Raw genomic sequence first — 112,794 nt, forward strand, 5'->3', positions numbered from 1 at the left:
AACAAAAGTAATTTTAATAAGAAAATGATTATTTCTATTGCCAGTGCGACACTATTGTCAATTGGCTTTGCTGGGGTGAGTAGTCAAGAAAACGCTATGAGCGCAACAACAGTTAGCGCTAAGGCAGCCAAGAGTAAAGTGGTTGGCGTAAATTCTGCCATTTACAAAAAGGCTGGTAAGAAAGTTGTTAAGACTAGCGTAATTGTTAAAGCTGGTAGTAGAATTACTACTTACGGTAAAAAGACCATTAAAGGTGTAATTTACTATGAAATTGGCAGAGGGCAGTACATTAAGGCGGTTAACGTTGATGGTAAAGTACGCAAATTAACTAAGAGTACTTTTCTTTATACCAGAAATGGTAAAGCTATTAATAACAGCAAGTTGGTAAAGGGCAAGAAAGTTAGAACTTTTGGTAAAACCATTACCATTCATGGTAAGAAATTCTATGCCACTAATAGAGGATATGTTCCTTTAAAGGCACTTGCAATAAAGCAGATACCAATTGATAGCACCACTACAACTAACCCGGTAACCCCAACAACCCCACCAGCAAGTAGTAGTGCTAAAGTATCAAGTAACAATTCCACTAATACTATTAACGGTGGCAGTAGTAAGATTAATCCTCCAACAAAAGATAAACAAGCAGTAAAGGCTGAATCATATGAAGATATTGAAAAAGCAGTAATGGAAGCTCGGAATGGGTTTGCCAATGCCAAGGCTGCTATAGATGCAGATAAAGAAATCGATGCAGTACAGCAGGCAGCAAGTGAAGCTGAAAACGAGATTGATAATGCAAAAACAAGCTTGGAAATAATTTCAATCAAAGATAAGGCTCTTGAAAAAATAAAGAATGTTGAAAGTCGTTTTGCCAAAAAAGATACAACAGTAGTGAAAATTGATCAAACTGCTAATGATGCATTAAACCAACTTGTTAAGTCAAAAGAAGCAAAAGAAGAAGTATCTAAAGCAATCGATGCAGTAAATCATGAAAAAAGTGATGCCGAGAATGCGATTAATAAGGGAGATTTAAGTTCTGAAGAAATAGATCAGATTAAAACTCAGACAGTTGACAAAATAAATGGTATTGTAAGTGGCATAGCAGAGAAAACAAAATAAGCTATAACTTCAATCAAATAATTTGATTATTGCTGCAGAATAATATTAATTTAAATTAAACTAAAAGGACATAAGCAAATTTTATCAAGTTTATGTCTTTTTTTGTATCAAGATACCGTTGAATAACTATCATTCAACGGTATCTTGATATATTGACTTTCTGACAAGTGGGACAAATTCCCAAAATTTCTAAATGACTAGCCAAAGGTATAAAGCCGGTTTGCTTTTCGGCTTCTTGGCGCATTTTATTTTCAATTTTTTTCGAATTTGAATAAAAAACATCAGCGATTTTACCACATTTGGTACAAATAATGTGAAAGTGTGGTCTTATAAAATAGTCGTAGTGAATTGCTTCGTCACCGTTCTTGATTTCGATTACAATTCCGGCAGCAACCAGTTTATTTAATGTATTATAGACTGTTGCTCGGTGAGTAGGCTGCCCGTTACTGAGGGCGTCATAAATCATGGCGGCTGTTGGATGATCATGATGGGTCATCAGATAGTGTAAAATCTTTATTCTTGGTTTAGTTGCTTTTAAGTGATGACGATGTAATAAATCAGTTGCCTCTTTCAAAGAACTTTCCACCATTTTCATCTCCTGCCTTTTTAGTATTAGTTTAGCATTAATTGCAAGAAAAAAACCGCCTTTAGGCGGTTTAAATTATTGGTGTTTGATTTAACCATTAGCTTTAGCTTCTTGGTGATTCCGGATAGCCGGTAAAATTAAACCAAGTAGGAATAAAACAATTGGCGTGGCGATATTCAAACCAAGTGTTAAAGGGTCAGTAGAGTAGACACCAAGTAAACAACAAATTAGGTTGATTGCAAAAGCCCAACCTCCAGCTGCAAAGGCTAACCATTGGTGCTTAGTCATTTGATAGTTGCCCGGAGTATGGAACTTATCAACTTGTTTACGCAAAGCAATGTAAGCAACAAATACCCAAAGATAACGCATTGGCATCACGATTGAATTAAGTTTAATTAATTGGGCCATAACTGCTTGAGCATTAGGTAATAGTGCTTGGAAAACAATTAACCCGCCTGACAGGATGACAATCATCCAAATACCGTTGATATAAGCACCATTTTTATTAACTTTAAGTAGTTTCTTCGGGATATAGTCTTTAGCTTCCTTACTCCCTAATAACATTCTTAGTGGTGCATCAATACTAAGAACTAAGGTTGAGAATTGGCCAATCACATTACACCAAGAATAGATGTACATGAACAAGCCACCTACACCGTAGTATTGTCCCAATTTATCAAAAGCCATGTAAGGGCCGTTTGATATGTATTCGTTAAGGTTTTGGTTAACAACTTTTGGATCAAACATCATTGCCATTGCAAGTGTACCTAAAATTGCACATACCATAACCATAACAGCTAAAGCAATCATTGCCTTAGGAAAGTTTCTGGATGGATCTTTTAACTTATTAACATAAGGTGAGATTTTCTCACAACCACCAACAGCAAATACTAAAATAGACAGAGATGTAAAATATTTAACATTAAAGTCTGGAACAAAATTCTTCCAATTCCAGCCAATGCTCATATATCCAGCATGAGGATTAATTGCTGGTGCAGCAAACATCATAATAATAAATAGAATTGACATGATAAACATTGATGATCCGGCGATTGTTGATAAGGTTTTAATTACCGGAACACCGCGACTTGCAACCCAGCAGAAAAATAGAAAAACAACTAAAGTAGCCAGCTGCGTCCAAGCAGTTGGTAAACTATCATACCAATGCGTATTTCCAAAAATCCCCCAGGCCATGGCTCTCAAGCCACCAGTTCCCTTACTTGAAATGTATACAACGTGAACAGCCCAAAAAGTCCAACCAGTGTAATAAGCCCATTTTGGACCCATCGTGGCATTGATCCATGAGGAAACACCACCTTCGGAATCTTTAAAGACAGCTCCTAGTTCTCCAACCATTAATGAATATGGTACGAAGAACATTAGAAAGATAAGAATCCAACTGAAGATTACTTTTGTTCCATCAAAATAAATGAAACCATTAACCACATTACCAAAACCCCACACAGTGGAGAAGGCCATGATAGCAAGAGTAGTCCACATCATCTTTTTAGAATTATTTTCTGATTCAATCATAAACTAATACTCCTAATGAAATTTATAACAACTTTTTATTTTAAACTAAAAGCTGTTAAAAGGCTATCGTTTTATTATGATGCTAATTTTTTTGTAATAGTTTATATTGCTTGTGCTCAGAAATTGTGTAAAATTATATATTGAATTATGAAAGGTAGGAGAATAATGAAAAAAGTTTCTAAAGGGAAAATCTCCATTGCACTTATGACAGTAGCAATGGGCTTATTTGTTAGTGGTAACAATTCGTATATAAATGCTAAGAGTTATCATAAAGCTGTGACTAAAATTCCTGGTACGGGAAATTTTGCTATATATCATCATGCTTTTAAGAGTGGTCCGACCGGTAAATTTACTTCAACCAAATATTTTAAGCTTGCTCAAATTCAATCCAAGCAATCAGTAAATACCAAAAAGGGAACTTTTTGGAAGATTATTGTAGATGGGCGCACTGTCGGTTGGGTTAATCAGAATTTCTTTGCCCGTAATCAGATTTCTGTTGCTCAAAATGTTAGTTTGGTTCAAAACAGTAACTACACTTTTAATACTCGCGATGCCGTCAATTATGTAACTGATCGGACGGGAACCGCCGTTAATCCAGCTAAAATTAATATTTCGCAGCAAACGATTAATTCGGCAACACCAGGAAAAACAACGGTAAATTACAGTTATGGTCAAGCTAAAGCTAGTGTAGATGTTACTGTGCGCTCTGATAAAAATGAAGGAATAGCGCACGCCAATGTAACACCGGTTGCTGGTCCCAAGGAAGTTTCAACTTGGAAGGGTAGTTCAAAGTCCTCTTCGAGAAATTGGAATGCGGCGCATCACTATAGATCGGAAACCAAATCAAACGTTTTTAAAGCGGGGGGATTAACCTTACGAACAAAATTATTTGAACCACGCTTTGTGAGTCTTAATAATAGTGAAACTGGCGATAAAATGGGCGTTGTTGGTGTAATTCCAGAGGGAATTACTGTTCATGGTTCTGATTTCACTACTGCAATTTTTAATTCAAGTAATGATCAATTTGGCCATCTTGTTTCATATGATCTAGGACATATCAATAAATATCAGGCACAGAATTTGCAGAATTTAAGGTGGTCGACCTTTAAGAACTATGCTTCTAAGATTAAGGTTAGTCCTTACATTAAACTCGGTCATGGTCAAGCTATCGGTTCATCAGCTAACTATCTGTATGTTCTTGCTAATGACAATAAGTCTAAGAATTCAAGTGAATCAGAAGAAATTTTGCAAATTCGTAAATCCGATATGAAGATTAACCAAATTTGGAGTTTTAGAATCTGGAGCGGAATGTCACCTCGATATATTCACAATGCAACTTTTGTCGATGACAATACGATGTACTGCTTATTCCATAATGGTGGTAATCATTATTACGAATATTGGAAAGTTACGCGAAACGGTGATACGTGGACTCCAGTTGAAGTTGGTGCTACGAAAGGTAACTTTATTAATAATGGCTCTCCAGTTCAGGGCTTTACTTATGATCAAAGTCATGATCAATTCTACATTGGCTTTAATGATTATATTTTTAAGGTTGCAAGTAATGGCACTTATAAAGAAACACATCATTTGAATGTAGGACGTGAAATAGAAGGTTTGTCGGTTTCGGGCAACAAGCTATATGTCGAGTTTGCTCAACGCGGAGAATTAACCGTAGGTACAACTAAATAAGCTAAAATAATTTGTTTTATACAAAATAAAAAGCTAAGAGGTGCAGATGCACCTCTTAGCTTTTTCTCTATGGGTCCCCTGAGAGTCGAACTCAGATTTTAAGAACCGGAATCTTACGTGCGATCCATTACACTAAGGACCCCAAATGACTTTAACCATTATACCAGAAAAATTATTAAAGATAAATTCTTTTTTGTGGGAAAAGTAATTACCAACAAAATTCTGTTTTACTTGAATTATTTAAATGAGGTTGCTATACTAAAGTTGTCGATTGAGGGATGTAAGATTTAGAACTTATAAATCTATGTTTCTCTTATATTTTTAGACAAAGCGGGACAAATAATGACAAATACAGGGCCATAATTGTCCCAGAGAAGGAGAGGTTAATGAACGCAGAGATTCCTGTGCTTGAGGCCCTCGTTCCTGATATGTTGAAAGTTTTTCGGCAACGATATCTTGTTTTAGAACAGATAGAACTTCATGCACCCATTGGGCGAAGAAGTGTTGCTCAATCTTTAGGACTTTCTGAAAGAAATGTGCGAACAGAAACGGAGTATCTTCGTGATCTTGGTTTAATTGAAATCAAGAGTTTCGGCATGTTTATGACAGAAAAGGGTAAGAAGATGTTGCAAGATGCAGCACCGCTTGTTGATCGGTTGTTCAATGCTCGACAAACTGAAATTGATTTGGCGCGTAAGCTTGGTATTGAAAGAACAATTATTGTTCCCGGTGATAGCGATTTGCAGCAACTTGTTTACGAAAGAATGGGTGAAGAGCTTAGCTCAGCGCTAGACTTGCTTTTACCATTGGGACATTCAATTATTACTGTTCTTGGTGGTGAAGCACTTGCAAAATCAGCGGGCAATTTGTCTAAAAGCTTAGGTAGAAATCGACAATTATTGTTTGTGCCAGGTCGTGGCGCCTTGGGGGAGAATGTTGCTATTCAAAGCAATACTATCGTTCAGTTAATGGCAGCTAAGACAGGTGGTAAATACAAAACATTGTATTTACCAGAACAAGTTTCAAGAGAAGCTTATAAATCGTTAATTAGAGAATCAACATTTGCGGATGTTCTTGAAGATATTTCGAAAACAGATGTTGTGATTCACGGGATTGGTTTAGCTCACGATATGGCACGGCGTAGGGGATACGATTCAATTCGGTTATCTGAACTACGCGAGAAAAAAGTAGTTACCGAATGTTTTGGGTGTTTTTTCGATAACGAAGGAAAGATTGTCGACCGCGTGCAACAGGTTGGCTTGCAGTTTGAGAATCTAAATAAAATACCCCACATATTTGCTTTTGCTTGTGGTAGCCGAAAGGCCAAAGCAATCAAGGCTTATATGCCTAATGCTCCTCATCAAACCTGGTTAATTACTGATGAGGGTGCTTCAAAGAAGATTTTAAAGGAGAAATAATTCTCATTTAAAATAAATGTTGTTTACATTTCTTACATAGTTCTTAAGGAGGACTTTAGAATATGACAGTTAAAATTGGTATTAACGGCTTCGGTCGTATTGGTCGTTTAGCATTCCGTCGGATTATGGACTTGGGCGAAAAGACAAAGGATATTGAAGTTGTTGCAATTAACGACTTAACTACCCCTGCACTTTTAGCACACTTATTAAAATATGACTCAACTCATGGTACTTTTAACCATGAAGTTTCAGCTACTGAAGATTCAATCGTTGTAGATGGTAAGAAGTACCATGTATACGCTGAACCACAAGCTCAAAACATTCCATGGGTTAAAAACGATGGTGTTGACTTTGTTCTTGAATGTACTGGTTTCTACACAAGCAAGGCTAAGTCACAAGCTCACCTTGACGCTGGCGCCAAGAGAGTTTTGATTTCAGCACCTGCTGGTAATGACTTGAAGACTATCGTTTACGCCGTAAACGATGACACTTTAGATGCTAGTGACACAATTGTTTCAGCTGGTTCATGTACCACTAACTCATTGGCACCAATGGTTGATGCTTTGCAAAAAGAATTTGGTATTAAGGTTGCTACGATGACTACTATCCACGCTTACACTTCAACTCAAATGCTTTTGGATGGACCTGTTCGTGGTGGTAACAAGCGTGCTGCCCGTGCTGCTGCTGTTAACATTATTCCTCACTCAACTGGTGCTGCAAAGGCTATTGGTCTTGTTGTTCCAGAATTGAACGGAAAAGTTAACGGTCACGCTCAACGTGTTCCAGTTACTGATGGTTCATTAACTGAATTGGTTTCAATTCTTGACAAGAAAGTAACTGCTGATGAAGTTAACTCAGCAATGAAGAAGTATGAAAGTCCTTCATTTGCTTACAACGATGACGAAGTTGTTTCAAGTGATATTGTTGGTATGACTGCTGGTTCAATCTTTGACCCAACTCAAACTATGGTAACCACTGCTGGTGACAATCAATTAGTTAAGACTGTTGCTTGGTACGACAATGAATACTCATTCACATGCCAAATGGTTCGTACTTTGTTGAAATTTGCTACTCTTTAATCTGTAAATTAATTACTGTTAATTAAGTAGTAAAAGAGAAGGCGGAGGGAAATTCTTCCTTCCGTCTTTTTTCTTAAAATAAAATAATTAAGTTATCGGAGGATATAGATGGCTAAATTAATTGTTTCCGACCTTGATGTAAAAGATAAAAAGGTTTTAGTTCGTGTTGATTTCAATGTACCAATCAAAGATGGCGTGATTGGTGATGACAACAGAATTGTTGCTGCTCTTCCAACTATTAAATACATCATCGAAAATGGTGGTAAGGCTATTTTGCTTAGTCACTTAGGTCGTGTAAAGACTGATGATGATAAAAAAGAACTATCACTTAAGCCAATTGCTGAGCGCTTAAGTGAATTACTCGCAAAGCCTGTAACTTTTGTTTCTGAAAATGAAGGTCAAAAAGTTGAAGATGCAATTAACAACATGCAAGATGGTGATGTTGTTGTTCTTGAAAATACTCGTTTTCAAGATATTGATAACGATTTTGGCAAGCGTGAAAGTAAGAACGATCCAAAACTTGGCGAATACTGGGCATCATTGGGTGACATGTATGTAAACGATGCCTTTGGTACTGCCCACAGAAGTCATGCTTCCAATGTTGGTATTGCTGAAGCCATGAAGAAATCTGGTAAGCCTGCAGCGGCTGGTTACTTGATGGAAAAGGAAATCAAGTTCTTAGGTGATGCTGTTGCTAACCCAGTTCACCCATTTGTTACGATTTTAGGTGGTGCTAAAGTTTCTGACAAGATTGATGTCATTACCAACTTGATTCCAAAGTCAGACCACATTTTAATCGGTGGGGGAATGGCTTACACATTTTTGGCAGCACAAGGTCATGATATTGGTAAGTCATTGTTTGAACCTGACAAGGTTGACTTGGCTAAGCAATTGTTAAAAGATGCAGCTGGTAAAATTGTATTACCAGTTGATAATGTTGCTGCAACTGAGTTTTCAAATGATGCAGCGCGTGAAGTTGTTGGTGATGATATCCCTGACAACATGATGGGACTTGATATTGGTCCTAAGACTGTTGAAAAATTCAAGGAAATCTTGAAAGATGCTAAGACGGTTGTTTGGAATGGACCAATGGGCGCATTTGAAATGTCCAACTTTGCTGAGGGTACTCTTGAAGTTGGTAAGTCATTAGCTGAATTAACAGATGCAACAACTATTATTGGTGGTGGTGATTCAACAGCTGCTGCAAAGCAATTGGGGATCGCTCCTAAGATTACGCATATTTCAACTGGTGGTGGTGCTTCCTTACAATATCTTGAAGGTAAGGAATTACCAGGAATTGCCTGCATTTCAGACAAATAAACTAGAAGAGAGGTTGATATAAATGCGTACACCTATTATTGCTGGTAACTGGAAGTTAAATATGAATCCTAACCAAGCGGTAGAATTTGTTGCTGCAGTTAAGGATAAGTTGCCTCAAACAAGTAAAGTCGAATCTTTAATTTGTGCACCTGCTGTTGATCTTGATGCTTTACAAAAAGCAGCTCAAGGTTCTAACTTACAGGTTGGTGCAGAAAATGCCTACTTCGAAAATGAAGGTGCCTTTACTGGTGAAACATCACCTAAGGTTCTAAAGGAAATGGGCATTAACTACTGCATTATTGGTCACTCAGAGCGTCGTGACTACTTCCACGAAACTGATGAAGACATTAACAAAAAAGCCAAAGCGTTGTTTGCTAACAACATTACGCCAATTCTTTGTTGTGGTGAATCACTTGAAAAACGTGAAGCTAACAAGCAAGAAGAATGGGTTGTTGGTCAAATTAAAGCTGCTTTGAATGGTTTAACTGCAGCTCAAGTTTCAAGCTTAGTTATTGCTTATGAACCAATCTGGGCAATTGGTACAGGTAAGACTGCTACTTCCGAACAAGCTGAAGAAATGTGTAAAACAATTCGCGACACAGTCAAAGATTTATACGATGACGAAACGGCCGAAAACGTTCGCATTCAATACGGTGGTTCAGTTAATCCAGGAAATGTGAAAGAATTAATGGCTAAACCAGATATTGATGGTGGTTTAGTTGGTGGGGCTAGTTTGAAGCCAGACTCATACTTAGACTTAGTTAACTACCAAGACTAAATCAAAAAAACAGCTATTGTGCTAAGCAATAGCTGTTTTTGTTTATCCAAATACATTACAATAATGAAGTAATTAAATGATGAAAAATACTTCTTCTCTATTTCATTTTTTAATTTTTTATAACATTGTTGCTCTTAATATAGAGCTTAAGACTTTATAATGATAAATTATTATTTAATGAAAACGCCATATTGATGATTTACTTGAAGTAAAAACAAGGATTAAATATATGTTACGGAAAATAAAAATTCTCCTATATTCACTAATATCAATTATAGTAATTGTTCTATTTTTTGAATTGATTAGTTCCTCAGATAATAATTCAGTTCCAAACAATAAAACAGTCATTGATGTCTATGGGTCAAAAGTTACTAAAAATTGGGATAAAAAAAATACTATTAAATGGAACAAAAAGTACAATAAAAAGAACTTTTTTAAGACCTTAAAGCATTTTTCTAAAGATAATCATATATCACTGGTTAAATTACGAATCGATAATTTTAATGGGCATCAAACTAAAATTGTTTATGATTTGGGAACAAAGACTAATAATTTTTCTCTTTATCAAAATAAATCCGTTAAAAAACTGACGAATAAGGATTTTGAACTAGAAGAAATATATGGGTTATATTGTACTAATGCTAATCCAAAAGTGTTAAAGCAACTTTTATCACACCTGCATACATTGGGAATGAAAGTGCACATAATTGATAACTCCTTATCAATCAAGTCTTTTCTGCTATCAATTTTAGCTGATCTTTCTACTACCAATTTACTTATTACTGCAAATATCATTGGCATTCTATTTATTGTCATGATACTAGAAAAAGTTTATCGTTTTAAAGCTTATGCAGTTATGAAGATTAATGGTTTAAGTACTAATCAAATCATTATTACGGATTTAAAAGCTGAAGCTGTCAGTCTTGTTTTGGCCGTCGGCTTAATTATTGGTGGAGTACTTATTTGGAGTTCTTGCACTTTAACCCGTAGTAGCTTTAGTTTTTTCTTACCTCGTCTGTTTGGAATTTTAGTGATATTATTTCTTGCCTTTTTTATTTTAAATCTTTTGTCTTATGTGGTTTTGGCCTTAATCAACCCATCTGCAGCAATAAAAGGAGCTGAACATACGCGGCCTTTTTTGTTAATTGGTTATATCTTAAAAGTATTATTTCTAGTCTTAATCATGATTAATACGATTTCGTTATACAACAGCAATAAAACTTACACGAACGATGTTAAAATTATTAAAAAGTGGCGTATGAAAAAGAATACATATTCTCCAATGCTCGTATGGCATATTAATGATCATCAAGAAGATAGAAAAGTTTCTCGGATGGTTCATCAACTTGTCGTACAATCTCCAGGAGTAATTTTGGCACAAAATTCGCAACAATTTCAGCCGAAAGTTCGTTCAACTGAACCTGAAAATGGCAATGTTATTATTGCTAATAATAATTTTATTAAGAATAGTGGATTAAATAAACAACATGTCAAACTTAATACTAAGCAAATTTTATTGTTAGTCCCTCACAATCGATTAAATCAAGTTAACCAAGCAAAAAAGCAGTTAAAAAGCTTTATTAAATTTCAAAATACTTTACCGAATTACTATCGCAAAAACTATTCGCCTGTGATTCAGGTTATCCCAATAGCCAGTAATCAACAAATTTTCAATTACACCATTGGAGAGCAAATTTCTTCATCAATATCAACCAATCCTTTAATTGTTGTTGTTAACGACAAGTTATTATCAGATGATTTTTATTCTGCCTCAGTAAGTCAAGGGACGGTTCAATTTCCTAATCTTAGCCAACTTAAAAGGTTGACTCAACATCTAGGATTAACTCCATATGTTATTGGTTTTAGTAGTAAGCAAGGTCGATTATATGATTATAATCGTAAAGCAAATAATGAATTAATCATGTTAACCATCATGACAGTTTTATCACTGTTCCAACTATCCTTCATTATTTTATTCGTGAGTTCAACTTTCTTGCAAAGTCAACGGCGAAAAATGGCAATTTATCGAGTATTTGGTAAATCGAATACCAAACTTGTTACTTCGTTCCTATTTATCAACTTAGGATGTGATTTGTTAATTGTTATCTGTATTTTGCTAAAATTAAAGTATTTAATTTTGATGCCAATAGCTTTAATGTATCTTTTATTAGAAAGTTTAATTATCTTATTAATGTGGCACTGGGCGGAGAAAAATTTATTAATTACGCTTAATCATGGGAATTAGGAGTTATAAAATGCTTGAAATCAAACACCTTACTAAAAAATTTAAAGAAAAGATCATTTTTGCAGATCTTACTTTCCGTTTAAGAACTGGTAAAAGTTATGCAATTGTTGGTAAAAGTGGTGCCGGTAAAACGACTTTTTTAAATGTTTTAAGCGGATTAGAACCACCGACAGCAGGTACGGTTAGTTTTAATGACATAGTAATCAATTCCAAAAATCGAAGAAAATTATACCGTGAAGATTTTGGATTTATTTTTCAAAACTTTGCCTTAATTGATACGCAAACAGTTAAGAAAAATTTGCTACTTGGTCTGGCAAACCAAAAATTGGCTAAAGCTGAAATAGATATTAAGATGAGACAAGCTTTAGAACAGGTTGGCTTAGACAAGTTGCCACTTAAGCAAAAAGTATACACGTTAAGTGGTGGTGAACAGCAACGCGTAGCATTGGCACGAATCATTTTGAAAGAACCACAGGTGATTTTTGCTGATGAACCGACTGGGTCACTAGATTCAGAAAATAGTCAAATTGTTTTAAATACTTTGTTAACTGGCTTTGATCCCAAAACAACGATTATGATTGCGACACATGACCCACAGGTTTGGCGGCAATGCGATTATGTGATTAAATTAAATAATAAGAAAATTGAAATTGATAAATAAAAGTGAGGATTAAAAATGAAAAAAATAGTTTTTTCAATTATTGCTAGTTTAGTTGTTTTATTTACTTCTCCATTTTTTATTCATAACCAATACACTGACTATCTTAATCCAATGATTAAGATGAGAGTTGATTATGCCAAGGTTCCTAAGAATACGCAAAAATATTACAATGTACAGGCGATTGACAAGTCGGGCAAAAAATTACCTTATAAGATAATTTATGTTGGCGGTTATGATCCAACCATGCAGTACATTGCGATTCACCATAAAGGGCAATATGTCAAAGTAATTGATTATATTGCTAAGAAGAAAATGCCCAAATTAACTGCTGTTAATAAATAAATTAGAACTTAACAAGTTACTGATGTTGCTAAAATCTTACATTTTATTTTGAGGCTTATTAGCTTCTTTTATTTATTACCTATGATATAATCCAATGATAAAAATTTTATTAGGAGACAAAACATGAAAAGTAAAAAGATTTTAACTGTGTTGGCAGCTACCACAATCGGCGTATCGACCGCTTCTAGCTTAATTGCTACAAAAGCACAAACTTTGCAAGCAGCTAAAATAAAACAAGGCAGAAGAAGCAAAGTAAATAAACGTACCAAAGCAGTTAAAGTTGCTTTTGGAAAATCCTATACATTCCCAGACTCATTGCAAGGTAAATGGTATAGTAAAAATTTATTAAGAATGGAACCATTAGATTTTCATCAAACTGGCTTGGGCTTGCCTACTAGCGGAGAATATGTTAATGCAGTTGTCAGTGGTAAATTAAAGGGTACCAAAAAATCTCCTTGGCAAATGTCAATAAAATGGCAGGAAAAGAATAAAGAAAAACTTGCTAAGTTTGTTCGTATTAGTGAAAAGAAGATGAACGGTGATAACTGGATTATTGTTACCCCAGTAAGTAACAAAACAATTGATAATAGCTATGCCTTTACTTTTAAAGTTGAAGAAATTGATGGTAAGAAAGAAACTGTAGTTTTTGAAGGTAATCCACAAGCTGGTACAGTAATCAACCAATACTTTCGAACTAAAGAGCTTTCTGATAAATATGATCAGAAAAAGTTTGATGATATGACTTATAGCAAATGGATATTATTAAGAAGCGATAAGTAAATTTAATAGTTAAAGCCACAGATTGTAAAACAATCTGTGGCTTTATTTTGTAAGTGGAACTAATTGAAATAGCTTTTATTCAAAATCCAAATTTAAATCAACCAATATTTGAAGGTTAATGTTGAAAATAAAGTTTAATATTAGGTTTATTGGGACAGATAGCTGGATGCTTTTGTCATTAAGTAATTGAGCATTAAAATTTACAATTTTAGCTAATTGTCATATACTTATTATAGTTTACAAATGTAAACATAAAACAAAAATTAAGATAAAAAGGAGAAATTATCATGATAAAGATTATCATCTTACTTGCTGGAATAGCTATCATTTCTTTTATTGCATGGTGGTTTTTCGGAAAGCATACAGTGCAAACAAAAATGGCTGAAGTATCTAGGAATAAGCAAAGTGTTGATATTGCTGTCAAGGGCGGTTACTCTCCTGAAAAAGTGATTTTGAAGCGTGGGATTCCTGCAACATTAAACTTTAAGCGACTTGATTCTGCTAGTTGTCTTGATCATGTAATCTTCTCCGATTTGGGAATTAATCAAAAATTGCCTGAAGGAAAAGTTGAATCAGTTAAGATAGATACAACCAAAGCTGGTGAGTACAATTGGCAATGCAGTATGAATATGTTTCATGGCAAAGTTATTGTAAAGTAAATTTGCGGGAGATTTAATATGAAAATTACAACACGATTTTGGACGTCGTTAATCCTATCAATACCAATGTTGTTAGAAATGATCATTCATCCCTTCACGGGTTGGATGCTCCCGGGTGGTAATTGGACAATGTTTGTGCTTACAAGCATTATTATGTTTCTTGCTGCTGGTCAATTTATCACAAGTGCTTGGGCTGCTTTTTTAAAGCATCATGCCAACATGGATACATTGGTTGCGCTTGGGACATTAACGACTTACATTTATAGTGTTTATGCAATGTTGACGAAGCGACCGGTTTTCTTTGAAACGGCCGCTTTTGTTATTACATTCGTTTTACTAGGTCAAGTGTTAGAAGAAAAAATGCGTAGCAATGCTTCTAGTGCTATAAGTAAACTAATTAACTTAAATGCAAAAAATGCTCTTGTTAAACGTGGGCAAGATTTTATCCAAATTCCCGTTAGTCAAGTCGTTAAAAATGATTTAATCCAGGTAAAACCTGGTGAAAAAATTCCGGTTGATGGAAAGATAATTTCAGGTTCATCAAATATTGATGAGTCAATGATAACAGGTGAAAGCATGCCTGTGACAAAGACAGTTGGTGACAAGGTAATCGGAGCAACAATCAACCAAACAGGCTCGTTTGTTTTTACAGCTGAAAAAGTTGGTAATGATACAATGCTTGCTCAAATTATTGCAATTGTCAAAAAGGCACAAAGTAGTCATGCTCCAATACAAAAATTGACAGATAAAGTTGCCAATATTTTTGTACCAACTGTATTAATTATTGCTATTGCTACTTTTGTTGTTTGGAATGTCTTCTTAGGACAAGACATTCCAACTGCACTTAATTATGCCGTTAGTGTAATGGTAATTGCCTGTCCTTGTGCCCTAGGCCTGGCTACGCCAACTGCTTTAATGGTTGGAACTGGCCGGGGAGCCAAGATGGGAATTTTGATCAAAAATGGTGAAATTCTTGAAGCTGCTAATCATATTGGAACAATGGTTTTTGATAAAACTGGCACGTTGACCGAAGGTAAACCTGAAGTAACTGATCTAATTGGTAACAAGCAACAGGTAGTGCCAATTGCTGCTGGATTAGAAAAGTTATCGGAACATCCACTGGCGGCTGCAATTATTACCTATGCCAACAAAGAAAAGATAGTACCTGCAGTTGTTAGTGACTTTCAAGTTCTAGAGGGACGCGGCGTTTGTGGTAAAATTGGGACTGAATCTGTCTACATTGGCAAATTAATATCTGCTGCTAATTTGAAAATTTCTGTAAGTTTGGCCAATGAGGCAGAGAGATTAGAGACAGCAGCTAAAACGGTTGTTGCTGTTTCAGTTCAAAATGAAGTCATTGGCTTAATTGCAATTCAAGATGCGCCAAAAAAGAACGCAAAAGAAGCGATTAGTGAGCTTAAGCAAATGGGTTTGCAAACCGTAATGTTAACTGGTGATAATCAAAAAGTAGCACAGTCAATTGCCGAGCAAGTCGGCATAAATCGGGTAATCGCTGGTGTCTTACCCACCGATAAATCAGATGTTATTAAAAAATTGCAAGAAAAACACTATGTGGCTTTTGTGGGTGATGGAATTAATGATGCGCCCGCATTAACACAAGCAAATGTTGGAATTGCAATGGGGTCCGGTACAGATGTGGCAATAGATGCTGGTGGCATTGTTCTAATGAATAATGATTTACTAGCAGTTGTTCGTGCACTCAAGTTGAGTCGGAAAACTTTTCAACGAATAAAACTCAACTTATTCTGGGCATTTATTTATAATGTTTTAGGCATCCCGATTGCCGCTGGAGTTTTTGCCGGAGTTGGTTTGGTTTTAAGTCCAGAGATTGCGGGTTTGGCAATGGCCTTTAGTTCATTATCAGTTGTTATTAGCTCGGTTTTGTTAGGCAAAAGCAAAATATAAATATTTAAGTGATAATAAAAAGCGAATACTGTTAACAGTATCCGCTTTTTTATTAAGCCATTTTTTAGTTTAAGTTGAAAAAGTAATAATTTGCTTAATTGTATTTATGATGTCTGGTCTTTAAAACATGTTTGATTTGTACGATATAAGTTATAATTCCAATTATTAACCAAATTATCGTAACTAAAATACTACTGCGTAAATCAGCATATTTAAACTTAATTAAATTAATAGGACCATAAAAAGGGAAAAGTAGAGCAATTTTTTCGAGCCATTTGGGATAGGACGAAATAACCACCAAAATTCCGGCTACTAGACTCATCACCGAGCTGATAAGATTTGACAGAAAATATGGGTCATTCATTTCCCAACTAATGGCCCAGGCAGTAAAGCCTAAAATTATGCCAAATAAACATAATAATGGTAAAACCATGATAACGCGGTTAATAATTACAAGTGGTGCACCAAAAATTAGGGCAAGGGCTAAGTTAGATGTTGCTAGAATAAAGCCAACTATCAAAGCCACAAAAACTTTATTTGTCCAGTAACGTAAGCTAAAGGGCCGTTGAGCAATCATTTCATAGTCAATTCCTAAGTTGGCGTCGGTAATTAGTGATTGGGTCATGGTTGTCATTGAAAGATGAGTGGCATCAATGGCAATTGATGCCAAAACGATGGACCAGTCAAAGTGCCCAGTATATTGCGCATTAATTAAAACTAAAAGGATCATGTCAACAAAAGGCGTGATAAAAAAGTAGACTAGGATAGTGCGCCAATTTGCCAAAAATGATAATGATGAAAATTGTGTTTTAAGCATCAGATTAAATTTAATTCTCCCTTCTTACGTGCTAACTGGTTAATTTTTTTAACCATTAAGATTATTAAAAAAAACCAAATTATTAAACTAGAAAAATAAGCCGACCAATTAAGGGTTGAACTAGTACCAGTTAAAGCAGCAATTGGAGTTGTCATGGGAATAAACCACTGGGCAATTTTTATAAGTGGTCGCAAAAAAACAGGATTTCCAAAGAGTCCCGAAAGTAGAACAAGTGGTGTACCAATCAAACTTTCATAAGTAATTGCATTGGGAGTGAGGGTAAAGAAAGAGGCAATAAAAATTCCCATAGTTGCCATGGCTAGCCATAATAAAATAACAGTGAAGCCGAACTTGAAAGTAATTGCGCCAGTTGTAACCCCTAAAAGTTGGGCAAGAAACCAAGCTAGCGGAAAAGCTGCTAAGCCATAGGTTGAAGCTGGCAATAATAAGGCAATTAAAGATAAGCGTTCATCGTAAGCGTTATTAATTAAATAAGGCAAAGTTCCCTTGTATCTTTCAAAGCCGATACTGCCAGCAGCTGTGGTACAAGAAGACCACATGCCAAAGATTGCACTTTGTAACCATATACTAGTGTTGGTTAATTGATGATTGGCATAGGCGAGTGTGTATTGCACCAAAAAGATGGACAGGGTACTCGTCAAAGTCAAAGTGACAAAATATTGATCTGACAGATATTCTTTAAAGTGAAACCAAAACAGGCGGATAAATCTCATATTATTTCCTCCGCAATTCTGGTGCTAAGGCTAAGTATGATTCTTCTAAAGTGGCAGGGCGATCGATATGGGTGACCCGTGATTCTTTAACAATATCAGCAACTGTTCCAGTTGAAAAAATTCGTCCCGCGCCAATTAAGATAATTTGGTCAGCCAAAGCTTCCACTTCAGACATGGTATGGCTGGTTAGTAAAATACTGATTCCAAAATCAGAAAGATTTTTAATTGTATCGCGAATGCTTTTAGCAATTTCGACGTCGAGTCCGCTAGTTGGTTCATCCAGTAAAAGAAGATGTGGGTTACCTAAAAGCGCTCGCGCAATATGCAGACGTTGCGTCATACCTTTAGAAAATTGCCCGACCTTTTTCTTCGCCACGTTGCTTAAATTAACAATTTCTAGTACGCGAGTGATTTCAGCTTTTTGCTGGCGATACGGTATTCGAACCAAATCGGCAAAGAAAGCAAGATTTTGTGCGGCGGTTGCACGATGGTAAAAACCGAGATCACCCCCAAAAGAGACACCTATGTGCGGGTGATGGGGTGTGCCAATAATATTTTGCCCATTAAGCAACACTTGTCCCTCGGTTGGCAATAAATAGCCACCAATAATTGAAACAATCGTTGTTTTACCAGCACCATTAGGACCGAGTAATGAAACAATTTGTCCTTTTTTAATGTTAAAAGATATATCTTCAAGGGCGTGAAATTTTTCATTCTTGCTATGATAAATCTTTTTTATATGTTTTACTTCTAAAATATTTTCCAAAATAAATTCTCCAAAATTAGTGTAAATTTAAGTGTCACTATTAAGGAAGGGTGACATCATGATTTTACAGGTTAATTTTAAGATCTTTTATTGATTTACATTAAAGCTATGTTAAAATTATAACATATAAAAAATTTTTGGTTATTTAAATTAAATATTTTTTATTTTGAGGTTATAAAATGACTTCTCTGAAATATTTACAACAAATAACTGTTGGTCAAGTTGAACAAAATCAGTCGGTTAAGTTGGTTAAATATAACAATAAATGACCCTAATTTTTTCAAATTGAAAGGGAAAAAATTCAACAAGCTTTAGGTTCGACGGCTTTAAAAATTGAGCATATTGGTTCTACTGCCGTTACGGGACTTATGTCTAAGTCCATTATTGATATTTTATTGGTTGTTCCTAATCCTAGTGCTGAAGCAAGTTATGGTTTTCAATTACAACAAGCTGGTTATACTTTACGAATTCGGGAGCCAGAATTTCAAGAGCATCGAATGTTTCTTGGCATTGATCCTGATGTACACCTTCATGTATATGGTCCGGATAGTCAAGAAGCTAAAGACTTAATCCTCTTTCGTGATTAGTTAAGAAAAAATGATACCAATCGGTTAAAATATCAAGAATTAAAACAAAAACTAGCAACACGACGCTGGCCAACAGTTCAAGATTATGCTGATGCAAAGGGACCATTGATATATAAGATTAAGCAACGAGCAATTAATAATTGTATGAAAGATTGAATGATATAAATGATGATTAAAATAAAGAAATATTAAAAGCCAGATCCTAAATTATATTGGATCTGGCTTTTAAAAACAACTTCTTTTCTTTTAAGCTTAATCAACCGATTTTAATGCGTCTAGCATATCAAGATTTTTCAGTTTACTATTCACTATAAAGCCTAGAATAATAGTGATAATACCAATGACACCTAAAGGCCATAAAAAACTTGAAGCAGAAAGTGCCGGATTAAACATGACATTGGCAGGTGGAACAACGTAAAGAATATAACGATAAAGTAAATCGCCAGTTAGATAACCTACTAAAATCCCTATTCCCGTTAGTAAAATTGTTTCTCGATAAATATACATCGTGACTTCTTTATCATAGAAACCTAAAACCTTAATTGTTGATAATTCGCGAATGCGTTCAGCAATATTTATATTGGTTAAATTATACAAAATAACAATTGCCAAAAGTCCTGCTACTACAATTAAGACCAGCATAATCATGTTTAAAGACTGAACGACAACATCTAATTCTTGGCTAATAGCAGTATTTTGAACTACCCCGATAACACCAGTCAAATTCATAAATTTAGCTGCCATTTTCTTAGTATTCTGGCGACTACCGTCATTAAGCTTAACTAGGTGTGCATTTGCTTTGTACCTTGAGCTAAAAATTTTTTCGTACTGTGTTCGATCCATGAAAACAAAATGTCCCATGTACATTTCAGTGATATCTGCAACTTTCATAGTGCGCTGATGGTTATTTTTATCAGTTAAAGTAATGTGATCGCCTTTAGTGACATTTAATAAACTCGCCAAGCGCTCAGAAATAACAACACCATGATTTGTTAGTGAAATTGGACGTTTAGATTGACGATCGTCTAAATGAACATAATTTTTGAGTTGTTTACTTGAATTAGGAGCAATCAAAGTAATATCTTGCGTATCAGCATTTTTTCCCGCTACTTTAGACATGGATTTATAATAAACTGGTATTTCAGATTTAATATTAGAACCATGCAATCTAGAATTGAGATCTTGTTTCTCTTGAAGCGTAAGTGGTGTTTTTTGAGCGACGATCATGTTGTAATGAATTAACCCAGAAAACTGCCGATTATTCATATTACTGATTGAATTTTTGACAGCAAAACCTGCAAAAAGTAAAGTTGCAGATCCGCAGACACCAAAGATAGTCATTAGCATTCGTTTTTTATACCGAAAAATATTTCGTGCGGTCACTTTATGCGTAAAACTTAAATGATTCCAGATAAATGGAAAATGTTCAAGTATAATTTTAGCACCTATTGCTGGTGGTTTAGGTAGCAATAAAGCTGCTGGCTTTTCACGAAATTCATTTTTAGCTGTCAAATATGCCGGTAAAACTGAACTAATCCATGATAAGATTAATGCAACTAAACTAATTTGCCAGTGGAAATGCTCCTCAATTGGAGGGATTGTAATCGATTTATAGTAGGCATGATAAACGATTTGGGGTAATAAAGTATGCCCCAAATACACACCAATAATTGTTCCAATTGTGCCAGAAAGAAAGCCATAACAGATAAACTTATTGATAATGACATAATCGTCATAGCCAAGTGCTTTAAGTGTACCTGAATTAATCCTTTCTTCATCAATAAAACGATTCATAGTGGTGAAAGTGACCAAGGCAGCAACAAAATAAAGAAAAATAGGGAAGACCTTTGCTAAATCTTCAACTACTTGCGCTACAGTGGTATACACAACATTGCCTTCACCGCCTGGAACTTCGCGCCTATTATAAACATTGTAAGATGGCAAATTAAGATTATTTAATTGCCTGTTGGTGTTAGCTAATTTTCTTTTACCAGCTTTAATTCTAGGCTCAACTTCAGCAGCTTTTTGATCAAGAATTTGTTTCTTCTTTTGTAATAGCTTTTCTTTTGCTATTAGCTCTGCTTGCACTTGTTGCATTTCTAATGAGGGGTTTTGTTTTATTTGAGCAGTTAAAGTGGCTTTTTGTTGCTTTAATTGGTTTTGAGCTGCTTCAAGTTCCTGACGCCCTAATTGAAATTTTTGTTGTGTATTATCTAACTGACTTCTTTTTAGTTGAAGTTCTTTTTCAACAGAAGTAATGATTCGACTCTTTCGCTTAGAGGCTTCACTTCTCAGGATACTCTGTAATTCTTTTTTATGACTGCTGACTTTATTAGTATAATCCTTGCCATAAGAGTCCAATCCATTTAAATCTTGATAGGTCAAGTTGGCAATTGTATATACCATATGGTTAAATGCTGTAGGCATAACGACGCCAAAGCCTTTTAATTCTCCCGTACCACTACTACTTTGTCCCAAATTTACATTCGACAAGATTTGACTGGAGCGTACAAAACCAACAATTTTAAAACGTCTGCGTTTTAGTAAAGTAAAGCCAAGAATATTTTTCTTCTCAGAAAAAGAAACTATTTGACCTAATCTAAATTTATTTGAGTAATGATCAGCTAAAGCAATTTCATTTCTGTGTTTTGGTAAGCGTCCCTTAGTTATCTGGTATTTTCCGATTTTACTTGGCTTAGAAAAAATCCTAAAACTATCATCACTATTTTTCAAGACAGTGTCTGTCATATAGCCAAATTCGACATCTTTTAGTCCTTTAACTTGACGAATTTTCTTTGTGTCTCCTTGATCAAGACCATAGTTACTAATAACAGTTAAATCAGGAGTATTTAATTTTTGCGCGTAATGATTTCCAGTAGATCGCATATCTGGACCAGTAACAAATAAGCCAACTAATGCAAAAGCACCAATCATCATAAGACCAACGATTGATAGAAATTGCCCCTTCGTATGAGCAATTGACTGCCAAAAATTTTTCCAAATTATTTTTTTCATAATTGATCATTTCTACCATTTAATATTAGCAATATTTTCTGGATGAGCATTGTGTTCGATTTTAGTAACTTGTCCATCGTGAAAGTGTATTACGCGGTCAGCAATAGGTGCTAATGCACTATTATGTGTAACAATTACAACCGTAGCACCGTTGTTACGACTCATATTAGCAATTATTTGGAGAACACTTTTGCCGGTTTGATAATCAAGTGCACCAGTTGGTTCGTCACAAAGTAGTATCTTGGGATTTTTAGCTACAGCACGAGCAATTGCCACTCGCTGCTGTTCGCCACCCGATAGTCCAGCAGGAAAATTATTGATACGATTTTTAAGACCAACATCGATTAATGTTTGAACTGGGTCTAAGGAATCAGATACAATTTCGGATGCTAGTTCAACATTTTCCTTGGCAGTTAAATTTTGAATTAAATTGTAAAATTGAAATACAAACCCAATATCATTACGACGATATGCTGTTAATTGTCGTTTATTGTAGTTGGCAATATTTTTTCCATCAATTATCACGTCACCTGATGTATTAGTATCCATTCCGCCTAAAATATTCAGCATGGTTGATTTACCAGCTCCCGAAGCGCCTAAAATAATGGCTAATTCACCTTTTTCGATTGAAAAACTAACATTATTATTTGCCAATATTTCTGTCTCACCACTGTGATAGCGCTTGAAATTATGGTGTACTTCAATATAACTCATGAAATTTATCCTTTTTATCTTTATTAATTTATAGTTTAGTGTTTAGTCTGCTTGCTTTAAATAACTTTCTAACACTTGTAAGACACCCATTTCATTATTGCTTGGTGCTTCATATTTAGCAATCTTTTTAAGACGTTCGTCTGCATTCTCCATTGCGTAACTGTAACCAGCAAGTTCAATCATTTCCTGGTCGTTCATTCCGTCACCAAAGGCAATTAGTTCTTCAGGGTTAATAGCAAAGTAACGTAAGAAATATTTAATTCCTTGGCCTTTGTTAACATTGCTTGGCATTACATCGATATTATCAAATCCGCTAGTTGTACAATGAATTCTTTCGGGATTGTTTTGATTAAATTTTCGTTCAAGTTCATTAGCCAATTCTGAGGAGCATTTCAACGTGAGTTTAGTTAGACTATCACTGGTAGGAATATCCCTTAGATCCCCAATATCAATGGCATTGGGATAAAAGAAATGCATTAAATTTTTAAATTGAATTGGAGCTTTTTTGTTAACATATGCTCGTTCTAATCCGCTGGCTGCAATATTAATTTCTGGATAATTTGTCTCAATAAAATTAATCAACTTGATTCCAGTGCGGTAAGTAAAAACATGTCGTGAAATAATTTTATTGTCTTGAGTTAAAATTGAACCATTGTCAGCGACAATATCAATTCGATCTAAAAAATCATAAAAGTCTTGTCGTAAACGAGATAATGGTCTCCCGCTTGAAACAATAAAGTGAACATGATGCCTGCGCAAGTCAGTTAGAATTTTTTCAAATCTTTGATGATCAAATTCTTTTTCATCATTTTCAAAGGTTCCATCCATGTCAACTGCTACTGCTTTAAAAGGAATTTTTGTCATTATATGCTCCTTATTACTTTTAAATATATTATGGTGAATTTTTTGTGTAAATGCAAAAAAACAGAGTCATTATTATGATGAATCTGTTTTTATTTTATATACTTAATTTTTATTCCTTATTGGATTTTTTTTGCCTACTAGCCAGCATATCAGAATAGCAAATACAGTTTCTAAAATAATTAAAATAATATTAATTCCCACTTTGATTTCACCTATATTGATATTAGAAGAACCAAAAAGCTTGCTATTTCCGCCTAAATATAGGTCAAAGACAATAGATCCAATAACTAATACAAAAATTGTTATCCATTGCTTACGATTAAAAGCGATACCGTATTCTTCTTCACGTTGCCTGATGCTTGGTAGTATTACTCCAAGACCAATTAAAACAACTACAGCAATAATATTAATAATCAATTCATACCACCAATAGCCGCTGAACTGCTTTATGTCTTGTGGAGCAATCCCTAAAATTGTGGCAACGGCAGTAACAATAAACAAGAATAGTCCCGCTAAATAGCCGATCTTGTCATTTTTTAAAAAAACATAATCAGACGGGAATTTTTGAGAATTTTTCCTTATTTGCATAAAAGAAAAGAAAATCCAGCAGGTAACACCTGGAGAGATGATCCCATTGAGGTTGAGCAACCAGTTAAAGATATCATTCATATCTGGTAGGAAAATCCCTAAGAGCATTATAAAGGCCGATAATGTCACGGTTAAGATATAGCCATTGATTGGTAAACCATTTTTATCTTTTTTCTGTAGAAAGTGCGGCATATATTTGTCGCCAGTATCTGAGATCAACATTCTGGTCATTGCATCAAGTAAAACGGCAAGTAGCGCGGCGTTGTAAAAAACAGATGTCCAAGCCCAAATGTATAGCAAAGACTTACCCCAACCATATTGTTGACCAACCATGTCAAAAACATAGTAAGCTCCGTTCATTTTTAAGTCGTTGGGAATGTGATAACTATTAAAGTAAATTCCAAGAGCAAATGAACCAAAAACAGTTAAGAAAATTGTCATAAGTGCGAGAGCTACCATTGCCTTAGGAAAATCGTTTTTAGGCTTTTTCATTTGTGTTACATAGGGAGCAACTAATTCACAACCGTTGAGTGCATAAATTAGCATAGCTATTGTGGTCCAATAGTGCATATCAAATTTAGGAATCAAGGTATGCCAGGTGAATGGTTGTGTTGCCATGTGACCACCTGATTTAGCTAATCCTAAAAATGCCAAAAAGACAAACATTAATGTCATGATTAGCATTAATCCACCGCCAATCGTTGATAAAACTTCCATTGACCGTGAAAAATAATGTTCAACAAAAATAAAAATAATAAACATGGCAAAAGTCATTAATGCAAACTTGGTATTAGAAATTTGGTTTTGAAATTTCTCTGATCCAGTTAAAGCCCAACCAAGGTCAACAATAATTTCATTAGCCGAGTCTACTGCATAGGGGATTGAAGCTGCCCAATATGTCCAAGCAGTAAAATAGCCAAGAAATTCTCCGTTTGTTCCGCGAACCCAAGAAGACAAACCACCGCCTTCTTTATTAAAAACAGAACCTAACTGACCAACCATTAATGAGTACGGAATAACATAAAAAATACACATAATAATCCAAGAAGTAACGACTGGCATGCCCTGATTTTGGAAATTATACATGATATCATCAAGACCGATTACCGTACAAAAGGCCATTAAGGTTAAAATTGGCCAAGATATATATTTTTTATTTGAATTTATTTCCTCCACTAGTTTATCTCCTTCTAAAAACCATTATTTTTATTTTACTAATTAATCTTGTTATTGACTAGATAAAATCTGAAATTATTATTAATAGTAGCTCTAATCCGCAATTGTGAAAATAAGCAGAAATGATTGCTACTATTGAATTTTATCAGTGTATGCGTTAAGATTAATTCATTAAATATGATGAAAAAGAGAAAGAAGGATTCTTATGTCAGGACATTCAAAATGGCACAATATTCAAGGCCGCAAGAATGCGCAAGATGCAAAGAGAGGGAAGATTTTCCAAAAGTTATCTCGTGAAATTTATATGGCTGCAAAGAATGGTGGTCCTGACCCTTCCGGAAATCCTAATTTGCGAATGGTAATGGATAAGGCTCACGCAAATAATATGCCTAAATCGAATATTGACCGCGCACTTAAGAAAGCTGAAGGGAATTCGGATGAGCATTATGATGAAATTACCTATGAAGGCTACGCACCAGGAGGTGTAGCTATTTTTGTTGAAGCTTTAACTGATAATAAAAATAGGACTGCCTCGTCTGTTAGAGTTGCATTTACTCGTAATGGTGGTTCATTAGGTGCTACTGGGTCAGTTGCCTATATGTTTAATCGAAAAGGATACATTGTAATTGATCGTTCAACTACTGATGCTGATGAAGAGCAAATGCTGCTTGATGTTATGGATGCTGGTGGTGAAGATCTTCAGACTAGTGATGAAGCTTATGAAATTTATACAGATGCTAAACAGTTTGCTCAAGTTAGAGATGCATTGGAAAAAACGGGTTATAAGTTAGCGGATGCTGAATTAACAATGATCCCAGAAAACACAACTGAGGTTCCTGAAGAGAAAAAGGAGCAATTTAATAACTTGGTTGAAGCATTAGAAGATGATGATGACGTTCAGAATGTTTACACTGCTGCTGACGAAGATTAAACATTAAAATCAAAATTATTTTAACCCACATTTTCGTTAATAATTGATACTGAAAGCCTATGAAATTATTACAATTTCATAGGTTTTTTGTTTGTCTTAAATAATTTGTTGAATGATAACAAAGCTGAATATAAATTTTTTGAGGGAAAAAATTTGTCTTTTTTGCGTATTTAATATTGGCAACAAAAAAGGAGGTTTTTATGCGGATTAAAGAAGTGGTTAATTCTTTAATTGAGTCAGCGATTGATCTACATGCAAGCGATGTTTTTTTCGTAGTGGGTGTCGATGAAATGATTGTAAATTTTCGATTAGTCGATGAACTTAAAAAACAAGCTACTCTTTCAATTAACGAGGGTCGAGAACTTATTAATTTTTTAAAATTTGGTGCTCAAATGGATATTGCTGAACACCGTCGCCCTCAAGTTGGCGCACAGGTTTATGTTTATCACAATCAAAATTACTTTCTCAGATTATCTAGTCTAGGCGATTTTACCAATAATGAATCTCTAGTTATTAGAATCATATATCAAATTGCGGATAGTAATTATTTTTTTGAAGAACAAATTAACCAGTTGCAACAGTTAACCTATCAGCGAGGGCTAATTATTACTAGTGGACCAACAGGATCTGGCAAAACAACAACAATGTATAAATTAGCTAAAACAGTTGGGCATAATCAAATGGTAATGACAATTGAAGATCCTGTCGAGGTACATGAGGCAACATTTTTGCAGACACAAGTGAACTTAGAGGCTGATATCACTTATTTGAGTCTATTAGAAGCAGCATTAAGGCATCGACCTGATATTTTGATTATTGGTGAAATCAGAAATGCTGCAACTGCTCGTTTGGCAGTTGATGCTGCCCTAAGTGGACATTTGGTTTTTGCAACTGTTCATGCTAAAAGCACGCTTCAAACAATTTCACGTCTTGAAAGTTTGCACATAAATTTAAATGAATTAAGTAATTGTTTAACAGCCGTTTGTTATCAACGCTTACTTCCAACAATTAAAGGGCCGTCGTGCTTGATGGACATAGCTAGTGGAGAAATTTTACAATCACAAATTAATCTTAAAAAGCGGAGTAATTTTATTAATTGGTCTAAGCATCTCGCTACATTAAAGGAAAGAGGTGAAATTAGTGCGCAAGTATATCAACAATTTGAAAAAGGATAAGTTAACAGCTCAAGAACGATTAAATTTTCTTGATTATTTGCAGAATAGTTTAAATAATGGTTTTTCTTTGAATAATAGTTTGGAGATAATGCCTGTTTTGTGGCCAAGTCGGCAAAAGTTAATCCAAAAATTAAGTAGTGAAATAAAAGCGGGCGTAAGTTTGAGTAATGAAATGTTACAATTAGGGTTTTCCAAAACTGTTGCTACGCAAGTTGATCTAGCAATGGAGCAGGGAAGTTTAATTGAATGTCTTTCACAATTAGCAATATTAAATCGCTTAAAAATAGAACAAGAAAAAAAACTAAGAACTGAATTATCATATCCAGTTGTGTTAGCTATGATGATGATTGTATTGTTAATTTTTATGCAAACATTTGTATCTAACCAGTTCGCTAATTCTGGAGAACATACAGGAGACTTAATGTTAATGGGGATGCTTCTTTTGGCATTTTTACTACTTTACTATTTAGTTAGAGTATTGACATTACTAAAAAAACAAGATCACCAATCTCTTCTTCGGTTAGCGCATTATCCAATTATCGGTCCGTTAGTTAAGTTATATGTTAAATATATCTTGATTTATGATGTGGGCCTTTTGCTTTCGGGAGGATTTTCATTACAGAAAATGTGTGAATATGCTTCTAAACAAGAAAAAGGTTCATTACAAAGTTATATTGGACATAAAATTGGACAACAACTAGCAGACGGGAAAAATTTAAGCAAAATAATTAAAGCAGAATATTTTTTACCTGATGAATTACTACTACTTCTACAAGCAGGCTTAAAGAAAGAAGATATGGGTAAACGGTGTTTACTGCTAGGGCAAACATTATTTGCGAATTTAACACAAGAAATTGAAAAAGTAATTGTTGATATTCAACCATTCTGTTTTATTTTAATTGGATTATGTATTATCGGGTTGTATTTAAAATTGTTGCTGCCAATGTACGCCATGATGCAAAGTATTTGAGGAGTGTTAAAAATGAAGAATTTTTTTAAGAAATATTTATTAAATCTTATTGCTAAAACAAGAAAGGCTCAAGGATTTACGTTAATCGAAATGGTAGTAGTAGTTGCAATTATTGTTATGCTAATTATAATTATTGCTCCTAATTTAACTAGACAGAAACAAAAGGCAAGTGATCGAACAGAAGATGCTTTTAAAACCACATTACAAACTCAAGTTGAATTATATGAGGATGATAAGGATAGAGATGGAAAGGATGTAAATTTCAATAATATGTTTAATGATGGTTATTTAACTAAAAGGCAGTTAGATAAGTCTAAAAATTATCGGGTAACTAATGGTGTGGTTGAAAAAAATTAACAAAAAATCATCGGGATTCACCTTGGTTGAAACAATGGTGACATTAATAATCGCTATTAGTTTGGTACTATTAGAAACCGTTCAGCTTGCTACATATAATGAAAAATTACTTTTAGACAATACTACTAGGGAGGTTAAAAGCTCTATTGAACAGGCCGCTAGAATTTCAACTATTCGGCATCAACCTGCTGTTATTAGATATTATGCTTCGATTAACAAGCTTACGATTTGGGGAAATGGTTACTCACGAACTTTAAATATTGATAAGCATATAAAGATTTATAATCTTTCCACTATCAATCTTTCGGCCAATGGTTCGATGCCAGCTCACACAGTTAAAATTACCGATCGAAAAAACACTAAAATTATTAAATTACAAATGACCTGGGGGCGCGCAATTGATGGTAATGCGTAGATTAAAAGGCTTTTTATTAGCAGAAAGTATGGTTGCTTTAATCTTAGCAATCATGGGGGTTTCCTCAATGGCATTAATAGTTAGTGATACTAGGGCAACGGAACGAAAGATTGAATTGAAAACAGACCGAATCTATGCTTGGCGTGTACTAAAGAAAAATAATCTTAAAAGTATCATGGTTCATGATCAACTTTATGAGTTGCGGGGTGAAAAAAGTATATATGATATATCCACCAAAGAAACTTATTACATCAAAAAATAAGGGGTTTATGCTAGCAGAAGCAGTTTTTTCGGTCATTGTAACTTTGCTTGTAGTTTTAACTTTACAAGATTTAATCAAAACTGTAACGGTTTCTAATCGAATGTTTCACAAAACTGATGATGTTGTGTTTGCATACGTTCAATTGAATCGGTTTTTGCATGAGGATAAGGTCAAAGCAGCTTATACACTTCCAGAAATATCCAATTCAAGACAAGGGGCATTTGTTAAGGTTGATGAAGACGGTCAAAAAAAGACCTATTTAGTTTCTCAGTATAGAAATATGATTCGTGTAACAACATCTGAAGGTGGGCATATGCCACTTTTATTAAATATCAAACGAGCGAATTTTCATACAAAAGATTGTTTAATGGAAATTCATATCACTGAAAAAGATAATCGTAATTCTGATTTAATTTTTAAATTCGGTGCTCAGCCTAAGAAGAGAGAAAAAAATGAATTTAGCAAAAAGAAAAAAATTAAAATTGAAAGCTAGTGCCTTATTAAGTAGTGTACTAGTATTAAGTACATGTTTAATTTTTTTGCAATTTTATCAAGAAATCTATCGCAATGATATGAAAAACAATTATTTGATAATTGAATATCTGCTTAATGAATGATTTGCTTGCACTAGTTCCCTTTATTCTATTAAAATGATTAGAAGATAAGGGGAATAGTAATGGATAAAATCGAAAAATTATTTAATGAATTTTTGAGTTGTGTAGAATGTTTGCAAAATGCACTAAATGTAACTTTTGGGGAAGCATTGACTGAAACATTTGATAATCTTGAAAATGATCAAATTAAAGTTGAAGTTGGGGCACCAGATCCGGAAACAGTCAAGCTATTAAGTCAAAAATATTCACAACTATATTATAAAAAGCTTACCCAACAAGTAAAGGTACAAATTTATACTTACTTATTGCTTAAAGATGTAGAAGAAGATGGTCTTAATGCTAATCAATTGCCCACACCACTTACAATTTCAACTATAATTGCAATGTTTATGCAAAAGTTACTTCCGAACAAAAGTTTACTTTTGGCTGACCCTGCAATTGGAATGGGCAATCTAATGTTTTCGGTTGTTAATCAGTTAAAGAGTGCAAATCATTCTAAAGTAAACTTCAAATTAATTGGAATAGATAATGATGAAACAATGCTTAACTTTACTGATATTGGCGCACAGTTAAATAAACTTAAAATTGATTTATACTGTCAAGATGCGCTTACACCATGGTTATTTAGTAATCCTGATGTAGTTATCAGTGATTTGCCGATTGGTTATTATCCACTGGATGATAATGCGGTAAACTTTACAACTAAATCTGAAAAAGGACATTCTTTTGCTCATTTGTTATTTATTGAACAAATCATTAAAAATTTACAACCTGGTGGTTATGCTTTCTTGCTAGTACCGCAAGCAATTCTTTCCGGTAAAGGAGGAAGCGACTTCATGCCATGGTTATCAGAAAAAGTTGCCCTTCGAGCGATTGTTGAATTACCAGACAGCATGTTTAAAAATAAGTTAAATCAAAAGGCTGTTTTAGTATTTCAAAATCATGGAAATGATGTCCATACTAGTGAAGTTTTTCTCACAAAGTTGGACACTTTAAAAAAAGAGAACGACCTAATAAAGCTTAATGTTAAACTAAATGAGTGGTATACTAAAAATATTGATTAATTTGTGAAAAAGTCAAAATTGTCTGTATGGAAGGATTAAGTTTATGAAAAAAGTTTTAGCAATTAATTCAGGTAGCTCTTCTTTTAAGTATAAGTTGTTTGCTTTACCTGAAGAAAAAGTCTTGGCAGAAGGAATTGCAGATCGGGTAGGTATTGAAGGTTCATCTTTTGAAATTAAATTGTCTAATGGTGAAAAGCATTCTGAAGAAGTCACTATTCCGGATCAAGAAACTGCAGTTAATTTGTTGCTGAAAGCTTTAAAAGAATACAAAGTGGTTGAAGATTTAAGTGAGATTGTTGGTGTTGGGCATAGAATTGTTGCCGGAGGAGAAGAATTTACTGATTCTGCAATTATTGATGAAGAAAAGTTACAAAAAATTTACGGACTGAAAGAATATGCTCCCCTGCATAATCCTGCTGAGGGTAAAGGGATTGAAGCTTTTATGAAATTATTGCCAGGTGTCCCAGAGATTGGTGTTTTTGATACGTCATTCCACCAAACATTAGATCCAGAGCATTATATATATTCAATTCCTTATAAGTATTATGAAAAATATGGTGTTCGTAAATATGGGGCACATGGTACATCCGTTCGTTATATTGTGGGGCGAGCAGCAGAAATGTTGAGTAAAGAAGCAAAAGATTTGAAATTGATCGTTTGCCACTTAGGCTCAGGTGCTTCAGTTACAGCGGTTAAAAATGGCAAGTCCTATGATACCTCTATGGGCTTTACTCCACTTGCTGGTGTGACAATGGGGACTCGTTCCGGAGATGTTGATCCATCGGTTTTGCAATATATTATGAACAAGGAAAATATTGATATTAATGAGATGATCAAGATATTAAATGATCAATCTGGTTTGCTCGGAATTTCTGAAATCTCTTCAGATATGCGTGACTTAGAAAATAATTCTAGTTCAAGAGCAAGTTTGGCTCGTGATATTTTTGTTAATCGCGTTAGACAATATGTTGGTTCATATATTGTTGAAATGGAAGGCGTTGACGCAATTATCTTTACTGCTGGTGTAGGTGAACATGATGCAGGAGTTAGAGAAAAGATTATGCAATCATTTGAATTTATGGGCTTAGAACCAGATTATGAAGCTAATAAAGCTAATGGTGAGAAGTTCATTTCTAAAGCAAATTCTAAGATCAAAGCAATGATTATTCCGACTGATGAAGAATTAATGATTGAACGTGATGTTGTCCGTTTAGCCCATTTAAATTAATCACAATTTAATATATAATAAAGGTCGTTAACTTTTAACGATCTTTTATTATATAAATATGGAGTTTTTATATGGGCAATTGGCAAAAAGATCGAATTACTGCAGCAATAAATGGGACTAATCCAATGGTTATGGCCGAATTAGAGGGTGGTTATGCTGCTTTCGGTGATACCCAATTTTTACCTGGTTATTGTGTGTTGTTACCAAAAAGGAATGTTGCATCTCTGAATGAATTAAGCATTGTGGAAAGAACAATTTTTTTACGGGATATGAGTATATTGGGAGATGCCATCTTACACGTTTGTCATGCTGATCGAATTAATTATGATATTTTAGGTAATACTGATAAGTTTTTACATGCACATGTTTTTCCAAGATATAAATTTGAAAATCCAGTTAAACGTATTAAACCAGTTTGGCTATATAATACGAAGTATTGGACTGAGAAGAAGTATCAATATAATTCTCAAAAACATGGTGAGTTAAGAGCAGCGATAACCAAATACTTAATAGCAAAAGTAGGGGATAAAACTGATGATAAGACTAGTAGCAATTGATGTTGATGATACACTGTTAAATAGCCATGGTAGATTACTTGAATCCACTAAAAAAGTTGTTAAGCAGGCACTAGATCGAGAAATTAAAGTAGTTCTTTGTTCTGGTAGGCCGTTAGCTGGGGTTCAACACTTTTTAAGTGATCTTAAAATAACTGGAGATGATCAGTATGTGATCACCTTTAATGGTGCAGTGATTGAATCACTTGGTGGGGGTAAGCTTAAGGATGATAGATTATCTCAGACAACTTATAAACAAATAGATCAATATTCCCAAAAGCATAAAGTTGCATACAACATTGTTGATGCCGATAGTCAGATTATTACTAGTAATCATAATGTTAATCGAATTACAGTAATTCAAGCTTGGGAGAATGATGCTGGAATTTTAATTAGAAAACCAGAAGAATTATCAGAAAATCATCATATCATCAAAGCAGTTTTTGCTGATGAAGCAGAAAAGCTGGATCAAATTGAACAAGATGTAGTTGCTAAATTTGGACAAAAAAATTATGTTGTAAGGGCGGCGGCAAATTTTCTTGAAGTAATGCATAAAGATGTTAATAAAGGTGTTGCCCTCGAATTCTTAGCTAGACAACTGAGAATTGATGCGAATGAAATTATGGCAATTGGAGATGAGAGAAATGATATTCCAATGCTTGATTTTGCTGGTATATCTGTTGTAATGGGAAATGGTTCTAATCAGGCAAAAAAGCATGCAGATTATGTTACCTTAACAAATGATGAAAATGGAATTATGAAAGCCTTCAATAAATATGTATTATTGTGATTATACTTTTAAAAAATGCTAAAGAAAAAAACTTAGACATTATTTAGAATATGTTGAACAAAGAAAAAATGATTGATTAGATACAATTCAGATACTTCAGCCAAGTAAAAAGCCCTTAACTATAATAGTTAAGGGCTTTTTAAAATGGAGATGAGGGGCATAATATATATTTATTATTGACGTTATTTACGTCAAAATGCTTATTTTTCAGGGTTTTGCAGATTAGTAAAGTTATCCAATGTTTAAGTTGGATACCTTTTTGGATACCTATATTTCATCAAGGATGCTGACAATTTGCTTGTCTGACTTTTGCTTAAGCTCGTCTAACATGTAGGCATAAGTGTTGGCCGTGATGCTCATATTTGAGTGCCCCAATCGCTTAGAAATAGAGTAGAGGTCAACTCCCTTAAAAAGTAGTAAAGCCACGTGGGTATGCCGCAGACTGTGGAAGTGGAAACTCTTATCTTCAATACCCAGTTTATCTAATTGTTTCCTTAATGTTTTGTTGACCGCATTAGAAGTGGGAATTGTATTAAATTGATCAATGAATAGCCTTTCGTGGTTATTGATTTTAAGCTGACTCAGGATATCAAGTAGCTTTTGATCAACTTTAATTACACGTGTTGATGACTTATTCTTGGTTTCCTTGTTAATTTCATTTGAATCATAGTTGACAACTTTTCGGTTGTCATAGTCCCAGGACTTCGTGATATGTATTTCCTGATGCTTGAAATCAATATCATGCCACGTTAGCACTCTAATTTCTCCAGGGCGCATACCAGTGTAAATAATAGTTAGCAACATATACCGGCTAATGTAAGTTGGTTTAATGTTTTCCAATAGTAACTTTTTTAATTGTTGCACTTGCTTAAAGCTAAGATATTCAATTTTACGTGTTTTGTCATCGTTCCAAGTTAGGTTTATGCGCTCAGTAAAGTTTAGTCTTAACAATCCTTCGCTCATTGCATCTTTGATACAGCTACGAATGCTGCCATTAGTCTTCTGAACAGTATCTTTGGCATGAGTCTTACCATAGATATTTAAAAAGTCCTGATATTTAGCACGAGTCATTTTAGATAATTTTACATTTCCAAAGTTATCTCTGATAATGTCATAAATATGAACATATCTGCGAACTGTACCTTGAGTTTTGCCAGGAACTTTATATCTTTCATACCAATCTTTAAAGTAATCAGCAAAGACAGGGTCTTGGTTTGAGATTAAGTTCTGGTCCTTGGCTACTTCAATTTCATTGGCCCACTTACGAGCCTGCAATTTAGTAGCAAAGCCACTCTTAACTTTAAATTTCCGTTTGCCCAGATTGTCATACCATGATACTTGTGCCCGCCACTTATCTCCGCGTTTTTCTAAATGCGCCATATTTATTTCCCCTTTAAAATTTGCTAAAATAGGGTAGACAAAAAGCTTTGGCTAATTGTCTACATGTGAAGCCTTTAAGAATAGTTTTCCAGACGAGTTCTTAAAGGCTTTTTGATTTTTCATTTAAACCAGTTTGCAGTTTTATGTGGATATACCCAATTAGAATATTTACCGAACAAGGCCCAATAATAGCTTCCTTGTTTATTAGCTAATATTTTTATATTAGTTCCTTTTTTGAGCAATTTCTTCTCAGCAAGATATTGATGGCCAACACCTTCTTTATGCCATCTAATCTTCCTGATTTCAATATTTTTAGTTAAAACAACTTTATGTTCCTTAGAATTATATAAATCCTTTTTGATCCAATAAGAATATGGCTTATAGTTTGCAGCATTAACAGTAGTTGGCTTCGCAAAGACAAACAAATTAATTAATAAAATTAAAACCACAAAACTAATTGATATTTTATGTTTCATTGTAATCACTGCTTTTCTAAAAACTATTTGACCAATTTATACCAACCTGTTGGTGTAGGGCATTGCCAAAAATATTTACCACCATGCTTGAAATATCCATTGGCCCAGCCTTTGTGAGTTACAATCCATTCATAACTTGCACAATCTTCAATATGTACTATTGCGCCTTTTTTTAAAGTTTTAGATCCAACTGAGTGATTGTACATCATGGGATGTTCAATCTTCATTTTGTAAATTTTTATAGGCTTAATTACTTTAACTTTTCTAGGTTGATAGTAATATTCTTTCCAGTATTTTGCTGAAGTATTTTGTTGAGTTAATCCTAGTGAGCAAATTAAGCCTAAGATTGCTAATACACTAATAATTAATGATTTTTTCTTCATTTTATGTCTCCTAAAATTGCCGTAGGTTTAACGTCACTGGCATTGTGGACAAAATTACTCTTTTCTTTATATTTTCAATCAAATATAATAATTATATATATGAAATAATCATTTTATGAAGGAGTATACTATGAAGAAAATTATTACAATTATTTCTGCTGTGATTGCAAGTTTGTCATTAGCGGGATGCTCTAGTTCCTCTACTAACAAGAGTAATAATCAATCTAAAACATCCACAGTTAAACCTAAGCCAAAGTATTATTTTGATGGCAAAAAGGCAAGTATCCGTGATTTAGATATAACTATTACAAAAGTTAAGTTTTTTAAGGGATTAACTCCTAAAAGTAAAAAGCAAATCGTTTTTGAATATATTGTAAAAAATAAGAGTAATAAAAAGATTGATATTACTAATGCATGGTTAGCCGTATTCAATGCGTATCAAGATAATAAAAATACAGATGGCAAACTAGTAGTTGGTTCAACACCTTTGAATTATGCTGGTAAAATCTTGAATAATCAAAATAAGTCCATAAAAAAGGGTGGAAAACTCGAAGGTGCTATTGCATATAACCTTGATAGTAATAAGATTCCCGTTACTTTGAAAGCTACTAAAGGTGTTGATGGACCAAAAATTGGCCAAAAGACATTCAAGCTTGGCAAGTTTACATCTCAAAGTAACAAACTCGGAGTAAATTAGATTTTATTAAGATAACTGCTGTGCTGAAAAGTACGGCGGTTTTTTGTTAAAACAATAAATCGTTGTGTTTTCTAAATAAGTCAACCACAGCATCATACATTCGCACCGGAATACCGTAGGCACGCATGAATTCGCATGGCTCGTTAAAACAATCATATTGTCGAGTAGCATAGTCAAAAATTAAATTCAGTGAATATAAATCTGCTTGATGTTCAACTGGAGTATTGAAGTTCCGATAATAAAACTTACCCGAGTCACCATTTGCGAAGTGTCCAATTTCATGACCAATTATGAAAGGGAGTTCTTTTTTGTTTTTCCAGTTTAAATTGATAACCATTCTATTTAAATCAGTAAATGAAACTGATGGATCTGTGTCTTTGGCGTTATCCACTAGGGCATAGCTTACTCCTCGATCAAAAGCGTAATTCAAAAGATAGCTAATCAAATTTTCCATTCTTTCGCCCCTTTCTAAAATCAGAATCCATTAAATTTCTGATTACATCAAGATACTCTTCGGGTATTTGTTGACCATTGTAAGAATAGATATTATCTGTATTAGCAATATCTATATTTTTGTGTCCGTCATGGGTTACAGGTGAGGGATCGTCTGTGTTGCCTAAAAGGTAATCGGTGGATGTGTGAAGAACTTTAGCTACCTTTTGTAGATTTTCTAGACCCGGTTTACTAGTTTTCCAGCTATAAATAGAATTTGTTCCTAAACCCGCAGCATTATTTACTTGAGCTAAGGTCATATGCTTCTCTTTTGCGAGCTGTTTAACTATTTCAAATGTACTCATATCAAGGGTTCTCCAATCCTTGACAAAAATAATTAGGAAAATTCCTATTTTTGGTTGACTTTATTAGGAAATTTTCGTAATATGTAATTGTCAACAAAGTTATAAACGTTTTTGTGTAAATGAAAAAGTATCAAGAATTGCATGGGGATGCGACTTGAATGCTTATTTATTACGACTTTATATTAGGATATTTCCTAATAACTGTCAATGCGTTTAAGTAAATTTGTTAACAAAATTATTAACACTTTTTATGAAAGAGGTGAAAAAATGCCAGCTGACCAATTTTTAGCCGAAGCAAAAGACAAAATTGAACGTGAGATCAAAGAGGGAATGGATAAAAAAGGCTATACCGCCTCCAGCTTAGCTGAAGTGATGAATGAAAATCGTTCAAAAGTTAGTCAAGCAATCCACGGCAATACTAATCCACGGGATTTTGAAGTAAGAAAAAAGATTTATCGGATTTTAGGAATGGAGGATTAAATAATGGCTGAATTAATTAAAGTACAGGTCAAAGATGATCAGCAATTAGTAAGCGCTAGAGATTTGTACAAAGGATTGGAGCTGAAAAAGAAGTTTAGTGCTTGGGCTGAGCAAAACTTTAAAGACTTTGAAGAAAATATTGATTATACGAGGGAACCTGAAAGTTACCTCGTTATGAGTGGTAATGGAGTCAAACGTAAATATGATGATTTTGCTTTAAGTTTAGACATGGCCAAACAACTTTGCTTATTAAGCCGAACCGAAAAAGGCAAGCAATATCGTAAATATCTAATCAGTGTGGAAAAGAAGTATCGAGAAAACCAATTGGATATGCAAGAACTTAGTCCAGAACTACAGATGTTTAGCCAGATGCTAAAAGTAAATGCTGAACACGAAAGAAAAATTAAGCGGTTAGACCAAAAGGTAGACAACATTACTGAAATCGTTAGTTTAAATACGACTGAATGGCGTAAAACAGCACAAGGTTTAATTCATAAGATGGCTAAGACTGAAGGTGGTTTTGGAGCTTACCAACAAATTCAAGGTGACATTTATAAAGAGGTAGATGCACGAGCAGGTTCAAGCTTAAAAACTAGACTGACTAATTTAAGGCAAAGAATGGCACTTAACGGTTCATGCAAGTCAGCAATTGATCGTTTGAACAGGTTAGACGTAATTGATGCTGACAAGCGACTTAAGCAAATATACATGGCAGTAGTTAAGGACTTTGCGATTAAGTACAAAGTTTGGGAAAAGGAATACTAAGGAGGAATTCAAACATGAAGTATACAAAAGAAGAATTTGATAAGCACGATAAAGAAATGACTAGGTCGGTACAGGAACTTAAATTTCTTGTTGATTCAGCTGAAAATCAAGCCAGCGAAGTAGTTGATGGCAAATGGTATCCGACACCACATGTTTGGCGCACTATAGCCGAAAAAGCTTTAGATTTAGCAAATCAGCAAGAATGGTTTGATCGTTATGAAGCTAAAGAGGTGTAGTTATGGAAAAAGATAGCAATAAAAAAGAGCAATCAATAAATGATTACCCCTTAAAACGAAGCCACTCTAATAAATTGGAAAAAGAATTAACTAAGTACTTTATAAAATTTATTGAGCAAGCTGATTATACTTCTGAATCTATGAGACAAGTTATAGCTATATACAAAATTACTCATCAAAAGTAAATTCTACACTGTAAATATTTTCTGGTTTTGTAGTGAAAATAGATTTTCCAACAAAAGTTACATAAGTCTGAGCGTTACCAAGATTAAACTCAGAAATATTATCCTTGGTAACTATTATATCAGAATCGATGGCACATCCTTCGTCATCTTCATCTGGAGTATCAAATCTAATTTCTTTTATGCCAGCAATACTTTTGGGCTCGTTATCGTCGTCAAAAACTATATTTGCAGTCATATTTAATCACCTTCTTAAAAGATGAACTAAACATTCTAATATTGGAATCAAATTTAGTGTATCGCTATATATAGTGAATGTAAATAGTAAGGAATACCATATGTGGAATAGAGTTCAAAAAATATTGAACAAGAAAAAAATTAGTATTTACAAGTTATCCAAGTTAACAGGACTGCCTTGGAGCACCATTAACAACTATAAAAATGGTTCAGAAATGTCATTTACCAATGCATGTAAGATTGCTGATGCTTTAGAAATCAGCTTAGACGATTTAAGAGAGGAAGAAAACTAATGGAAACGAAAAAAGATGTCATTGAATTACCAATTCCGACTAATACGCTAATTACTGTCGTGGATTCAATTATGCAAGAACGTGGCTATGTTCCAGCTGAGTCACTGGAAGGCAAAACAATCAAGATGAAAGAATTCTCGAAAAAGTATTGCGGAAGCAAGTCGGATAAATGGATAAGACTATTTATTTTTGACGAATTTCCAGAAACCAATATTAAAAATGGTGGCTGGGTGGTTAACCCACGTAAGACTGAAGAAGGAAGTCGGACGTTTATTTTTGAAAAGCCAGCACAAGAATGGCTAGACAAACACAGATGTGAAATAGATTGGAACGCGAAATTACCATGATTGAAAGGATATTGAAAAAATGGGCGTACTTTTTAAGCACTTATACAGACCTAGAGATACACACCAAGATGTCACTGACAATCTCGTTATTGCTAGTCATTGTTGGGTTGGTATTAACGATTTGTCTGCTATCACAACCGGAATTAATTCCCGGAACATAAAAAGAGCCCGACGCCAATCGGACTCAATAAAAAATAACTATTTCTAAGGAGATTATACCACTATGGATAAAGAATTAATAATTTTAGATAACCAAGAATATGGCATTGCTTATAGCACTGCTAAAATTGATTTTCCTGAATATCAATCACTTAAAGATAAAGTTGATCAAATTAATGATGAGTTTAGTCAATACGAAGTAACTCCTGACAACATGAAATCAGCCAAAGCTACTAGGGCACAGCTAAATAAACTTAAAAAGGCTTTAAATGACCGAAAAATAAGTATAGTCAACACAATTGATCAACCAGTTAATCAATTTAAGGGACAAATTAAAGAGTTGACAGATAGCATTAATCAAACATCAACACGCATTGGTGATCAGATTAAAGCATACGAAGACCATGCAAAACAACAAAAAGCAATGTCACTCAGACGTGATATTGAAAAGCGATGCCAAGCAGTAGGTGTTGACCCTAACAAAATTGAGGAAAATCCAAAATGGTTTAATCAAACGGCATCATATGTTGTTTTTGAAAACGAAGTACAAGCTCAAATTGAAAATCTAGTCAAAGAAAAAGAACAACTTGCTGAAAGTATAACGATAGTTAAAGAACGTGCTAAAGAGCTCGGTTTAGCATATCAACATTGGGCTGAATTACTAGAACACACAAATTTAAGCAGTGTATTAAGCCAAATGAGCAGTTATGCAGATGACATTAAAGCTGAAACAGAGCGTAATGAGAAAGCAAAAAAAGAAAAGCAAGCTCACATCGTCAATATGAATGGCAAGGCAGTTGATAAGACAACTGGCGAAATTGTGGACGATTATATCTCAGCATTACTGATTTTCGATAATTACAAAATCAAATTGAGTGCAAGTCGCTATCAATTCAAACAATTGTGGCAGTACATGAAAGATATGGGTATCAAGCGAGAACGAGTAATTGACAGTCGGAGGGATGCACAATGACGGAAGATAAAAAGAGTGTCTTTGCTACCTTATCGGAAATTGACGTTAGTCCTTATTTGGATAAAAAGGGCAGGTTAGATTATCTTAGCTGGGCGAATGCATGGAAACTTGTTAAGCGAGCATATCCAGATGCAAATTACAAAATTACAGAATTTCCTGAGTATGTCTTAACTAAAGATGGTTGGGTAGCAACAGGTAGGGATGTTGATTATCGGCAAACTGCTGCTGGATATGAAGTTGAAGCAGTAGTGACAATTGAGGGACAAGACTACAGCTCAAAGTTGTTTGTCATGGATTACCGCAACAAAGCTTTATCCAAAGCAACTTATTTCGACATTAATAAAACTCAACAACGAGCTTTAGTAAAGGCTTTAGCAATTGCAGGCTTAGGCTTAAGTGTCTATGCTGGCGAAGATTTACCAGAAGAGAAGAGCAATGGTCAAGTGTCTAAGCCACGACCAGTAAGGCAATCATCAGCAAAACCAAGCCAGCAAAGTACAAATAACTGGAGCAATTACACAGTTAACTACAACGGTCAAAACGTATTGATGAGCTTAGTAGTAAAGCATGCGATGGAAGGCAATCAGAATGCCAAAAATTTTGCTAACACCTTAAAAGGGCAGGATTTGGAAGCATTCCAGAAGCTCTCTGGAGGGAAGTAATCAAATGAAAGCAAAATGGCTATATAGCAAACATCCAATTGTCATTGATACTGACCTCGCAGTTGCATTAGGTTCAAATGGTGATAGAGAAGCAATGGTTTTGCAACAATTAAATTACTGGTTGCATTCAAACATAGCTAAAAAAATTGATGGCAGAATGTGGATTTACAACTCATTTGAAAATTGGCAAAAAGATAACTTTCCATGGTTATCGGTTCGAACTGTTAGAAGAATTTTTAACAATCTAGAGGAAAAAGGGATTGTTTTAACTGGAAATTTTAATAAAGCAGGATTTGATAAGACCAAATGGTACTCGATTGATGAAGATGCACTGAATGACTTAATGAGCAATGCATGTGGACAAAATGGCCGCTCGATAGTGACAAAATGTCCACATGGAGATGGACAAAATGACCAAACCAATACCAGAGACTACACAGAGACTACTACAGATAAAGATATAAATAGTTCCGCCAAGGCAGAACCAGCTATCTACAAGGAAGTAATTGACTATCTTAATGAGAAAGCAGGTACTAAGTACAAGTCATCATCTGCTGTCAACAGACGATTGATAGATGCACGAATTAAAGATGGGTATTCCCTAGATGATTTCAAAGTAGTCATCCAAAACAAGTGCGCAACTTGGTTCCATGATTCCAAGATGAGCAAGTACCTAAGACCTCAAACATTGTTTGGTACTAAGTTTGAAAGCTATCTTAACGAGAAAGTTACAGGTAGCAAGCCACATGTGGAAATCGCTCAGGAAGCTTTTGCTACTGGCGGTATAGAAGGTGTTAACGAAGAGGATTTGCCATTTTAGAAAGGAAGGTAACTATGTCAGGAATAACAAAGCAGACAGTTAATTTAATTCAACTGAGACGCAGAGAGACTGCTGAAACTTGTCCTAAACATCCAGACTGCCATCTTGTTTTTATCAAGGGATTAGATAGAGTTAAGCCATTCTGTGAGCAATGCCAACATGAACAAATTCAAGCTCAAGATCAACAGATGCAAAAAAATGTGATTATCAGAAGGTATCGAGGCTTCCTTAGGGATGCATCCCTAGTAGACCGCGCTGATGCTTTCAACTACACCTTTGACAACTTTTGGGGTGAAGCTGATGAAAAGGGCAATGCTACGCCGGAACAAACTGTTAAGCATAACGCAGGCACTATTGCAGCATTTTACTACAAATTTCCAGATAAAAATGGTAATAGCCTACTGTACGGTAATGCTGGTGCTGGCAAGACACATTTAGCGATGGCGATTCTTAATGCAATTAACGATCGGTCTGATCCAATGCAAAAATGCCTTTTTCTAAGCGTTAATAAATTAATGCGAGAAATGAAATATTGGTTCAGTGATAATACTGGTATCTGGTCACCTAGGCACGTGACCGATATTGTACACGAAGCTGATGTGGTGGTTCTGGACGATTTAGGCGCAGAGAGTGCTAATAATATGGCAAGTAGCTTTGTTCAGGATGCTATTTTCGACATCTACGAGAGCAATCAGCGTGTAATTACGACGACTAATTTAAGTATGGATGAATTATACCAGACCTACCATGAACGGGTCGTCAGCAGGATGCAGGAGGGGTACATGAGCCGTGTCATTGATTTTACGAAAATCGCCGACAAGCGATCACGAATATAAGTGGACTTCTGACTGGGACAGCATCTACTCAAAGATATGGCATGAACGAGCAGACCAGCAGTATGAATACGACTGTGAGCATGGTATTGGCGCATTCCAGCGCAAAGAAAAAGAGGAACTGCAAAAGGCACACACGTTCTTCGCTGATTTTGAAAATAAATATATGGAGGAGTAGCAATGACGAAAGTTAAAAAGTTATATCGCAAAAACAAAGCTGGCGAGTACGTGTTCCTTGGGCACGTGCCAGATAACTATCCGCTTGATGAAAACGAAAAATTCGAAGATGCAGAGGTAACCCAAAATGAAAGAAATAACTAAAAAAGCAGTTAGATTTACTGACCTTGATGGAAACATTGAACGTGAAGAAATGCTGGAAGATCTCTATCTAGCAGACACCGCTTTAGTTAATTTGGGGTCTAGCGAAGAGCCCAAGTATAAGCTAAAACATCGCATACGTTTTAGTTCGATGAACATATATGAGGTCAGCAAAGAAGACTATGACTGGTGCGTGGATTACTTAAACAGAAAGGTAACAAGAAATGGAAAAAATAACTAAAGATGCAATTCGTTTTACTGATGTAAATAGGAAACGCGATTATGAAGAACTAATTGAAAATCTAAATAGTATAGAAATTTATTCTAACGGACAATATGTAATCAATTTTAAACATGTACCTAATAAAAGTGGCATATTCGGTGATTCTCCTAAACCTTTTAAACAAACATATCATGTTTCCAAAAAAACATATGCTAAATGCGTTCAGATTTTAAAAGAGCGAATAAAAGACAAAAAAGTTAGTGAATGCGGGGTAACGAAAAATGACTAAAAAATGCTACCTAGTTTATTCAATTGAAGATGAAGATGGCGGTTTTGGCGACGCAGTTAGAACTACTAGCCCAATCCAAGTCTTTCTTGATAAGGAAAAGGCAGAAAAATATGTTAAAGAAAATGACAATCCTCATGTATACGATGTTCCTTATAGCGAGTTATATACAGGTGGCGTTGATATGGTGGAGCTGGATTTAATTTAAAAATGAAATTATTAATAATATTAATCGGCTTGTTAGGAGCAATTGCATGTATAACAGCGTTTATATGCTTCTATCTAAACCGCGAAAAATTAGGCCAGATATTCTTGGTAACGTTTTTTGTCTTAGCAATAGTAGCTGGCTTGCTTGAAAAGTATATGTGGTGGACTAGCTGGGGGTGGTAAAAATGACTGAAGAAAAAAGAATTATTAAGCATAACGGCAGATGCCTATATATAACAAAAAACTGGCGTGATAAAAAAGTTTTAGATGGAGGCTATGATAGTACAGGAGTATATGCGGGAGCTGAACCGATCCCTATGACAAAGCAGGAATTTATAAAATTAGCTACTAATGAAAATTTAGAACGATATGCAAGCACAATTTTGCATTGGTATGGAGCTCCAGATAAGGAAGCAATGGAAAAATTTTGGGATATGTATAGCAAGCCTGTGCCAGATAAAAAGTGGTACGTGAAAGTGCCGCACGCACATAAAACTTTCTATCACAAGTGGTTTGATAGCGATGTATTAGGTGCGCAATCAGTTCAGGGAGTAAATGACCAACTTAACAAATTGGATAACAGCTGTAAATTTACTGAAGCAGAAATTAAGAAGTATCACTTAGAAGATTGCGAGAAGGTGCCTGTTGATGGAAGTAGTAAATGACATGCTGGTTTTTGAAGACCAAGCGATAAAGATGTGGTGGGCAATACCACTAGATTATTTCTTTGGTACTGACGAAAAAGAAGGCAAGCTAGTGGTGTCATTCTTCATCGCTGACAATGGCTCATATGCTGAAGCGGTGGTTGACCAAGAAACGTACGACTTTGTTGATAAAACAATGGAGGTAACTAAAAATGGAAAATAATGATTGGAAAAACCAATTTGAACAACGAGCAAGTAAAGCAAGTTTTTGGGGTGGGATTTTAGTAATTGCTGTAATTGCCTATTTTATATGGCAAAGCAAAATAGCTTTGTTTGCCACACTATGCTCAGCGTTTTTCTTTATCGAAAATATAGTATTTGCTTACTATTCTTATAGAGAAAAGGAGAGCAAGAATGATTAACAGAGTAGTGCTTACGGGTCGCTTGACTCGTGATCCTGAATTGAAAACAACACAGAGTGGGGTGTCAGTATCAACGTTTACGCTTGCAGTTAATCGGCAATATACCAATTCTCAGGGTGAACGAGGAGCTGATTTTATCAGTTGTGTCATTTGGCGTAAGGCAGCCGAAAACTTCTGCAATTTTACATCCAAAGGCTCACTTGTTGGCGTTGATGGTCGAATTCAAACTAGATCATACGATGGCCAAAACGGGCAGAAGGTTTATGTGACTGAAGTTGTCGTTGATAACTTTTCATTATTGGAGTCGAAAAAGGATAGGCAGAATAACGCAAATACGGGGAATAACGGTTATAGTGGCAGTGGTAACAATACAAGCAACAGCAATAATAATGCTCCACAGGATCCATTTAGCGGTTCAGGAGACACGATTGATATAACAGACGATGATTTGCCATTCTAGGAGGAGAGTATGAATGTCAAATAAGAGTAAGCCTAGAATAGTTGAACATGACTTTACTAAGGGAATAAAAGTGACAGATCACTTCATTATGCGAGCACACGAACGCTTTGGATTAAGGGATTTACATGATAGTGCCAAAAATCATGATTATGTTACTGGATGGGTGCAGGAACTGTTAGAAAATTATGATGAAATAGAACGTAATCAGAATAATGATGATGTTCTGCTGGTTAAGTGCAGACAAATAATTGTTGTTTATCAACTCAGCAAAAGACAATGTTTAACATGCTGTCCAATCTCGTATAACAATTACACCAAGCAGTATGACACGCTTAAAACAGCAATAAAAAAACGTGAACTCAAATTAGATGATTTTACTGCAGAAAAAGTAAATGAAACTTTTATAAATATCTATTATCAAGAAGCCAGACGGTATGCTAAGGAACTTGCAGAATTACACGCTAAAATAGCTGCACTTTACCAGGTTCAAAGCAAGAGCAGTCACAATGTGGTAATCGATACCAAGCAGGAAACAATTAATCAAATAAACTCAATCATTTTTGAAATTGAAGATAAATTAATGAATATTCATAACGTGGTTTTTGAAGAGCAGGAAAGGAAGATTAATGTTTAGATGGAGCGTTGTTTGAAGTTTATCGTACCTGGGGAACCTAAAAGCAAAGCAAGACCACGATTTTCAAGACGGGATGGTCATGTAATCACCTACACTCCAGATGATACTCACGATTATGAAAATCAAGTCAGGTACAGTGCTCAACTGGCCAGAAGAGCGCACAACATAAATAAGCCAATATCGAAGGATATGGCTATTTCAATCAAAGTATTTTTTGGAATACCTACATCATATTCAAAAAAGCGTAAGGCAAGGTGTCTGAGTGGCGAAGAAAGACCAACTAAAAAGCCTGACAGTGACAATATTGCAAAGATTGTACTAGATGGGTTAAATCCTAAGATGAAAGTTAATCACGTATTGCACAAAGCTGTGTGCCTCAGCGAGGGGCTTTTTAGAGATGACAGACAAGTAGTCGATTTAAGTGTTGAAAAATGGTACGGAAAAGAGCCACAAGTTGAAGTAACAGCAGTGTGGCACGATGATAGCTAGGAGGGAGGTAAATATGCGATTACCTTATGATTTAATCCATCAACTGGAAGACAAGTTTGGATCTTTGGTGCTAGTTCCTGAAAGCAATCCGATTTTAAAGAAGCTTAGACAGTTGATCTTTGCAGCTGAAGAAGAAAGCAAGCGTATTTCGCAAATTAGTGATGATGAATTAATAGTGGATATGTTGAAAGAAGGTTATTCAAACGCTGAAGTTGCTCAAAAAATGGGTGTAACTTTCAAGAGAGCACATTTGTTAGCAGTTAAATGCCATATTAAAGCCAAGCCTAAATTTAAATATCAAGTAACAATTGCTAAAACTGGCCAGCTAATTTATTCAGGTAATTATCAAAATTTTAGCATCCTAATGCATCATCATTGTGATTATTACGAGCGAACAAAGCGATATCTTTACGAAGAGGGCTTTAAATTGGAGCGGTTACCAGAATTTATGCCATGGCGGAAATTAAATAAAGGAGATCAATATATCTCACATCGAAAGATTTGTGTAAAAAAGTAGGTTAGTGATAGATAATGATTGGAGTTGTACAGTTAGTTTTGTTTAAAAAAGCGAAATTAGATAAAGTCAAGACGGCACAAGCAGTTAAAGATTTTTTTGCGGAAGACTTTGGTCATTATCTTAATCTGGCCAACAAACATTTGAGTGATATATCTAGTCCAACACTTGATCCTAATAATATTGGCGGACATGATGGGCTTAATCATCAAGACGAGCGAATGACTGCTAATCTTGATGCTCAAGCTTGTGTAAGAGCAGTAGATCACACTATCAGCAGTTGCAGCCACATTAGTGGAACTATTCTTTATTTGTATTTTATTGAGCACTGGCCTAATGACCGAATTAGATCGAAATTGGGATATCAAAGTACTAGATTTAATGAGGTAAAAAATGATGCATGTGTTGAATTCGCTGAACGCTTTGATTACTGGCGGAAAGAAGATGGTTCATCCCTGGATGATCTGCGGGTGTTTGAGAATGAAGAAGTAGCAAACTAATTTTAATTGAAACTATATTATCTTATACTTTTTATGTGAAAAATTTTTCAATGTTAATAAATTTGCTAAAAATTGTAAAACTGTTAACTTTATGTTACAATCAATTATATCAATGATAAAGTAAATAATTTATTGACTAATATTTTTTAGTGTATTGTGAATTATCCCGATTCACAGAAAGGAATTTTAATGACAAATTTTTCAATTAATAAAGAATATGCTCCTAAAATAGTTGATGCTTACTTTAACCCAACCACTAAGGCAGTTCTCAAAAATATTATTTTTATGGGATATGGTGAAATTAATAAAATAGAAAAAAAGTCAGATACGTTTATTGGTAAGATTTTGACTTTGGATAATCACAGGAATAAAAATGTAATTACTGAACTAAAAAATTTAGCTATAGATTTTTTCCTTATCAAAGCTTGCCAGGAGGGAATGTTGCCTTTTGAAGCAAGTTATAAATCAAATTCTAAACGAACAGGTAAAAATTTGAGATTGATTTCGGCTGATGGAAAAGGTGTTTTAACTGTAAATCAAGTTACGACAAAGAATAACAGTAGTAGAGATGCAGTTTATAGAAAAAATATGAAGCATAAATTATTTTCCTCATTAAATTTTTGGGGAGAAGACTTGTCTTGCAAAGATTTTTCTGTGGTAGAATATTATTTTGAACTGACACATGGACATCAAAGCTCGAAACCAAAATTTGTTGTTTTAGGTATGCCTAATGATAAAACAGGTTGGATTGTTAAGGAAAACCTTGGTAGTCCATTTGTATATTACACTGATGCAGAGCAAAATGAAATTTCTACCGTTATGAATGAGCTATCTGATTTTGAAAAAAATGATTTCGTAGAATTTTTATCAGATATGGGAAAGACTGATTAAGGAAATAAATTATGGAAAGACTAGCGACAAGTAAAAATGCTATAGATGGCTCTCGAATTGCTTTTTTGAGAGAATTAAATGGTATGACATTAAAAGATGTTGCAGGTCGCTTGAATGTTACTTCATCTTATATATCACAATTAGAACATAATAAAAGAAATATCGATTTCACAACTATGGTCCAGTTATCTAAGCTATTTAATGTTTCGCGTAAATTTATAATAAATAATGCTGAATTGCCACATGTTAGTAAAACAAGATTTTTTAGAAAAAATTCGGTTGTTACTAAGAAAAAACAAGTTCAGGCTGTTCAAAAAGCACGACTATTTAGCTATTTGGAAGAACAGGTAAGTTCAGATTATAGTTTACATTACTTTTCTCTTCCTAAGTATGCTAATTTTGAAAATAATTTTAAAATGTTGCCATACAACTATATAGATTCCATTGTGGATTCAATTAGAAAAAGTTTTAATTTTGGCAACGGGCCTATATCTAATATGACACTATTAGTCGAAAAATTGGGTATAAGAGTTTCTTTTGTTGATTTAGAAGATGAAGGTATTGATGCGATAACTGTAAAAAATGATGAAAAGTTTTACATACTGATAAATTCAAGGGACTCGTCAAGTGTTCGAATGCGATTTAACATTGCTCATGAATTAGGACATATATTTATGCATTCTAATTATTTAGAAAATAATATTAATAATAGTAGTAATTATAAAAGAATAGAAGCTGAAGCAAATCATTTTGCTAGTGCACTATTGATGCCCGAAGATGGGTTAGCAATCGATATGTATTTTACTAATATGGAACATTTAAAACTTTTAAAAAGACATTGGTTAGTGTCAATACAAGCTTTAATCTATAGGGGGCATGAAATTGGTTTAATAACAGATCAGCAGGCTTTATTTTTGAGACAAACCATTTCTAGAAATCATTGGAGATATAGTGAACCGGGTGATGATAAAATTCCAATTGAAAAACCAACTTTTTTATTGAGCGCTTTGAAATTTTCAGATACTGATGAAAAAAAATATATTCATGATTTATCCAATAATACTGGAATTCCTTATAATCAAGTATGTTATTATCTTAGTCTTGATATAAAAGATGACACACATATAATTAATCAATATCATGGACCACATCTAGTTTAAAAGCATCCCCAAATGGGATGCTTTTTTGAAATTGAGAATTAAATACATAACTAAGTAAGCGTACAAATAGGATTTTTAAAAAAGCGGTCATTGAGCGACATAAGAGCGGTCAAAGAGCGACAGTCAAGCGGTCATAATCTATTGTATTATGGTATTGTCAAAAAGTTGGGATAATTCCTAATAGCTATTAAGACCGTCCGAAACGACGTTAAACTAATGCGTGAGTTTTAAAAATTATTTTTACTCATTCAACTTAAAAAACTTTCTTGTGTGTTGCGGTAATGGTTGTAAGCAGGTTCGATTCCTACTACTGCAATAGTCTGCGATGACCTATGATTAATCGTTAAAGCTACCATTAATAGATTAGTAATTATGCTAACCAATGGACAAATAGCTCAGTCGGTAGAGCAGAAGAGTGAAGCTCCTTGTGCAGTTTCAATTCCGCTTTTGTTCACTATATTTTATATTCATCAATAAAAGCTGGCTAAAAGCGTCGGCTTTTTGTATTATTGCTTTGAGGTGAATATAATGAATTTTGGTACTGTTGCAGATTGGGTAAGTAGTGCATTATCTTTTTTTGCTATCATCTTTGCTTACTGGCAAATTTGTCAACAAAAAAAGCAAATGCTTGAACAAATACGAGAGTATGAAAATGACAGGAAAAGAGAAAAAGAGCTTGAAGAATTGCACAATAGACCATTTTTTTCTTTGGAAAAAAATGACAAACTTACTTATGGCATGAATGTTGTGTGGACAAATATAGAATATATCGAAAAACTTACTGAATGTTTTGATAAAATATACACATTAAAAGAAAAACTATGGTGTTACCAGGTTAAGGAAAAAGGATATATGTATGAATTGAAAAACATTTCAAAAAATTCAGCAATCAATTTAACTTTAGCTGTTACTTATATTGATAGCTCTTCGATAGAAAAAAGCATAACTAGCAAAGATGTTATAACTCTAAACAGTGGAGCAGAACAAAGTGATTCCTTTACTTTTATGACACCGACTATGATTGAAGAAGGAAAAAAGGCAATGTGGAACTGGGATAAAAAAATTTCTGTTTATTTTGCCACAGTTGATCAAAAATGGTATCGTCAGGACTGGACGGAGAAAAAATATGAAAAAGTAAAAAACGGTTTTGCTAGTTCCAAAATAGAATATCAAGGGATTCAGCAGGTTGATGCTACAGAAGTTCCTATAAAAAATGATTCCGGTTCCTATTCGCTTGAAATTAAAGGTTAAAGATAAAATGCGGTTAACAGCCGTATTTTTTTATGCACAAAATCAGGAGGTGGTGAAATGATGTGACTGAATTAAAAGGTAAACAAAAAAAGTTTGCTGACGAGTATATCAAAAGTGGTAATGCGACCGAAGCATATGTAAATGCTGGCTACAAGGTTAAAAATAATGAAACTGCGAGAGCTAACGCTAGTCGCATGCTAACAAATGCTAACGTTAAAGCTTATATCGAATCGAGCATGAAACGGCTCGAATCTGCCAAATTAGCAAGCGCTAAAGAGGTCTTAGAGTATTTAACTTCAGTCATGCGAGGCGAACAAACGGAGACTGTAGCGACTGCCAAGGGGCTCTACGAGAACGTTGAAGTTTCGGCTAAAGATAGAATTACTGCTGCTAAAGAAATTTTAAAAAGGTATCCAAGTGACCCTATTTCGACTGCTCAACTGCGTAAAATGGTTGCAGAAGCTAAAATTGCTGAATATAAAGTTGAGCAATTAAATAGTGCTGATTTAGACACGACAGTCAACATCAATTTCAATATTCCAAAGGAGGATAGTAATGCAAGTGAGCCTTAAAGATAATATCTCACCAGCTTTCTATAGCCTTTTTTGGGATATTCACAATAAAAAACATGCCAATTACTGGCTTAAAGGAGGACGTGGTAGTACCAAGTCCTCTTTTATTTCGCTCATGATTGTGCTTGGAATTATGCAAGACAAGGATGCTAATGCAATTGTTTTGCGTAAAGTAGCCAATACGTTACGTGATTCAGTGTTTGAGCAATACTTGTGGGCAATTGATTTATTGCATGTTGATGAATATTGGCAGTCGTCAGTTAGTCCGATGCAATTGACGTTTAAACCAACTGGCCAACAGATTAGATTTAAGGGTGCAGATGACCCAAGAAAGATTAAGTCGCAAACATTTAGACAAGGCTACACCAAGTTTAAACATTTCGAAGAGGTCACGGAGTTTAAGGGTATGGAAGAGATTCGGTCAATCAACCAGTCATTAGGCCGTGGTGGTTCTGGCATTATTACTTTCTATTCATACAACCCACCAGCAAGACAATCTAACTGGGTTAATCAAGCAGTTGATAGTGAACAAATGCGTGATGATACGCTAGTGAACCTGTCAGATTATCGTTCAGTGCCTAAAAGTTGGCTTGGAGTTGAATTCCTTGCTGACGCGAGACAACTTGAAAAAGACAATGAGAAAGCATACCGACATGAATATCTAGGTGAAGTAACTGGTACTGGTGCAGAAGTATTCAACAATATTACTACCAGACCAATTACTGATGATGAGATTGCTAGATTCGATAAGGTTTACTACGGACTTGACTTTGGCTTTGCTAAAGATCCAACGGCATTCGTCAAGATATATTGGGACTCAGCAAGGCGTCGCATTTTTATTTTTGATGAGTTCGAACGTGTTGGACTTAAAGTGCGTGATGCAGTTGCGATGATCAAAGAACGCAATCCCAGAAATGAACCATTAACAGCTGATTCAGCATCCCCCGATATGATTGCGGAATACCAAGACCAGGGGTTAAACATTTATGGCGCTATCAAAGGCGGAGGTTCACGTGATCACGGCTACAAGTGGTTAGAGGATTTACGTGAAATTATCATTGACCCCAACCGTTGTCCCGATGCTTGGCGTGAATTTACTAGTTATGAATTTGAAATTGATTTAAACGGAAACTACAAGTCTGGCTATCCAGATGGCAACGACCACACTATGGACGCTACCCGATATGCTCTTGAGAGTTTAATCAGGAAAGGAGGTTTTATTAAATGGAATTAGAAGCAATGAAAAAATTGCTACAAAACACGCAAACAAGACGGGTTAATTTCAATGCTAAATATGCTAAATCTAAAAGCTATTATCTTAATGAGAATGATATAACTATCAAAAACAATGGTGAATCTAAAACTAAAGATGACGATGCTGCCAAAAAGGAAAAGAATCCGTTAAGACCAGCTGATAATCGTGTGAGTTCTAACTTTCACCAGTTGTTGGTTGATCAAGAGGCAGGTTATTTGGCTACTAAGCCACCAACTATTGATGTGGGTGAAGATAAGCTAAATGATCAAATCAAAGATACTTTAGGCGACAACTTTGCTTTAAGACTAAATGAATTGGTTGTTGATGCAGCTAATGCCGGTATAGCATGGCTACATTATTGGCTTGATGAAAATAACCAGTTTAGATATGCGATTGTGCCACCAGACCAAGTAACACCAATTTATTCGACCGATTTAAATCGTAAGTTAGTAGCACTAAGACGTTCATACAAAGAGCTTGAACCAGAAACCGCTAAAACTTACTGGGTACATGAATATTGGGATGATGAAACAGTCACGGTTTTTAAATCACGTGACGAGCAATTTAACAATTTAGAGCCAATTAATGACCGTTTTACGATTTATGATGCATCAACTGATGATGCCGCAGGCACTTCTAGTATTAATCATCATGGTATGGGAAGAATTCCGTTTATTGCGTTTCCCAAGAACAAGGAACAGCAACCTGATTTGTTTCATTATAAAGGCTTAATTGACGTCTACGACAAAATCTATAATGGTTACGTTAATGATTTAGATGACATTCAACAAATATTTTTAATTTTAAAGAATTACGAAGGAACTGACCTTGATAAATTTAGAAAAGACCTCCAACGATATAAGTCCATTAAAGTTAGGAGTATGGGCAGTGGCGATGATTCAGGTGTTGATCAATTAGCCATTAACATTCCAACTGAAGCCCGCAACTCGATGTTAGAAACAACTAAGACCAACATCTTTGTTCATGCGCAAGGCATTGATCCAACTGACTTTAAAACTAACAATGCAACTGGGACTGCAATTAAGATGCTCTATTCTCACCTTGAACTAAAAGCGGCCAAAACCGAAGCTTACTTCAGAGATGCATTAACTGAGTTAGTCAGAGCTATCCTGCATTGGCTGAATGTTTCAGATGCGGATAGTCGAAGAATTAATCAAACTTGGACCAGAACAGCTATCCAAAACGATGTTGAACGAGCTCAAGTAGTTAGTCAATTAGCTAACTGGACGAGTAAGGAAGCAATCGCTAAAGCTAATCCCATTGTGGAAGACTGGCAAGAGGAACTCCAAGACCAACAAGAAGACCTTAAAAATCGCAATGACGAATATGGAAACCCTAATAGCCTAAACGGTGATGATGACGATGAGCAAGAAGACAGCAGGAAGTCGTAGTTACTGGCAAAAGAGGTATTTACAGGAAAAAGACAATCAATTAAGTAATGCGGCTGAATATGAGTCAGCAATGAGAGCACGTCTAAAAGAAGTCGAACAGGTGCTAGAAGAAGAAGTTGACTATTGGCTTAAACGCTATGCCAACAATCAAGAGATTAGCCACGAAGATGCCCGTAAAATACTAAGCACTATTGGCACTCGTGATTGGCATATGACACTTAAGGAGTTTGAACGTAAAGCTAAAGAAGGCGGTTTTGACAAAGAACTAGATGCCGAATATTTCAAAAGCCAATTATCAAGACTTAAGAACATAGACGAGCAGTTAACCAACCTATTAAGCCAATATGCTAGCTCTGAAAGTGACAAATTAGAACAAAGTCTATCTAACCAATTTCAACAAACATACATGCATAGCATCTATTTGACGCAATTAGAACAGGCTAAGTTGTCCAGTAACTTTGCCAATGTCAATGAATATCAAGTCAAAGTAATTGTCAATAAACCCTGGAATGGTAGCAATTTTTCAAAACGAATCTGGAAAAACTATACTAAGGTTTTACCTAATGAGCTTGGGGATGCGTTGCTACGTGGCACAGTGTTAGGTCACTCGCATCAACAAGTATTCAAAATGATGCGCCAGCGATTGAGAGACGTTGAAGACTATCAATTGCACCGTTTGGTCATTACCGAAATGGGACATATTGCCGAAGAGGCGACAGCTGATGCATATAAAGAAGAGGGAGTTGAAAAGTACCAATATTTGGCAACTCTAGAGTCACATACATGCGAAGAATGTGCACATCTTGATGGTGAGATTTTCGACCTGAAAGATAGAAAAGACGGAATTAATTATCCGTTAATTCATCCTTATTGTAGGTGTACGACAGTTCCTTATATTGAAGGCTTACCAGATGACCGAGTAAGGTGGTCAAGAGATCCAGAAACTGGCAAAGGTACTTATGTTGATAATATGACTTTTGACCAATGGAAAAAAGCAATTGAGTATCAAAGGCAAAATGAGTCGTTACCGAATACTACTGCTAGATATATTCCAAAATCTGGAAAATATAACTGGAACGAACTCAATGCTGAGCAGTATAATAAACATGTAAAGGGAACGCCCGAATTTGATAACTATGCTAAAGGTCGTAAACGGCCAGTAAGCGAATTAATTATCTCACCCGCTGAAACTCAGGCGTTGATTGAGAAATATGGCAAGAAACGTGAAAGTACCAGTAAGAATCAAATTTTGTTTGAGTATGAAACATATATTGGTTTGTGGTCTGATATAAATGGTAATTTATATCCAACTAAAAAAGGGCGTATTTCTTATCGTAAAAAGAAGGGTGCACACATTACACCTGTTAAACCAGATTATTTGAAATAGGAGGTTGAATACTATGGATCCACATAAAATGTCATTAGTTGAGATTTTAGACAATTTTAGAGCTAGAAAAGTAACTTTTACATTGAAAGACGGTACAAAGCGAACAATTTTTGTTAATGAAATTGAAGATGAATCTGATGATCAACCAGAGCTACTGTTTATGGCGGATGAGCCTAAAGATGATGTCTGGATTTCGGATGTAGTTAGTGCGGTACCAGCATAGGTAGAGTGATGAGTAACAACGATTATTTTACAATTGCCTATAAAATATTAAGTTATCTAAAATATTGCTATGAAAATGGTCAAGATGCAGACCCTAATATATTGAAAGCTGATACTTTCGATATATCTCAGCAACAATTCATTCGCACGCTACAGATGCTAAGTGATGATGGATACATTAAAGGACTTACGTTCTCACCAGTGTTAGATGGTGGCACATTGTTAGGAAATAGAAGAAGTACAGTTATAACAAGTGATGGATTGCAGTATCTTGCAGAAAACTCAATGATGCAGAAAGCATATAGAATTTTTAAAGCAGCCAAATTAGCTGCTTTTTATTTTGCCCTGAGCATGGCGTAAAAAGGCTTATTTTTTATACCTTGGAAGTGGTCGCCCCACGTAAAAGATTGCGAGAGAGGAAATAAGATGAAACGTGAAGAATTAAAAAAATTAGATTTAAACGATGAACAAATTGACAAGGTCATGGGTCTGCATGGTGCTGATGTAGAAGCAATGAAAGCTAAAACAGATGAGCTAGGCAAGACCAATGAGTCGTTACAGAGCCAGATTGCTGAGCGTGATAAAGATTTAAAGGCGCTAAAAAAACAAGCTGGAGACAACGAAGAACTGAGTAACCAATTCAAAGAGCTACAATCCAAGTATAAGCAAGACACCGAGAACCTGACTCAAGAATTACAACAAACCAAATTAAATGGTGCAGTTGATAGTGCTTTAGGGAAAGCTCACGTCCGTAATACAAAGGCTGCTAAAGCTCTATTGAACATGGACGAAGTCAAGCTAAACGACAAAGGTGAACTTGAAGGCCTAGATGACCAAATTAGTTCATTGCAAAAATCTGACAGTTACCTATTTGATCAAGGTCAGAAAGAACCTTATCAACCACAAGGTGGGGGAGCTAAAACTGACCCTGATTTGGTAGCAACTATGGCAAATATATTTAAAGGAGAAGATAAATAATGCCAGCAACAATTAATTATGCAGAAGCATATCAACAAGCAATTCAACAAGGATTTTATGATGGTCATCTTTATACAGCACCATTATGGAATTCACCATCAAATTCAATGATTACGTTTGATGGCGCCAAACACATTAAATTACCAAGATTAACTATTTTAGAAGGGCGCAAAGACCGAGCAAGACGGACTATTACGGACATTACGCCAAACTACAGTAACGATTGGGACACTTATGAATTAAAGAATGAACGTTACTGGAGTACTTTAGTTGATCCATCAGACGTAGATGAATCTAATTATGTTATTTCAATGGCCAATATTACTCGTCAGTTTAATTTAGATGAAAAAATGCCTGAAATGGATAAGTACATGTTTAGCAAGCTGTTCTTAGAAAAGCAAACTAAAGATGGTGGTAAGGGAATTACCAATAATACTCTTGATGAAAAGAATATTTTAACTGCATTTGACAATATGATGGTTGATTTTGATGAAGCTCGTATTCCAAACCAAAATAGATACTTATATGTCACACCAAAGATTAACGCAATTCTGAAGCGTGCCGAAGCATTGAATCGTGGCTTAACATTAAAAGACCCTAACAGTATTCAACGGACAGTTTACAGCTTAGATGATGTAACGATTGTGGTTATTCCATCCGATTTAATGCAGACCGCATATGACTTTACCGTTGGTGCCAAAACCATTGACTCAGCTAAGCAAATTGAAATGATGTTAATTTACAACGGTGTTCAAATCGCTCCAGAAAAGTATAGTTTTGCAGGTTTTGACCAACCAAGTGCAGCTTCAAGCGGTAACTATCTATACTATGAGCAATCATACAACGATGTTTTACTGCTTAATACCAAAACAGCAGGTGTCCAATTCGTGATTGCTGATAAGCCAGCACAACAGGGTGTTAGTGGTCAATCACTAGAAGATGATAGCCCAAGTACTAAAACTACCAAAAGTGGGAAGTAAAAATGAATGATGAAAGAAAACAAAAAATTAAGGATAAGGTCACCCAATTACTTGGTGGCAAGGCTAATACTGACTTAGTAGACTTCAGTATTGAGCGAGTAATTCAATCGGTGGCCAACTACACCAACATTTCGATTGAGGAACTACCCCCTGAAATTGACACTACAATTACCGCAATGTGTGTGCAATTAATCCAGACGCATAATTGGACCAATGGCAATGACACAGTTAATTCAATTAGTGAAGGCGATGTATCGGTTAATTTTGACTCACCAGCTGAAATATACGCTAAGGTGCAAGAGCTTAACCCAATTACAGACGACTTTTTTATTGATTTGAACCATTTTAGGAGACTGCAATGGTAATTGATGCATTTAACAAGCTAAAGGACATTGCTCCTAAGTTATGGACTGATAAGGTGACTATAAAAGCCACCAAGAAAGTGGTTAATGAACATCATATAACCACAAGCGAGCCTGTGACGATTGTTTCCGATGAACCAGCTAAGGTTATCCTCAAAGGACTAAAAAGCAGTGAGCAGTCGTTTTTTGGTACAGATGAGTACGATGCGACTTTGTTAATCAGAACTGGGCTAGACATTCCAGCAGGAGCAACAATTGAAGTGACTGACATCAATGGCAAGGTTACCAAGTATAAGCGTTCAAGTAAGGGATATTCGGGCTACGTTAGCCACCAAGAAGTAGCGATGACAAGAGATGAGAAAGCATGAGCGCATTTGGAAGTTTTGACGATGAAGAATTTCAAGAATTTGCTAAGCATGTAAATGCAGTAGTTTCAGGCGATCAATTAAAAACTGAAGTTAAAAAGAGCGTAAAAAATGTTGGAGAAACTTATAAGCGTAATGCTCAAGCAAACACACCAGTTAAAACTGGCGATCTAAGACGTAGTTGGCAACTTAAGGGACCATTCTTTTCGGGTTCAGAAATTAAAGTTGAATTGCGGAATAGTAAAAATTATGCTTCGTTTGTGGAGAATGGTCACCGGCAAAAAGTAGGACAGTACGTGCCAGCAATTGGCAAGCGACTAAAAGCTAGTTGGGTACCAGGTCAGCACTTTTTACAAAAAGCAACGGACCAAACAAGTAGTCAAATGCCAGAGCTATTAACACCGGTTGTTTGGGATATGATGAGGAGGTTGATGGATGATTGACAATAATTGAACGTGTTGCTGACGAGATTGCACGGATATTCCCGAATGCAGTAATCTATACCGAAAATCAAGCAGATGGTTTTAGCGAGCCATCTTTTTTTATTGAGAAAATCAGTACAACCGCTACTCCAGAATTGTTTGATAGACAGATGCGTAAGCAGACCTATCAGGTTATCTACTATCCTAATCCAGACAATCCTAAGACCGATATGGAACGAGTTGAAGATTACTTGCTCAGTGGTTTGTTAGAGTTAAAAGATTATGCGCCACTAAGGAATATTGAAGTTACACAACAAGAAGACAATACGCTGATTTACAAATTTGAAGTTTGGGGGCGTTTCTACCCCGAAAAGGACGAAATTAAATTAAAAAACGAGAAAGTGAAAGGACAAATTAAATGACAGTTTGGAAAACACAAAACAAGCGTCGGCCAGGTGCCTATATCAACGTGGTTGGTAAAGGAAAAAATCGAAACAATGCCGATATTGGACGCACATTATTACCAGTTAATACGCAACTTAATTGGGGCGCAAAAGGAATTATTAAATTAAATAGTGAATCAAACTTTAAGAAATTGCTTGGTCATGAAATTAATGAACCAGAGCTAGGGGTACTTCGTGAAGTATTAAAGGGAGCAAATACTGTTTTGTTATTAAATAATAACGATGGTCAGCCTGCTTCTAAAATAGATCCAGCATTACCTTGGGCGATAACAGCAGTTTATCCAGGAACTAAAGGTAATGAGTTACATGTATCTGTTCAAAAGCAAGGCAATAAGGTTACTATCTCGACTTTGTTTGGAACTAAAATAGTTGATCAGCAAATTATTGATGTAGCTAAACCTGGCACTTTATTTGATAATGATTTTGTAAAATTTAAGTTAAATGGTGAATTAACACCACAATTACAGGATGATGAAGAAAAAGAAAATAATAATTCACCAGTTGTAATGTCATCTAAACTAGAACAATTACAAAATGATATAACTGTTGATTTGACTGGTGGGACTACTACACCAGTAGCAGTCAGTGACTTATTCAATGAAGCTCTTGAAACTGAAGAATACAATGTAGCTACAACAGCTGGCTTTCCAGTTGATGATCCCATTCATCAACAATTGATAGATGAAATTAAACATTTACGTGAAGATAATGGGATTAAAGTTCGAGGAGTTATTCCAGCAATTAATGCCAAAGTTAATTACGAAGGAATTTCTGTTGTTGGTAATGGCGTTGTCTTAGGAGATGGAACTGAATTAGATGCAACTATCGCGGCAGGCTATGTTGCAGGAGCTTCAAGTTCAGCTACGGCTGCCAAATCGCTAACTTATGTAGAATATCCAGATGCAATCAGTGCATATCCAAAACTTGATAATGATCGAACTATTGATGCTTTAGAAAAAGGACAGATTGTTTTTACAACTAAACGAAATGAAACGGTAGTCATTGAACAGGATATTAATTCCTTAACTAAGTTTACTGATGAAAAGCCAGTCTTTTTTAGCAAAAATCGTGTGGTTAGAACAATGGATACGATTGTGACTGATACTGAAAGAACTTTTGAAACTATGTTTATCGGTAAGGTTACAAACAATGCCACCGGTCGTGACTTGTTTAAAGCTAACCGAGTAAGTTACTTGCAAGGACTTATGGATGCAGGAGTAATTGATAAATTTGACGCAAGTGATATTTCTGTTGACGCAGGGGATGAGCGTGATTCTATTTTAGTTAATCTAGCAATCACTCCATTGGATTCGATGGAGAAGCTTTACATGACAATGGTAGTTCAATAATTAGGAGGAATTTAAATGGCAGACGAAACAGTAAGTACAGTAGGCAGTTTTTTAAATGGTCGGGATACGATTTCAACCAAAGATGCGAAAGTATATGTCACGATCAATGGAAAAGTAATTCCATTGATTGAGTGCAAGAAATTCAGTGCCAAGCTAGAAAAGAACAAGGAGGACGTGCAGACGCTTGGTAGTCGATGGAAGCACAAAAAGGTCACGTCCGTGGAAGGAACCGGTACTCTGGGCGGCTACCTGATTTCTTCAAACTGGACTAAGTATGCCTTGCCATATATTGATGGTGGCAAGGACCTCTACTTTGAAATTACAATGACGATTAATGATCCAACGAGTCGAGCCGGAACGCAGACTCTGCACTTTGGTGAGGTCAACTTGGACGATGTGCCGTTTGCAGACTTTGAAGCTGATGACGGCGTGATGGACTGGGAATCCGACTTTACCTTTGAACAAGTCAACTTGGTTACACCTTTTACTGGTTTTGATTTATAAGGAGAATTAAGAAATGGAATACAATGTTGAAGATTTTTTGGCTGAGAATGTTAAACCTAAGGAAGTAACAAAGAAAATTGAGTTCAAAGGTTTCAAATCTCCTTTTATTATTAAAGCTTTGACTGCTGATAAGTTTAATGAAATTCAAAAGCAAGCTACTTCTAGTTACATTAATAAAAAGACACATCAACGTGTCCAGGAAACAGATCAAAATAAAGTAGTTGATTTGATGATGGCTGAAGCAGTAATTCAGCCTGACTTAAATAATGAAAAGTTGCAAAAATCATGGGGATGTATAGCTGATCCAGCAGGTGTGCTTAAAAAAATGTTAAGTGCGGGACAGTATACGGACTTAGGACAAGCGGTGCAAGAATTATCAGACTTTGATATTGATAATATGGATAATTATGTTGAACAAGCAAAAAATTAATTAGTGAGTCTTATGGCGACTTTGGCGTATATCATTATGTGTTAAATGAATATCATTGGACTCCACACAAATATGCAAGATTAACCTTAAAGGAAAAAGCTCTTGTGATTGCCTCGATTGAACTTAGGCAAAAAGAAGAGAAAAAGCAAGAACGTGAAGCTAAACGAAAAGCTAGATCTAAACATATATAGGAAAGGAGGCAATCAATGGCAACTATATCTGGTACAATTCGTTTAAACGACGCTTTTAGTAACACTCTTAATAAATTTAATTCTGGTATTCAAAGAAGTGTTGCCATGACAAGCCGTTTTAAGTCAGCAATTAGTGGAGGTAGTAATGGACTAAATTCATTAAATCAGGGCTTAAATTCAACACACGTTGGATTACGGCAAATAATAGCCGGTTCGGCAATCGGGGGAGCTATTAGTTCAGCAATGGGTGTTGCTGGTAATAGTGTTAGAACATTTGTAGGTGAATTAAATGAATCTACTAAAGCATGGTCAACTTTTGAAGGCAATATGCATCAAATTGGTAAAAGTCCAGCATCAATTGCTAATGCTCAAAAATCTTTACAACAATTTGCCCAAGATACCATCTATTCATCTTCTGATATGGCACAAACGTACAGTCAGTTAGCAGCAGTTGGAACAAAAAATACCACGGCTTTGGTTAAAGGATTTGGTGGATTGGCTGCAGCTGCTACTGATCCACAACAAGCTATGAAGACGTTGTCTGAACAGGCTACGCAAATGGCTGCTAAACCAATGGTTCAATGGCAAGACTTCAAGTTAATGCTAGAACAAACGCCAGCAGGTATGGCCGCTGTCGGTAAGACTATGGGTATGAATACCAAACAACTAGTTAAGGCTGTCCAAGATGGTAAGGTTAAAACTGAAGATTTTCTTAATGCAATTGCTAAAACAGGTACTAACGCCAACTTTAGTAAAATGGCTACACAATACAAAACTATTGGTCAAGCAATGGATGGACTTAAAGAAACCATTGCTAACAAGGTACAGCCCCAATTTAAAAAACTGAGTGATATTGGTATCAATGCAGTTAGTGGCATTACTGATGCACTGGGAAATATCAATTTTGGTTCCTTTTCTGATAGCATAATTAGTGCAATTAGTTATATTCGTCCTATATTGGATAAGGTAAAGCTTGGAATACAAGATGTCATTGATGGCTTTAATTCAACCGATGCAGGTAATGCCGTTGGACAAATGTTTCAACAAATAGCAGATGCGGCAAACAACTTGACCGATACATTAAGTGGAACAGGTATTTATACTCAAATAGGCTCAGCAATTGGAGAGATGGTAGGCGGAATTACTAAATTTGTTGGAGCCCTAGCTAGTGTTACTGGTAAGCTTGATCCTGGAACTTTAAAGGCACTGGGACTTGCATTGCTAGTAATAAAAGCAGGAACAAAAGGATTAATACTAACTGCAGTTGTGGTTGGATTAAAGGCGTTAAATAGACTTAATTCAAGTCAATTACAGACATTAGCTAAAGCTGTTACTGCTCTGGCAATTGCCTTTGCATCCTTCAAAGTCATTAGTGCTGTTGGCAAAGGATTATCTGGTATTATTGACGCGTTTAAATCACTAAAGGGGTTAAAGGCGCCACAACTCAATACTCCTGACGTTCCACAAGCTGGTGGCATAGCACAAAGTGCAGGTGCATTTATAAAATTGGCTGCGGCTTTAGCGTTGGTAGGAGTTGCAGTGGTGCTAGTTGCTAGTGGGTTTTGGATACTAGCTAAAGCTGCAACTTCTTTAGCTAGTGGTGGCAGTGCAGCAATTGCCGTTTTCTTTGGTATGATTGTTGCAATTGAAGCCCTAGCTGTAGTGGTTAAACTGCTAGGTACGGCTTTTATTGGTAGTGCGGTAGGATTTCTAATCTTTGGAGCAGCACTATTAGTAATCGGAGCAGCTATCTTTATAGCGACAGCTGGTTTGGCGTTACTAGGAGCACAGCTTCCCAATATTGCTAATTATGGCGCACAGGCTGCTCTTAATATTATCTTGCTTGCAGGAGCAATTGTCGTATTTGGTATTGCTGCTATTGTGGGAGCAGCGGGGGTACTTGTTTTAGCTTTGGCAATTACAGTATTAAGCGTTGCTATGATAGTTGGAGCCGTTGGTGCTGTACTATTAGGCGCAGGATTATTAATTTTGAGTACCTTTGCAATTGTAGCAGCAGTTGGCGTAATGCTATTAAGTGTAGGAGTTGCCTTACTGGCTACATTTTCACTAATTGCAGCCGTTGGTTTAATTATGATGGGCATTGGTATTACACTTGTTGCGGCAGTTGCAATGATTGCAGCCGTTGGGATGTTACTCTTTGCAGTCGCATTAGCAGTTGCTACTCCACTTATTCTAATTTCAGCAGTTGGATTTTTATTACTAGGTGCGGCAGCTATTATTCTGGGTACTGGCTTGTTAATTGTCGGTACTGCAATGACGATGGTTGCTGCTGGAATGGTAGCAGCCGGTGAAGCTGCAATGATGATGGCGACTATGTTCATTATGGCAGGAACAATGATGGTTAGCGCCATTATATCTGCTATGAGTAACGTTGTTGCTGCAGTTAGAAATGGTGTTTCCAACGCAGTCAATGCAGCTCGAAGTTTTACTGGCGCTTTAGTAGGTGTTGGTAGAGATTTGATTCAAGGATTGGTTAACGGTATTACTTCAATGATTGGCTCGGCAGTTAGTGCTGTAACTAGTGTCGCTGGAAAAGTTGTTAGTGCGGCCAAAAGCATTTTGCACATTGGTTCACCGTCAAAACTGTTTAACCAGTTTGGTAGATGGCTTGACCAAGGACTTGCAATTGGGTTAAATCATGATGCGAATATTGCCGCTAAGGCATCTGCAAATATGGCAAAAGGCGTAGTTGCTGCATCTAACATGACACCAACACTTAATCCTTTAGAAATAGCTAATATAAATTCAGGTGATTTACTAGCTAATGGATTTAATCGAGCTTATAGTGCGATAAATAGAGTGGCAAATGCCTTAGGTAGCCTTAATGGATCTACAGCAGGTATTAGTATTAATCAACACGATGAAGTCGATACATTATTTAATAATAATGATGAAAGTGATTATAGTGGATTAATTGGGACTCAATTCGGTCATTACGGATCAAATTCAGATGACCATAGTTCGACAATCACAATTGAGAGTGGCGCCATTCAAATTAATAGTTCGAGTAGTGCCGAGTATGATGCTGATACGCTTTTAGAAGCGTTAGAAAATAAGATTATTGCTCAACAAGAGAAATCTTTGGGCTAAAAAGATAGAGGGTGATATTAATGGATGGCTTTGGCATATTTTTAACAAATTATAAAAATAACAAGACTATCCAATTGCCGGTTAACCCGGCTGAGTTAAAGCTCAAGTATGAAGGTGACGACAAAAGTCAAACCGTTGTCAATTTGGGCGAAGTAAACTTGCTGGGTGAATTGAAACTAGTTGAAATGACAATTGAGAGTACCTTCCCCAAGGCTGAAACTACCTATCTGGCAATTGATAACTTGAAAAAGCCAGACTATTACATTAATTTCATTAAGAAGATTCAAAAAGATAAAGGACATATCCAATTGGTTGTGGCCACAACTAAAGTAAGTCTGCCGATGACTATTGCTAGTTTTGAATATGGCTTCGAAGATGGCTACGATGAAGAGTACAAATATACTCTGACTCTCAAGCAGTACCGCAAGTTTGCAGCTAAAAAGTCTAAAAAGAAAAAACATAAGTCAAGTAATGGTAAGAGCCGTATTGCACCACCAAAAAAGTTTGGCGTGCATTCTAGCGTAGTTGTTAATGGCAGACTGTATATGGACTCAAATGGTAATGGTCCTGGCGGATATGAGAAAAATGCTAAGAGGACTGTGATCAACATTGCCACTGGTCATAAGTATCCGATTTGCGTCGGAATTAATGGTTCTGCACGTGGTTGGGTCAGAAAAAGTGATGTGAAGAAAGCATGACAGTCACAACTTTTAAGCTTAAACGTCGTAGTAATATGTATCGTAAATCTAAAAGTAATGGCAAAGGTACCACGTATGATTTGAGAGAAGTAGTGGCTAATATTAAATGGTCTACTGATTTGAATTTTAGTGCTGGTGAATTAACTTTTGATCTAATTCAAAATGCTCATCCAATTATTCCTTACACGGGTGATATCATTACCTTCAGGTGGGATCACCACAAGATCTTTTATGGATATGTTTTTAAGTATGAAGTAAAAGAAGACAATACAGTGAGCGTAACGTGCTATGACAAATCAAGGTATCTCAAGAATCAGGATTCAATTGTTTGGCAATCCGGAACGATTGCTGACCGGTTCAACAATGTATGCAAGCGAGCTGGCATTAAGCATAAAGTGGTTAATAAGCCTACTCATAAGGTTTCGGCTGAAGTATGTGATGGCAAGACTTACTTTGATATGGTGAAGAGTGCGATTGTCAAAACTAGGACAGCCACCAAGCATATGTACTACATATACTGTAATTATGATGTGGTGGAGTTACGCAGAGCACCATATAAGAAGTTAAAAATAATAATTGGTAGTAAGTCGGCAATGACCGGCTTTTCTTATGCCGTTGATATTAATAATACGGCAAATGTGGTCAAAGTAATCCAGAAAGATACCAAGAAGTCGCAAGCAAAATCAGCTACGGCCAAACAAGACGATCCTAAAAAAACGAGCTTTAAGTCGACAAGTGCTGCAGGTAAATCGACTGAACAGTGGGGAAAATTGCAAGAAACGGTTAATAAGAAAAATAAAGCTAATCATGCGCAGATGGTCAAGCAAGCTAAAGACGAGCTACGCAAGAAAAATAGAGCTAACAAGGAGTTAACAATTGACTGTATTGGGCATATTGATTTAGTAGCTGGTAACGCAGTTACGATTAAAATTAATGATCTTGAGAAAACTCTGAAAAACTGTCCAATTCTAAAGGCAGAACATAATTTTGGTACTGATTATAATTGTCATTTAACAATGAAAGTAGGTGCAGAATGGCTGGGGAACTCTTAATTAAGATGCTAAAAGAACGAGGTGGTAAAGATAGCGAATATTCAGATGTGGTATTTGGTTTGGTTACTTCTGTAAAACCTTTAAAAGTGCAACTAGCCAATAACATGGTAATTGATGATAACTTTATTGTTCTGGGCAAGCATATTGGCAAGTTTAAATTGCCAGGTAAAGCAAAAATTGAAGTTAAATCCCACAGTGATCAAATTGGGAATGTATCGGGAAATCGTCCGACAGTCAACGAAGATATTACTTTTAAAGAAATGGAATTTGATAATAGCCTTAAAAAAGGTGACAAAGTTACAATGATACGAATGGATGGTGGACAACAGTTCTATTTATTTGAGAGAAAGGAGGAATAATGTGGATGATGAAGACAGTATTATTGTTTTAGATGATGACGATAGCGAAAGCACCGAATTAGAAGATGATATTGATACCGATGAAGAAGATGATGAGACTCTTAAAGATGAGCCAACTCTTACTTTTAAAGTTGAAAATGGACGTATTCGTGGCAAGATTGACGAACAAGAAGCTATGATTCAAGCAGTTGATAAGATATTGCGCACAGAGCGTCTAGTCTATCCTATCTATTCAGACCAGTATGGTAATGATTTAAACGATTTAATTGGGAAAAATATGACCTTTGCTAAAGTTGAGGTAGAAAGAATGATCAAAGAAGCTTTGCTAGCAGATGATAGAGTAATTGGTGTTGAAATTGATGAAATTGCGCAAATAGATAGTGATACATTAAATATCATAGGTACATGTACTACAGTTTATGGTGATATTAATTTAGACAGTGAGGTAAGCCTTGATGAGTCCTGATGAATTAGCAGCTAGCTATATGGCTGAAGATTTTGATTATTGGCTAAGTTTAATGCTAGACAATGTATCAGATGACATTGACCAACGTGAAGGCTCGATAGTATATGATGCACTAGCGCCAGCTGCAATGGTAATGGCACAACAGTCACTAGATAGAGCCAACATTATTAAACAGACATATATTAAGACGGCACAAGGACAGTTCTTAGATTACAGAGCAGCTGAGCACGGAACTGCTCGCTATGCTGCTACACAAACAGAAGTTAAAGCTAAGTTTTTAGATTCAGATGGTAATCCTATTAATAATGTACAAATGGGCGATAAATTTGCCAGTATTGGTGAAACGCCTATTTTTTATACCGTACAAAAGATTAATGATGACCTGACAGGCGAATTAACTGCTGATGAACCAGGAACAAATGCTAATTCTTATTTAGGTCAAGTTCTCCCAGTTACATCAAATGATTCATTAAATTGGGCAGAAATAACGGAGATAGTGGCACCGGCTAGGGACGAAGAAACAGACGACCATTTGCGAGAAAGATTACTTCGCGCTAATGACTGGATAGCCTATGGTGGTAATATTGCTGACTACCTTGCGATGATTGGTAAAATCAACGAAGTTGGTGCAGCACAAGTCTATCCTGTTTGGAATGGTGCAGGTACAGTTAAATTGGTTATTGTTGATAATAATTTGATGCCTGCAAGCGATAGTTTAGTTAAAAAGGTAAAAAATATTATTGATCCAAGTGATGGCGAAGGGGAAGGCTATGGACTAGCTCCTATAGATCATCAAGTAACGGTTGTAGCGCCTACGCCTTTAACGATTAATATTTCCGCCACAGTCAACATTGACGAAAATCATAATATTGATGTTGTAAAAGCTAAGATTAAGACGATACTTGAAGATTATTTTAAATTATTGAGACAAACTTGGAATAAAATTAATCCTCAAACTGGACGTGGCTATTCACAATTAATTTATCGTTCAAAAATACTTTCACAAATAATGATGGCAGATGGTGTAATTAATGCTTCAGTACCAAAGCTCAATGGATCTGATAAGGATGTCATATTACTATTTGATAATCAAACCTCGCAATTGCCAGTACTAGGAGAGGTGGTGCTAGATGGCTAATGATTTAATGAGCTACTTACCAGATTACTATGATGGCGTTTACGAGATGAATGCAATCATGAATGTACAAGATGGTGTACTTGATAAAGTGGAAGAAAAGCAGTTAAGACTATTATTTAATCAATTTGTAACTCAAACTGATATACAAGGTATTTCAGTTTTTGAGGATCAAGTAGGGATTGTACCTACAATTAGTGATTCTTTGCGTGTTCGCCAAGATAAAGTATTAATGCGATTATTACCACCTAGACCAATCACAATTAGATATTTAAGAGAATTATTTTATACTTTGAAAATTCCAGCAACTATTAGTGTTGCATATCCAAAACGAGAAGTAATAATGACTGCCAATCGGAATGAAATTGATGATAAACAAATAACTAGTATTAAATATATTTTAAATGTCTACATACCAGCCAATATGGTTTATCAAATTATAATTGCATTACAAAGTGTTCAGCTAACCACCCAATTAAAAATTGGCATTGGAATGAAAGTCGGAGCTAAAGCAGTAGCTCAATTTAATTCTGAATATGTTGAATTGCTAACACATAGTAAGTCTCAAATTAGTTCTAATATCACAATAGGTGTTGGTCAATGGCTTAAAACATATGTAACGATACCAGCAGAAACAGTTCAACTAAAAAATGAAGGAGAGTGATAAGCATTGTCAAAGTATAATAAAACGATTTTGACTGAAGCTGGCTTAGAACTAGCTTCTAAAGCAGCTAAAGGGATGGCAAAATTTACAATTTCTAAAGCTGTAGCTTCTAGTGAAAAAATGACAGATAAAAGTGTTGAAGATTTACAAAAGCTATCTGAATTACCTGGTATTGTCCAATATGGCAAGATTATAGATGTCGCAGATTCAACACAAAATAAAGGTGTTGTAATTGGTGTGGGTTTATATTTCGATAACCAAGATCTGACAACAGGTTATGATTTAAACACGATTGGTGTATATGCTAAAGAAGAAGGGAGTGATAAAGATATACTATATGCGATAACTACTGCAATTGAACCGGAATCACTTCCAGATTTTCAAAGTGAAGTATTATTCAAATTTAATATTACAATGTTTGTCGTAATTGGACGTACAGATAAAGTTACAGTAAATGTAGCAGAAGATGGTGTGGTCACAGATGATAAGCTTGATAGAATAATTAAAACTTTACCATCTACTCAAGATTTAGCTAATCTCTCAGACAAGCTTGATCTCAATATTACCAAATTAAAACAAGAAATAATTACTAAGTTAAAATCACTTGATCCACTTAACAGTCCAGATGGCAACAATATATATAACACAACCATTAATCTTGACACATATTCTACAGTTGGCATTACTAAGTTTTTGGAGTGCAAATTGCAATCATCTGGTCAAATGTCGGGTTTTGACCAAGCGACAGATAAGCTTTACGGTTGGATATTCAATGTTCCGAAGTGGAATGGCGCAACCGAATTTCAGCAAATTGTTTATATCTGCAACTACGGTCAGGGCACGCTAACGTATGTTAGAAGTCGTGTTAACAATTTAGGCAAAAATAAAGAAGATTTCGAAAAAATCCTGACTGACAAAGATTTGCAAAAAGCAATCAATAGTTTTGGTCAAACCAAATCGGTTAACAATCACAAGCCAGATGATCATGGAAATATCGATTTAAGCGATACTTTTGCAGAGAAAACTGATCTAGGTAATTTGTATGGGATGACAGCTAACGGGGTTAAACAAACTTTTTCAGGAGCAACAGTTAATCCAGATACAATCACTGATACTGGCGTTTATAAAATATCAGCATGCAGCGTTAATGCACAGGTTGACGGCAAGAGTCTTTCGTCTGCACAATGGGGCTGGCTGATTGTTTTAAATTACGATGAGAACAATACAACTAATGCTTTATATCAATTTTTGATTTTAAATGAAAAAATCTATCGTAGAGTTGCTTCACTACAGTATCAAACTTTTCCGAGTTTCAAAACAGTGATATTACCGAGTCTGAATAATCCAGATTATACAATCACTTCAGCACCATTTGATTTAGACACCGTTTCAAATAATGGGATCTATCGTTTTGACGGTACAAATTTAACTGCTTCTAAACGAGCTGATGCGCTAGCTTCATTGCCAACTACAGCGATTAGTGGTGCAAAGGGTTATTTAATCCAAGTAAAATATACTGATTATTATACGATGCAGTTGTTAATCCTGTACGATGTACCAAATAACACGGATATCACACTTGCATTTAGATGTATGAGTATTGATCCAACGGCATATCACGACACATTTAAGCGGATATTAAGTGATGTGGATTACTCAACTTTAGATGGTAAAATTACCGCTTTGATAAATCAGGTCAACAATCAGACTTACAATGCGCCAGATTATGCAACTGGATTAGCATACTCAAAGGCGCATCCGAATGTGCTAGTGTTTGCTCCAATGAGTTAGTTAGAAAGGAGAAAATATGATACTTAATGGCAAAAAGATAGGCTACCTTATGCTTGGTGGCAAAAGTTTTACCTCAGAAAATATATTTCCGGCATATTATGATTTCCCTAAGGTTAGTCATGACAAAAATTATCCAACATATGATATAAGCAGTATTGATAAAACAACAGGCGTAAAATTTGAACGAAGTCTTATCGTTCCTGATGCAGATTTTGATTCTAATCCCATTTTAGTATACGCGCAGATTCTGAGCGTTGGTGATAAATATCTTTTACTAAAGTCTTTAGATAGCTCTGTTGCCTCCCCTATAGCAGATAACGGTTTTTCCTGGGTAAGAGGACTACCATTGTGGTTTAAGCTGTCAGACTTAGGTGGAGAGATGATTCCCATAACTGGGGGGTATATAGGGCTTCTATATACTATAAACTATATTATCAGTTCGACATGGAGGAGGTGCCTTCATGTTAGTTAATGGTAAGCAAATAGTGAATTTGATTCTCGGTGGGGAAGCGTTTACTTCTGAACGAGCTTTTCCGCAGTATTACAAATTTGGCGCTAATAAAGAGTTGGACAATGTCCCTGTATATGGAATAAGTGTGGGCGCAAAATCCAAGAGCTTTTCCCCATTAACTTATAGCGATGAACATGGTTCCCATCAACAACTTGTAGATATTGATTGCCGTAATCTTGTATTGGTTTATCAACAAGTAAGTTGTAATGGGGAACAATATGTTTTTTTAAAAACATCAGCGGCAATGGTGGGCTCATCTTGGGCATTTGGATCAGCCTTTTGGGTTAAAGCATCTGACTTAGGTGGAATGCTACCAAATCCAGAAGTGGGGGGGTAAATAGTCCCTCCTATATACTATTCATATTTAACATAAAGGGGGTGACTCCTTCATGTTAGTTAATGGGAAAGAAGTTGGTCATTTAATTTTAGGTGGAGAAATTTTTGATAAAAAAATTTTGGGTCGGAAAAGTAAAGTTAGTTTAGATACACCAACGTATAGAATTAGCGATACTGGTAAGATTGGTTTTACTACATGGGGTCGACCGTTTTCAGAACAAATTTGTACAATAACTGGCTGGCTACCAACAAAAGATGGTAATTTTGTCTTACTCGATTATATTTTACTTAATCAAGGCTATGACAAGCCAATGGGTTATGAAAATCAAGTATTTATAAAAGCTTCTGATTTAAATTATGTTTAAGGAGAAAAATTATGGCAGAAGAAAATCAAAAATTTAAGCAAGTATATCGGTCGACATATGATCGACCATTTGAAGTATGGTTTGCACCGCAAGATGCAAAAGTAGAATATCCATTTACGGAAGTGGCGCCAGATCCAAGCATCAAGGCGCCTATTTTTATCTGGAAAACTCAAAGTTGGGCTGAAAACACTGAAGTAAGTCAAGCGGCACAACTAAACGATCTAAAGAAAACAGTTAGCCAAATTCAAAATGCTAACAGTAATAATGCCACTAATTTGAGCGACCTCGCCAAAAACCAGGCAAAACTGTTACAAATGTTAACCCCTGAAATTGTTGGTAAGCCAGCAGCACCATCTGCAACTACCACACCAACAACGCCACAAGTACCAACTGACGGAGGTAATAAATAATGGACACACACGAAATTATGTTTAATTTGATAAAGTTTTATTATAATTTTGGCTGTTATACCAATAATAATGTGGCTTACTTTGTTGGCTATAATGCTATTACAGCTGACGATTACAAGGCAATCACAGGTGACGACTATGTGGCACAAACTGATCAACAACATTAACAATAACTTTAATCAAACGATTATTGGTATATCAATAATTGCAACTGGTATTTTCCTATGGATTGACCGTAGTTACTTCTTTTGGCCACCACAGCTAAGTACCATGATGAACAGTAAATACTGGGATATGATTTTTGTTTTTATTGGCACAGGACTTTTATTCTGTGCCTTTTTTGATAACAAAAATAAAGTATTGCAACATTCCTTTTTAATCGCCAGTGGTGCCGCAATGCTAATGCTAGCAGTCATGCAATGGTGGCACATTGTTTATGCAAATGAGTATAGAATGACACCCTCAGTAATCAGTGATTTAGTAATATTCATTTTTATTCTAAGGTGTGCAGCGAAAAGTTAGGGAGGCGATCACTTGCACGATTTAATAAACTGGGTACAAGTGTTAGCCGGTGTTATTGGTACAGTAGCGACTGCTTTAGCTGTTTCTCACAAAACAAATAGAGCAGATTATAAAGCACTGTTAAAAGAAAAAGATTTAATTATTTCAGAATTGACTGCAGAAAGGAATGAATTTCGCCAGTACTATCATATAGAACGAGACCGCCGACTTGAGGGAGAGTCGGAAATTGAAAAGTTTAAGAACAAAATTTTTGTGTTAAACACTGAAATTAACGAGTTAAAAGCCAAAATTAATAAGTTAAGCACGAAGAAATAATTTTGAGCATCCCCCCGATGCTCTTTTTTTGTGAAAGGAAAAATTATGAATCAATTTATTACTATATCTAATGCTGTTTTACCATACATTGTATTAGTTGCGGTGGGGATTGTAGCAATCTATCCATACGCTAAGCAACACAATCCAGCAATTGCTGACAAAATGAAGTGGTTATATGACGTTGCACAATATATCGTGGCACAGCAAGCAACGCATGATGATGTAACGGGAGCTGAAAAAAAAGCAGCTGCTACGGCTGCATTATTAGCTCAGGCTAAGCAATCAAAGACTAAGATTACATCTGAAACGGCTAAAGGAATGATTGAAAAGGCTTATCAAGAAACGCAAAAGGACGACACAACAACTGATATTGATGATATCCAAGGCTTTGCCGAAGATAACGATGATGAGCAATCGGTAGTTAATCCAATGGCCAGCACACCAACTGAAGATGGGACTGATAACAATGACAACACTGCCAAGTAAAAGTTACTTAACGGATGTTTCAGAATTTCAGGGCGAAAATGTGGCCTATCCGTATTCTAAGGGAACTCTGATTAAGCTAATGCAATACAACTACCTTGGCTACAATTATGCTCGAGCAAAAGCGCAAATAGCGTCCAGCAAGGCTCATGGTCTAATGACGATGGGCTATTTTTATGCCACATTCTCTAATAACTCTGATAAGGCTAAAACTGAGGCTGAGTTTGCATGCAAGAAAGCGGTCGAGCTTGGGTTGCCCAAGGGTACTTACCTGGCAGTCGATTGGGAAAATGGCAGTGGTAATAATATCTATTGCGGTGTCTCAAGTAGTACTTCAGCTGTGTTAGCGGCAATGGCCGTGATTAAAAGCAATAGCTATCTACCAATGTTTTATTCCGGAGCATCGACAATGCGCAATCAACTTGATTACAAAAGCATCGTTAAGGCTTACGGTAACTGTCTATGGGTGGCAAGCTATCCAATTGCTGGTGCAGTTAATTCTGCCAACATGGCTTACTTCCCAAGTATGGACGGTGTGGCCATTTGGCAATTCACCGACAATTATCGAGGTTTGCATGTTGACGGCAATATTAGTGTACTGACGCTTAAAACTGACAGTGGTACTTCTACTGCCAAGAAAGGAGACGATTTAGAAATGACATTACACCCTGTCGCTAAGTGGGACATTGATCGCTTGTTTGTGGTCACAAATAAGAATGGTTGTAACCTATATGATGGCCCTGATTTGAAACATAAAATTAAAACTTTAAAATGCAAATCTGTCTGGAAAGTTCTAGATGAAAAAGGTGGTGCGCTTAAGCTTGGCAAGAACCAATGGGTTGACGGCCGAGCTGGCATAACAAAATCTAACCCAATTGCTACCCATGACAATATAGGTGGTCGGGTTAAGATTGTACTGTCTAACACGCACGCACTATATAGCCCAAATGCTGATAGTAAGAAAGCTTATAAGCTAACAACTAATAAGGTCTATCATATTGTAGGACGTAAAGGCCGTTTTCTAGAACTCAAAGACAAATATAAAGGTAAAACAGTCTACGTGACGGGTAACCGTGCTTACGTGCTATTTTAAGAAAAAACATTATTAACTATCTTTTTTTCTAAATTATAAGTCACTCAGATTAATTTCTGGGTGGCTTATTTTTTGCGATGATATATTGTTTATTTATAAGCATAATAATATAATTATTTGGTACCGTTTTAGGAAGAAGGAGAAGAAATGAAAATAAAAAAATTTATAATTGCAGTTGCGTTAATTGTGACTGTGGGAGTAAGTACAGCATGCACAATTAATAATGCCAAAATTGTTGATGCAAAGATTAATACTGCAGTTTTTCCAAAGAAAATGCAAGGTACATGGTATAGTGGAAATGGTAATAAAACTGTTATTACTCCTAAAAAATACATATCTTATGATGGTGGTCACAAAGATGTAAGTTATTTACATGTCAGACACAAAAATTCTAAGATGTCCAATAAAACAAAAAATTGGATTTATATTTTTGATCGTGGACAGGTTAATGGTAGAAGATGGATTACTATAAAAGGTTGGAACACAATGATGGGCTTTGGAACGCACTACAATGTTTCGAAACTTAATGGTCATAATGTATTAACTGGTGCATTTGGAGAACCTGTTCATAGTTCCTTTCATTTGTACAGATCCTTAAAACTTGCAAGACAATTAAAGAATCAGCATTATTCAGGTTTTAAATACTGGTAAAAAAGTATAATAATAAAATTGATAGGCCACTCAGATTAGATTCTGGGTGGCCTCTTTTTATGCGTAAAATTATGTTTAATTTTAATTTGTTAAAAAGTCGGTTTTTGTAAATTACGAAGTAAATTTACTAATGAAAACTTTAAAAAAGCGCTTTTTTGTCAATTACATATGAGAAATATCAAGATAAATGCTCAAAACAGGGTTTTTAGCATTTTAAATAGGCTAACTCTGGACGTTAGTCTGGAGTGGCTTGTTTTTGTATATTCTAAAATTTACCATCTTGGATACCTTTTGGATACCTTAGCCAAGTAAAAAGCTCTTAGCTATAATAGCTAAGGGCTTTTTAAAATGGAGATGAGGGGAATTGAACCCCTGTCCAAACGCATTCCGTCACTAACATCTACGAACATAGTTATACTATTTGAATTTCACTAATTCAAAACGCCGTATAACAGGGCAAGAATGAACTAGCTAATCTGAAATGACTCTTTTTAACTATTCAGATGAGGTAGTTAAACGTAACTCACTAAGTTGATACTTCAAACTAGACGTGAGTAATCAAGTAAGAAGCAACACATGTGCCTAAATTAGGCAGCTAATGCGTAAGAATTTTGTTTATTTGCAGTTATAAAACTGTGACGTTTTAACGTAGACGTGACCTACGGATCGCAGTCAATGCGAATCTACGCCTGTCGAATCCCAAAACATCCCCTTTTTGATAATAATATTATAGCATAGTTTATGTTATACGACCACTTGGTAATTTTGTACAGGGTTAACCAGTTATATTGAGTTAATTTTGAATAAGGTTAAAAATAATGTAATTGCCTTTTCCTTTTCTATTCCAATACCAATGTTTCGGTTTTTATTCTCATATCTAGATAGTATTATTACTTAATATGCAAGTTAGTTTAAACAATAATCTAAAGTTAATGATTAGAGCGAAATAAACAAAACAACTTGAATATTACAATAAAGTTGGATAGGATAAAGTTTCGTTTTTTTATAATTGGTTATTATAATTAAGTTTAAACAAGATTGTAAAAACTAACAGTTCCCAATAAAAGCTAAGGATATTTCTTTAAAAATTGCTAACAACTATAAGTTGATAGCTAACGTGGATTTTTGTACAAAGTAAAAATCAATGTTCAACTTAACTAAATTAAAGCTAAAATATAACAACTTAAATGATAAAATAAAAGTCTTTAAATTTTGAACAAAATATTAAGAAAGAAGTTTTTTGATTTTAAAATTAAGAAATGGTTTTAAATTTTTGTGATAAAAGTTTACACTTAGTTAGAGGTGATAAAATATGGAACCTATTTTTTTAAAACCTTACTTTAGACCTAAAATTTGGGGTGGACGTAAGTTAAAGGAAATTTTTAATTATGATATTCCTGCTGGCAAAGTTGGTGAGGCCTGGGTCATTTCTGGTTATAAAGGAGCTGCTTCAGTAGCTGTTAATGGTGTATTTAAGAACCAGAGTTTGCGAAAAATTTATCGTGAAAATCCTGAACTTTTTGGCAATCCCAAAAGTTCAGAATTTCCACTATTGGTTAAATTTCTTGATGCCTGTGACAACTTATCGGTACAGGTACATCCAGATGATTCATATGCTCATAAAATTGAAAATGATAGCGGTAAGACTGAAAGTTGGTACGTTTTACAAGCTGATCCTGGATCGTACTTAATTTATGGTCATACTGCTAAAAACCGTGATGAATTAGCAGAAATGATCCACCATGGAGAGTGGGATCAACTTTTACGTAAAGTACCTGTTAAGGCTGGTGACTTTTTCTATGTTCCGGCGGGAACTATCCATGCTCTAACTAAAGGAATTATGGTGATTGAAACGCAACAGTCCAGTGACATCACTTATCGACTCTATGACTATGATCGAATAGATCAAAAAACAGGTAAAAAACGTGAATTGCATACGCAAAAGTCAATTGACGTAACTAAAGTACCTCATGTTGATCCTAAGCTTAATATTAATGTAAAACAAGAAAAAGATGCAACTATCAAAACACTTGTCACACCGCCTGTGTCACCACATTTTTATTTATGGCAAGTAGAACTCGATGGGGATTGGCAAACTGGTCTTGTAAATCATCCGTACATGTTAGTTACTGTGATTTCAGGAACAGGGGTAATAAAAGTAGATAGTAAAATTTATAATATTTCTATTGGAGATAATTTTATTATTCCAAATATGATTAAAGAGTTTTCTTTCTCTGGAAAGATGAAAATGATGATTTCTGCGCCTGGAAGTGACAACTAGTTTACAAAAGGGATGGTTAAAATGATTTATATTGCTTGTGGCTCGATTATAATAACTGTAGGACTACTATGGTTAGTTTATCCTGCCAAACACCCTAATCATTTTTATGGCTATTTTTCATATTTAGCACAAGTCAATAAGCACAGTTTTCATTTTGCTCAAGTACGTGCAAGTCTGAATTTTATTTTTTTCGGGTTAATTCAATTATCACTAGGGGTTGGAATTCGACTTTTAAATTGGGATAAATATTTTTTCTTATGGTTATTAACATTCTATTTATTCTTGATATTTCCAATTATGGCAACTGAAAAGAGCCTAAAGAAATTTCTTCTTGACCGTCATGAACTACCTGCAGATTATATTGATCCTGACGATGTACGTCAAGGTAGAACTAAAGGATTTAAAAATCGAAAATGAAACTAAGAATTTTAATAATTGAAGATGATACTTCAGTTGCAGAAATGATGAAAATGTTTTTTGCAAAAGAAGACTGGATTAGTAGTGTCGCTACTGATGGTATACAAGCTGTTGAAATGTTTAAGAAACATCCGGATCGATATGATTTAATTACCTTAGATCTTAACTTACCTAAAAAGGATGGAATTCAAGTAGTTAAGGAAATTCGAGTAATTTCGGCGAAAATTCCTATTATCATGTTAACCGCACGAAATAGTGAGACAGACCAAATTTTGGGGTTGGATGAAGGAGCTGATGATTACATTTCTAAACCATTCAGCCCATTAGCACTAATTGCACGAATTAAGGCTTTGCAACGTCGAGTTTCAATAGAAGACAACCAAGAACTGATAAAATTAGATAAAAATCTTGAAAATTATAATGTAGATACTTATGACATTGTTACTAACCATATTAAAATTTCTAAGGCTAGACGAGAAGTGTTATTTGATGAAAAAGTAGTTGAAAATATTACACCCAAAGAATTTGAAATGCTCTATACAATGACCAAAAAACCGAAGCAAGTTTTTTCACGCAATCAATTGCTCGAAATGATTTGGGGTTATGACTATTTTGGTGAAGAGCGGACTGTTGATGCCCATATTAAAAAGCTCAGGCAAAAGCTTGAAAAAGTAGGGGCTAATGTTATTCAGACTGTTTGGGGTGTAGGTTATAAGTTTGATGACACACAGGATCAAAAATGAAGCTAATATATCAGTATATGCTTAACTTTCTGTTAATCATTTTGACAACGATAACGATTATTGGTTGTTCAGAGATAACTTATGTGACTAATCAATCATATTCTCAAAATTATCAGAGAATGGAAGATTATGCGTCTGCTTTAGGCTCATTAGCTATAACTGATCAAAAAAGTGGCACACTAATCCTTAATTCAGAGTTTTTATCGCAGTTACAGTTTGTTTTGCACAGTGATGATCTTTATCTAAGGGTTTTTAATGCTCACGGAGATCAGGTTTATCCTGAAGCAGGAAAAAATTTGCATTTAGCAAGTGATGTTTTTGCAATTCTAAAGCAAGGACAAGAAATTAGGATAAAGAATAATAATGATACGCATACTTACATTGGCCATACGAAAAAATCTTATACTGGAGTTTTATTACCTTGGATGAATGGAGACAAGCTAATCGGCGCAATTTGGTTGGGAGAAAAAATTGAGAACGTAGAGCAGCCAATTAATATGTCTAAACATAATCTTATCAATGCCTTGATTACAGCTCTCAGTGTTGGTTTAGTATTGAGCTTTGGATTATCATATTATGCTTCAAGTAAAATCAAACGTTTATCTCAAGCTACCAAAAAGGTTACTGCGGGTGATTTTGATGTTCACCTTGATTATAAGGGCAATGATGAAATTGATCAGTTGTCAGGTAACTTTAATCGAATGGTTCAAGCATTAAAGAAATCAAATGATGTAATAAAAAATCAAGAAAAAAGACGTGATCAATTTATGGCTGATGCTGCTCATGAAATGAGGACGCCGCTTACTACAATTAATGGTATCTTAGAAGGTTTACAGTATGATGCAATTCCCCAAGATGCAAAACCAAAGTCAATTTCATTGATGAGACGTGAAACTGAACGCCTAATTCGTTTAGTCAATGAAAATTTGGACTTTGAAAAAATTAGAAATAATCAGATTAATTTAGTTAAAACCAAATTTAATGCTCGAAATATATTAGAGGATGTATGTCTTCAGCTTAAACGTAATGCAAAAGAAGAAAATGACCAACTTAAAATTATTGCACCGAGTGATTTGCCGATTTATGCTGATCGTGATCGTTTCAAGCAAATTATTGTTAATTTAGTTCAAAATGCAATTCAGTTTACCCAAAATGGCATGATTATACTTGGTGGCCGTAGATCAAATCATAGTACTGAAATTACAGTTAAGGATACTGGAATTGGGATGAATGAAGAGCAACTGGAATATATTTTCGAACGCTTCTTTAAGGCAGATCCTTCAAGAACTCGTTTGGGTATTGGGGAATCGGGGTTAGGTTTGTCAATAGTCTTGTCATTAATTAAACAACATGGCGGTAAAATCAGTGTCAAATCTAGTATAAATAATGGTGCTACGTTTACCATTACAATTTTTGACAAGGGATTTGAACAATATCTTCCCGAAAACTAATAATTTCAAGAATTGAATATATGTATTGAGAAAAGTAAAAACTCAGTTCATCATGAATCCTGAAGCTAATCGTTTTGGGATATTTAATAGATGAACTGAGTTTTTACTTTTAGTGAAATTGATTATTCAGAATTATTGCTACTCTTTTTGACGTTAGTTTGATTTTTCTTATTAGTTAATTGATTTTTTAAAACAGAGTCAGGAACTTTTTTAATTTCTTCTTGTCGTTTTTTAAGCTCCGGAGCATTAGTTTTGTATAAAGCTGTGGTGGACTTATGGTATTGACTAATCAGGGCAGTTGATTTCCGTTTTAGACTATTGAGTAGATCTTCCATTTGTTGAAAATTGGTTAAATAATCAAAATCAGATGGATTAACAGGTTTAAGACCTGAAGGTGTATAAAAGCGTAATAAATTGTGATTATTAAGTAAATCAGAATATTTAAGCGATTTTTTTCCTTGACGAGCAAGATATTTAATTTCGACTTCTTCTTGGTGGGTAAAATTAATAATCTGCTTGCCAGTTTTACGATCGTAAACCAAACCATGTATTCCCTTGTTCCCAACGATAATATATTTTTGACTAACAATAGTACCATTTCTGAAAACTACCCAGGGTTGATACTTAGAAGATAGTAAGTCGTTACCAAATTGTAGGTAAGGTCGATTAGAAATTCCAAGTAAGTGAAGAAGGGTTGGTAAAACATCAATTTCACCGGCTACTTGTTGTTTAATCTTTCCTTTTAATGACGGAGAGTAGATCATAAATGGTACGCGCTGCATTTGAACATTGTTGTAAACGTTCCATGTATCAGAGCTTTCACCAACAATTGGAGCAAGAGTTTCGTTTTCGGAATTAGTTAAGCCATAATGATCACCATAAATTACTATTAAACTATTTTTAATAAGACCAGATTTTTGGAGATAATTAAAGAATTCATGGACAGCCTGATCTAAATAATGGGCAGTTTCAAAGTAATTATTAATTGATTTATCACTGGTTTGTGCAGTTTTAAAATCTGGATCCAAGTCTTCACTATCCATATCAAATGGGGTATGGTTAGTAACTGTGATGAACTTACTATAAAAAGGTTGTTGCATTCGTTCCAGATATTTTATGCTTTCAGCAAACATTAGCTTGTCTTTTAATCCATAGCCAATATGGTCATTTTTGTCATGACTAAAGTAATTTTGATCAAAAAAATAATTATAGCCCAAGTTCTTGTACACATCATCTCTATTCCAAAAGGTACCTACATTTCCATGAAAAACTGCGGATGTATAATTGCCTTTTTGCCTGAGAATTTGTGGAGCAGCTTGAAAAGTATTAGTGCTACCTAAAGCCGTGAAAAGTGAACCATCAGAGATACCGTAAGTCCCGGTTTCAAGCATAGTTTCTGCATCACTCGTTCTTCCAATTCCTACCTGATGATAGAAGTTAGCAAAACTAAGAGAATGTTGGTTGTGGTAAATTGAATTAAGAAATGGTGTAACCTCTTTCCCGTTAACTTTTAAGTCAATTAAGAATTGCTGAAAACTTTCAAGGTGAATAATAATTACATTTTTACCTTTGGCTACACCAAAATATTTTTGATTAGCTGGTGATTTGTTTTGCCGAGTAAAAGTCATAATCTTATTTAAATCGGCAGTATTGGCATTACGATTGACTTGTTCTGTTTGTTCATTTTTAATACCGTCATAAATGGTATAAGTATCAATTCCCAAGTATTTAACAATATAAGAACGGTCAAAAGTGGTACGTAAAAGTCTTGGTCGAGATGATTCTGCTAAAAAGATATTTAAAATTAGTATAAAGATGCCAAAAGTTGTGATTGTAAACGGAGTGAGTAATCCATATGCTTTTTCTTCAATTATAATTTTTTTACTAATTAGCAAAAAAATTATAATTAGTAAATCTAGCCATAATAATAGATCAGTTGGTTGCAAAAGTGCAACGGCGCTTTTACCAAGACCTGGAGCAACCTTGCTGGCATTGGTAATTGTTTTGACAGTAATGAAATCCGAGAACTGCCGATAATACAATATATTTGCAAAAAGTAGCCCTGTATTTGCAATATCTAATATTATCATTACACAATATGAGATAATTGGTTTAGTAAAATAAAATCCAATACTAATAAATAAAATTGCGGTGGCGACAGGACTAAGCCACATAATAATATGTTGATAAGGATCCGAAATGCCTAAGTTAAAGTCATGATAAGCAGCAAAAATATATTTAATTGTAAATAAAATGACTAAGAGGGAAAAAAATCCAGTTCGGGTTTCAATAAAATTAATCAGATTCTTTTTTTTCAAAGTGAACGCTCCTTATCAGACTATTTTAAAAGTTTATCTAGTTTTAGACAAATTTTTCAGCATTGTTAGTCATTTTTTAAGAAATGATCAATTGATTTTAGATATAATTTAGAAGAACTTTATTTTATAGGAACTGATTAAACATGATTTTTTTAGGAACATTATACAATTTTATTGCTCAACTTTTAGCTACTAGGGTAAATCATTTTGCTCTGATTAAGCTAACCATGCTAGCACTTGATAAAACAATTTTTTATTTTTTGCTTTTTATTATATTACGTTTAATCTGGTTATTATTGATTAAACAGCGTAGAACTATTAAATCTGAGTTCATGGTCTGGTTATTTGCTTTTTATTTAATTTTATTATTGGCTTTAACAACTTTTCGTAATACATATTTTCCTTGGGAGCTCACCTTTAATTTTAATCGCTCCTTGAGTGACATTAACCTTATCTTTTTTAAAAAAACCTGGAAAATGATTTATGCAAAAAGTAGAATCGATTTTATTTATAATTCTTTGGGGAATATACTTTGTTTCATTCCATTTGGGTTCTTAATGCCATTTGTCTTTTTAAAAAATAATAGTTTTACTAAGGTTTTTGGTGCAGGAGTTTTACTTTCAATATTTATTGAAAGTATGCAATTTTTGCTTGCAACAGGTATCAGTGACATTGATGATGTTTTCTTTAATGCTTGTGGAGCAGCTGGTGGATATTTGTGTTATAAGCTGATAAATCGAGTATGGCAAAGTTATAAAACTATTTAAAAACACTGGTATTTGAAGCTTAAGATTGTTAAAATATTCTTGTGAAATAAATATTTAATTCAGTAAGGGAAGCGTATTTTATGAGTTTAGTTAAATTTGACAGCACTAAATTAAAGCCATTTGTTCATGAAAATGAGTTAAGTGAAATGCAGGCAATGGTTGACGCTGCAAGTAAGGAATTGAAAGATGGTACTGGTGCGGGAAGCGATTTCTTAGGTTGGATTGATTTACCGGTTAATTATGATAAAGATGAATTTGCTAGGATTAAAAAAGCTGCCCAAAAAATTCAAAATGATTCAGAAGTTTTGGTTTGTATTGGTATTGGTGGCTCATATCTTGGTGCCCAAGCGGCAATTGAATTTTTAAACGGTGCGTTTTATGGCAAAAGTAAGGAAAAATATCCAACAGTTGTTTTCTGTGGTAATTCTCTTTCGGGCTCATATTTGCATGACTTAATTGCTTGGCTTGGTGATAAGGATTTTAGCATTAATGTCATTTCAAAATCAGGTACAACAACTGAACCAGCTGTTGCTTTTAGAATCTTTAAAGAGAAGTTAATTGCAAAATATGGTCAAGAAGAAGCAACTAGAAGAATTTTTGCTACAACAGACCGAGCTAAGGGTGCATTGAAGACCGAAGCTGATGCTGAAGGCTACGAGGAATTTGTTGTACCAGATGATATTGGTGGTCGATATAGTGTTTTGTCAGCTGTTGGGTTGTTACCAATTGCTGTTTCAGGTGCAGATATTGATCAATTAATGAACGGTGCTGCAGATGCAAGAAGTGATTACAATGATACTGACTTAACTAAAGCAACGCCATTCCAGTATGCTGCTTTGCGTAATATTCTTTATCGTAAGGGATATACTACTGAAATTGTTGAAAACTATGAACCAACTTTGAGAATGTTTAGTGAATGGTGTAAGCAATTAATGGGTGAATCAGAAGGCAAAGATAATAAGGGGATTTGGCCAGCAAGTGCTAATTTTACAACTGATTTACACTCTTTGGGTCAGTATATTCAAGAAGGTTTACGTAATCTATTCGAAACAGTCATTCGTGTAGAAACTCCTGCCAATGATGTTGAAATTCCATCAGATGATCGTAATTTAGATCAGTTAAACTTCCTGGCTGGCAAGAGTTTGAACTTTGTTAATGAACGCGCTTATGAAGGCGTAGTTTTAGCTCATACTGATGGTGGTGTTCCGGTGATGACTGTTAATATTCCTGATCAAACTGAACACACGTTAGGCTATTTAATTTACTTCTTTGAACTCGCCATTGCGATTTCAGGATATTTAAATGGGATTAATCCATTTAACCAACCAGGTGTTGAGGCATATAAGCGAAATATGTTCGGTCTTTTAAATAAGCCTGGTTATGAAGAATTACATGATGATCTTTCAGCTCGCTTTAACGAGAAAAAATAACTATTGATACAGAATCATCCTGTACATTTTAATTTTATAGTAAATTCAATTATGGAAAGGGTAAAAGTTGATAACTTTTTACTCTTTTTTGATTATCAAAGGAGGATTTATGAACGAAAAAAGCAATTCAATTAAGCATGTGTTAGCAATCATTAGTTGTGCCTTAATGGCTTTCGTTTCGATTTTAACTGAAACAAGTCTTAATGTTACATTTCCAACATTAATGAAACAATTTCACATTGGTTTAGGATTAGTACAATGGACTACAACTGGATATTTATTGATGATTGCCATAATTATGGTTTCAAGTTCATATTTAAATGAACGTTTCTCGGCACGACAATTGTTTTTAACAGCAGCAGTTACTTTTATTGGTGGCTCACTCATTGCTTCTATGGCTACGAATTTTTGGATTTTGTTGATGGGACGTTTAATTTCTTCAGTTGGTGCTGGGCTATCAATTCCACTAATGTTTAATCTTGTAGTTGAATTAATGCCACAAGAAAAATGGGGTTTTTATATGGGCATAACTGGTCTAGTGATTATCTTGGCACCATCATTAGGGCCGACATTTGGTGGTTCAATTGTTTATTATTTTGGCTGGCCCTTAATTTTTCAAATAGTAGCTGGTCTTGCTTTTATTATTTTGTTATTAGGTATTTCAGTGATTGAGCAATATCATGAAAAAACACATCCGGCTTTTGACTGGGTAAACTATGCAATTATCGTTTTGGCGATGGTGATTTTCAACCTAGGTTTTAATCGAATTAGTAATGGTTTAGGCGATTCTGGGTTCTGGGTCAGCATGATAGTTGTTGCTATTTTAATTGTGATTTTTATTAAACTTTCGCAAACAAGTAATAAAAAGTTAATTGATCTTAAGATTTTCAAAAATAAACCATTCATTTTTGCGATGATTTCATATTTGCTTTTACAATTCATTAATATTGGTACTAGTTTTATATTGCCAAATTATGTTCAAATTGTTAATCATGAAAATTCGCTTATTGGTGGATTAGTGCTTTTACCCGGATGTATTTTAAGCGGGCTTCTAAACCCATGGTTTGGTGATATTTATGATAGAAAGGGTGCTAAAGTGCCGTTATTAACTGGTACGATCTTTTGTTTTACGGCAAGTGTATTGTTTGCTGCTTTTGGATTAAAAATTTCAACTTTAATGGTTGGCATTTTTTATGGCATTATGATTATTGGAAGACAAATGGCTTTTAATAATACGATGGCTGAAGCCTCGAAATTGCAGCCTGAAGAATTACATACTGATGCAACAGCTGTTTTCCAAACCGGTCAGCAATATGCAGGTTCAATGGGAACGACTGTAATGGCTACGATTGTTTCAACCTGGCAGAAAAAATCGGGTAATTATGCGATGTTGACTGCGCAAGGTACTCAAATAGCTTTTGTAGTAATGGCGATTATTAGTGTAATAATATTATTGAGCTATCTAACTCTGTTCAAACTAGAAAAGAAAGAATGATTTTATTGTTGTCTAAAAATTGAAATATTAAGTTAGGGAAATAGAGTATACTTCTTTTTTGTTTTATCAAAATATACATAAGTAATAGACTTTTTTAACAATTATGATAAAATAATAAACAATTGCTTAATTATTATTAATATTTTTTATGCAATTGATAATCTTTATCAGAATATAAAGGAGTATGTTATGGCAAATACAGGGAATAATAAACTAACTGTTAAAAATTTTTTCAATAATATTTTATCCGGTACAGCGACTGGGATCATTGTTGGCTTAATTCCTAACGCTGTGATAAGCGCAATTTTAAAATTATTTGGTCAAAATCCAATTACAATTCAAATTGGTCATGCATTGTTGATGTTTCAATGTGCTACCCCATTACTAATTGGTGCTCTAATTGCCATTCAGTTTAAAATGATTCCTTTAGATGTTGCAATAGTTGCAGCTTCTGCTTATGTTGGTTCAGGAGTAACTAAATTTATTCCTCAAATTGTAAATCCAATTACTAAGACTCAAGGATTATTTGTGTCAGCAGGTACTGGCGATTTAATTAATACAATGATTACAGCAGCAATTGCAGTAGGTCTATTGTTAGCAGTAGGTCAGCATTTTGGTTCAGTCAAAATAGTCGCTGCCCCAATTTTAATTGGGGGTGGATCTAGCTATATTGGTATGTTGATTTTACCATATGTTAGTAAGATAACAACTTGGATAGGTGATGTTATCAATTCATTCACAAATTTACAACCTATTTTAATGTGTATTTTAATTGCTTGCATGTTTGCAATCTTGATTATTTCGCCAATTTCTACAGTTGCGATTGGTATGGCAATTCAATTAAATGGTCTTTCTGCTGGTGCTGCTGCGATGGGGGTTGCTGCTACCACCATCGTATTAGTTGTTCACTCTTGGCATACGAATAAATCTGGTGTAACGATTGCTATTGCTTTAGGAGCAATGAAAATGATGATGCCAAATCTTTTTCGCCATCCAATTATTTTGTTACCAACTTTGATTACTGCAATTATTTCTGCAATTCCTGTTGCCTTGTTCCATGTTAGCGGAACACCCGCTTCAGCAGGCTTTGGGTTAGTAGGATTGGTTGGTCCGTTAGCTTCACTAGATGCTGGTAAGTTGAGTATTAATATTGTGATGGCAATTATTGTTTGGATTATAATTCCAGCTGTTGTTGCAGTTGTTTGTCAATTTGTATTTGAAAAATTATTTAAAGTTTATGATGAAAAGGTAGTTTTTGCTTATTTAGGTGAATAAAGCATCGCTGAAGTTTGACGTAAAAGTAAAAAGGATTTAGCCACAATAATTCCCCTAAATTTGTCCTAATTTTGGGGATCATATCAGAATGAGGTTGAATCCTTTTTTGTTTAAATTTTTTTAATTTCAAATAGTTGAGCTTAAGCTAATTAAATTTTTCCCAGGCGGTTTCTATTTGGTTATAGTTTAAGGCTGAAGTATTTGGAAATAGCAGTTTTGCTTCTTCCAGCTCATTTTTGGCGCCAACGCCAACAGAAAGTGTACCTGCACTATTTATTGCTTTAATACCGGCGATCGAATCTTCAATTCCAACACAATCTTTGGGCTCTACATTGATAGCAGATGCAGCTGCTAGAAAAATATCTGGGGCAGGTTTTCCAGACATTACTTTGCTTGGATCAGCAATTGCATCAAAAACAGAATTTAATTGCAGTTTTTCTAAAATATAAGGGCCATTAAGACTGGCTGAAGCTAGTGATAATTTAACATCATGTTGTTTAAATTGGGAGATTAAATCAGATATTCCCGGAAGAATATTTTGTGGTGTTAAGCTGGCAAGTAATTTACGAAAGACTTTATTTTTTTCGTCAGTCATTTCTTGAAGATCCTCATCACTAACTTTAATATCAAGATAGTTTAAGATTGCTGTTAAAGAGTCCTTACGACTAACTCCTTTAGTTTGCTTTTCTAATTCGTCAGGCAAATCACGGTTAAAATGATCTTTAATTAACTTGCGCCATGCCTGAAAGTGGTAAACGGATGTATCGGCAATTACGCCGTCAAGATCAAACAGTACGCCTTTCATTTAAGAACCTCCTTTCACTTGCTAATGGTGTTTGTACCATGATTTCTTTGATTTTTGCAAAATCATCATCTGAAATATTGATAAATGGGAGCATTACGTTCATCTCGGTTAAAGAACTGCCACCAAAAGTCTCCAGATTCTTAGGATCTTTCAAAAAGCCAAATACGTCGTTGATTGGTTCTAATTTTTTAACTAATTCTTGGTCGGCCATAATTTGTTTAGCTGGCATTGCCAAATTGTAATATTCAATGTAACTAGTTACTGGTTGGTAGCTAATAGTATATTTTCCGCCGGTGAGGGTCAATGGTAAGCTTTCATTAACGCCATTGACTTGCACTTGACCATTATTTCGAGGCAATTTAACCGTTACTGTTTGTCCAAATGGAATAGTTAAGTTAATTTCAATTGTATGCTTTTCGTCTTTTTCAAGTTGATATTCAACTTGGAGATCACCATATGAGCTTTCATAATGGCCTTGAACATGTTTGAGACGATAATCAAATCGTGGCGCAAACTCAACTTTTTGATAGCCGTTTTGTTGTTTATGGAGTCCAAGAACTTGTTGATAAACCCACTGCATGATTGCTCCGATAGAGTAATGATTTAATGAATTCATTCCTTCCGGATTCATTGAACCGTCAGGTAAAACTGAGTTCCAACGTTCCCAGATGGTAGTAGCCCCAAGGTTAACGGCATAAAGCCAACTTGGAAAATCTTCGTTTAAGAAAATTTGTGTAGCCAGTTTATGCTCACCGTTTTCTGACAATACTTGACAAATCAATGGGGTACCCACAAAGCCAGTCTTTAGATGATTATTATCTTTGCCAAGGCGCGTCACCAAATCACTTACGACACGCTTTTTCTGTTCTTCAGGGATCAGATTAAAGCGCAGTGCTAATGCATAAGCAGTTTGTGTGTCGATTGCTAAGCGCCCATTATGCGTGATATATTCAGATCTAATAGCCTGCTTGATAGCTTTAGCCTGTTTAGCGTATTTGTGGGCATCTTCTTGATGACCTAAAACTTTAGAGGCGGCAGAAACGATTGAACTTGAGTAGTAATAGTAAACGGAGGCAATGAAGTCTTCATCAGTTTTACCAGTAGGCATTGCCGGATTTTCACCATCAAGTGATAGCCAATCACCAAATTGGAAGCAACCTGTCCAAAGATTTGGCTTTGAGGTTGATTGACTAATCCAGTCAACCCAAGCTTTCATACTAGAATAGTTTTGCCTTAAAATTGCTGGATCACCGTATGCTTCATAAACTGTCCACGGAATGACAGTCGCAGCATCGCCCCAAATAGCGGCTCCACCACTGTCGTTACCCATTGCTGGGGCATACATGGTAAGCATTCCATCATGATTATTTTGCTCGATTTGCATGTCACGGGCATACTTCTTAAAGAATGCGTATGTGTCCATATTCAAGATGGCAGTGCCTGAAAAAATGTCCGCATCCCCAGACCAACCGAGGCGTTCATCACGCTGTGGACAATCTGTTGGAACGTCAAAGAAGTTGCTTTTTTGACTCCACATTACGTTAGCTAACAGGCGATTAACCTTGGTATTATCTGTCTTAATGGCCCCGGTAGTTTTCATGTCTGAATAGATCACCGCTGATCTAAAATCTTTCTTAGTTAGTGGTTTAGTATTGCCGGTAACTTTGACATAGCGGTAGCCGTAATAAGTGAAGTGGGGACGAACCCATTTTTGATCACCATTTGAAGTGTAGTGAAATGCTGCCCGAGCCTCTCTTAAATTGTCACGGTAAAAATTACCATTTTGCAGGATTTCGCCAACCTGTAATTTAAGCGTAGTGCCGGTATTTTCACGGTTAAAGAATTCTGGCCATCCAGCATGATTTTGGCCAAAATCTAAGACCGTTTCACCAGCAGGTGTCGTAATTATTTCTTTAACTGGAAGATATTCATTGACCTTAAGAGGCAAACTCAAACGATCATGTAGAATTTCCTTGGAATAATCAAGTACGGTTACTGGCTGCCAGTCAGCTATTACATGAGTATCATCATAATCTTCACCGTAATAGATAGCCGACTTAGTGATTTTACCTGAAGTAGTTTTCCAGGAAGTATCACTTGAAATTGTTTCCGTTGAATTATCAGCGTATTGAACATGTAATTCGGCAATAGCCATTTGGCGATTGCCGTAGATATTGTCTTGTCCGCCATCAAAACCAAAGTTGCCTTTATACCAACCATCACCAAGAGAAATCAGTAATTCTTGGTCAGAGGATTTTTGGAGAAGTCTAGTTACGTCATAAGTTTGCACTTGAACCAATTGGTCATAGGCGGTTACACCTGGGGCCAATATTTCATTGCCAACCTTTTCCTTATTCAAATAGACTTCATAAACTCCCAGGCCAGTAATGTAAAGACGAGCACTTTTTACCGGCTTTTTTAACGCAAAGTTCTTTGCAAGCAAAGTATTTTGAAGATCTTTATTAGAATTGCCAATCCAATTTGCCGTGAATGGCTCAGCCATTTTACCCGTTTCAAAGAAACTATTTTTACTGCTTTCATCGTTATCATTTTTTACAGAAACGGTTAATTCGTAGCGCGTTCTAGGCTGCAAGTTAATCGCAAAATCAAAAAAGTTATTATTATAATCTTGCCAGTCTGAATCGTAAATTTCTTTATCAGCTTTAACAACGATTTTTTTCTTTGTGTTTTGCATAGCGGCAGAACTAGTAAGATTAAATTCAACCCGTAAATGATTATCTAAATCATAACCAAGTGGCTCGGTCATATGATTAATTGTAATCTGATTAATTTCAATCATTATTTTACTCTCTTTCTATAGACGGGTATCGAAACGACCGCAGAAAGGATCTACTGGGTTTTTACCGAGAAATTTTTCTTGACCCATCATTTTCTTCAATAAGGCATCAATAGTAACATCGTTGCCAGTATAAGCATTAACGTAAGTTGAAACCATCGGAATATCAAAGAGGTGGTAAGGATTGCAAGTGGAAACAAAGACAGTTGGGATGTCCTTCATGAACCATGGTGCATCTGCGGCCATCAAGTGAATCCAATCTAATCTAGTGGTAGTTTGGTTACTTGCAGTTTCAACGTTGGCAACGTAAAAGGCAAGGTCAAAGCGATCCTTTTCAAATTGGACGCCACCTTCAAAAACTTCTTGGAAATCTAAGTGCTTTCGATCAAAGACGGAAACCTGGAATCCTTTTTCTTCAAGTTTTTCTTTAAATTTGGCTGTTACTTTACCGCCCTCTTTAAAGCCACCATCATCTGTATCACCTAAAACGACAAGCCGAACTCGTGGATATTTCTTCGGTGATATTGGCAGTAATTGATCACGATCCTTAACAAGAGTAACTGATTCTTCAGCAACCTTAGCAGCAAGCTTTTCATGTTCTGCCAGCTTTAAATCAAAATTACTTGATGAAGGTTCACAAAGTTCACCTGCGGTATTCATCACGCCTTGTGCTACCTTAGTTGCGATAATTCTAGTAACAGCTTCATCAACGCGTGACATTGGAATGGTTCCGTTAGCTACGGCATCAGTAATAAATTGATAATCTTCGTCAATGTCTTTATTAAAGAGAATCATGTCAATACCGGCATTGATTGTTGCAGGTAAGGCTTCTGACCGTTTCATTATTGCGTTATAACCAATCATTGGCGTTGCATCAGTAATGGTTAAGCCGTTGAAGTTCAAAACTTTTCGAAGTAAGCCGTTAATTAAAAGCTTAGAAGTTGAAGCAGGTCTTAAATCTTTATCTTCAATTCCTGGCTCAAGTCGGCGTTCCCAAGCAGGCTGCATAATATGAGCAATCATGATACTTGGCAAACCATTATCAATTAAGTGGTGATAAATTTCTCCGTAGGATTTCATCCATTCATCAGCGGAAAGCGAATTAATCGAACTTAATAAGTGCTGGTCACGTTCATCGACACCATCACCAGGGAAGTGTTTGGCAACAGGAATAACGTGGTTAGCATTTAGTCCGGCAATTTGAGCGTCAGACATTCTAATTACTCGTTCTTTATTACTGCCATAAGTTCGGACATTCATAATTGGATTACGAAAGTTTTGGTCCAAGTCGACGATTGGTGCAAATGACATGTTGCCACCAACTTGTTTTGCTTCGTAACCGGAGACATCTCCTAAATTATAAGCGTTTTGAGCGTTATCGGTTGCAGCAATCTGCAATGGGCGGCCAAACCATGTACCACCATTTACAAGTCCATTACCGCCGGCTTCAAGATTAGCTGCAATTAAAAATGGAATGTCACTTGCTTTTTGTGAAGTTGCAATTTCGTGTTGCAGTTTTTTGGCATCATCAGGACGGTACATAATTCCACCTGGTTGATATTTTTCGACAAATGCTTTCAAGTCCGTGTTTTCTTCGTCTTCGCCGATGACAAAGAAAAGTTGACCAATTTTGGCATCGGTTGACATGCTTGCTACTTTTTGCTTAACAAAGTCAATTTGCGCAGCAGACAAGTTATAAGGTTTTTTAGATAGGTCTGTCATATTTTTCCTCCGTGTGCTATAAATATAAATTGATTTAAGATTTATTTTAATCTAGTGTTAGCGGTTCTGCTATTGCCAAAAATCATAAATATTGTGTTGATTTCACAGATTTTATTTTGAAACAGAGAGTAAAGTTTAAATAAACAGCACACTACCAACGAAAGAAAGGAGTAAGCATTTTGAAAGAAGAAGTATTGCGCCTATTACGAAAAAATAATTCACCTCGAAATTGGTCAGATGTTCTTGCTACGGTTGAAAAAAACGGTAATCTGACAAAAAAAGTTGGACAAATCGAGAATGAACCAATCTACCGTTTCTTTGATACTTATTCGGATGATCTAACACTTAATAGCAGTTCTATTTCGATTGCAGTACAACCGACTAATTCTTTTATTCCATATCATATTCATGATTATGTTGAAATAATGATCCCACTAATTGAAGATTGTGTGGTGGTTTTAGAGCATTCCGAAATTATAGTTAAACAAAATAACTTGATTTTTATGGGAAACAGAACTATTCATAAAGTTAAGCCAATTAGTAAAAAAGGAGTGGTTGTTAATATTGCATTACGAAGTTCAGCTTTTTCTTTAAACGAGCTTGACTATTTAAACCATCGCGAAAATGGCTCTAACATTTCTAATATATTATTTTCACTTTTATCCAATGAGGAATATGGTGAGGGTCGTTATAGTCTATTTGAAGTTAACCATGATGCTAAAATTACTAATTTAATCTATGATATTATTTCAGAATACTATCACCCTGATATCCAGTCCGATCAGTTGATTCGGTTGGAAATGTTAACGTTGTTTTCGCTATTAATTAGGCAAGCAGCTAACGCTGAAATCAAGGTAAAAGATTTTCGAAAGAAAAACAATAACTTACTATCACTTCTTTTATATATTGAAAAACACTACAGTAACATTACATTGCAAAAAATGGCCACCCACTTTGGCTTTAATCAGAATTATTTATCGGACTATCTAAAAAAGCATACCGGTAAGACCTTTATCCAATTAGTGCATTTGCAACGAATCAATGTTGCAGCCGAATATCTAACTTATACGACAGCGCCAATTGAAAGGATTGCTACTAGGGTAGGTTACGAAAATCCTTCGTATTTTTATAAAATTTTCAAAAAGTATTTTGGGATTTCACCAGCTGAATACCGTCAAAAAAATAGTTAAAAATATGACTAGTAAGGCAACTTACTGGTCATTTTTATTTTTTGTTATTCATTAAAAACTGGGAAATGGATATAGTTTCTCTGTTTTTTGAATATGGTCACTACTCCTTATGGATAATATACTTTTAAATGAAATTTGAAAGCGAAACCAAGTAAGGAGAAGAATCAATGAATAAAAAACAAATATCTAAAGCAATAGGTATTTTAAGTATGAACCTATTGCTAATGTTGGCAACAGCAGTAACCTCCGCTATTGCGGCAATTGCTAAGTCATTTTCTAAGGAGCCTATTTCTAAGGTACAGTTAATTGGCTCTATCCCACAATTAGGTCAAATTATTGCTACGGCATTATTTGCATATTTAACTTTTAAGATGACCAGAAAGAATTTAGGACTTTTAGCAGTTGCTGTTGTCGGAATTGCCGGCGTTTTACCAGCAATCTATAGTAACAGCTTAAACTTAATCCTAGCTTGTATGGTTTTAGTTGGTTTTGGGACAGGTACAATTACTAATGTTGTTCCCGTATTATTGCAGGAAAACTTTGAAGGTGAAGCAAGAGCTACAGCAATGGGCTGGGCAACTGGTGTAACTAATATTGGGATGATGGTTTTTACGGCTTTAGGTGGTTTTTTAGGTAGTACCAATTGGAGAAATCTTTTCTGGGTTTATGCATTAGCTCTAGTTGTTTTCATATTGGCATTTATCTTAATTCCACAAGATACTAAATTGCAAAATACAGATAAAAATAAAGAGGGTGGCAAGAAAGAAAGCTTTTGGACTTTGTTAAAGCAAATGAACAACCTAGTATATGTTTTATATCTAGTTAACTTCATGCTTTCTTTAGCAATGATGACATTCTTGTCTAACCAATCAATTGTTTTGGCTGCGCAAGGAAAAGGAACTGCTTATGTTGCCATGGTAACTGCTTTAGGTAATGTAGGTGGCATTATTACCGCGACATTCTTAACTTACATTAGAAAGTTCACTAAGAAAGATACAATTGCTTGGGGCTTTATTGCCTTTGCACTTTCATTTATTTGTATTATCTTTTCATCAAATATTGTAATGCATATCATTGGTAATGCCTTTTCAGGAATGGGAATCGTCTTAGTTAACGCTACTGCACCGTTTGAAATGTCAATTTTAACAGACCAAAAGCAATTTCCATTAGCAATTTCAATCAACACTTTGTTAGGTTCAATTGCTGGTATGATTGTGCCGATGTTATTAGCAGCTGTCAAAATTGCACCAGGACGTGATTCATATATTGCCGGAATAGTTATTTCTGTAGTAACTGCTGCATTATTATTTATTACTCGTTTTGGTTCTAGAGTTGAAAAAGAACAAAGTAAAAACAAATAATTTTTAAATAGGGAATAAAAGATTCAGGGAAGTATTATGAAGATTGAACAATATAGTTTAGATGAAGATAACCCTAATGATACTTTGACTACCTATGTTTTGGATGACTCACCAGAAACACTAAATGGCAAGCCAAGACCAGCAATTATTATCTGTCCTGGCGGAGGTTTCTTTAGCTGTACTGATCGTGAAGCAGAACCTGTCGCTATGTATTTTGCATCAATGGGTTATCATAGTTTTGTACTGCGTTATTCAACTTACTTTAGTCATGGTTTAGAAATGCCTGATTTATCAAAGCCCTTGCCGTTAAAAAAGGAAACAATATATCCTAAGCAAATTCGGCAATTAGGGCAAGCGATGCTTTTAATTAAAAGAAATGCTGAAAAATGGCATGTCAAACCTGATCAAATAGGTGTGTGCGGCTTTTCAGCTGGTGGTCATGTTGCATCGCTATATGCTACTAGGTACAATGAGACTGTATTAACTGATTACTTGAATGCAAGTAGTCAACAATTGCGACCAGCATTTGCGATTATTGGCTACTCTCTTACTGACTATCATTTGTTAGACCAGCAATTGCGCGCTAAGAAAGATTCGCTTGGCGAATATGCCTTTATGAAAGCTTCTAACGTGGCTTATGCTGGTGTTGAATTTCCAGATAAAGAATTGGAAACTGAAATCAGTCCAGTTGATCACGTTGATAGTGAAACACCGCCATTCTTTATTTGGACAACAGCAGCTGATCCATTAATTTTTCCACTTAATTCATTACATATGGCATCCTACTTAGCAGAAAATAATATTCCGTATGAAATTCACGTTTTCGGAGAGGGAACTCATGGCTTAAGCTTGGCAACGCAAGCTGTGGCTGATTCCAAGTCACAAATTAAACCAATTGTTGGCCAATGGACAACTCTATGTACAAAATGGTTAGAAAAACGCTTTGCCTTAGACTTGCCCGCAAAGAGTCCTTTTGAGGAAATGAAGGACGAGGAAGAAGGCAATGCTAAAAATTAAGTAAATCAGATCGTCATGATCTGATTTTTTGTTTACTTTTAGAATTATTTGCAAAAGCAACGGAAAAAATGTTGGTAAAAAGCTGTGAAAACGACATGCTTTTCCTGGCTTTTCGCTATATGTAGAGAAAAAATTTAACTCATATACTTAAATTACTAATGTAATCGCATTAATCAGTGCAGTAAATATAATAAGTTTTTTTTAACTAAATAGTTCAATATTTGGAAAGAAAATAGCAAAGCAATTTTTGCTTGGTAAAGATTGCTAATGGCATGTAATTGCATTATTTTTGACAAGATTAGGAAGGAAAATTTGATTATGACCAGTGGGATGAACTCTGTTGGTCAGTAAAATCAATCCTGATTTTGCGCACACGATCAAGTAAAATTAAGACACCAGTAAAGCAAGTATGAAGAGTTGAAAAAAGGCCGGCAGATCCACAGTCGCTTCCCAATTGCTGTGCTTTAGGATCATGAGGTATTCCTTGTAAAACTTTTCCATTAAATAAAGCTGTTGGTACGCAAGTACTTTTTATAGGATGAAAGGTGGTATTTGTTAATTTCATAACATCAATTATTTCTGCTTGACCAACTTCTTGGACGGGTTTACCAAAAATCTTTTTAATTACTAAGCCCAATAAAATAAAATTAGTGTCAGCGTAACGCATTTTATGTTCAAATTCATTTGTAACTGGAAGGTGAATAATTGCGTCTAAAAGTTTATCATGGCTAAGTTCATCTCGGTGTTCTATCCATCCACGAATCCCACTTGTATGAGTCATTAAGTGAAAAAGTCTCACTCGCTCATCGGTGAATTCAGGAATAAATTGGTGAAGTGGTTCGGAAAAATTGAATTCATTTTCTTGATAAAGTTTTAATAAAATATTTTCTGTAATTAATACTTTGGTTAAACTTGCTAAATCATATTCTGCAAATGGACTGAGTTGAGTTACGGTGGGGTAAATACTTGCAAAACCAATTGTTGATGTAAAAATTTGTTCATTATTAATAAAAGCGTAGTTAACACCAGGGACTACACGTTCTGAAACCATTGATTCAATTAAAGTTTGTGTGGCTGAATAATCAATCATAAAATTTGTCCTTAATTAAAATATTTTTCATTCTATATATACAATTACAAAGGTATTTTATGGTTTATAGTTATTAAATCTAGTTAAAAATGAATGTTAAGACCTAAAGTTGTCTTTAGTCGCAAATTTGTTAGTAAGTTTAACGTTAACTCGTAAATGTTAAAAAAATTATTTTATGATGTTTTTACTAAAAGCGCTTGCAGGTGCTTATTGATGATGCTATATTAACTTTAATAAAAGAAATACGTGATTTTGACGCGTTACTGGTAGAGCAGGCGAGATCAAATGTACAAAATATAACCATAATTAATGGTGTTATTTTACGTACGTTTGATCTTTTTTTATTGAAAGAAAAGAAGGGTTAATATGAATGAGCATCAGATTGCTGAACAAATCTTAAGTGAAGTTGGTGGAAAAAACAATGTGTCTGGATTAACGCATTGTTTTACTCGACTTAGGTTTGTGTTAAAGGACTATAAAAAAGCGAATAAGAATGCGCTTAGCCAGATTGAAGGAGTGATTCAGGTAGTTGAGGCTGGAGGGCAACTTCAAGTTGTTTTGGGTAATAAAGTCGAACAAATTTATGACCAATTAATGCCTTTATTAGCTGAAAATGTAAATGACGATCAATCTTTATCAAAAGTTGGTTGGGGCACAAAAATTTTAAATGTGGTAACCGCAATTTTTACCCCGACTGTGCCAGCTATTGCTGCTTCGGGAATGCTTAAAGGTATTCTAGCAGTTGCTGCTTTAATTGGTTTAAATGCATATCATACCGATGTTAAAACTTTTAATACGTATATCATTTTAAATGCTGCTTCAGATGCACTTTTCTACTTTATGCCAATTATTTTGGCCCGTTCGGCTGCTAAAGTTTTTAAAACGAACGATTATATTGCTATGACTTTGGGAGCTACACTTTGTTACCCAACGATTGTAGCTTTAATGACTGGTAAAACCAATGTGACGCTTTTTAGCATTAGTATTACCAAAGCCAATTATGTTTCGTCTGTTGTTCCGATAATTATCGCTGTTTTTGTCTTGTCATATGTCGAAAAATTTATTAAGAAAATTATGCCGGACGTTTTAAAAGTTATCATGGTTCCAACATTATCACTTGTAATTATGGTACCGGCAACTTTAATGGTTTTTGGCCCGATTGGGATTTACTTCGGTGATTTCATTAATTGGGCATACCATTGCATTATGAATTTGAGCCCAATCTTACTTGGTGCATTTATTGGCGGTATCTGGTGCATTTTAGTCATTTTTGGTGCTCACCGAGCTATCATCCCAATTGGGATTAACGATGTTGCCAAAACTGGCCGGCAAAATCTTTTAGCCTTTGCAGGAGCGGCTAATTTTTCGCAAGCTGGAGCAGCATTAGGCGTATTCTTAAAAACCAAAAACAAAAATCTGAAAACTGTAGCAGCTTCGGCGACGGTTACTGCTTTGTTTGGAATCACGGAACCAGCCATTTACGGTGCCAATTTACGCTTGAAAAAGCCGATGGCTTATGCTGTTATTAGTGGGGCGCTAGGCGGCGCTCTGATGGGCTGGGGCGGTTCATATGGTAATGCTTTTGCCAATCAAGGAATTTTAACCATTCCCGTGTATGCATCAGCTGGAATTAAAGCCTTCATTTGTTACGTTTTAGGTTGTCTAATTGCTTTTGGTGGAGCGTGCTTCATGACCGTTATTTTTGGCTTTACTGATTTGCCGGAAAAAGATGCTGGAAATTCAGGTGAGCAGACAATAAATGGTAGTGAAAAGACTATGATGCCAAAGCAGGAGCAGTTAACAACAATTAATCAACAGCTAGTTTTACAAGATTGTGACTTAATGATCGCTTCACCGGTCCAAGGGAAAGCAATTCCGCTTGCTCAGGTAGCTGACGAAGTATTTGCTTCCGGCGTTATGGGTAAAGGAATTGCAGTGTACCCCGATAAGGGGGAAATAGTTGCTCCTGCGTCTGCAACCATTAGTGTTTTATATCCGACAATGCATGCTTTAGGATTGATTCTAGATAATGGTGTTGAAGTGCTAATTCATATTGGAATTGATACGGTTAAGCTGCAAGGTAAGTATTTTAAAAAGTATGCTGAGGTGGGTGACCACGTCGAGAAAGGCCAGGTAATTATTACTTTTGATCAAAAAGCGATTGAACATGAGGGGTATGATTTAACAACATCAATCATTGTTACGAACTCTAAAAAATATGCTGCAGTTGGAGCAACCAAAAAGGATTACTTAGAGGAAGACAGTCCTTTGCTCTATCTCTTAACTAATAGTTAACATACTGCAAGCTTTAATTTTAAAAAGGAAAAACGAATGAAAAAATTTGCGAAAGACTTTCTATGGGGCGCATCATCTTCTGCCTTTCAAATTGAAGGCGCGTGGAATGATGCAGGTAAGGGCGAGTCAGTAGCTGACTTTAACTCTTTTAAGCATTCTACAGAACAAGCAGATACTAAAATTGCTAGTGATTTTTACCACCACTATCGAGAAGACATTAAGTTAATGAAAGAATTAGGATTAAATGTTTATCGTTTTTCCATTTCATGGTCAAGGATTATTCCTGATGGTGATGGCGAAGTGAACCCGGATGGAATTAGATTTTATAATCAAGTGATCGATTGTTTACTGGAAAATGGCATCACACCTTTTGTTACGCTATACCATTTTGATTTGCCATATGCGCTAGTTTTAAAGTATAACGGCTGGCAAAATAGAGCATGTGTTGCTGCATTTAGGCGGTATACGCAGATTTGCTTTCATGCTTTTGGTAAGCGGGTGAAAAATTGGCAGGTAATTAATGAACAAAATTTAATGATTAGGGTCGATGAACGCATGAACATGGATCATGTTCCGACTAAAGATAGGGAACGAATTAGGGCGCAAATGGATTATCACATGTTTTTGGCAAATGCATATGCAGTTAATGATTGTCATGCGATCATCCCAAATAGCAAAGTTGGACCAGCTATTTCGGCCACAATGACGTATCCGATTTCTAGCAAGCCTAAGGATGTATGGGCCGCCAAAATGAATGATAATTTCAAAACTAATTATGCTCTGGAAATGTATTGCTTTGGCCGCTATCCTGGATATTATAGGGAGTACTTAACTAAACTGGACATTTTACCACAATTTGAAACCCAGGATCAGATAATTTTAAAAAAAGCCCGACCGGATTTTATTGCAGTAAATTATTATCGTACTTTAGCCGCAAGTTATTTTCCATCTAACGAGAAGTATCCTTTAGGAAATCGCAAAAATGATGTTGACTTTGATTTAGCAGGCTATTTTAAAATTGAACAGAATCCTAATCTTAAGTCAACTGAATATGGTGCACAAATTGATCCATTAGGATTGAGAATGGTTTTAAATGAATATTATCATCAGTTTCGTCTGCCATTAATTATTACTGAAAATGGTTTGGGTACAAGTGATCAGTTAACTGATGACGGTAAAATTCATGATCAATATCGCATCGCATATTTGCATGATCATATTGCTGCTTGTTATGCTGCTATCCAAGATGGAGTAGAGCTAGTTGGGTATTGTCCGTGGTCAGTGATCGATTTATTAAGTTCACATCAAGGATTTAAAAAGCGTTATGGCTTTATTTACGTCAACCGGACGGACGATAATTTAAAAGACATGCAGCGTATTCCTAAAGATAGTTTTTATTGGTATCAAAATGTTATCAAGAATAATGGCTTAACAGACTAAAGAAGATAAGGCGCAAGGTTAATGCAAGTATTGAAAGTCCTGAATAATTCACTTATTTTGGCGCTCGACCGGTCAGGCAATGAATGTATTTTAATGGGGAAAGGAATAGGCTACCATAAGGCCATTGGGTGTCCTATTCAAAAAAAGGAAATTCAAAAAGTTTTTGTCCTTACCGATAATAAGAAGTTAAAGGAATTTGTTCAGTTAGCAAATAATATTCCTGATCAGTATTTGAATCTAGTTAAGGAAATTATTGATTTTGCTGCCAGTCAATATCAGATTAAAGTGCGCGATTACCTCTATTTGTCACTGGCAGATCATATATCATTTGTAGTTAAACGAGTGCAAGCAGGTGAAAGTGGTACAAATTTTAATTATCCGGATGTAATGGTGCACCATCAAGAAGAATATAAAATTGGCAAGTTTGCTTTAAGCCTAATCAAAAAGGATTTAAAAATTGAATTGCCTAAAAGCGAGGCAACAGTTATTGGGCTGCATTTTATCAATGCTGAATTAACTACTTTAAAGTCAAATAAAAATAATAACATTGCCCAACTTGTATCTAATTTAGAAAAAATAGTTAAAAGGACGGTTGGTAGACCAATTAATACAAATACAATCACTTACACGCGCTTTTTAACTCATCTTAATTACTTTGCCGAGCGTATTTATGATCAAAAATTATTTCCTGAAGAAGATCGGGAGAATCTATACCAAGACCTTGCTGACAAAATGCCATTAGAAGTTAAAATTATTAATCATATTGCTAGCTTTATTGTTCAGAATTACCATCTACAAATTACTAAACAAGAAAAAATTTATCTTTTAATTCATTTGCACAAAGTTGTTGTTGAAGAGATAAACAAGGAATAGCTCAAACTGTAGTGTGATATGAACCCCAAAATTAGGACACTCTATTAGCTGTTAACTGAGGACTAACTGCCGATATTCAATCGAAGTTAGTCCTTTTAGTTTGATTATAATTCTTTTCTTATTGTAATACTCAATGTAGACCCTGATTGCGTCTTCTAGTTCATTGAGATTTTTAAATTGCTTTTCAAAAGAGAATTGCCTTTGCGTGACATTGATTAGCTAATGCCATGGTTTTTCAGCCATGCTTGAAACTGAGCATTTTGGTATTGCCAGCCTTGATCGGTCTTGATCGGTGTGGAATATCAAGCCGTTTAAGGCTGGATATTTGCGCCAGCGTTTACTGACTATGCCAAACAGCTTTAGCTTGTCCATTAAGCGCTACACCTTTTTATAATTAACTAATAAACCGCGACGTCTTAATTCCCAGGTAATGCGGCGATAGCCATAGCGGTGCTTGTGTTCTTCATAAATAGCTTTGATTTCAATCATTGTTGCCCTGATCCTTATCCTTATCCTTCTTCAAAGTGTAGTAATAGTTACTGCGAGACCGGTGGGGCAGCTGCGGATTGGCATTAATGGTATCAAGAATGAAAGTTACGCTGACTTTAAGTTCGCGTCTTAATTGGGCAACATACCATAACTTTTCAAGCCGAAATCTAGTGCTACTTGATAGAGGGGCTCCATGCTCAACTATGATCCGCTTAAGGGCCTGTTCCTTAAAATCGTTGCTATAAATAGTGTAGGGCTGGTCTAAAATAGCCAGGCCGTGACGTGCAATCAATGCCAGCAAGTAATCAATATTAGACTTTATAGCCTGATAACGCCGATTTAATTCAGTAGAACGAATTTGATGATCATGCCAAAGATGATAGCTTGTAATTTTATCTTGTTTAGATAATTTAGACATAAAAATATGACCCCGAAATTGTCTTAATTTCAGGGTCATATCAAAATTTTAATTAGTCTGTCATTTTTTGTTACATTTTATCATTGAATAAAAAATAATTTGTGAAATTGCCATAACTGCCCCGACTTTTTACTGTGTTTATATTGATGAATCGCTAATATACTTGGAGATAAATGAAATCGATTAAATAATTTAAAGAGTATTAAAAATTAAAAATATTCAAATAAATTATGACAAAATAAGGTTCTGCAGAGTATCTCTTCTGGATAGTAATGGTTTTACCTGTCACAATTGGAGCATCATTTTTCAATGTTTGCTATTTACCTATTAATGAGTGAATAAGACTAATTAAATATTTAAAAAAACTGTGATTTGATCATAATTATACTGTTTTTTGACTATAGCAAGAAAATTTTCGAATCAATATACTTAATTATGCGAAAGCAATTTATATAAAGAGTAGAGGAAAAATTTATGCTAGATTTTACAATTGATGAAAATAAAAAAACAAATTTCCCCCATTATTGGGAAACTTGCGTTGGAAGTTGTCATGCTTATACAGCATTGCGGGAAGATTACCGTAAGCAGTTAATCAAAGTTCATAAAGAATTAGGATTCAAGTATGTTCGCTTTCACGGTATTTTCGATGATGAAATGAGTGTTTGTGTAGAAAATTTTGACTTTAATGGCAAATCTCAGGGAATTACATATAATTTTATTAACATTGATAAAATTTTTGATTTTTTATTAACAATTGGTATGAAACCCTTTATTGAATTGAGTTTTATGCCTACTTGTCTTGCCTCAGGAAAGAATAGGATCTTCCCATATGGTGGCAATAATACAATGCCAAAAACGGATGCTATGTGGAAAGAACTTATTAGTCGTTTTATCAGTCATTTAATTGAGCGATATGGTAAAGAGGAAGTTGAATCTTGGTTTTTTGAAGTTTGGAATGAGCCTAATCTACCATTATTTTTTGCGGGTAATCAAAAAGACTATTTCCACCTATATCAAATTACGGCCTTAGCAATTAAGAAAATTGATTCTAAAATTAAAATTGGGGGGCCAGCAACTTCATTTAATTCATGGATTTTAGAAATGATTACTTTTTGTGAAAATAATCATGTGCCTCTTGATTTTATTACGACTCATCATTATCCAACAGATGATCCTTTATGGCAAAGTGGTTTAGGGATTGAAGAGTTTTTCAAAAACTCAGATCAAGAAAAAACCGATTACCACCGTGGTATCTTGAAAGAAATGACTACTAAAACAAGACAGCAAGCCAAATCCTATCCCCTTTATTATACTGAATGGAATGTTTCTGCAATGGTAGGTGATAAAATTCATGATGAACCATACGCTGCTGCAATGGTAGCTAAAACATTAGCCGATAATGATGGTTTAGTTGAGGGCTATTCATTCTTTACTTTCACTGATATTTTTGAAGAACAATATCAAAAACCGGGGGTATTTCATGGCGGCTATGGCTTGCAAACTGTTCAGGGCATTGAAAAACCTGTATATCGTATTTTTGAAATTTACCATCAATTGGGTATGCAACGACTAAAAGTTATAGATAAGAATCAGGAAACAGCTGAGGTATTGGCAGTTCAAAAGCAAAAAGATTTGCAGGTACTGGTATATAACCATAATGTACCTAGTAGAAAAATAGCGTCAGAAAAAGTGGTAATAAATATTGCTAAAAAGAAGAACTATAAAGCTATTTTACAAAGAATAGATCAAAATCATGCTAATTCATTTGGAAAATGGCAAGAAATAGGTGAGCCAGAATATCTTAAGCAAGCAGAGGTTGATGAGCTACGTAAATCTTCCGAGCTTCAAGATCAAGAAATCGAGATTGGAAAAGGCCAGATTGTTTTGGAAATGCCACCGCATTCATGCGCCTTTACCACTATCCACAATTATTTTGCCTAGAAAAAGATAAATTGCTTTTTAAGTGTAATAATTTGTGGCTTTAATCATAATTAAATTACACAACAATAAATTTAATTAAAATTGACAAATCTAGCTGATAAGTTTAGAAAAAAGTTTGCTAATGCTTACGTTTGTAAACATTTTACAATAATAACAAATTTTCACATTAAATTCAGAAAGAGGTAAATTTGGGGATTAAATAACCTGAAAACCAATCATTTTTCACTCGAAAAACGGTATAATTGGCAAAGAAGAGAAAGGAGTTTTTTACTAATGATGTGTGATAATTTGTTTTTTAAGATTGTTTGGGTAATTGTCTATGGTATTACTGCTTACTTTACTTTTACCGACAAGATGATGATGGCAATGTACTGGATGGCTGGGGGAATGTTTGCTCAAGCCGTTGTTGACCTTATTTATCATTTTTGGCCAAGAAAATAGCTTAAATACTAAAAAAGGCAGTCTTCAGACTGCCTTTTTATTGGTCATTTTCTTTTAAAAAACTTTGAATTATTTTTTCGCGAATAGTTAGGAAAATTTGATTATGACCAGTGGGATGAACTCTGTTGGTCAGTAAAATCAATCCTGATTTGCGCACACGATCAAGTAAAATTAAGACACCAGTAAAACCAGTATGAAGAATAATTGGATAATGGTATAGGGGATCAAAACGAAGATCCCAACCCCAAGAGCGTGGTTTTAATCCTGCTTTATTTTTGTTATCGAAAAGTTGAGCAACGATATCTTGACTAAAGGGTAGGATATCACGATCGATACCAAGATAGCCTTTACAAATTTTTACTATATCATTTAGAGTTGAAAAAAGGCCGGCAGATCCACAGTCGCTTCCCAATTGCTGTGCTTTAGGATCATGAGGTATTCCTTGTAAAACTTTTCCATTAAATAAAGCTGTTGGTACGCAAGTACTTTTTATAGGATGAAAGGTGGTATTTGTTAATTTCATAACATCAATTATTTCTGCTTGACCAACTTCTTGGACGGGTTTACCAAAAATCTTTTTAATTACTAAGCCCAATAAAATAAAATTAGTGTCAGCGTAACGCATTTTATGTTCAAATTCATTTGTAACTGGAAGGTGAATAATTGCGTCTAAAAGTTTATCATGGCTAAGTTCATCTCGGTGTTCTATCCATCCACGAATCCCACTTGTATGAGTCATTAAGTGAAAAAGTCTCACTCGCTCATCGGTGAATTCAGAAATAAATTGGTGAAGTGGTTCGGAAAAATTGAATTCATTTTCTTGATAAAGTTTTAATAAAATATTTTCTGTAATTAATACTTTGGTTAAACTTGCTAAATCATATTCTGCAAATGGACTGAGTTGAGTTACGGTGGGGTAAATACTTGCAAAACCAATTGTTGATGTAAAAATTTGTTCATTATTAATAAAAGCGTAGTTAACACCAGGGACTACACGTTCTGAAACCATTGATTCAATTAAAGTTTGTGTGGCTGAATAATCAATCATAAAAAAAGCTGCTTTCTCGTTAAATTGTTTTCCTATTTATTATAGCGAAATTTAACGAAAAAGTAGCACAGGTGATTAAGAAGAAGTCCGCCATTTGCCTTGCCAGATTTATTGGTGCAGCTTTTTGTTAAGTGACTTAACGATTAACTGCGCTCTAAGCATACTGAAGGACCAAATAATGAAGTAAATAATGATAAATTCAAGAGTTGTTATTAAAATTGTCTGTTGAGTAAGTTTGAACCAGCCGGCTAAGACAGTAACGAGAATAAATGAAAAATACGTTGTACAGAAATGGACTAAAGTCTGTTTGGTAATACTCCAATATTCAATCCTAAAAATTAAACTACTGCAGCCAAAAATTATCCCGATGAGCGCCCAAACAAATAAGTCAACCAAATTTACCGAAACAGAATTCTGAAAAAAGTGTTCAAAGTTTGATAATGAAGAGAAAGGATTGAAAGAGGGATTAAAAATAAGGTATGAGAGCATGCCAATATTGACTCCAATTGGAGCGGACCAAAGAGCTAACTTAAAAATTTTTTTGCAAAGGTTCATGATAAAAACTCCTTTTTGATTTTTTGCATATAACGGCGTGAACTATAGGTTGTATGGCCATTTTTAAAAATAATTTGATAAATGCCATTACGTGTAAGAGCAAATTCTTGAATGCAACTAAAATTTACGATTTCAGAACTTGAAACTTGAATGAAGACTCGTTGAGGTAGAATTGATTTAATTTCATATAATCGCTTTTTTAAGCGATAATTTCCTTGATTAGTCTCGCAGATAACTTTCTTATCTTGTGTATGAATAGAAATTACATCATAAAGGGCAATTACCTTTTGGCGTCCATTTTGATAACCAATTAAATTTTGATCATTGACAAAGTAAGACAAATTATCTTGTAAAGTAGTACTGCTTTTATCAATTTTCGGTGTATTAACAGTGATTGATAAATCGTATGCATTGGGATCAATTTTTTGATTAACGAGCATAAATGCATCTCCTTTCTGTTTTTTAAGATAGCAAAAGTAAACGTGGTTAACAATAATTTAAAGATGAATGGTCATTTTTTTAGGATAAGTGGTAGGGTAAACTATTAGAAAAGCAATTACCTGCCAAGTTAATTAAAAAATACTTTTTCACGATAAAAAGTGCTTGACTTTACTTCTAGCTTCAAGCATAATAATTACTGTTGATTTTGCCCGTTGGTCAAATGGTTAAGACGCCACCCTCTCAAGGTGGAGTTACGAGTTCAATTCTCGTACGGGTGATTTAACACTGGGATATAGCCAAATGGTAAGGCACAGGTTTCTGGTTCCTGCATGTTTCGGTTCGAGCCCGGATATCCCAATAATTGCGATTTGTCTTAGTTTCAACTAGCTTTAAACGTTGATACTAAGGCATTTTTATTTTTTCTGATTTTTTGAAATTACCTAAAATTAGTCACTTAGGTTACAACATTCGGTGACAACATTTTCGCAAAGGTAGATTAATCAAAATGTTCTAAAATTGGTCTAATCGTAAAAAAGTGACTCGAAAAATGCTATAATAAATATGTTCAGCAATTTAATAGTTTATAGCTTAATACCTTAAGAAAGCCTTTATATTGGGCTTTCTTTTTGTTTGCCTTTAATTAAATAAGTCAGATTTTACTTACTAAAAATTGGTAACAACATTTTATTTTAGGTGACAACTTTTTTATAATTTACTCAATTAAAAATATAACTTTCTGAAATTAGGTTACAACATTGGCAGCATCCCTTTATAGTGAATAATTATTAACAGAAGTTTGCTATTTTACACAGACCCTATAGGACAAATCGCCCTAAGCCGCGTGGGGTAACGATACGTGACGCCATAATAAAAATCCTTTGCTTGTATTTCTACAAAAAGGATTTTTTAGTGGTTGCCTAAAGTAACCAAGTTTATTAGTAAAACGTCTTAAGTAATTCAGTCGTGAATTGCGACAGTATTAAAGAGACTCTTGATTTAGGCTTAAGTATTGGGATGCAGAATAAGCTTATTTAAAAAGGTGGTAAGAATAAGAGTAAATCATTAATTTTATCGTACTCGGAGTTTGCGGAGTCTATAAAAAAAGGACGTTCATATATCAGTCTAAAGCTTTCGAGAGAATGCAAAAAAACAGCGAATTACTTTGTTTTTGCCTTTTAGGTATACTAATACTAAAACGAAAAAGATTGCTTAGAGGATGTATGAAAGATAATAAAAGCGTTAATTTAAAAGCAACTTCAAGAAGTGTTAAATGGTTTCTAAGTAACTATTTGAAAATATTTTGCCTAAGAACGGGACTAAAAACGACTGATCTAAATAAGAATTTCAGTCAGAAAGACTTCACATTATTAACTAGTGACCAAAACACGGCTTTAGGCTTATATATAATCTATCAAGCTATCAATAACTGTGATGCAAAATACCAAGCTATATTGAAGAAGCTATACTTTGATAATAAACGGCAGTTGGATGTAATGAATGACCTAAGCATAACTCATAATACGGCATGGAGATGGCGACTAGAGGCTTCTAACCAGTTTGCTGTTAACTTAATTAAGCTACAAAAGCAGTTTGGTATTAATGATTTAAAAGATTTACGAGTATTTAAGCAGTAGTACTTGTAATAAGTGATGATATGTTTAACTAACAAACCGCTTAGAGCGCAAAAATAGGGCATATCAAGGAGGCAATAAATGGAAAAGGTAAAGGTGTTCCTCAAACAAGACTTAGATAGTTTAGTAGCACATTCTGGTAGGCATAGAAGAGACTTAGCAGCTGATAAAGTCGACCACCTAACCACGCTTGATAAAACGATAGCATCTAAAGAAATAACCTTTGCTGAAAATGTTACCTGGTGCGTTGGTAAGGCTATTCAGGCATGCTCTATTAAGTCTAGGAAGATACTAACTGATAGTTATCTACTGCGTCATTTAAATAAAACGGTCATGAAAGAAATGGGTATTAGTAAATCAAGATACTATGAGCTAAAGCAAATAGCCTTAGATGAATTCATGGAAAACTTTGCTGCATACCAGAAAGAAATAGGACTTGAACCATATATTAAGTTGGTCAAATAAAACAGAGGTCGCGTTTTACGACCTCAGGTATATATGCTTAACCATCCCAAAAGTGGGGTATCGTGGTTTACGACTCCCTTAAGAAAAAATATTCAGGTTTTCTCAGGTTCTAAGCTCATATAAAGCAACGAGATAGGTTAACAGCGTGTTCCTAATTTAATAAAAAATGTGCTTGAAGTTGTCTTAACTTCTAAGCACATATCATTCTTTGTCCTGGTTATTATATTCTTTCGTTTTCTGTAACTATGTCATTAATCTTATTTACTAAAATAATACAATGATTTATTAGACTATTCATTTCAGATTCCGTATCTTTAAAAATTTTTTTGTCTTTATCTGAAATAGAATTGTCCTTTGGTTTATCTATAACCTCCTGTATCCTTGGTAAATTTTTTGTTTGTATTTCATGATATGGAATACTTAATTTATTCTTTAAAACAGATATATTTTTAATTTCATCACTATTTGAAGTGACTGCATAAGTATTCCATTTACTAATGTAGTCAATCCAATTGTTATTTAAATTATTCAAATTTTTGTACTGTATATCACTAATACTTTTTGCTTCTTTAATATTATAGTTTAATTCACCGTCTATAACATAAAGTTTAGATAAAAAGGCCATGATATTGTTTAGTAATATAGTAGAATTGTTTATTTTATTTATTTTTATTGCATTGTCTAACTCATTTTGTTTACTTTCTTTTAATTGCAATTTTGTGTTTACGTACGCAAATAAAACAGCTATTACACTACCTAGATAGCTTCCCCAAAATCCTAACCAATCTGCAGAATTTCCTATATGCCAGAACATGAAAATTATTTCTATAATAAAAGGCGGCAAAATTAAAATAGTTAAGAAAGTTTGCCACCTATATTTTTTTAAAAAATCTTTCATTTTGAAAATCACCTCAAGAGCATTATACATTAGTCAAAGTGATATTTTGATAGATATTTAGAAAAGTAACTATTAAACCATACCTTTAAACCAAAATGGTTTGGTTAAAATATAATCTGTAAGTATATTTGTTAAGTTAATAGATTTACCCAATTTTGGGGAGAACTAATTATTGCATCCCTGATAAGTTAACTACCTCAGAAAACCTGTAATTTTATTTTAGGAGGGCTCAAAACCGAGCTCTCTTTTTGCTGTAGTGAGTATTAACGAACGCAATTTTACGTTGGGCTGAAAATTTAAGGTCGTTCAAAACGACCTGTTTTTGTATAAAGGATATCAGAATCCAATTTTAGCTTTTGACCTAAACCAATTATGGATTGGGCAAAACAGGTCAATTAAATTTATTTCGAAATGGTTCACAGCCATAACGAATTTCTAAGTGGGTCTGAGCCACTTAGAGATATTTAATGAGTGTAGTTGTAGCAATAGCTATTTAAGGGAGCCCTGAATTAGGGCGTCCTGAATTGGAACGTCATAATTTGTTTGACCAGAAGCAAAGTGATTAGACTCGATGGGTCACAGCCATAGAGTTTAGAATTTTAAATAAATTGCAAAATTTTTATTTGATCGAAAAGATGAGTCCAAAATTGGACCCATGTCCTAAAAGTATCTTCAAAGTAAAGCCACTTTTTAAATAATAGATAGGGGGTGCGTGTGCGCACTACCTATACAGTATAAATAATTATCCACAGCCCCCCTACCTTAAAATATTTCGAATTCAGTTTTTGAAAGAGAAGACAGCATTATGTGGTTGCTCTCTTCCGAGGCACTAGGGGCGGGGGTGTCTTAAGATATGATTGCTGATATGTAAGGTTTGTCGTGAAATACGACAGGCTAAATGATGATTTTCATCGGCGCAATTTTGCGTTGATCTTTGTTTTTATCTCTTAATTTTAATTATGTCACAATTGTTCACAATTAGGGTGCAAAGATAATAGCTACAAAGACTGCTATATAAGGATTAATGCAATTAAAAGATGTGCGCAAAGTGCACCCAAAAAATTTCATTGAGGGTGCACTCACGGTATTTATTATTGCAAGGGATGCTGTCTAATATTCCCTCTGTACCAGCTTTTTTAAGCTCCATTCCTGTTTTAGGTACGCTGCATACTAAGTATAGAAAATGTTAGCATTTGTTAGCATAAACTGGGTTAACGATGGTACCAAAGGTACCTATCCATTGCTGTTAGTTTTTGCTATTAGTCTTTTTTGACTAATAGTGAGTTAGGACTACCTTAAATTCGTTATCGTTTAAAACGATATGTTTCCTACATATTTTCTGCAAGTTATTGTCGCTATGCTTACGGATT

The 112,794-nt window shown here is 35.0% G+C and carries 126 protein-coding genes, 2 tRNA genes, 1 other RNA gene and 3 pseudogenes (1 of these 132 cut by a window edge); 104 read left to right on the top strand and 28 right to left on the bottom strand.

Going from position 1 to position 112,794, the window contains the following annotated elements; genetic code table 11:
• Positions 1-1,116, top strand: the 3' portion of a protein-coding gene (locus tag ACYIAQ_RS01580; RefSeq protein ID WP_483562322.1) for an SLAP domain-containing protein. 3 nt of this gene lie to the left of the window's left edge; 1,116 of the gene's 1,119 nt are visible here — the last part of the coding sequence; its start codon lies beyond the left edge, outside the window; its stop codon occupies positions 1,114-1,116.
• Between the two features lie 133 nt (positions 1,117-1,249).
• Here the strand turns inward: ACYIAQ_RS01580 and ACYIAQ_RS01585 are convergent, their stop codons facing one another.
• Positions 1,250-1,705, bottom strand: a complete 456-nt coding sequence (locus ACYIAQ_RS01585; RefSeq protein WP_483562323.1) for a Fur family transcriptional regulator — start codon at positions 1,703-1,705, stop codon at positions 1,250-1,252.
• Positions 1,706-1,792: 87 nt separating this feature from the next.
• A complete protein-coding gene (locus tag ACYIAQ_RS01590) occupies positions 1,793-3,235 on the bottom strand; it encodes an APC family permease (protein ID WP_122017988.1) in 1,443 nt (480 codons plus the stop codon).
• A 165-nt stretch (positions 3,236-3,400) separates the two neighbouring features.
• Here ACYIAQ_RS01590 and ACYIAQ_RS01595 point away from each other — a divergent pair, with 165 nt between their 5' ends.
• The 11 genes from ACYIAQ_RS01595 (at position 3,401) to ACYIAQ_RS01645 (ending at position 16,135) form a co-directional block, all read left to right on the top strand.
• On the top strand, positions 3,401-4,927 hold the full coding sequence (locus ACYIAQ_RS01595) for an LBA0864 family S-layer associated protein (protein WP_483562324.1): 1,527 nt from the start codon (positions 3,401-3,403) through the stop codon (positions 4,925-4,927).
• A gap of 386 nt (positions 4,928-5,313) precedes the next feature.
• Complete coding sequence (locus tag ACYIAQ_RS01600) at positions 5,314-6,345, top strand: sugar-binding transcriptional regulator (RefSeq protein WP_122017990.1); 1,032 nt, start codon at positions 5,314-5,316, stop codon at positions 6,343-6,345.
• 62 nt (positions 6,346-6,407) lie between these two features.
• Positions 6,408-7,424 carry a type I glyceraldehyde-3-phosphate dehydrogenase gene (gap, locus tag ACYIAQ_RS01605; RefSeq protein ID WP_122017991.1) on the top strand — a complete coding sequence of 339 codons (1,017 nt, stop codon included), beginning with the start codon at positions 6,408-6,410 and terminating at the stop codon, positions 7,422-7,424.
• A 108-nt stretch (positions 7,425-7,532) separates the two neighbouring features.
• The gene (locus ACYIAQ_RS01610; RefSeq protein ID WP_483562325.1) at positions 7,533-8,744 is read left to right on the top strand and encodes a phosphoglycerate kinase; all 1,212 of its coding nucleotides are present in this window, start codon (positions 7,533-7,535) and stop codon (positions 8,742-8,744) included.
• 22 nt (positions 8,745-8,766) lie between these two features.
• Entirely contained in the window at positions 8,767-9,522 is a 756-nt protein-coding gene (gene tpiA, locus ACYIAQ_RS01615; protein ID WP_483562326.1) for a triose-phosphate isomerase, read from the top strand.
• Between the two features lie 229 nt (positions 9,523-9,751).
• Positions 9,752-11,767 carry a hypothetical protein gene (locus ACYIAQ_RS01620; RefSeq protein WP_483562327.1) on the top strand — a complete coding sequence of 672 codons (2,016 nt, stop codon included), beginning with the start codon at positions 9,752-9,754 and terminating at the stop codon, positions 11,765-11,767.
• Positions 11,768-11,777: 10 nt separating this feature from the next.
• Positions 11,778-12,428: an ATP-binding cassette domain-containing protein gene (locus ACYIAQ_RS01625; RefSeq protein WP_483562328.1), complete on the top strand. Its 651-nt coding sequence runs from the start codon at positions 11,778-11,780 to the stop codon at positions 12,426-12,428.
• Between the two features lie 15 nt (positions 12,429-12,443).
• Positions 12,444-12,770, top strand: coding sequence for a YxeA family protein (locus ACYIAQ_RS01630; RefSeq protein WP_122017996.1), 327 nt, complete (start codon positions 12,444-12,446; stop codon positions 12,768-12,770).
• A 123-nt stretch (positions 12,771-12,893) separates the two neighbouring features.
• Positions 12,894-13,550, top strand: coding sequence for a hypothetical protein (locus tag ACYIAQ_RS01635; RefSeq protein ID WP_483562329.1), 657 nt, complete (start codon positions 12,894-12,896; stop codon positions 13,548-13,550).
• 287 nt (positions 13,551-13,837) lie between these two features.
• Positions 13,838-14,209 carry a cupredoxin domain-containing protein gene (locus tag ACYIAQ_RS01640; RefSeq protein WP_483562330.1) on the top strand — a complete coding sequence of 124 codons (372 nt, stop codon included), beginning with the start codon at positions 13,838-13,840 and terminating at the stop codon, positions 14,207-14,209.
• Between the two features lie 18 nt (positions 14,210-14,227).
• Positions 14,228-16,135 carry a copper-translocating P-type ATPase gene (locus ACYIAQ_RS01645; protein ID WP_483562331.1) on the top strand — a complete coding sequence of 636 codons (1,908 nt, stop codon included), beginning with the start codon at positions 14,228-14,230 and terminating at the stop codon, positions 16,133-16,135.
• Between the two features lie 94 nt (positions 16,136-16,229).
• Here ACYIAQ_RS01645 and ACYIAQ_RS01650 read toward each other — a convergent pair whose 3' ends face one another.
• From ACYIAQ_RS01650 to ACYIAQ_RS01660, 3 genes are read right to left on the bottom strand one after another with little or no spacing between them, the layout of a single operon-like run.
• Positions 16,230-16,952, bottom strand: a complete 723-nt coding sequence (locus ACYIAQ_RS01650) for an antibiotic transporter permease (RefSeq protein ID WP_483562332.1) — start codon at positions 16,950-16,952, stop codon at positions 16,230-16,232.
• Positions 16,952-17,686: a multidrug ABC transporter permease gene (locus ACYIAQ_RS01655; protein ID WP_483562333.1), complete on the bottom strand. Its 735-nt coding sequence runs from the start codon at positions 17,684-17,686 to the stop codon at positions 16,952-16,954. The genes ACYIAQ_RS01650 and ACYIAQ_RS01655 overlap by 1 nt, the downstream gene beginning before the upstream one ends.
• Before the next feature lies 1 nt (position 17,687).
• On the bottom strand, positions 17,688-18,452 hold the full coding sequence (locus ACYIAQ_RS01660; protein ID WP_483562334.1) for an ABC transporter ATP-binding protein: 765 nt from the start codon (positions 18,450-18,452) through the stop codon (positions 17,688-17,690).
• Positions 18,453-18,736: 284 nt separating this feature from the next.
• Between ACYIAQ_RS01660 and ACYIAQ_RS01665 the strand changes: the two are divergent.
• Positions 18,737-19,195: pseudogene (locus ACYIAQ_RS01665) on the top strand (GrpB family protein).
• Between the two features lie 96 nt (positions 19,196-19,291).
• Here the strand turns inward: ACYIAQ_RS01665 and ACYIAQ_RS01670 are convergent.
• The 4 genes from ACYIAQ_RS01670 to ACYIAQ_RS01685 form a co-directional block, all read right to left on the bottom strand.
• Complete coding sequence (locus ACYIAQ_RS01670) at positions 19,292-22,054, bottom strand: FtsX-like permease family protein (RefSeq protein ID WP_483562335.1); 2,763 nt, start codon at positions 22,052-22,054, stop codon at positions 19,292-19,294.
• 12 nt (positions 22,055-22,066) lie between these two features.
• Positions 22,067-22,768, bottom strand: coding sequence for an ABC transporter ATP-binding protein (locus ACYIAQ_RS01675; RefSeq protein WP_483562336.1), 702 nt, complete (start codon positions 22,766-22,768; stop codon positions 22,067-22,069).
• Between the two features lie 42 nt (positions 22,769-22,810).
• Positions 22,811-23,632 carry a Cof-type HAD-IIB family hydrolase gene (locus tag ACYIAQ_RS01680; protein ID WP_483562337.1) on the bottom strand — a complete coding sequence of 274 codons (822 nt, stop codon included), beginning with the start codon at positions 23,630-23,632 and terminating at the stop codon, positions 22,811-22,813.
• A gap of 102 nt (positions 23,633-23,734) precedes the next feature.
• A complete protein-coding gene (locus ACYIAQ_RS01685; RefSeq protein WP_483562431.1) occupies positions 23,735-25,342 on the bottom strand; it encodes an APC family permease in 1,608 nt (535 codons plus the stop codon).
• 259 nt (positions 25,343-25,601) lie between these two features.
• Between ACYIAQ_RS01685 and ACYIAQ_RS01690 the strand changes: the two genes are divergently transcribed.
• The 11 genes from ACYIAQ_RS01690 to ACYIAQ_RS01740 all read left to right on the top strand — a co-directional run bounded on the left by ACYIAQ_RS01690 (position 25,602) and on the right by ACYIAQ_RS01740 (position 33,756).
• Positions 25,602-26,327, top strand: a complete 726-nt coding sequence (locus ACYIAQ_RS01690) for a YebC/PmpR family DNA-binding transcriptional regulator (RefSeq protein WP_122018008.1) — start codon at positions 25,602-25,604, stop codon at positions 26,325-26,327.
• A 200-nt stretch (positions 26,328-26,527) separates the two neighbouring features.
• Positions 26,528-27,502, top strand: a complete 975-nt coding sequence (gene comGA / locus ACYIAQ_RS01695; RefSeq protein WP_483562338.1) for a competence type IV pilus ATPase ComGA — start codon at positions 26,528-26,530, stop codon at positions 27,500-27,502.
• The gene (locus ACYIAQ_RS01700; RefSeq protein ID WP_483562339.1) at positions 27,468-28,472 is read left to right on the top strand and encodes a type II secretion system F family protein; all 1,005 of its coding nucleotides are present in this window, start codon (positions 27,468-27,470) and stop codon (positions 28,470-28,472) included. The genes comGA and ACYIAQ_RS01700 overlap by 35 nt, the downstream gene beginning before the upstream one ends.
• 12 nt (positions 28,473-28,484) lie before the next feature.
• Entirely contained in the window at positions 28,485-28,829 is a 345-nt protein-coding gene (locus ACYIAQ_RS01705) for a prepilin-type N-terminal cleavage/methylation domain-containing protein (RefSeq protein WP_483562340.1), read from the top strand.
• The gene (locus tag ACYIAQ_RS01710) at positions 28,807-29,244 is read left to right on the top strand and encodes a prepilin-type N-terminal cleavage/methylation domain-containing protein (protein WP_483564035.1); all 438 of its coding nucleotides are present in this window, start codon (positions 28,807-28,809) and stop codon (positions 29,242-29,244) included. Before ACYIAQ_RS01705 ends, ACYIAQ_RS01710 begins: the two co-directional genes overlap by 23 nt.
• Positions 29,237-29,506 (top strand): hypothetical protein, encoded by a 270-nt coding sequence (locus ACYIAQ_RS01715; protein ID WP_483562342.1) that lies wholly within the window; start codon positions 29,237-29,239, stop codon positions 29,504-29,506. The genes ACYIAQ_RS01710 and ACYIAQ_RS01715 overlap by 8 nt, the downstream gene beginning before the upstream one ends.
• 7 nt (positions 29,507-29,513) lie before the next feature.
• The gene (locus ACYIAQ_RS01720) at positions 29,514-29,999 is read left to right on the top strand and encodes a competence type IV pilus minor pilin ComGF (RefSeq protein WP_483562343.1); all 486 of its coding nucleotides are present in this window, start codon (positions 29,514-29,516) and stop codon (positions 29,997-29,999) included.
• Positions 30,000-30,182: 183 nt separating this feature from the next.
• A complete protein-coding gene (locus ACYIAQ_RS01725) occupies positions 30,183-31,184 on the top strand; it encodes a class I SAM-dependent methyltransferase (RefSeq protein ID WP_483562344.1) in 1,002 nt (333 codons plus the stop codon).
• Between the two features lie 43 nt (positions 31,185-31,227).
• Positions 31,228-32,412: an acetate/propionate family kinase gene (locus ACYIAQ_RS01730; RefSeq protein WP_483562345.1), complete on the top strand. Its 1,185-nt coding sequence runs from the start codon at positions 31,228-31,230 to the stop codon at positions 32,410-32,412.
• Between the two features lie 71 nt (positions 32,413-32,483).
• Positions 32,484-32,969, top strand: coding sequence for an HIT family protein (locus tag ACYIAQ_RS01735; protein ID WP_483562346.1), 486 nt, complete (start codon positions 32,484-32,486; stop codon positions 32,967-32,969).
• Positions 32,944-33,756, top strand: a complete 813-nt coding sequence (locus ACYIAQ_RS01740) for a Cof-type HAD-IIB family hydrolase (protein ID WP_483562432.1) — start codon at positions 32,944-32,946, stop codon at positions 33,754-33,756. Before ACYIAQ_RS01735 ends, ACYIAQ_RS01740 begins: the two co-directional genes overlap by 26 nt.
• A gap of 267 nt (positions 33,757-34,023) precedes the next feature.
• Here the strand turns inward: ACYIAQ_RS01740 and ACYIAQ_RS01745 are convergent, their stop codons facing one another.
• From ACYIAQ_RS01745 to ACYIAQ_RS01755, 3 genes are all read right to left on the bottom strand, one after another.
• Positions 34,024-35,136 (bottom strand): site-specific integrase, encoded by a 1,113-nt coding sequence (locus ACYIAQ_RS01745; RefSeq protein ID WP_483562347.1) that lies wholly within the window; start codon positions 35,134-35,136, stop codon positions 34,024-34,026.
• 119 nt (positions 35,137-35,255) lie between these two features.
• On the bottom strand, positions 35,256-35,612 hold the full coding sequence (locus tag ACYIAQ_RS01750; protein WP_483562348.1) for a hypothetical protein: 357 nt from the start codon (positions 35,610-35,612) through the stop codon (positions 35,256-35,258).
• A 23-nt stretch (positions 35,613-35,635) separates the two neighbouring features.
• The gene (locus ACYIAQ_RS01755) at positions 35,636-35,995 is read right to left on the bottom strand and encodes a hypothetical protein (RefSeq protein ID WP_483562349.1); all 360 of its coding nucleotides are present in this window, start codon (positions 35,993-35,995) and stop codon (positions 35,636-35,638) included.
• 130 nt (positions 35,996-36,125) lie between these two features.
• Between ACYIAQ_RS01755 and ACYIAQ_RS01760 the strand changes: the two genes are divergently transcribed.
• Complete coding sequence (locus tag ACYIAQ_RS01760) at positions 36,126-36,692, top strand: DUF5067 domain-containing protein (RefSeq protein ID WP_483562350.1); 567 nt, start codon at positions 36,126-36,128, stop codon at positions 36,690-36,692.
• A 46-nt stretch (positions 36,693-36,738) separates the two neighbouring features.
• Here ACYIAQ_RS01760 and ACYIAQ_RS01765 read toward each other — a convergent pair whose 3' ends face one another.
• Both ACYIAQ_RS01765 and ACYIAQ_RS01770 read right to left on the bottom strand, forming a co-directional pair.
• Positions 36,739-37,146, bottom strand: a complete 408-nt coding sequence (locus ACYIAQ_RS01765; protein ID WP_483562351.1) for a M48 family metalloprotease — start codon at positions 37,144-37,146, stop codon at positions 36,739-36,741.
• The gene (locus tag ACYIAQ_RS01770; protein ID WP_483562352.1) at positions 37,130-37,489 is read right to left on the bottom strand and encodes a helix-turn-helix domain-containing protein; all 360 of its coding nucleotides are present in this window, start codon (positions 37,487-37,489) and stop codon (positions 37,130-37,132) included. The genes ACYIAQ_RS01765 and ACYIAQ_RS01770 overlap by 17 nt, the downstream gene beginning before the upstream one ends.
• Before the next feature lie 267 nt (positions 37,490-37,756).
• On the opposite strand from ACYIAQ_RS01770, the gene ACYIAQ_RS01775 reads away from it, so the two are divergent.
• From ACYIAQ_RS01775 to ACYIAQ_RS01790, 4 genes are read left to right on the top strand one after another with little or no spacing between them, the layout of a single operon-like run.
• On the top strand, positions 37,757-37,969 hold the full coding sequence (locus ACYIAQ_RS01775; protein ID WP_483562353.1) for a helix-turn-helix domain-containing protein: 213 nt from the start codon (positions 37,757-37,759) through the stop codon (positions 37,967-37,969).
• Between the two features lie 3 nt (positions 37,970-37,972).
• Positions 37,973-38,734 carry an antA/AntB antirepressor family protein gene (locus ACYIAQ_RS01780; RefSeq protein ID WP_483562354.1) on the top strand — a complete coding sequence of 254 codons (762 nt, stop codon included), beginning with the start codon at positions 37,973-37,975 and terminating at the stop codon, positions 38,732-38,734.
• A gap of 14 nt (positions 38,735-38,748) precedes the next feature.
• Positions 38,749-38,970 (top strand): hypothetical protein, encoded by a 222-nt coding sequence (locus tag ACYIAQ_RS01785; protein ID WP_483562355.1) that lies wholly within the window; start codon positions 38,749-38,751, stop codon positions 38,968-38,970.
• A 2-nt stretch (positions 38,971-38,972) separates the two neighbouring features.
• Positions 38,973-39,155, top strand: a complete 183-nt coding sequence (locus tag ACYIAQ_RS01790) for a hypothetical protein (RefSeq protein WP_483562356.1) — start codon at positions 38,973-38,975, stop codon at positions 39,153-39,155.
• Here the strand turns inward: ACYIAQ_RS01790 and ACYIAQ_RS01795 are convergent.
• Positions 39,139-39,390, bottom strand: a complete 252-nt coding sequence (locus ACYIAQ_RS01795; protein ID WP_483562357.1) for a hypothetical protein — start codon at positions 39,388-39,390, stop codon at positions 39,139-39,141. The genes ACYIAQ_RS01790 and ACYIAQ_RS01795 overlap by 17 nt on opposite strands.
• Positions 39,391-39,490: 100 nt before the next feature.
• On the opposite strand from ACYIAQ_RS01795, the gene ACYIAQ_RS01800 reads away from it, so the two are divergent.
• The 55 genes from ACYIAQ_RS01800 (at position 39,491) to ACYIAQ_RS02070 (ending at position 76,330) form a co-directional block, all read left to right on the top strand.
• Positions 39,491-39,682 carry a helix-turn-helix domain-containing protein gene (locus tag ACYIAQ_RS01800; RefSeq protein ID WP_483562358.1) on the top strand — a complete coding sequence of 64 codons (192 nt, stop codon included), beginning with the start codon at positions 39,491-39,493 and terminating at the stop codon, positions 39,680-39,682.
• Positions 39,682-40,029 (top strand): DUF771 domain-containing protein, encoded by a 348-nt coding sequence (locus ACYIAQ_RS01805; protein ID WP_483562359.1) that lies wholly within the window; start codon positions 39,682-39,684, stop codon positions 40,027-40,029. The genes ACYIAQ_RS01800 and ACYIAQ_RS01805 overlap by 1 nt, the downstream gene beginning before the upstream one ends.
• Before the next feature lie 223 nt (positions 40,030-40,252).
• The gene (locus tag ACYIAQ_RS01810; RefSeq protein WP_483562360.1) at positions 40,253-41,161 is read left to right on the top strand and encodes a DUF1351 domain-containing protein; all 909 of its coding nucleotides are present in this window, start codon (positions 40,253-40,255) and stop codon (positions 41,159-41,161) included.
• Positions 41,158-41,823: a Sak single strand annealing protein gene (locus ACYIAQ_RS01815; protein WP_483562361.1), complete on the top strand. Its 666-nt coding sequence runs from the start codon at positions 41,158-41,160 to the stop codon at positions 41,821-41,823. Before ACYIAQ_RS01810 ends, ACYIAQ_RS01815 begins: the two co-directional genes overlap by 4 nt.
• 4 nt (positions 41,824-41,827) lie before the next feature.
• Positions 41,828-42,643, top strand: coding sequence for a conserved phage C-terminal domain-containing protein (locus ACYIAQ_RS01820; RefSeq protein ID WP_483562362.1), 816 nt, complete (start codon positions 41,828-41,830; stop codon positions 42,641-42,643).
• Between the two features lie 14 nt (positions 42,644-42,657).
• Positions 42,658-43,479 (top strand): ATP-binding protein, encoded by an 822-nt coding sequence (locus ACYIAQ_RS01825; protein ID WP_483562363.1) that lies wholly within the window; start codon positions 42,658-42,660, stop codon positions 43,477-43,479.
• 177 nt (positions 43,480-43,656) lie between these two features.
• Positions 43,657-43,797, top strand: a complete 141-nt coding sequence (locus tag ACYIAQ_RS01830; RefSeq protein ID WP_483562364.1) for a hypothetical protein — start codon at positions 43,657-43,659, stop codon at positions 43,795-43,797.
• Entirely contained in the window at positions 43,781-44,035 is a 255-nt protein-coding gene (locus ACYIAQ_RS01835) for a hypothetical protein (RefSeq protein WP_483562365.1), read from the top strand. The genes ACYIAQ_RS01830 and ACYIAQ_RS01835 overlap by 17 nt, the downstream gene beginning before the upstream one ends.
• Positions 44,019-44,306, top strand: coding sequence for a hypothetical protein (locus tag ACYIAQ_RS01840; RefSeq protein ID WP_483562366.1), 288 nt, complete (start codon positions 44,019-44,021; stop codon positions 44,304-44,306). Before ACYIAQ_RS01835 ends, ACYIAQ_RS01840 begins: the two co-directional genes overlap by 17 nt.
• Entirely contained in the window at positions 44,299-44,511 is a 213-nt protein-coding gene (locus ACYIAQ_RS01845) for a hypothetical protein (RefSeq protein WP_483562367.1), read from the top strand. The genes ACYIAQ_RS01840 and ACYIAQ_RS01845 overlap by 8 nt, the downstream gene beginning before the upstream one ends.
• A 184-nt stretch (positions 44,512-44,695) precedes the next feature.
• Positions 44,696-45,175 (top strand): hypothetical protein, encoded by a 480-nt coding sequence (locus ACYIAQ_RS01850; RefSeq protein WP_483562368.1) that lies wholly within the window; start codon positions 44,696-44,698, stop codon positions 45,173-45,175.
• A complete protein-coding gene (locus ACYIAQ_RS01855) occupies positions 45,159-45,377 on the top strand; it encodes a hypothetical protein (RefSeq protein WP_483562369.1) in 219 nt (72 codons plus the stop codon). Before ACYIAQ_RS01850 ends, ACYIAQ_RS01855 begins: the two co-directional genes overlap by 17 nt.
• Positions 45,367-45,576 (top strand): hypothetical protein, encoded by a 210-nt coding sequence (locus tag ACYIAQ_RS01860; protein ID WP_483562370.1) that lies wholly within the window; start codon positions 45,367-45,369, stop codon positions 45,574-45,576. Before ACYIAQ_RS01855 ends, ACYIAQ_RS01860 begins: the two co-directional genes overlap by 11 nt.
• On the top strand, positions 45,569-46,036 hold the full coding sequence (gene ssb / locus ACYIAQ_RS01865) for a single-stranded DNA-binding protein (protein ID WP_483562371.1): 468 nt from the start codon (positions 45,569-45,571) through the stop codon (positions 46,034-46,036). Before ACYIAQ_RS01860 ends, ssb begins: the two co-directional genes overlap by 8 nt.
• A 13-nt stretch (positions 46,037-46,049) precedes the next feature.
• The gene (locus ACYIAQ_RS01870; RefSeq protein WP_483562372.1) at positions 46,050-46,670 is read left to right on the top strand and encodes a hypothetical protein; all 621 of its coding nucleotides are present in this window, start codon (positions 46,050-46,052) and stop codon (positions 46,668-46,670) included.
• On the top strand, positions 46,671-47,159 hold the full coding sequence (locus ACYIAQ_RS01875; protein ID WP_483562373.1) for a RusA family crossover junction endodeoxyribonuclease: 489 nt from the start codon (positions 46,671-46,673) through the stop codon (positions 47,157-47,159).
• Between the two features lie 13 nt (positions 47,160-47,172).
• Entirely contained in the window at positions 47,173-47,676 is a 504-nt protein-coding gene (locus ACYIAQ_RS01880) for a hypothetical protein (RefSeq protein ID WP_483562374.1), read from the top strand.
• A gap of 14 nt (positions 47,677-47,690) precedes the next feature.
• On the top strand, positions 47,691-48,173 hold the full coding sequence (locus ACYIAQ_RS01885; RefSeq protein WP_483562375.1) for an ArpU family phage packaging/lysis transcriptional regulator: 483 nt from the start codon (positions 47,691-47,693) through the stop codon (positions 48,171-48,173).
• A gap of 189 nt (positions 48,174-48,362) precedes the next feature.
• Positions 48,363-49,064, top strand: coding sequence for a hypothetical protein (locus ACYIAQ_RS01890; protein ID WP_483562376.1), 702 nt, complete (start codon positions 48,363-48,365; stop codon positions 49,062-49,064).
• An 11-nt stretch (positions 49,065-49,075) separates the two neighbouring features.
• Positions 49,076-50,224 carry a helix-turn-helix domain-containing protein gene (locus tag ACYIAQ_RS01895; protein WP_483562377.1) on the top strand — a complete coding sequence of 383 codons (1,149 nt, stop codon included), beginning with the start codon at positions 49,076-49,078 and terminating at the stop codon, positions 50,222-50,224.
• A 528-nt stretch (positions 50,225-50,752) separates the two neighbouring features.
• Positions 50,753-51,475 (top strand): hypothetical protein, encoded by a 723-nt coding sequence (locus ACYIAQ_RS01900; RefSeq protein ID WP_483562378.1) that lies wholly within the window; start codon positions 50,753-50,755, stop codon positions 51,473-51,475.
• Positions 51,476-51,537: 62 nt separating this feature from the next.
• Positions 51,538-52,047, top strand: a complete 510-nt coding sequence (locus ACYIAQ_RS01905; RefSeq protein ID WP_483562379.1) for a terminase small subunit — start codon at positions 51,538-51,540, stop codon at positions 52,045-52,047.
• A complete protein-coding gene (locus tag ACYIAQ_RS01910) occupies positions 52,031-53,281 on the top strand; it encodes a PBSX family phage terminase large subunit (protein ID WP_483562380.1) in 1,251 nt (416 codons plus the stop codon). Before ACYIAQ_RS01905 ends, ACYIAQ_RS01910 begins: the two co-directional genes overlap by 17 nt.
• Positions 53,272-54,714 (top strand): phage portal protein, encoded by a 1,443-nt coding sequence (locus ACYIAQ_RS01915; protein WP_483562381.1) that lies wholly within the window; start codon positions 53,272-53,274, stop codon positions 54,712-54,714. The genes ACYIAQ_RS01910 and ACYIAQ_RS01915 overlap by 10 nt, the downstream gene beginning before the upstream one ends.
• On the top strand, positions 54,686-56,101 hold the full coding sequence (locus ACYIAQ_RS01920; RefSeq protein WP_483562382.1) for a minor capsid protein: 1,416 nt from the start codon (positions 54,686-54,688) through the stop codon (positions 56,099-56,101). Before ACYIAQ_RS01915 ends, ACYIAQ_RS01920 begins: the two co-directional genes overlap by 29 nt.
• Before the next feature lie 13 nt (positions 56,102-56,114).
• Positions 56,115-56,324 carry a hypothetical protein gene (locus ACYIAQ_RS01925; protein ID WP_122023022.1) on the top strand — a complete coding sequence of 70 codons (210 nt, stop codon included), beginning with the start codon at positions 56,115-56,117 and terminating at the stop codon, positions 56,322-56,324.
• An 8-nt stretch (positions 56,325-56,332) separates the two neighbouring features.
• Positions 56,333-56,683, top strand: coding sequence for a YjcQ family protein (locus ACYIAQ_RS01930; protein ID WP_483562383.1), 351 nt, complete (start codon positions 56,333-56,335; stop codon positions 56,681-56,683).
• A gap of 66 nt (positions 56,684-56,749) precedes the next feature.
• The gene (locus ACYIAQ_RS01935) at positions 56,750-57,301 is read left to right on the top strand and encodes a phage scaffolding protein (protein ID WP_483562384.1); all 552 of its coding nucleotides are present in this window, start codon (positions 56,750-56,752) and stop codon (positions 57,299-57,301) included.
• Positions 57,301-58,281: a capsid protein gene (locus tag ACYIAQ_RS01940; protein ID WP_483562385.1), complete on the top strand. Its 981-nt coding sequence runs from the start codon at positions 57,301-57,303 to the stop codon at positions 58,279-58,281. Before ACYIAQ_RS01935 ends, ACYIAQ_RS01940 begins: the two co-directional genes overlap by 1 nt.
• A gap of 2 nt (positions 58,282-58,283) precedes the next feature.
• Positions 58,284-58,646, top strand: a complete 363-nt coding sequence (locus ACYIAQ_RS01945; protein WP_483562386.1) for a head-tail connector protein — start codon at positions 58,284-58,286, stop codon at positions 58,644-58,646.
• Positions 58,646-59,011 (top strand): hypothetical protein, encoded by a 366-nt coding sequence (locus ACYIAQ_RS01950; protein ID WP_483562433.1) that lies wholly within the window; start codon positions 58,646-58,648, stop codon positions 59,009-59,011. Before ACYIAQ_RS01945 ends, ACYIAQ_RS01950 begins: the two co-directional genes overlap by 1 nt.
• Positions 59,008-59,451, top strand: coding sequence for an HK97-gp10 family putative phage morphogenesis protein (locus tag ACYIAQ_RS01955; RefSeq protein ID WP_483562387.1), 444 nt, complete (start codon positions 59,008-59,010; stop codon positions 59,449-59,451). The genes ACYIAQ_RS01950 and ACYIAQ_RS01955 overlap by 4 nt, the downstream gene beginning before the upstream one ends.
• Complete coding sequence (locus tag ACYIAQ_RS01960; protein WP_483562388.1) at positions 59,448-59,852, top strand: phage tail terminator family protein; 405 nt, start codon at positions 59,448-59,450, stop codon at positions 59,850-59,852. The genes ACYIAQ_RS01955 and ACYIAQ_RS01960 overlap by 4 nt, the downstream gene beginning before the upstream one ends.
• Positions 59,849-61,243 (top strand): phage tail sheath C-terminal domain-containing protein, encoded by a 1,395-nt coding sequence (locus ACYIAQ_RS01965; protein ID WP_483562389.1) that lies wholly within the window; start codon positions 59,849-59,851, stop codon positions 61,241-61,243. The genes ACYIAQ_RS01960 and ACYIAQ_RS01965 overlap by 4 nt, the downstream gene beginning before the upstream one ends.
• Before the next feature lie 15 nt (positions 61,244-61,258).
• Complete coding sequence (locus ACYIAQ_RS01970) at positions 61,259-61,747, top strand: phage tail tube protein (RefSeq protein WP_483562390.1); 489 nt, start codon at positions 61,259-61,261, stop codon at positions 61,745-61,747.
• A 13-nt stretch (positions 61,748-61,760) separates the two neighbouring features.
• Positions 61,761-62,177: a phage tail assembly chaperone gene (locus tag ACYIAQ_RS01975; protein WP_483562391.1), complete on the top strand. Its 417-nt coding sequence runs from the start codon at positions 61,761-61,763 to the stop codon at positions 62,175-62,177.
• A 38-nt stretch (positions 62,178-62,215) separates the two neighbouring features.
• On the top strand, positions 62,216-62,368 hold the full coding sequence (locus tag ACYIAQ_RS01980; RefSeq protein ID WP_483562392.1) for a hypothetical protein: 153 nt from the start codon (positions 62,216-62,218) through the stop codon (positions 62,366-62,368).
• A gap of 15 nt (positions 62,369-62,383) precedes the next feature.
• On the top strand, positions 62,384-65,479 hold the full coding sequence (locus ACYIAQ_RS01985) for a tape measure protein (RefSeq protein WP_483562393.1): 3,096 nt from the start codon (positions 62,384-62,386) through the stop codon (positions 65,477-65,479).
• A gap of 20 nt (positions 65,480-65,499) precedes the next feature.
• The gene (locus tag ACYIAQ_RS01990; protein ID WP_483562394.1) at positions 65,500-66,177 is read left to right on the top strand and encodes a hypothetical protein; all 678 of its coding nucleotides are present in this window, start codon (positions 65,500-65,502) and stop codon (positions 66,175-66,177) included.
• Positions 66,174-67,229: an XkdQ/YqbQ family protein gene (locus tag ACYIAQ_RS01995; RefSeq protein ID WP_483562395.1), complete on the top strand. Its 1,056-nt coding sequence runs from the start codon at positions 66,174-66,176 to the stop codon at positions 67,227-67,229. The genes ACYIAQ_RS01990 and ACYIAQ_RS01995 overlap by 4 nt, the downstream gene beginning before the upstream one ends.
• Complete coding sequence (locus tag ACYIAQ_RS02000; RefSeq protein WP_483562396.1) at positions 67,211-67,588, top strand: DUF2577 family protein; 378 nt, start codon at positions 67,211-67,213, stop codon at positions 67,586-67,588. The genes ACYIAQ_RS01995 and ACYIAQ_RS02000 overlap by 19 nt, the downstream gene beginning before the upstream one ends.
• Before the next feature lies 1 nt (position 67,589).
• Positions 67,590-68,054: a DUF2634 domain-containing protein gene (locus ACYIAQ_RS02005; RefSeq protein WP_483562397.1), complete on the top strand. Its 465-nt coding sequence runs from the start codon at positions 67,590-67,592 to the stop codon at positions 68,052-68,054.
• A complete protein-coding gene (locus ACYIAQ_RS02010) occupies positions 68,044-69,192 on the top strand; it encodes a baseplate J/gp47 family protein (protein ID WP_483562398.1) in 1,149 nt (382 codons plus the stop codon). The genes ACYIAQ_RS02005 and ACYIAQ_RS02010 overlap by 11 nt, the downstream gene beginning before the upstream one ends.
• A complete protein-coding gene (locus ACYIAQ_RS02015) occupies positions 69,185-69,853 on the top strand; it encodes a putative phage tail protein (protein ID WP_483562399.1) in 669 nt (222 codons plus the stop codon). The genes ACYIAQ_RS02010 and ACYIAQ_RS02015 overlap by 8 nt, the downstream gene beginning before the upstream one ends.
• 6 nt (positions 69,854-69,859) lie before the next feature.
• The gene (locus ACYIAQ_RS02020) at positions 69,860-71,644 is read left to right on the top strand and encodes a hypothetical protein (RefSeq protein WP_483562400.1); all 1,785 of its coding nucleotides are present in this window, start codon (positions 69,860-69,862) and stop codon (positions 71,642-71,644) included.
• A 16-nt stretch (positions 71,645-71,660) separates the two neighbouring features.
• Positions 71,661-72,116: a hypothetical protein gene (locus ACYIAQ_RS02025; protein ID WP_483562401.1), complete on the top strand. Its 456-nt coding sequence runs from the start codon at positions 71,661-71,663 to the stop codon at positions 72,114-72,116.
• Positions 72,106-72,492: a hypothetical protein gene (locus ACYIAQ_RS02030; protein WP_483562402.1), complete on the top strand. Its 387-nt coding sequence runs from the start codon at positions 72,106-72,108 to the stop codon at positions 72,490-72,492. Before ACYIAQ_RS02025 ends, ACYIAQ_RS02030 begins: the two co-directional genes overlap by 11 nt.
• A 52-nt stretch (positions 72,493-72,544) precedes the next feature.
• Positions 72,545-72,856, top strand: coding sequence for a hypothetical protein (locus tag ACYIAQ_RS02035; protein WP_483562403.1), 312 nt, complete (start codon positions 72,545-72,547; stop codon positions 72,854-72,856).
• An 11-nt stretch (positions 72,857-72,867) separates the two neighbouring features.
• Positions 72,868-73,266: a hypothetical protein gene (locus ACYIAQ_RS02040; protein WP_483562404.1), complete on the top strand. Its 399-nt coding sequence runs from the start codon at positions 72,868-72,870 to the stop codon at positions 73,264-73,266.
• Positions 73,266-73,433, top strand: a complete 168-nt coding sequence (locus ACYIAQ_RS02045) for an XkdX family protein (RefSeq protein ID WP_483562405.1) — start codon at positions 73,266-73,268, stop codon at positions 73,431-73,433. The genes ACYIAQ_RS02040 and ACYIAQ_RS02045 overlap by 1 nt, the downstream gene beginning before the upstream one ends.
• Entirely contained in the window at positions 73,405-73,788 is a 384-nt protein-coding gene (locus ACYIAQ_RS02050; RefSeq protein WP_483562406.1) for a hypothetical protein, read from the top strand. The genes ACYIAQ_RS02045 and ACYIAQ_RS02050 overlap by 29 nt, the downstream gene beginning before the upstream one ends.
• A gap of 12 nt (positions 73,789-73,800) precedes the next feature.
• Positions 73,801-74,103: a hypothetical protein gene (locus ACYIAQ_RS02055; protein WP_483562407.1), complete on the top strand. Its 303-nt coding sequence runs from the start codon at positions 73,801-73,803 to the stop codon at positions 74,101-74,103.
• Between the two features lie 45 nt (positions 74,104-74,148).
• Positions 74,149-74,589, top strand: a complete 441-nt coding sequence (locus ACYIAQ_RS02060; RefSeq protein ID WP_483562408.1) for a phage holin, LLH family — start codon at positions 74,149-74,151, stop codon at positions 74,587-74,589.
• Positions 74,570-75,679 (top strand): GH25 family lysozyme, encoded by a 1,110-nt coding sequence (locus ACYIAQ_RS02065; RefSeq protein ID WP_483562409.1) that lies wholly within the window; start codon positions 74,570-74,572, stop codon positions 75,677-75,679. Before ACYIAQ_RS02060 ends, ACYIAQ_RS02065 begins: the two co-directional genes overlap by 20 nt.
• Positions 75,680-75,826: 147 nt before the next feature.
• Complete coding sequence (locus ACYIAQ_RS02070; RefSeq protein ID WP_483562410.1) at positions 75,827-76,330, top strand: hypothetical protein; 504 nt, start codon at positions 75,827-75,829, stop codon at positions 76,328-76,330.
• Positions 76,331-76,676: 346 nt separating this feature from the next.
• Here the strand turns inward: ACYIAQ_RS02070 and ssrA are convergent.
• Positions 76,677-77,042, bottom strand: a transfer-messenger RNA (tmRNA) gene (ssrA, locus tag ACYIAQ_RS02075).
• A 600-nt stretch (positions 77,043-77,642) separates the two neighbouring features.
• Here ssrA and manA point away from each other — a divergent pair.
• Genes manA through ACYIAQ_RS02095 form a run of 4 tightly spaced genes read left to right on the top strand, consistent with a single transcriptional unit; the run spans position 77,643 to position 81,222 of the window.
• Complete coding sequence (gene manA, locus ACYIAQ_RS02080; protein WP_483562411.1) at positions 77,643-78,611, top strand: mannose-6-phosphate isomerase, class I; 969 nt, start codon at positions 77,643-77,645, stop codon at positions 78,609-78,611.
• A gap of 21 nt (positions 78,612-78,632) precedes the next feature.
• Entirely contained in the window at positions 78,633-79,028 is a 396-nt protein-coding gene (locus ACYIAQ_RS02085) for an SdpI family protein (protein ID WP_122022813.1), read from the top strand.
• Positions 79,025-79,771, top strand: coding sequence for a response regulator (locus ACYIAQ_RS02090; RefSeq protein WP_483562412.1), 747 nt, complete (start codon positions 79,025-79,027; stop codon positions 79,769-79,771). The genes ACYIAQ_RS02085 and ACYIAQ_RS02090 overlap by 4 nt, the downstream gene beginning before the upstream one ends.
• Complete coding sequence (locus tag ACYIAQ_RS02095; protein ID WP_483562413.1) at positions 79,768-81,222, top strand: sensor histidine kinase; 1,455 nt, start codon at positions 79,768-79,770, stop codon at positions 81,220-81,222. Before ACYIAQ_RS02090 ends, ACYIAQ_RS02095 begins: the two co-directional genes overlap by 4 nt.
• A 122-nt stretch (positions 81,223-81,344) precedes the next feature.
• Here ACYIAQ_RS02095 and ACYIAQ_RS02100 read toward each other — a convergent pair whose 3' ends face one another.
• Positions 81,345-83,540, bottom strand: coding sequence for an LTA synthase family protein (locus ACYIAQ_RS02100; RefSeq protein WP_483562414.1), 2,196 nt, complete (start codon positions 83,538-83,540; stop codon positions 81,345-81,347).
• Positions 83,541-83,683: 143 nt separating this feature from the next.
• On the opposite strand from ACYIAQ_RS02100, the gene ACYIAQ_RS02105 reads away from it, so the two are divergent.
• The 4 genes from ACYIAQ_RS02105 (at position 83,684) to ACYIAQ_RS02120 (ending at position 88,507) form a co-directional block, all read left to right on the top strand.
• Complete coding sequence (locus ACYIAQ_RS02105; RefSeq protein ID WP_483562415.1) at positions 83,684-84,307, top strand: VanZ family protein; 624 nt, start codon at positions 83,684-83,686, stop codon at positions 84,305-84,307.
• Positions 84,308-84,387: 80 nt separating this feature from the next.
• Entirely contained in the window at positions 84,388-85,737 is a 1,350-nt protein-coding gene (locus ACYIAQ_RS02110; protein WP_122018024.1) for a glucose-6-phosphate isomerase, read from the top strand.
• A 109-nt stretch (positions 85,738-85,846) separates the two neighbouring features.
• Positions 85,847-87,232 carry an MFS transporter gene (locus tag ACYIAQ_RS02115; RefSeq protein WP_483562416.1) on the top strand — a complete coding sequence of 462 codons (1,386 nt, stop codon included), beginning with the start codon at positions 85,847-85,849 and terminating at the stop codon, positions 87,230-87,232.
• A 189-nt stretch (positions 87,233-87,421) separates the two neighbouring features.
• Positions 87,422-88,507 carry a PTS sugar transporter subunit IIC gene (locus ACYIAQ_RS02120; RefSeq protein WP_483562417.1) on the top strand — a complete coding sequence of 362 codons (1,086 nt, stop codon included), beginning with the start codon at positions 87,422-87,424 and terminating at the stop codon, positions 88,505-88,507.
• A 145-nt stretch (positions 88,508-88,652) separates the two neighbouring features.
• Here the strand turns inward: ACYIAQ_RS02120 and pgmB are convergent, their stop codons facing one another.
• The 3 genes from pgmB to ACYIAQ_RS02135 are packed head-to-tail and all read right to left on the bottom strand — an operon-like array spanning position 88,653 to position 93,831.
• A complete protein-coding gene (pgmB, locus tag ACYIAQ_RS02125; protein WP_483562418.1) occupies positions 88,653-89,312 on the bottom strand; it encodes a beta-phosphoglucomutase in 660 nt (219 codons plus the stop codon).
• The gene (locus tag ACYIAQ_RS02130) at positions 89,293-92,109 is read right to left on the bottom strand and encodes an alpha-L-rhamnosidase (protein WP_483562434.1); all 2,817 of its coding nucleotides are present in this window, start codon (positions 92,107-92,109) and stop codon (positions 89,293-89,295) included. The genes pgmB and ACYIAQ_RS02130 overlap by 20 nt, the downstream gene beginning before the upstream one ends.
• An 18-nt stretch (positions 92,110-92,127) precedes the next feature.
• Positions 92,128-93,831, bottom strand: coding sequence for a glycoside hydrolase family 3 protein (locus ACYIAQ_RS02135; RefSeq protein ID WP_483562419.1), 1,704 nt, complete (start codon positions 93,829-93,831; stop codon positions 92,128-92,130).
• 179 nt (positions 93,832-94,010) lie between these two features.
• Between ACYIAQ_RS02135 and ACYIAQ_RS02140 the strand changes: the two genes are divergently transcribed.
• The 3 genes from ACYIAQ_RS02140 (at position 94,011) to ACYIAQ_RS02150 (ending at position 97,399) form a co-directional block, all read left to right on the top strand.
• Complete coding sequence (locus tag ACYIAQ_RS02140) at positions 94,011-95,021, top strand: AraC family transcriptional regulator (protein ID WP_483562420.1); 1,011 nt, start codon at positions 94,011-94,013, stop codon at positions 95,019-95,021.
• A gap of 167 nt (positions 95,022-95,188) precedes the next feature.
• On the top strand, positions 95,189-96,382 hold the full coding sequence (locus tag ACYIAQ_RS02145; RefSeq protein WP_483562421.1) for an MFS transporter: 1,194 nt from the start codon (positions 95,189-95,191) through the stop codon (positions 96,380-96,382).
• Positions 96,383-96,418: 36 nt separating this feature from the next.
• Positions 96,419-97,399: an alpha/beta hydrolase gene (locus ACYIAQ_RS02150; RefSeq protein WP_483562422.1), complete on the top strand. Its 981-nt coding sequence runs from the start codon at positions 96,419-96,421 to the stop codon at positions 97,397-97,399.
• 264 nt (positions 97,400-97,663) lie between these two features.
• Here the strand turns inward: ACYIAQ_RS02150 and ACYIAQ_RS02155 are convergent.
• Positions 97,664-98,489, bottom strand: a pseudogene (locus tag ACYIAQ_RS02155) (serine hydrolase domain-containing protein).
• Between the two features lie 366 nt (positions 98,490-98,855).
• Between ACYIAQ_RS02155 and ACYIAQ_RS02160 the strand changes: the two are divergent.
• The 3 genes from ACYIAQ_RS02160 to ACYIAQ_RS02170 are packed head-to-tail and all read left to right on the top strand — an operon-like array spanning position 98,856 to position 103,097.
• A complete protein-coding gene (locus tag ACYIAQ_RS02160; RefSeq protein ID WP_483562423.1) occupies positions 98,856-100,784 on the top strand; it encodes a beta-glucoside-specific PTS transporter subunit IIABC in 1,929 nt (642 codons plus the stop codon).
• 36 nt (positions 100,785-100,820) lie between these two features.
• Positions 100,821-102,224 carry a glycoside hydrolase family 1 protein gene (locus ACYIAQ_RS02165; protein ID WP_483562424.1) on the top strand — a complete coding sequence of 468 codons (1,404 nt, stop codon included), beginning with the start codon at positions 100,821-100,823 and terminating at the stop codon, positions 102,222-102,224.
• Positions 102,225-102,245: 21 nt separating this feature from the next.
• Positions 102,246-103,097: a PRD domain-containing protein gene (locus ACYIAQ_RS02170; RefSeq protein ID WP_483562425.1), complete on the top strand. Its 852-nt coding sequence runs from the start codon at positions 102,246-102,248 to the stop codon at positions 103,095-103,097.
• Between the two features lie 51 nt (positions 103,098-103,148).
• Here ACYIAQ_RS02170 and ACYIAQ_RS02175 read toward each other — a convergent pair.
• From ACYIAQ_RS02175 to ACYIAQ_RS02185, 3 genes and pseudogenes are all read right to left on the bottom strand, one after another.
• A pseudogene (locus tag ACYIAQ_RS02175) lies at positions 103,149-103,381 on the bottom strand (IS3 family transposase); the annotation flags it as partial.
• Positions 103,382-103,475: 94 nt separating this feature from the next.
• A complete protein-coding gene (locus ACYIAQ_RS02180) occupies positions 103,476-103,586 on the bottom strand; it encodes an IS3 family transposase (protein WP_233553519.1) in 111 nt (36 codons plus the stop codon).
• The gene (locus tag ACYIAQ_RS02185) at positions 103,579-104,004 is read right to left on the bottom strand and encodes a hypothetical protein (protein WP_483562426.1); all 426 of its coding nucleotides are present in this window, start codon (positions 104,002-104,004) and stop codon (positions 103,579-103,581) included. The genes ACYIAQ_RS02180 and ACYIAQ_RS02185 overlap by 8 nt, the downstream gene beginning before the upstream one ends.
• A gap of 474 nt (positions 104,005-104,478) precedes the next feature.
• Here ACYIAQ_RS02185 and ACYIAQ_RS02190 point away from each other — a divergent pair, with 474 nt between their 5' ends.
• Positions 104,479-105,945 (top strand): GH39 family glycosyl hydrolase, encoded by a 1,467-nt coding sequence (locus tag ACYIAQ_RS02190; RefSeq protein ID WP_483562427.1) that lies wholly within the window; start codon positions 104,479-104,481, stop codon positions 105,943-105,945.
• A 273-nt stretch (positions 105,946-106,218) separates the two neighbouring features.
• Positions 106,219-106,386, top strand: a complete 168-nt coding sequence (locus tag ACYIAQ_RS02195; protein WP_199688554.1) for a hypothetical protein — start codon at positions 106,219-106,221, stop codon at positions 106,384-106,386.
• 37 nt (positions 106,387-106,423) lie between these two features.
• Here ACYIAQ_RS02195 and ACYIAQ_RS02200 read toward each other — a convergent pair whose 3' ends face one another.
• The 3 genes from ACYIAQ_RS02200 to ACYIAQ_RS02210 all read right to left on the bottom strand — a co-directional run bounded on the left by ACYIAQ_RS02200 (position 106,424) and on the right by ACYIAQ_RS02210 (position 108,429).
• Complete coding sequence (locus ACYIAQ_RS02200) at positions 106,424-107,434, bottom strand: serine hydrolase domain-containing protein (RefSeq protein WP_483562428.1); 1,011 nt, start codon at positions 107,432-107,434, stop codon at positions 106,424-106,426.
• Positions 107,435-107,542: 108 nt separating this feature from the next.
• Complete coding sequence (locus ACYIAQ_RS02205) at positions 107,543-107,989, bottom strand: DUF3021 domain-containing protein (protein ID WP_483562429.1); 447 nt, start codon at positions 107,987-107,989, stop codon at positions 107,543-107,545.
• Positions 107,986-108,429, bottom strand: coding sequence for a LytTR family DNA-binding domain-containing protein (locus tag ACYIAQ_RS02210; protein ID WP_483562430.1), 444 nt, complete (start codon positions 108,427-108,429; stop codon positions 107,986-107,988). The genes ACYIAQ_RS02205 and ACYIAQ_RS02210 overlap by 4 nt, the downstream gene beginning before the upstream one ends.
• Before the next feature lie 207 nt (positions 108,430-108,636).
• Here ACYIAQ_RS02210 and ACYIAQ_RS02215 point away from each other — a divergent pair.
• From ACYIAQ_RS02215 to ACYIAQ_RS02230, 4 genes are all read left to right on the top strand, one after another.
• A tRNA-Glu gene (locus ACYIAQ_RS02215) sits at positions 108,637-108,708 on the top strand.
• 8 nt (positions 108,709-108,716) lie between these two features.
• Positions 108,717-108,788 (top strand) — tRNA-Gln (locus tag ACYIAQ_RS02220).
• Between the two features lie 862 nt (positions 108,789-109,650).
• Positions 109,651-110,064, top strand: a complete 414-nt coding sequence (locus tag ACYIAQ_RS02225) for a hypothetical protein (RefSeq protein WP_483563412.1) — start codon at positions 109,651-109,653, stop codon at positions 110,062-110,064.
• Positions 110,065-110,142: 78 nt separating this feature from the next.
• Positions 110,143-110,526 carry an ArpU family phage packaging/lysis transcriptional regulator gene (locus tag ACYIAQ_RS02230; protein ID WP_483563413.1) on the top strand — a complete coding sequence of 128 codons (384 nt, stop codon included), beginning with the start codon at positions 110,143-110,145 and terminating at the stop codon, positions 110,524-110,526.
• A gap of 220 nt (positions 110,527-110,746) precedes the next feature.
• On the opposite strand, the gene ACYIAQ_RS02235 is transcribed toward ACYIAQ_RS02230, so the two are convergent.
• Positions 110,747-111,424 (bottom strand): hypothetical protein, encoded by a 678-nt coding sequence (locus tag ACYIAQ_RS02235; protein ID WP_483563414.1) that lies wholly within the window; start codon positions 111,422-111,424, stop codon positions 110,747-110,749.
• Between the last annotated feature and the right edge of the window lie 1,370 nt (positions 111,425-112,794).

Source organism: Lactobacillus sp. X-49, assembly GCF_057063645.1.

What these genes read in the sequence shown, in the direction of transcription:
- ACYIAQ_RS01770 (WP_483562352.1), bottom strand. Translation starts at nt 37,489, where the DNA reads ATGAGTACATTTGAAATAGTTAAACAGCTCGCAAAAGAGAAGCATATG.
- ACYIAQ_RS01785 (WP_483562355.1), top strand. Translation starts at nt 38,749, where the DNA reads ATGAAGTATACAAAAGAAGAATTTGATAAGCACGATAAAGAAATGACT.
- ACYIAQ_RS01850 (WP_483562368.1), top strand. Translation starts at nt 44,696, where the DNA reads ATGACTGAAGAAAAAAGAATTATTAAGCATAACGGCAGATGCCTATAT.
- ACYIAQ_RS02150 (WP_483562422.1), top strand. Translation starts at nt 96,419, where the DNA reads ATGAAGATTGAACAATATAGTTTAGATGAAGATAACCCTAATGATACT.
- ACYIAQ_RS02135 (WP_483562419.1), bottom strand. Translation starts at nt 93,831, where the DNA reads ATGACAGACCTATCTAAAAAACCTTATAACTTGTCTGCTGCGCAAATT.
- ACYIAQ_RS02035 (WP_483562403.1), top strand. Translation starts at nt 72,545, where the DNA reads ATGTTAGTTAATGGGAAAGAAGTTGGTCATTTAATTTTAGGTGGAGAA.
- ACYIAQ_RS01815 (WP_483562361.1), top strand. Translation starts at nt 41,158, where the DNA reads ATGACGGAAGATAAAAAGAGTGTCTTTGCTACCTTATCGGAAATTGAC.
- ACYIAQ_RS01965 (WP_483562389.1), top strand. Translation starts at nt 59,849, where the DNA reads ATGACAGTTTGGAAAACACAAAACAAGCGTCGGCCAGGTGCCTATATC.
- ACYIAQ_RS02235 (WP_483563414.1), bottom strand. Translation starts at nt 111,424, where the DNA reads ATGAAAGATTTTTTAAAAAAATATAGGTGGCAAACTTTCTTAACTATT.
- ACYIAQ_RS01940 (WP_483562385.1), top strand. Translation starts at nt 57,301, where the DNA reads ATGCCAGCAACAATTAATTATGCAGAAGCATATCAACAAGCAATTCAA.
- ACYIAQ_RS01985 (WP_483562393.1), top strand. Translation starts at nt 62,384, where the DNA reads ATGGCAACTATATCTGGTACAATTCGTTTAAACGACGCTTTTAGTAAC.
- ACYIAQ_RS01890 (WP_483562376.1), top strand. Translation starts at nt 48,363, where the DNA reads ATGACAAATTTTTCAATTAATAAAGAATATGCTCCTAAAATAGTTGAT.
- ACYIAQ_RS02045 (WP_483562405.1), top strand. Translation starts at nt 73,266, where the DNA reads ATGGACACACACGAAATTATGTTTAATTTGATAAAGTTTTATTATAAT.
- ACYIAQ_RS01790 (WP_483562356.1), top strand. Translation starts at nt 38,973, where the DNA reads ATGGAAAAAGATAGCAATAAAAAAGAGCAATCAATAAATGATTACCCC.
- ACYIAQ_RS01765 (WP_483562351.1), bottom strand. Translation starts at nt 37,146, where the DNA reads ATGGAAAATTTGATTAGCTATCTTTTGAATTACGCTTTTGATCGAGGA.
- ACYIAQ_RS01760 (WP_483562350.1), top strand. Translation starts at nt 36,126, where the DNA reads ATGAAGAAAATTATTACAATTATTTCTGCTGTGATTGCAAGTTTGTCA.
- ACYIAQ_RS02105 (WP_483562415.1), top strand. Translation starts at nt 83,684, where the DNA reads ATGATTTTTTTAGGAACATTATACAATTTTATTGCTCAACTTTTAGCT.
- ssb (WP_483562371.1), top strand. Translation starts at nt 45,569, where the DNA reads ATGATTAACAGAGTAGTGCTTACGGGTCGCTTGACTCGTGATCCTGAA.
- pgmB (WP_483562418.1), bottom strand. Translation starts at nt 89,312, where the DNA reads ATGAAAGGCGTACTGTTTGATCTTGACGGCGTAATTGCCGATACATCC.
- ACYIAQ_RS01970 (WP_483562390.1), top strand. Translation starts at nt 61,259, where the DNA reads ATGGCAGACGAAACAGTAAGTACAGTAGGCAGTTTTTTAAATGGTCGG.
- ACYIAQ_RS01710 (WP_483564035.1), top strand. Translation starts at nt 28,807, where the DNA reads ATGGTGTGGTTGAAAAAAATTAACAAAAAATCATCGGGATTCACCTTG.
- ACYIAQ_RS02000 (WP_483562396.1), top strand. Translation starts at nt 67,211, where the DNA reads ATGGCTGGGGAACTCTTAATTAAGATGCTAAAAGAACGAGGTGGTAAA.
- ACYIAQ_RS02180 (WP_233553519.1), bottom strand. Translation starts at nt 103,586, where the DNA reads ATGATTGAAATCAAAGCTATTTATGAAGAACACAAGCACCGCTATGGC.
- ACYIAQ_RS01835 (WP_483562365.1), top strand. Translation starts at nt 43,781, where the DNA reads ATGAAAGAAATAACTAAAAAAGCAGTTAGATTTACTGACCTTGATGGA.
- ACYIAQ_RS02170 (WP_483562425.1), top strand. Translation starts at nt 102,246, where the DNA reads ATGCAAGTATTGAAAGTCCTGAATAATTCACTTATTTTGGCGCTCGAC.
- ACYIAQ_RS02090 (WP_483562412.1), top strand. Translation starts at nt 79,025, where the DNA reads ATGAAACTAAGAATTTTAATAATTGAAGATGATACTTCAGTTGCAGAA.
- ACYIAQ_RS01720 (WP_483562343.1), top strand. Translation starts at nt 29,514, where the DNA reads ATGCTAGCAGAAGCAGTTTTTTCGGTCATTGTAACTTTGCTTGTAGTT.
- tpiA (WP_483562326.1), top strand. Translation starts at nt 8,767, where the DNA reads ATGCGTACACCTATTATTGCTGGTAACTGGAAGTTAAATATGAATCCT.
- ACYIAQ_RS01875 (WP_483562373.1), top strand. Translation starts at nt 46,671, where the DNA reads ATGGAGCGTTGTTTGAAGTTTATCGTACCTGGGGAACCTAAAAGCAAA.
- ACYIAQ_RS02030 (WP_483562402.1), top strand. Translation starts at nt 72,106, where the DNA reads ATGTTAGTTAATGGTAAGCAAATAGTGAATTTGATTCTCGGTGGGGAA.
- ACYIAQ_RS01990 (WP_483562394.1), top strand. Translation starts at nt 65,500, where the DNA reads ATGGATGGCTTTGGCATATTTTTAACAAATTATAAAAATAACAAGACT.
- ACYIAQ_RS02120 (WP_483562417.1), top strand. Translation starts at nt 87,422, where the DNA reads ATGGCAAATACAGGGAATAATAAACTAACTGTTAAAAATTTTTTCAAT.
- gap (WP_122017991.1), top strand. Translation starts at nt 6,408, where the DNA reads ATGACAGTTAAAATTGGTATTAACGGCTTCGGTCGTATTGGTCGTTTA.
- ACYIAQ_RS01795 (WP_483562357.1), bottom strand. Translation starts at nt 39,390, where the DNA reads ATGACTGCAAATATAGTTTTTGACGACGATAACGAGCCCAAAAGTATT.
- ACYIAQ_RS01585 (WP_483562323.1), bottom strand. Translation starts at nt 1,705, where the DNA reads ATGGTGGAAAGTTCTTTGAAAGAGGCAACTGATTTATTACATCGTCAT.
- ACYIAQ_RS01870 (WP_483562372.1), top strand. Translation starts at nt 46,050, where the DNA reads ATGTCAAATAAGAGTAAGCCTAGAATAGTTGAACATGACTTTACTAAG.
- ACYIAQ_RS02145 (WP_483562421.1), top strand. Translation starts at nt 95,189, where the DNA reads ATGAATAAAAAACAAATATCTAAAGCAATAGGTATTTTAAGTATGAAC.
- comGA (WP_483562338.1), top strand. Translation starts at nt 26,528, where the DNA reads ATGCGGATTAAAGAAGTGGTTAATTCTTTAATTGAGTCAGCGATTGAT.
- ACYIAQ_RS01725 (WP_483562344.1), top strand. Translation starts at nt 30,183, where the DNA reads ATGGATAAAATCGAAAAATTATTTAATGAATTTTTGAGTTGTGTAGAA.
- ACYIAQ_RS01680 (WP_483562337.1), bottom strand. Translation starts at nt 23,632, where the DNA reads ATGACAAAAATTCCTTTTAAAGCAGTAGCAGTTGACATGGATGGAACC.
- ACYIAQ_RS01595 (WP_483562324.1), top strand. Translation starts at nt 3,401, where the DNA reads ATGAAAAAAGTTTCTAAAGGGAAAATCTCCATTGCACTTATGACAGTA.
- ACYIAQ_RS01705 (WP_483562340.1), top strand. Translation starts at nt 28,485, where the DNA reads ATGAAGAATTTTTTTAAGAAATATTTATTAAATCTTATTGCTAAAACA.
- ACYIAQ_RS02230 (WP_483563413.1), top strand. Translation starts at nt 110,143, where the DNA reads ATGGAAAAGGTAAAGGTGTTCCTCAAACAAGACTTAGATAGTTTAGTA.
- ACYIAQ_RS01900 (WP_483562378.1), top strand. Translation starts at nt 50,753, where the DNA reads ATGAATTTTGGTACTGTTGCAGATTGGGTAAGTAGTGCATTATCTTTT.
- ACYIAQ_RS01945 (WP_483562386.1), top strand. Translation starts at nt 58,284, where the DNA reads ATGAATGATGAAAGAAAACAAAAAATTAAGGATAAGGTCACCCAATTA.
- ACYIAQ_RS01745 (WP_483562347.1), bottom strand. Translation starts at nt 35,136, where the DNA reads ATGGCGCATTTAGAAAAACGCGGAGATAAGTGGCGGGCACAAGTATCA.
- ACYIAQ_RS01750 (WP_483562348.1), bottom strand. Translation starts at nt 35,612, where the DNA reads ATGAAACATAAAATATCAATTAGTTTTGTGGTTTTAATTTTATTAATT.
- ACYIAQ_RS01955 (WP_483562387.1), top strand. Translation starts at nt 59,008, where the DNA reads ATGAGCGCATTTGGAAGTTTTGACGATGAAGAATTTCAAGAATTTGCT.
- ACYIAQ_RS01805 (WP_483562359.1), top strand. Translation starts at nt 39,682, where the DNA reads ATGGAAACGAAAAAAGATGTCATTGAATTACCAATTCCGACTAATACG.
- ACYIAQ_RS02095 (WP_483562413.1), top strand. Translation starts at nt 79,768, where the DNA reads ATGAAGCTAATATATCAGTATATGCTTAACTTTCTGTTAATCATTTTG.
- ACYIAQ_RS01935 (WP_483562384.1), top strand. Translation starts at nt 56,750, where the DNA reads ATGAAACGTGAAGAATTAAAAAAATTAGATTTAAACGATGAACAAATT.
- ACYIAQ_RS02210 (WP_483562430.1), bottom strand. Translation starts at nt 108,429, where the DNA reads ATGCTCGTTAATCAAAAAATTGATCCCAATGCATACGATTTATCAATC.
- ACYIAQ_RS02065 (WP_483562409.1), top strand. Translation starts at nt 74,570, where the DNA reads ATGACAACACTGCCAAGTAAAAGTTACTTAACGGATGTTTCAGAATTT.
- ACYIAQ_RS01755 (WP_483562349.1), bottom strand. Translation starts at nt 35,995, where the DNA reads ATGAAGAAAAAATCATTAATTATTAGTGTATTAGCAATCTTAGGCTTA.
- ACYIAQ_RS01640 (WP_483562330.1), top strand. Translation starts at nt 13,838, where the DNA reads ATGATAAAGATTATCATCTTACTTGCTGGAATAGCTATCATTTCTTTT.
- ACYIAQ_RS02040 (WP_483562404.1), top strand. Translation starts at nt 72,868, where the DNA reads ATGGCAGAAGAAAATCAAAAATTTAAGCAAGTATATCGGTCGACATAT.
- ACYIAQ_RS01655 (WP_483562333.1), bottom strand. Translation starts at nt 17,686, where the DNA reads ATGAGATTTATCCGCCTGTTTTGGTTTCACTTTAAAGAATATCTGTCA.
- ACYIAQ_RS02015 (WP_483562399.1), top strand. Translation starts at nt 69,185, where the DNA reads ATGGCTAATGATTTAATGAGCTACTTACCAGATTACTATGATGGCGTT.
- ACYIAQ_RS02165 (WP_483562424.1), top strand. Translation starts at nt 100,821, where the DNA reads ATGAAAAAATTTGCGAAAGACTTTCTATGGGGCGCATCATCTTCTGCC.
- ACYIAQ_RS01735 (WP_483562346.1), top strand. Translation starts at nt 32,484, where the DNA reads ATGGGCAATTGGCAAAAAGATCGAATTACTGCAGCAATAAATGGGACT.
- ACYIAQ_RS02050 (WP_483562406.1), top strand. Translation starts at nt 73,405, where the DNA reads ATGTGGCACAAACTGATCAACAACATTAACAATAACTTTAATCAAACG.
- ACYIAQ_RS01820 (WP_483562362.1), top strand. Translation starts at nt 41,828, where the DNA reads ATGAAAGCAAAATGGCTATATAGCAAACATCCAATTGTCATTGATACT.
- ACYIAQ_RS01645 (WP_483562331.1), top strand. Translation starts at nt 14,228, where the DNA reads ATGAAAATTACAACACGATTTTGGACGTCGTTAATCCTATCAATACCA.
- ACYIAQ_RS01685 (WP_483562431.1), bottom strand. Translation starts at nt 25,342, where the DNA reads ATGGCCTTTTGTACGGTAATCGGTCTTGATGATATCATGTATAATTTC.
- ACYIAQ_RS01715 (WP_483562342.1), top strand. Translation starts at nt 29,237, where the DNA reads ATGCGTAGATTAAAAGGCTTTTTATTAGCAGAAAGTATGGTTGCTTTA.
- ACYIAQ_RS01675 (WP_483562336.1), bottom strand. Translation starts at nt 22,768, where the DNA reads ATGAGTTATATTGAAGTACACCATAATTTCAAGCGCTATCACAGTGGT.
- ACYIAQ_RS02025 (WP_483562401.1), top strand. Translation starts at nt 71,661, where the DNA reads ATGATACTTAATGGCAAAAAGATAGGCTACCTTATGCTTGGTGGCAAA.
- ACYIAQ_RS02085 (WP_122022813.1), top strand. Translation starts at nt 78,633, where the DNA reads ATGATTTATATTGCTTGTGGCTCGATTATAATAACTGTAGGACTACTA.
- ACYIAQ_RS01975 (WP_483562391.1), top strand. Translation starts at nt 61,761, where the DNA reads ATGGAATACAATGTTGAAGATTTTTTGGCTGAGAATGTTAAACCTAAG.
- ACYIAQ_RS02110 (WP_122018024.1), top strand. Translation starts at nt 84,388, where the DNA reads ATGAGTTTAGTTAAATTTGACAGCACTAAATTAAAGCCATTTGTTCAT.
- ACYIAQ_RS01995 (WP_483562395.1), top strand. Translation starts at nt 66,174, where the DNA reads ATGACAGTCACAACTTTTAAGCTTAAACGTCGTAGTAATATGTATCGT.
- ACYIAQ_RS02225 (WP_483563412.1), top strand. Translation starts at nt 109,651, where the DNA reads ATGAAAGATAATAAAAGCGTTAATTTAAAAGCAACTTCAAGAAGTGTT.
- ACYIAQ_RS01620 (WP_483562327.1), top strand. Translation starts at nt 9,752, where the DNA reads ATGTTACGGAAAATAAAAATTCTCCTATATTCACTAATATCAATTATA.
- ACYIAQ_RS01625 (WP_483562328.1), top strand. Translation starts at nt 11,778, where the DNA reads ATGCTTGAAATCAAACACCTTACTAAAAAATTTAAAGAAAAGATCATT.
- ACYIAQ_RS01650 (WP_483562332.1), bottom strand. Translation starts at nt 16,952, where the DNA reads ATGCTTAAAACACAATTTTCATCATTATCATTTTTGGCAAATTGGCGC.
- ACYIAQ_RS01840 (WP_483562366.1), top strand. Translation starts at nt 44,019, where the DNA reads ATGGAAAAAATAACTAAAGATGCAATTCGTTTTACTGATGTAAATAGG.
- ACYIAQ_RS01885 (WP_483562375.1), top strand. Translation starts at nt 47,691, where the DNA reads ATGATTGGAGTTGTACAGTTAGTTTTGTTTAAAAAAGCGAAATTAGAT.
- ACYIAQ_RS01925 (WP_122023022.1), top strand. Translation starts at nt 56,115, where the DNA reads ATGGATCCACATAAAATGTCATTAGTTGAGATTTTAGACAATTTTAGA.
- ACYIAQ_RS02185 (WP_483562426.1), bottom strand. Translation starts at nt 104,004, where the DNA reads ATGTCTAAATTATCTAAACAAGATAAAATTACAAGCTATCATCTTTGG.
- ACYIAQ_RS01930 (WP_483562383.1), top strand. Translation starts at nt 56,333, where the DNA reads ATGAGTAACAACGATTATTTTACAATTGCCTATAAAATATTAAGTTAT.
- ACYIAQ_RS01895 (WP_483562377.1), top strand. Translation starts at nt 49,076, where the DNA reads ATGGAAAGACTAGCGACAAGTAAAAATGCTATAGATGGCTCTCGAATT.
- ACYIAQ_RS01775 (WP_483562353.1), top strand. Translation starts at nt 37,757, where the DNA reads ATGCCAGCTGACCAATTTTTAGCCGAAGCAAAAGACAAAATTGAACGT.
- ACYIAQ_RS02205 (WP_483562429.1), bottom strand. Translation starts at nt 107,989, where the DNA reads ATGAACCTTTGCAAAAAAATTTTTAAGTTAGCTCTTTGGTCCGCTCCA.
- ACYIAQ_RS02195 (WP_199688554.1), top strand. Translation starts at nt 106,219, where the DNA reads ATGATGTGTGATAATTTGTTTTTTAAGATTGTTTGGGTAATTGTCTAT.
- ACYIAQ_RS01690 (WP_122018008.1), top strand. Translation starts at nt 25,602, where the DNA reads ATGTCAGGACATTCAAAATGGCACAATATTCAAGGCCGCAAGAATGCG.
- ACYIAQ_RS01830 (WP_483562364.1), top strand. Translation starts at nt 43,657, where the DNA reads ATGACGAAAGTTAAAAAGTTATATCGCAAAAACAAAGCTGGCGAGTAC.
- ACYIAQ_RS01855 (WP_483562369.1), top strand. Translation starts at nt 45,159, where the DNA reads ATGGAAGTAGTAAATGACATGCTGGTTTTTGAAGACCAAGCGATAAAG.
- ACYIAQ_RS02160 (WP_483562423.1), top strand. Translation starts at nt 98,856, where the DNA reads ATGAATGAGCATCAGATTGCTGAACAAATCTTAAGTGAAGTTGGTGGA.
- ACYIAQ_RS02200 (WP_483562428.1), bottom strand. Translation starts at nt 107,434, where the DNA reads ATGATTGATTATTCAGCCACACAAACTTTAATTGAATCAATGGTTTCA.
- ACYIAQ_RS01730 (WP_483562345.1), top strand. Translation starts at nt 31,228, where the DNA reads ATGAAAAAAGTTTTAGCAATTAATTCAGGTAGCTCTTCTTTTAAGTAT.
- ACYIAQ_RS01860 (WP_483562370.1), top strand. Translation starts at nt 45,367, where the DNA reads ATGGAAAATAATGATTGGAAAAACCAATTTGAACAACGAGCAAGTAAA.
- ACYIAQ_RS01780 (WP_483562354.1), top strand. Translation starts at nt 37,973, where the DNA reads ATGGCTGAATTAATTAAAGTACAGGTCAAAGATGATCAGCAATTAGTA.
- ACYIAQ_RS01590 (WP_122017988.1), bottom strand. Translation starts at nt 3,235, where the DNA reads ATGATTGAATCAGAAAATAATTCTAAAAAGATGATGTGGACTACTCTT.
- ACYIAQ_RS01670 (WP_483562335.1), bottom strand. Translation starts at nt 22,054, where the DNA reads ATGAAAAAAATAATTTGGAAAAATTTTTGGCAGTCAATTGCTCATACG.
- ACYIAQ_RS02190 (WP_483562427.1), top strand. Translation starts at nt 104,479, where the DNA reads ATGCTAGATTTTACAATTGATGAAAATAAAAAAACAAATTTCCCCCAT.
- ACYIAQ_RS01910 (WP_483562380.1), top strand. Translation starts at nt 52,031, where the DNA reads ATGCAAGTGAGCCTTAAAGATAATATCTCACCAGCTTTCTATAGCCTT.
- ACYIAQ_RS01915 (WP_483562381.1), top strand. Translation starts at nt 53,272, where the DNA reads ATGGAATTAGAAGCAATGAAAAAATTGCTACAAAACACGCAAACAAGA.
- ACYIAQ_RS01600 (WP_122017990.1), top strand. Translation starts at nt 5,314, where the DNA reads ATGAACGCAGAGATTCCTGTGCTTGAGGCCCTCGTTCCTGATATGTTG.
- ACYIAQ_RS01610 (WP_483562325.1), top strand. Translation starts at nt 7,533, where the DNA reads ATGGCTAAATTAATTGTTTCCGACCTTGATGTAAAAGATAAAAAGGTT.
- ACYIAQ_RS01810 (WP_483562360.1), top strand. Translation starts at nt 40,253, where the DNA reads ATGGATAAAGAATTAATAATTTTAGATAACCAAGAATATGGCATTGCT.
- ACYIAQ_RS02060 (WP_483562408.1), top strand. Translation starts at nt 74,149, where the DNA reads ATGAATCAATTTATTACTATATCTAATGCTGTTTTACCATACATTGTA.
- ACYIAQ_RS01880 (WP_483562374.1), top strand. Translation starts at nt 47,173, where the DNA reads ATGCGATTACCTTATGATTTAATCCATCAACTGGAAGACAAGTTTGGA.
- ACYIAQ_RS01920 (WP_483562382.1), top strand. Translation starts at nt 54,686, where the DNA reads ATGAGCAAGAAGACAGCAGGAAGTCGTAGTTACTGGCAAAAGAGGTAT.
- ACYIAQ_RS02115 (WP_483562416.1), top strand. Translation starts at nt 85,847, where the DNA reads ATGAACGAAAAAAGCAATTCAATTAAGCATGTGTTAGCAATCATTAGT.
- ACYIAQ_RS02070 (WP_483562410.1), top strand. Translation starts at nt 75,827, where the DNA reads ATGAAAATAAAAAAATTTATAATTGCAGTTGCGTTAATTGTGACTGTG.
- ACYIAQ_RS01800 (WP_483562358.1), top strand. Translation starts at nt 39,491, where the DNA reads ATGTGGAATAGAGTTCAAAAAATATTGAACAAGAAAAAAATTAGTATT.
- ACYIAQ_RS01635 (WP_483562329.1), top strand. Translation starts at nt 12,894, where the DNA reads ATGAAAAGTAAAAAGATTTTAACTGTGTTGGCAGCTACCACAATCGGC.
- ACYIAQ_RS02010 (WP_483562398.1), top strand. Translation starts at nt 68,044, where the DNA reads ATGAGTCCTGATGAATTAGCAGCTAGCTATATGGCTGAAGATTTTGAT.
- ACYIAQ_RS01825 (WP_483562363.1), top strand. Translation starts at nt 42,658, where the DNA reads ATGTCAGGAATAACAAAGCAGACAGTTAATTTAATTCAACTGAGACGC.
- ACYIAQ_RS01845 (WP_483562367.1), top strand. Translation starts at nt 44,299, where the DNA reads ATGACTAAAAAATGCTACCTAGTTTATTCAATTGAAGATGAAGATGGC.
- manA (WP_483562411.1), top strand. Translation starts at nt 77,643, where the DNA reads ATGGAACCTATTTTTTTAAAACCTTACTTTAGACCTAAAATTTGGGGT.
- ACYIAQ_RS01630 (WP_122017996.1), top strand. Translation starts at nt 12,444, where the DNA reads ATGAAAAAAATAGTTTTTTCAATTATTGCTAGTTTAGTTGTTTTATTT.